This is a genomic window from Pseudomonas sp. EA_65y_Pfl1_P113 (assembly GCF_963970525.1).
In the GTDB taxonomy this organism is placed as follows: Bacteria; Pseudomonadota; Gammaproteobacteria; order Pseudomonadales; family Pseudomonadaceae; genus Aquipseudomonas; species Aquipseudomonas tritici.
Map to the genome: position 1 here is coordinate 1 of NZ_CAXAQM010000009.1, position 115343 is coordinate 115343.

A 115343-nucleotide genomic window follows, 5' to 3' on the forward strand; every position below is an offset into this window, starting at 1 on the left:
GCGGCGTGGCGGTGATCCACCAGGAGCTGCATCTGGTGCCGGAAATGACCGTGGCCGAGAACCTGTTCCTCGGGCATTTGCCGTCGCGTTTTGGGGTGGTCAATCGGGCGCTGCTGCGCAAGCAGGCCTTGGCTTGCCTCAAGGGCCTGGCGGATGAAATCGACCCGGATGAGAAGCTCGGCCGCCTGTCCCTGGGCCAACGCCAACTGGTGGAAATCGCCAAGGCGTTGTCCCGTGGTGCGCATGTGATCGCGTTTGATGAACCCACCAGCAGCCTGTCGGCGCGGGAGATCGACCGCTTGATGGCGATCATCACGCGCCTGCGCGATGAGGGCAAAGTGGTGCTCTACGTGTCGCACCGCATGGAGGAAGTGTTCCGCATCTGCAACGCGGTCACGGTGTTCAAGGATGGCCGCTACGTGCGCACCTTCGAGGACATGAGCGCGCTGACCCATGACCAGTTGGTGACCTGCATGGTCGGGCGCGATATCCAGGACATTTACGACTACCGCCCACGTGAGCACGGCGAGGTCGCGCTCAAGGTCGATGGCCTGCTCGGCCCCGGCCTGCGTGAGCCGATCAGTTTCAACGTGCGCAAGGGCGAGATTCTCGGCTTGTTCGGGTTGGTGGGGGCTGGGCGTACCGAGTTGTTCCGCCTGCTCAGCGGATTAACGCGTACGACCGCAGGGCAGCTGGAACTGTGCGGCGAAAAACTGCAACTGCGCTCACCGCGCGATGCCATCGCCGCGGGCGTGCTGCTGTGCCCGGAAGACCGCAAGAAGGAAGGCATCATTCCGCTGTCCAGCGTCGCCGAGAACATCAATATCAGCGCACGCGGCACTCACTCCCGGTTCGGCTGGCTGTTGCGCGAGGGGTGGGAGAAGGGCAACGCCGACCAGCAAATCAAGGCGATGAAGGTCAAAACGCCCAACGCGGCGCAGAAAATCATGTACCTGTCCGGCGGCAATCAGCAGAAGGCCATTCTTGGCCGCTGGCTGTCGATGCCGATGAAAGTCCTGCTGCTGGACGAGCCGACCCGTGGCATCGATATCGGCGCCAAGGCCGAGATCTACCAGATCATCCATAACCTCGCCGCCCAAGGCATTGCAGTCATTGTGGTCTCCAGCGACCTGATGGAAGTGATGGGCATCTCCGACCGCATCCTGGTGCTGTGCGAAGGCGCACTGCGGGGTGAGCAAACCCGCGAGCACGCGACTGAATCCAACCTGCTGCAACTGGCTTTGCCGCGCAGCCTGGCGAACTGAGAGACGACTATGACAACCCAAGACAACGCGTTGCCCTCGGCACGCAAACCCCTGGACATGCGCGCACTGCTCGACAACTGGGCGATGCTGCTGGCCGCGGTGGGCATCTTCCTGCTGTGCGCCTTGCTCATCGACAACTTCCTCTCGCCGCTGAACATGCGCGGTCTGGGCCTGGCGATTTCCACGGTGGGCATCGCCGCCTGCACCATGTTGTTTTGCCTGGCGTCGGGGCACTTCGACTTGTCGGTGGGCTCGGTAATTGCCTGCGCCGGGGTGGTGGCGGCGATTGTGATGCGCGACACCGACAGCGTCATGCTCGGTATCGGCGCCGCCTTGCTGATGGGCCTGGTTGTGGGGCTGATCAATGGCATCGTGATTGCCAAGCTGCGGGTCAATGCGCTGATTACCACGCTGGCGACCATGCAGATCGTGCGCGGGCTGGCGTATATCTTCGCCAACGGCAAGGCGGTGGGGGTGTCCGAGGAGCAGTTCTTTATCTTCGGTAACGGCCAACTGCTGGGCGTGCCGGTGCCGATCCTGATTACCATCCTGTGCTTCGTGTTTTTCGGCTGGCTGCTCAATTACACCACTTATGGGCGCAACACCTTGGCCATCGGCGGCAACCCGGAAGCGGCGTTGCTGGCGGGTGTAAACGTTGATCGCACCAAGATCCTGATATTTGCCGTGCACGGTGTGATCGGCGCCCTGGCCGGGGTGATCCTGGCCTCGCGCATGACCTCCGGCCAGCCGATGATCGGCCAGGGTTTTGAGCTGACGGTGATCTCGGCGTGTGTGTTGGGCGGGGTGTCGTTGAGTGGTGGTGTTGGCATGATTCGCCATGTGATTGCCGGCGTGTTGATTTTGGCGATCATTGAGAACGCGATGAACCTGAAGAACATCGACACGTTTTATCAGTACGTGATTCGCGGCTCGATCCTGCTGCTGGCGGTGGTCATCGACCGCATGAAACAACGCTGAACCCTTGCCATGTGAAGATCTAAATGTGGGAGCTGGCTTGCCTGCGATAGCGGTGGGTCAGTCCAGGATTTATCGGCTGGCTTACCGCTATCGCAGGCAAGCCAGCTCCCACAGTTTTAATCGGCGGAGAACTTGAAGATAGTGTTCTGGGTGTAAGTCTGCCCTGGGTTCAAACGGGTAGACGCAAACTTCGGCTGATTAGGCGCATCCGGAAAATGCTGGGTCTCCAACGTGAAACCGCTCCAGTGCAGATACGTCTTCCCCGCTTTGCCCTTCACCGAACCATCGAGGAAGTTGCTGGTATAGAACTGCACACCGGGCTCTGTGGTGTAGAGCTGCAACCGCCGCCCCGACTCAGGATCATGCACTTGGGCAGCCAACTGTTTCACGTCACCCTTGGTATCGAGTGCCCAGTTGAAGTCAAACCCGCCCTGTTTCGGCTCGGCGAACTTGAGCTGCGGGTGATCGTCCTTGATGTGCTGGCCGATCGGCGTCGGTTTCAGGAAGTCCATCGGCGTGCCTTTCACCGACGCGATTTCGCCGGTTGGAATCAAGGTGGCGTTCACCGGCGTGTAATGGCTGGCGTGCAGGGTCGCCACCTGCTTGAGAATGTCACCATTCCCCGCACCGGCGAGGTTGAAGTAGCTGTGGTTGGTAAGGTTGAGCACCGTGGGTTTATCGGTGGTGGCCTTGTAGTCGATGTGCAGTTCGTTTTTCTCGTTGAGGCTGTAGGTGACCTCGGTTTTCAGGTTGCCGGGAAAGCCCATTTCACCGTCCTTGGACAGGTAGGTGAGGGTCACGCCGACCGAGTCCTTGCCCTTGACCTGTGCGGCCTTCCACACCTGTTTGTCGAAGCCCTGGGCGCCGCCATGCAGTGAGTTGGGACCATCGTTGAGCGGCACCTGGAAGCGCTTGCCGTCGAGCTCAAAGGCACCGCCGGCCAAGCGGTTGCCGAAGCGCCCGATGGTCGCGCCGAAAAACGCCGTGCCGGCCTGGTAGCCTTGCACGTCGTCAAAGCCCAGCACCACGTCGTCGACCTTGCCGTTTTTGTCCGGCACTTTCAGCGACTGCAACACGCCGCCGTAGGTGATCACCGTGGCTTGCATGCCATGGCTGTTGCGCAAGATGTACTGCTCGACGGCGGTGCCGTCGTTGGTTTTACCGAAAGGCTTGTGTTCACTGGAGAGGCCTGCGGCGTGAGCCCCGCCACTGGCGATTAATACGGACATGGCGAGACCTGACAGCAGATAACGAGGGGGCTTCATGGTCGAACTTCCTTTTGTTGTTTTGAGTGGAATAGTTCTACTAATAGCGATATTTTGTCTTTATGACAGCGAATTTATAGCCTTAAAAGCCGTTTTTGCAAAATAAAATAAGACTAATTGAGCGAGGCAAGATGTTATGAGTACTCAACACGCCGTGTATCCCGACCTTGAAGGCAAAACCGTCCTGATCTCCGGAGGTGCCTCAGGGATCGGCGAATTCATGGTGCGGGCCTTCGCCGCCCAGGGCGCCAAGGTGGGCTTTGTCGACCGCGCGCAAAGCCAGGGCGAACGCCTCGCGGCGCTGCTCAGTTCCCGCGGGCACACTGTGGAGTTCGTGAACTGCGACATCACCGACGAGATTGCCTACAAAGCCGCCATCGCTCGTTTCGAACACTCTCTGGGGCCGATCACCGTGCTGGTAAACAACGCCGCCAATGACGTGCGTCACACCCTGGAAGAAATCGACTCGGAAATGTTCGACAGGCTGATCTCCGTCAACCTCAAACACGCTTTCTTCGCCGCCAAGGCCGTGGTGCCCATGATGAAAAGCGCCGGTAGCGGCTCGATCATCAACCTCGGCTCGGTCGGCTGGATGATGGCGTCCGCCGGCTACCCGGTGTACGCCGCCAGCAAAGCCGCCGCCCACGGCATGACCCGCGCGCTGGCTCGCGAACTGGGGCCGAGTCGCATCCGCGTGAACACGCTGGTGCCGGGTTGGGTGATGACAGAGAAGCAACTGGCGATGTGGGTCGACGATGCCGCCAGGGAACTGATCAGCCGCAGCCAGTGTTTGCCGGGCAGTGTGCTGCCGGAACACATCGCCAATATGGCGTTGTTTCTTGCTTCCGATGCGTCGGCGATGTGTTCGGCGCAGAATTTTATTGTGGATGGCGGCTGGGTTTAGGCAGGGCTAGCTAACTTCATAACGACGCAGGCCAAAGGTGGCAGCGGGCTTGCTCGCGAAAGCTGTGTGTCAGTCACCGGATTATTTGACTGATCCACCGCATTCGCGAGCAAGCCCGCACCCCCTTGAGACGATGGTGTTTATTCGATCGGGTACTGCTTGAAAGCCGGGTGCTGCTCCAGGCGCTCGGCGTGGCGCTTCACGTTGGGAAACGTATCCGCCTTGACCACCGACGCCACGGTTAACTGGCTGAACGACCAGGCCACCGCCGCTGTAATCGAAGCCTGAGTCAGCGCCTCGCTGTCGGCCAGTTGCTTGTCGAGCAGCGAATAAGCCGCCAGCAATTGGCCGGTGACACGCTCCAGCCACGGCGCATGCAGTTTCTCGGCCGGGCGCAGCTTGTGCTCATACACGATCTGCACGCTCTTCTCACAGGCCGCCAGCGCCAGCCCAAGCACATGCAAGTCATGGGCGCGCGCGGCGGGCTGCGGGGGCAGCAGCTTTTTGTCAGCCGGGGCGAGGGTTTCCAGGTAGTCCAGGATCAGGCTGGAATCCATTAGCGCCGTGCCATCGTCCAGCACCAGGGTCGGGGCCTTGACCACCGGGTTGATCTGCGCGAATTCGTTGAAGGTGCGAAACACCGACAGCGGTTCATGCACGAAATCCACGCCGTACAGCTCCAGGGAGATCGCCACGCGGCGTACGTAAGGCGAGTCCAGCATGCCGATCAGTTTCATGAAACCTCCATTGCTTGCTACGTGGTGAGCTCAAGAGAGTAAGGGCGCGGGATCAGCCTGCGCAATGGCTTGGCGCTGTTTCATGCCGGGCTCCTGGAGCCCTGGCGGCTGGCTCCAGGTGGCTGGCCGGTGATGCGCTTGAATGCGCGACTGAACGCCGCCTGGGAGGTATAGCCCAGGCGCAGCGCCACTTCTTCGATGGGCAAGCGCTCCAGCGTCAACCATTGGCTGGCCAGGCGCATGCGCAATTGCGTCACGTAGCGCAGCGGCGGAAGACCCAGGGTGGCTTGGAAGCGTTCGGCGAACACCGAACGGGAGGTATGACTGTGCGCGGCCAACTCGGCCACGCTCCAATCGCGGCCTGGTTGCTGATGCAGGGCAAGCAGGGCCCCGGCCAGCCGTGCGTCGCGCAACGCTGCCACCAGCCCCGATGCATTGCCGCAGGCGCATTCCACCCAACCCCGCACGATCATGGCGGCCACCACATCGGCCAGGCGCGCGAGGATGCCCGAGTAGCCGACGCGAGCACTGGCGACTTCGCGCTCCATCACCGCCAGGATCGGCATCAGGCCGGGGTAGCGCTGGCCCTTGGTATCGATCAGCATCAAGGCCGGCATCAGGCTGCCGAGCCCCTGGATACTGCCGATTTCGAACTCCATGCAGGCGCTGAACAGCAACGTATTGGGGGGCGTGTCGGGCGATGCATCCACGGCGCAGACGGTATCGCCCAGCGGGGTGGCGTCAAATCGGCTGATGTCCTGCACAGCGACATCCGCCGTGGACAACAGCGCATGTGCGCCGCCGTGGGAGATGAACACGGCATTGCCCGCCGACAATTCAAACAGGCTGCCGTCGTCGGTGCGCAGGGTGGCCACACCTGCGGCGAGGAAATGGAAGTAGGCGTGACCGGGTTTGGCGTCGAAGCCCATGCCGAAGCGGGGTCCGGCCTGAATGCGCTGGTACTGCACCCCGCGCAGGCGCATGCCGCGCAGCAGTTCATCGATAAGGTCGGACGACAGATTGAACGGGGCCGGTGCAGTCATGTTCGGGGTTTCGGTCAAAAACTCAAGGGTTTGCATCATAGATCATCCGGGTTGGCGAACCTAGACTGGCGGTCGCGCTAATTTCCTGAGGATGTCGTGTGATGAATGATTGTGTAGCTCAAGCCTCTATCCGTTCCAAGGCGGAGCCCGCTACCCCGGCCTGGATGGCGGTGTTTTCCCTGGCCATGGGGGTATTCGGGTTGTTGACGGCAGAATACCTGCCGGCCAGCCTGCTGACGCCGATGGCGATGGACCTTGGGGTGTCGGAGGCCCTGGCTGGTCAGGCTGTAACCGTGACGGCAGTGGTGGCGTTGTTCGCTGGCTTGCTGGTGCCCGGCCTGACGCGCGGGATCGACCGGCGCGTGGTGCTGCTGGGGTTTTCCATGCTGATGATCGCGTCCAACGTGTTGGTGGCGCTGTCTTCGAGCCTGGCGGTGCTGCTGTTGATGCGCATCCTGCTGGGCGTCGCCCTGGGTGGTTTCTGGAGTATGGCGGCAGCGGTGGCGATGCGCCTGGTGCCGGCGGCGTTGCTGCCCCGTGCGCTGTCGATCATCTTCAGTGGCATTGCGGTGGGCACGGTGGTTGCCGTGCCGCTGGGCAGCTACCTCGGCGATGTGTATGGCTGGCGCAGTGCGTTTGTGGCTGCGGCCGCCGTTGGCGTGGTGACGTTGGCGTTCCAGCTGCTCACGCTGCCACGCCTGGCTCCCACTGGCAGTGCACGGCTGCGCACGGTATTGGATGTGCTGCTGCGCCCTGGCATCGCCATCGGCATGTTTGCCTGCGTATTGGTACACACCGCGCACTTCGCGCTGTTCACCTACATTCGGCCATTCCTGGAAAGCACCACGGGCGTGCAGACTCAAGGGCTGGCCTTGATGCTGCTGGGGTTCGGCGCCGCAAACTTCATCGGCACGCTGCTGGCCGGTTGGCTGCTGGTGCGCTATCCACGGGGCACATTGGTGTTGATGCCGGTACTGGTCGGCGTTGCGGCGCTCGCCCTGGTGCTGTTGCCTGCCTCTCTGCCAGGCCAGGCGCTGCTGCTGGCGCTGTGGGGCATGGCCTTTGGCGGGGTGCCCGTGGCGTGGTCGAACTGGGTGGCTCGCGCCGTGCCGGATCAAGCTGAAAGTGCGGGTGGCATGGTCGTGGCTTCGGTGCAGTCAGCCATCGCGGCGGGGGCGGCCGGTGGGGGCGCGATGTTCAGTGTCAGTGGCATTGGCGGTGTGTTTCTCGGCGCCGGGGTACTGATGTTGTTGGCAGCCTTGTTGATTGCGCTACGGGTACACGTGCCGCGCAATGGCGCCGCTGGCGTACCGCTGCATCTTTGAACCGGCCTTGCGGATGGGCCGGCATTCACTGTGTGACGCTCCAGCAACGTTTGGTTTAGTCTGGAGCACTACGTCGATCGAAAACGCCTCTGGAGCAGTCAGCATGACCGAGTACGTACCCCCGAAAGTGTGGACCTGGGACACCGAAAGCGGCGGCACTTTCGCCAGCATCAACCGACCGATTGCCGGGGCAACCCACGACAAGGCGCTGCCGGTGGGAGGGCACCCGCTGCAGCTGTATTCCCTGGCCACGCCCAATGGGCAGAAGGTCACCCTCTTGCTGGAAGAGCTGCTGGCCCTGGGGCACAGCGGGGCGGAATACGATGCCTGGCTGATCAAGATCGGCGACGGCGACCAGTTCGGCAGCGGCTTTGTCGGGGTCAATCCCAACTCCAAGATCCCGGCATTACTGGACCGTAGCGGCGCCACGCCGATTCGTGTGTTTGAGTCGGGCGCGATTTTGCAGTACCTGGCGGAAAAGTTCGGCGCATTCTTCCCGACTGAGCCTGCGGCGCGTGCGGAATGCTTGTCGTGGTTGTTCTGGCAGATGGGCAGCGCACCTTACCTGGGCGGTGGTTTCGGGCATTTCTATGCGTATGCGCCGAGCAAGATGGAGTATGCGATCAATCGGTTTGCCATGGAGACCAAGCGTCAGCTGGATGTATTGGATCAGCGCCTGGCGGTGAGTGAATACATTGCCGGGGATGAGTACACCATCGCCGATATCGCGATCTGGCCTTGGTATGGCGGGTTGGTAAAAGGCCGTTTGTATGGCGCGGCGGAGTTTTTGGCGGTGCATGAGTACACGCATGTGTTGCGCTGGGCGGATGCGATTGAAGCGCGGCCGGCGGTGCAGCGGGGGCGTAGGGTGAATCGGGTATCCGGCGAGCCTGCGGAGCAGTTGGCCGAGCGCCATTCTGCAAGCGACCTGGATTAAACCTGTGGGAGCGGGCTTGCTCGCGAATGCGGTGTGTCAGTCAACAGATTCATTGGCTGATCCACCGCATTCGCGAGCAAGCCCGCTCCCACATTTGGATTTGTGTACCCAAGTTTATTTGTAGCGCTGCTCAAACACCGCCACCTGTTCCGGCTTGATCAGCTCAAACGGCACCCACACTTCCGATTCAATCGGCTCGCCCTTGATCATCCGGATCGCCGCCTGCACCGCTTGGGTTGCCTGGGCTTTCGGGTCCTGAAACACCGACGCCGTCAGCAAGCCACGCTTGATCGCCGCCAAGCCATCTGGCAAGCCGTCGATGCCGATAATCGCCACTTCACCCTTGGCTTTGCCGGCTTGCTGCAACGCCATGGCTGCGCCAATCGCCATTTCATCGTTGTTGGCGACGATCGCATCGAACTGCGTGCCCGCCAGCAACCAGTTGCTGGTCAAGTCCATGCCTTTGCTGCGTTGCCATTCGGCGCTTTGCTGCTCCACCACCTTGATGCCGGGAAAGTCCTTGAGCACCTGTTTGGCGCCCTCGGTGCGGTCATGGGTGGCGTTTTGCGCAAGGTCACCCATGATGATCGCCACGTTGCCCTTGCCGCCAAGTTTTTCCGCGAGGTAGCGCATCTGCAATTGCCCGGCCTCGATGTCGTTGGAGGCCACGGTGACGACGCCCTTGGGCAGCGTGCGTTCATCCGGGTGGCGGTTGACGTACACCAGTGGCGTCTTCGCGGCGGTGGCTGCGCGGGTGATGTTGGCGGTGGCGGCGGTATCCACCGGCAGCACGATCACCGCGTCGACTTTCTGGTTGAGGAAGCCTTCGACCTGGTTGAGTTGGCGCACCACGTCGCCCTGGGCGTCTTCGAACTGGATCTGCACATCCTGCTGTTTGGCGGCAGCTTCCAGGCCGGTGCGTACGTAGGTCATGAAGTTGTCGTCGACCCGCGCGATGCTCACGCCGATGCGGTAAGCGGCGAACGTCCATTGGCTGAACAGCAGTAACAGCGTGGCAACGAACAACGAATAGCGGTTCATAAGGGTGATCCTTTTATTGTTATAGGGTGAATGCTTGGCGGAAACGCGCCAGGGCCAGTTCGCTGTCTCCGCTGGCCCAGCCTTCCAGTCCGACCACGCCGCTGTAGCCCATGGCGTGCAACGCCCTGGCAATGGCCGGGTAGTGGATTTCTCCCGTGCCGGGTTCCTGGCGGCCCGGCACGTCGGCGACCTGGATTTCACCGATGGCGCTACCGGCGCGCTGGATCAATTCGATCAGGTTTCCTTCGCCGATCTGCGCGTGGTACAGGTCCAGGTTCATCTTCAGGTGTGGGCTGCCCACGGCTTCGATCAGTGCCAGGGTGTCGTCGGCGCGAGCGAAGGGGGTGCCGGGGTGATCGACGTCGGTGTTGAGGTTTTCCAGCAGGAACACGCGGCCGGCGTCTTCGCCCAGGCGGGCGATTTTTTCCAGGGTCTTGCAGGCGCTCAGCCACATGCGGCCGGTGGTCCGGGACACCGGTTGCACGGGCAGGCCGCCGTCACCCAGGCCGGTGCCGTGCAGGTTGAGGCTGGGGCAGTTCAATTGCTCGGCTACCCTCAAGGATTCGCGGGCGCTGTCGAGCAAGTGGCGGATGCCGTCGGGGTCGGTGAGGGTGCCGGTGATGTAGCCGGTCATCGAGGTGAAATCGGCACCGGTCGCGGCCAGGGCATTGATGTCCTTGTCGGTCCAGTTCCAGATCTCGGCGCTGAACCCCAGCGCGTGAATACGCTGTACGCGCTCGATAAAGGGCAGGTCGAGAAACACCATCTCGGCACTGACCGCCAGTGTGAACGGGATCATCGCTGGGCTCCCTGCACGGCGACGGCCTTGCCCGTTTCGAACGACTCGATGCAGGCGCGGGCAATTGCCAGTGCCGCGCGCGCATCTTCGCCGCTGGCCAGGGGCTTGGCGCCGCTGCGCAGGCAGTCGACGAAGTGGTTGAGTTCGGCGATGTAGGCGTCGCGCAGCAGGTCGGTGTCCAGGCGCAGAGTGTCGGCCTGGATGCCTTGGGCCAGGTAGCGCACCAGGTCGGACTCAGTGACGCTGCCCATGGTCAGCATGCCTGCGCTGCCGAACACTTCGCCGCGCACATCGTAGCCATACACGGCCTGGAAGTTGGCTTCTGCGGTGGCAATTGCCCCATTGTCGAAGCGCACTGTGACCACGGCGGTGTCGAGAAAACCTTTGCTTTTGTATTCCGGAGCGATCAGCGCGTCGGCCATTACGTACACCTGTACCGCTTCGGCGCCGGGGTTGAGGTAGCGCAGGGTGTCGAAGTCGTGGATCAGGGTTTCCAGGAAAATCACCCATTGCGGTGAAGCGGCCGGGTTGTTCAATGCCGGGTCGCGGGTCAGCGATCGCAACAGTTGCGGCGTGCCGATACGGCCGGCGACGACGTCGAGGTGGGCAGTACGGAAGCTCTTGGCGAAACGCCGGTTGAAGCCGACCTGCAACGGCACGCGCGCATCGGCTGCGGCGGCGATGGCGCGGTCGGCCTCGTCCAGGGTGATGGCCATCGGTTTTTCGCAGAAGATGCCTTTGCCGGCGCGCGCGGCGTTGATCACCAGTTCGGCGTGGCTGCGTGCGGGGGCGGCGATGAGTACGCCGTCGATATCCGGGTCGTCGAGCAGTTGTTGGGGGTCGGTGTAGACCTTGGCTACCCCGAGCTCAGCGGCGAGGCGGGCGGCTTGGCCGGGAGTGGGGTCGGCAATGGCTGTGAGGCTGGCCCCTGGGATGTGTCGCGCAGCCGTGAGGCCGTGGAAGCTGCCCATGCGACCAGCGCCGATCAAGCCCAGGCGGATGTTCTGTGTACTCATGAAATAACCCCTTTTTATTATTGGCCTCAGGACAGTCCTGATGGGCAAAGAGGTAGGAGCAAGGGCTGTGCCAATTCATAACATGCTGATATTTATGGATTTATAAATACATATAAACAAAAAGTGTTCATTTTGATGACATGTCTATACTGACATGTCAAAAACATGAACACGGATGCCCCCGATGACCATGATGTTCAGCGTGCAAGACCTCGACTACCTGACTGCCTTGGGGCCTGTCGCGCTGAATGACGGACCTGTCGCCGCGCTCGAGCAGGCGTGGCGGGAGTGCCTGGCCGGCCGGGTCGAGCGCCCAGGCGAGGTCCGGCAAGTCATCTGGGATTCCTGGCGGCGAAGCGTCGAGGCCGGTATCGATCCCGATGACAGCGGGTATCGCTTCGTGGAGCCCCGCGACCTTGATGCCACCCTGGCAACTCACCGCGTGTTGATCGCTGCCGCTGCGCAAGTCATGCACGGCTTGCTGGCCTACAACCCGCGCGGCCATATCAACCTCACTGATGCCGACGGCACCACCCTGTATTTCTGCGGGTTGGACATCACCCCGGTGGGCAGCCGCCTGCTGGAATCCGTGCAAGGCACTAACTGCACCGGGCTGGCCCTGGCCGAAGATCGCCTGGTGTATGTACTGGCCGAGGAAAATTTTGGTAGTGGCCTGCGCCAGCGTCGCATGCACTGCGCCGCCGCGCCGATCAAGAATGCCCAGGGTGAAACCCTGGCGATGCTGACACTCACCGCCGAGCCCGGCTGGTTTCACTTTCATACCCTCGGCACCGTGCAGGCGGCGGCCGAAGCCGTATCACGGCAGATGGCCCTGCAAGGCCTGCTGGAAGAACAGCAAACCGTCCTCGAAGTGCTCAACGAAGGCCTGGTGGTGCTGGACGAGCGCGGCTGCATCAAGGCGCTCAACCGCTATGCCCGGCAATTGTTCCGGGTGGGGCTGGAGCTGATCGGTCGCCCGTTCCAGCACCTGGGCCGCAGTGAGTTGGGTGATGCGACGGGGGAGCCTGTGCGCGACCTGGATTGCACCTTTCACCTGCACGACCGCAGCCAGCTCGCTTGCCTGGTTTCAGTGTGCCCGCTGGAGCAGGGCGGGGTGATCGTATCGGTGCGCGAGAACCGCCGTATCCGCGAAATTACCCGGCGCATTATCGGCACCCAGGCTCGCTATACCTTTGAAACCATCCAGGGCAACTCGCGCGCTATCCAGGACGCGCTGCACCTGGGCCGCATCGCCAGCCGCAGTGAGTCCACCACCTTGATCCTCGGCGAAAGCGGCACCGGCAAAGAGCTGTTTGCCCAGGCGATCCACAACGGCAGCGACCGCTGCAATGGCCCCTTTGTGGCGGTCAACTGCGGCGCCATCCCGCGAGACCTGGTGCAAAGCGAACTGTTCGGGCATGTCGAAGGCGCCTTCACCGGCTCGGCCCGTGGCGGCTCGGCGGGCAAGTTCGAGTTGGCCGATGGCGGCACCATCTTCCTGGATGAAATTGGCGACATGTCCTTCGATGCCCAGGTCAGCCTGTTGCGGGTGTTGCAGGAAGGTGAAATCACCCGCGTGGGGGCGAAGAATTCGCGGCAAGTGGATGTGCGCATCATCGCCGCGACCCACCGCAACCTCAGCCAGGCGGTGGCCGAGGGCGCGTTTCGCGAAGACCTCTACTACCGCCTTAACGTGTTGAGCCTGACCGTGCCGCCACTGCGCATGCGCCGCGACGATATACCGCTGCTGGCGCGGCACTTTCTTGCCCGCTGCGCGCGTTCACTGCGTAAATCGGTGCAGGGTTTTTCCCCGGACGCCATGGCGCAGCTCTCGGCCTACGGCTGGCCGGGTAATGTGCGGGAGTTGGAAAACAGCATTGAACGGGCAACCAACCTGGCGACGGGTGAACTGATCCAGCCTGTCGACTTGCCCCTGGAAAGCAAGCCGCGCGCAACGGTGCGCACTGACGACGTGCAACCGACCCAGGACCTGAGCAGCCATGAAATGCACGCCATCGTCGCCGCGCTCGAAAGCACCCGCGGCAACATCCGCCTGGCCGCCCGGCAGCTAAACGTGTCGCGGGGCGGGCTGTATAACAAGATGAGCCGGTTCGGCCTGAATGCCACGGATTTTCGTGGCAACTGACCGCCTCGCAGGGCTAGGGCTTCAACTGCTTCCAGTCAATCGCAAAGCGCGCCAGGTATTTACGCAGGCGATCCGCATCATTGGGCTGGGCCTTGGCCTGGCGTGATACACCGAACAAGCGGCGGCCGGCGTCGGACAGGCTGTCGGATTGCAGGCACACCTCGATGACGGCCTTGAGTTGCAACTGGTCGAACAGGTCCAGGTCGGCGGGCAGCAGGGTGTGCGGCTCGGACAGCCCCCAGGCGTAGCGCAGGCGTTGGATTTCTTCTTCGGCCTGGGCCTCATCGATACGTCCGCTGTCGGCCAGGGTCGCCATGCGCGTGATCGACGCAGACAGCTCGCGAAAGTTACCCAGCCACGCCGCTTCGCTGGAACAGGCGAACGCCAGGTAGCGGCGGCGCGCTTCGAGGTTGAAGCGCACGCGGCGGCCTTGCTCGCGGGCGTGGCGCTCCAGCTCGAAATCGATATTGGGCTCGATGTCTTCGCGCCTGCCCGCCAAGCCCGGCAGATCAAAGGTCCACAAGTTGATGCGCGCGTACAGGTCTTCGCGGAACAGCCCTTCGGCCACGCGCCCGCGCAGGTCGCGATGGGTGCCGGCGATGATCAGGAAGTCGCTGGCCACTTCGCGGTCGGCGCCCATGGGGTAGAAGCGCTTTTCTTCGATGGCTTTAAGCAGCATCGCTTGTTCATCAGGGCCCAGTTCGCCGATTTCATCAAGGAACAACATGCCGCCATCCGCCGCGCGCAGCAGGCCGTCGCGGGCGTTTTGTGCGCCGGTGAAGGCGCCCTTGGTATGGCCGAACAACGCCGACATAGCACCATCGCCGCGCAGGGTGGCGCAGTTGACTTCCACGAAGCGCCCTTGCACTTGATGGCGGCTGCGCTTGAGTTCGTAGATGCGGCGGGCGAGGAACGACTTGCCCGCGCCCGTGGGGCCGATCAGCAGCATCGGCGCCGTGGAGCGCACGGCCACGCGTTCGATCTGCTCGATGGAGGCATTGAACGCGCTGTTGCGCGTGGCGATCCCCGACTTGAGAAACGCCAGGCCCTCCAGGCGCTGGTGGGCGAAGCGGGAGGCGATGCGGTCGTAGCGCGACAGGTCGAGATCGATCAGGGTGTGGGTGCCGGTGGCGGGTGCGGTGTCGTCGAGGCGGCGGCTGGGCGCGGTCTGGATCAGCCGCGCGGGCAGGTTGCGCGCCTCTGTCAGCAGGAACCAGCAAATCTGCGCCACGTGCGTGCCGGTCGTGATGTGGACCAGGTAGTCCTCGTGTTCGGTGTCGAAGCGGTAGTCGGTGGTGAAGTCGTGCAGCGCGCCGTAGACCTCTTCGAAATCCCAGGGGTTGTTCAGCGGCATGGGGTGCAGGCGCACCTCGGTGTGGGGCGAGATCTGCTGGACATCGGCGCGCACCCGCTCGGCGAGGCTGACGTCCCGGGCGTCGATGTCGTGGATCAGCTCCAGGCAATCAATCTGCAGGTTGTCCTGCTGGCACAGGCCGACGCTGGGGCGCCAGTGGTTCCAGCGGTTGGCGCCTTTGCCGACGCGATCCAGCTTGGAGCCGATAAACCCGATGGCGACGGTGCGCTTGTGTTTCATGGCTAGACCAAAATATAAGTAACGATATGTGAGGATATGAAGTTGACGATCAGCTTGTCATGGTTTTTTTGGGTGTGAGTTATCAATTATTAAAAATAACTATATAAAACAATTGGATAAGTATTTTTAGAGCGGCTTTTAAAAAACTGGCACGCCCGCTGCTATGCCTCTATCAACGCCGCAGCGCCGGCTTTCAAAAAAAGAATCGAGATCATGCAAGAGAAAACCTACCAACTGCTGGAAATCGCCGACGGCAAGCCGATCAAACTCTGGACCCAGGGCGTGCCCGTCGAACCCGAGGCCCGCCAGCAACTGATGAATACCGCCAAGATGCCGTTTATCTTCAAGCACCTTGCGGTGATGCCGGATGTGCACTTGGGCAAGGGGTCGACCATCGGCAGCGTGATCCCCACCGTGGGCGCAATCATCCCGGCAGCGGTGGGCGTGGATATTGGCTGCGGCATGATCGCCGCGCGTACCACGCTGACCGCCAGCGACTTGCCCGACAACCTCCATGGCCTGCGGTGCGCCATCGAGGCCGCCGTACCCCATGGCCGCACTCGCAGCCGTAAAGGCCGCGACAAAGGTGCATGGGAAGACGTGCCGGCCCAGGCCGATCAGGCATGGACGGCGTTGCACCCGCGCTTCAAGGCGATCACTGACAAGTACCCGCAACTGGAACGCAGTAACAACCGCCAGCACCTCGGCACCCTGGGCGGCGGCAACCACTTTGTCGAGGTGTGCCTGGATGAAGCCAACCGTGTCTGGTTCATGTTGCACAGCGGTTCGCGTGGCGTGGGTAACGCCATCGGCAACCTGTTTATCCAGTTGGCCCAGGCGGACATGCAGCAACACCTGGCGAATTTGCCGGACCGCGACCTGGCGTATTTCGAAGAGGGCAGCCAGCACTTCGATGACTACGTGGAAGCGGTGGGCTGGGCTCAGGATTTCGCCCGGCAGAACCGCGAGTTGATGATGCGCGCGGTGGTCCAGGCCACACGCCAGGTGATCAGCAAGCCATTTGAAGTGGCGCTGGAAGCGGTGAACTGTCATCACAACTACGTGCAGAAAGAGCGGCACTTTGGCGAAGATATTTTGGTGACGCGCAAGGGCGCGGTGTCGGCGAAGAAGGGCGAGCTGGGGATTATTCCGGGCTCCATGGGCGCCAAAAGCTTCATCGTGCGTGGACTGGGCAACGAAGAGTCGTTCTGCTCGTGCAGCCACGGCGCCGGCCGCACCATGAGCCGTACCAAGGCGAAGAACACCTTCACCCTGGCCGACCAGATCCGCGCGACGGCCCATGTGGAGTGCCGCAAGGACGCCGATGTGATCGATGAAATTCCGATGGCCTACAAGGACATCGACCAAGTCATGCACGCCCAGCGCGAGCTGGTGGAAGTGCTGCACACCTTGCGTCAAGTGGTGTGCGTCAAAGGATAAGAGGGGGAATAGAGATGGAAAGGGAAGAACGCCACCCATTGAGCGACGCCATGCGCGCGCGAGTGCTTCAGGAGCTGGAGCGCATAGAGCGTGAGCGCAATGTGACGGTACTGTATGCCTGCGAATCCGGCAGCCGGGCCTGGGGTTTTGCCTCCACCGACAGCGACTACGATGTGCGTTTTGTCTACGTGGAAAAACCTGACTGGTTCATGCAGGTGGATACGCCGCGCGACGTGATCGAACGCCCGTTGGATGACGAGTTGGATGTGAGCGGCTGGGAGTTGCGCAAGACCTTGGGCCTGCTGCGCAAATCCAACCCCACGCTGCTGGAATGGCTTGATTCGCCGCTGGTGTATCGCCAGGAGGCCGAGGCCACGGCGCAATTGCGTGCCCTGGCCGAGGCGTTCTACAGCCCGCCGGCGGCGCGCAATCATTACCTTTCGATGGCCAAGAAGAATTTTCGCGGCTATCTGCAAGGCGACACGGTGCGGTTCAAGAAGTACTTCTACGTGCTGCGGCCGTTGCTGGCAGTGCGTTGGATCGACCTGGGGCTGGGGCGGCCGCCGATGACCTTCGCCGATTTGTTGAGCACAGTGGATGACGCACAACTGCTTGATGAGGTCGCAACCCTGCTGGTGTTGAAACGCAATGCCGGGGAAGCGGCCTACGGGCCACGGCGCCCGGCGTTGCACGCCTACATACAGCGTGAACTGGAACGCGAAGTGCCGGTATTGCCACGCACTCATGAAGACGCCCAACAACTGGACCACTACCTGCGGGACACGGTCAAACGCTTTGCTTAAGGATAGATATGAAACAGGACCTCATTGAACTCGACGGCGCCATCGGCGGTGGCCAGGTACTGCGCAGCGGGCTCAGCTTGTCGATGGTGACCGGGTTGACCCTGCGCATCAAAAACATCCGCGCCAAGCGCAGTCGGCCAGGCTTGATGCGTCAACACCTGACCGCCGTGCTGGCGGCGGCGCAGGTCTGTGGTGCCAAGGTGCAAGGTGCTGAACTGGGCTCGCAAACACTGGTGTTCGAACCCGGGCCGATTCAAGGGGGCGAATACCGGTTTTCCATTGGCACGGCCGGCAGTTGCACCCTGGTGCTGCAGACCTTGTTGCCGGCATTGCTGCGCGCCCCCACGGCCAGCCGCGTGACGATCTGCGGCGGCACCCATAACCCGCTGGCACCGCCGGTGGACTTTCTGCAGCGCGCCTGGCTTCCATTGTTGCAGCGTATGGGCGCGCGCATCGAATTGAGCCTGAACCGCTACGGGTTTGTACCGGCTGGCGGTGGTGAGTTAGAGGCGTTTATCCAACCCAGTGAGCTGATGCCGCTGCAGTTGATGCAGCGCGGAGAACTGCTCGCAGCCCGCGCGGTAACCCTTAACGCAGGGTTGCCCGCCCAAGTGAGCGAGCGCCAGTTCAAGCGCGTGCGCCAGCGTCTATCGTTTGCGGACACGCAACTGTTCCCGGTCGAGATTGACCCGCAACAGGGCCCAGGCAATGTGCTGATGCTGGAGTTCGTCCACGAGCATGTCACCGAAATATTCAGTGCCTTTGGCATGGCCAAGGTGCGCGCCGAAACGGTGGCCGACCAAGCTATCGACCAGGCCAGTGAGTGGCGAGGCACCGACACGGCAGTAGGCGAACACCTGGCCGATCAGTTGCTGTTGCCAATGGCACTGGCGGGTGGCGGCCGTTTCACCACGCCGCACATGAGCGAGCATTTGCACAGCAACATGCTGGTGATCCAGCGCTTCCTGCCGGTGGTGATCGAGAGTCACGTGCTGGAGACGGGTGGCTTGAAGGTCGAGTGCCGAGCGCGCTAGAGATTCTCCGACGTCACAATCTGCGGCGGTATAAGCACCCGATGCCGCACCGGATCGAACCCTTCGGCGCTCTGCAACGCCACCATCAACGCCACCAATGCCGCGGCCGTCCGCCCCGGCTGCGAGTCCATCACTACATCAATCAAACCCTGGCTCAGCGCCTGGCGCGACAGCTCGGTGGACTCCTGCAGGATGCAACACAGCGCCGGGCGCTTGGGCAGCTGTGCCAGGGCGCTGATGATGCCATCACCGCCGCCGCCCACCACACACAGCCCGCGCAGGTCGCTGTGACGGCTGATCAGGTCGAGGGTGGCTTCTTCGGTGATGTCGCAGTTATCCAGGTTGATCAGCGGCTCCAACGGCTTGAGCCCCGGCGCGTGCTCGGCGAGGTAGCTGTGCAGGCCTTCGACCCGTGCCTGGTGGCCGAGAAAGCGGTGGCCGCCGAGCAAGATCCCCACGCTGCCTTTGCGTGCGCCGCAGGTACGGGCGAGCAACCAGCCCATGGTGCGGCCGACCACGTGGTTGTCCTGGCCCACATAGGGCTCATCGGCGTGTTCGTGGATATCCGAAAGCAGGGCGACCACCGGCACGCCGGCTGCGCGGATCTGCGCCAGGCAGGCGTTGATCAGTGGGTGGGCAAAACTGACCACCGCGAGGCTATCGCACTGCACGGCCAACTGTTCGATTTGCGCGACGATGGCGCTGGGCGTGCGATCGATGATGTATTCGAACTGGCACGTAAGGTTGGCACCGGCATGCTGCTCGGCTGCATCGCTGATGGCACGGGCCAGGTTGGCGTAGAACGCCTGGGCGGTGCCCAGCAACAGGATGCCTAGGCGGTAGGTCGGGCGCCGTTCGCGAATGCGCTGGCCAATCAGCCGCGCGGCAAAGTAACCCACGGCTTCGGCGGCCTGGAACACCTGTTCGGCGGTGTCGGGATTGACCGGCGCACGCGCATTCAATACGCGGTCGACGGTGGCCACACTCAGCCCGGCCTGGGCGGCAACGGTGGCAATGGTTGGGCGTTTATTGTTGTTCATGACAAGCCCCTTGAGCGTCTTGATAGAAAACTATCAAGCCCCGCTGGGCCTGGATGATAGCTTGATAGGGAATGGATTCAAGGCCTTGAGGGTGATTTAGGCGTTCTCTATCGTGGGTTTCACACAGCACCTGAAACCACCCGCTTGCGGAGAACAATAACAATGCCTGAACACACCGCTCATCCCGCCCGGCGCGACTACAGCCTCACCGGCCCCGAAGCCGCCCGCGCCTTTGATAAAGGCCTGGTCTCGGCCAGTTGGTATCAGTCGCCGGTTTCCCGAAAACGCATGAAAGCACTGATGCAGCGTCGCGACGGCCCGGCCTTGCTCGACACTGCCATTTGGGTGACCGCGCTGTTCGCCACTGGTTTTGGCGGCTACTGGTTCTGGGGCACCTGGGCCTGCGTGCCGTTCTTCCTGGCCTATGGCGTGCTGTACGGCACCGCGTCCAACCCGCGCTGGCACGAAACCGGCCATGGCACGGCGTTCAAAACCCGTTGGATGAATGACGTGCTGTACCAGGTTGCAAGCTTTATGTGCATCTTCGAGCCCCATGTGTGGCGTTGGAGCCATGCCCGTCATCACACCGACACCATCGTCGTCGGTCGCGACCCTGAGATTGTCGAGCCGCGCCCACCGCGCTTCTCGATGATGTTCTTGAGCCTGTTCAATGTGCCCTTGGCCTGGAAGACGTTCAGCGGCGTGGCGCGCCATACCGTCGGCAAGATGAGTGCCCAGGAGGCAGACTTTATCCCCGAGTCCGAATGGCCCAAGGTGTTCCGCGCGGCGCGTATCTGGGTCGGCATCTACGCGGTGGTCATCGGCACCGCCTTGTACCTGCACAGCTGGCTGCCGCTGATGCTGATTGGCCTGCCGAGTATCTACGGTGCCTGGCTGGGCTATATTTTCGGCCTCACTCAACACGTGGGCCTGGCCGAGGATGTGCTCGACCACCGCAGCAACTGCCGCACCATTTATATGAACCGTGTGCTGCGCTTTATCTACATGGACATGAACTACCACCTCGAACACCACATGTACCCGATGGTGCCGTATCACGCCCTGGCGCAATTGCACGAAGAAATACGCGGCGACTGCCCGGCGCCCTACACCGATCTGTTCGAGGCGTACAAGGAAATCCTGCCGACCATCTGGAAGCAGCGCAGCGACCCCAACCATTTCGTTCAGCGCCCGATACGCCCGCGTGCCGAACCGGCCGCCAATGCCCCCGTGCATGCAGAAGCCACTGCCGGCTGAACGCCTTCCAAGAACAAGAGAAAACGCCATGAACGATCAATGGATCGACGTCTGCGCCGTGGGCGAAATAGACGAAGAAGACGTGCTGCGCTTCGACCACGGGCCGCACACCTACGCGGTGTATCGCTCGGCCGACAATGAATTTTTTGCCACCGCGGGGCTGTGCACCCATGAGAAAATTCACTTGGCCGACGGCCTCGTGATGGACCACATCATCGAGTGCCCCAAGCACAACGGGCGCTTCGATTACCGCACCGGCAAGGCCCTGGGTGCGCCAGTGTGCGTCAACCTCAAGACCTACCCGGTGCGGGTCGAAGCGGGGCGGGTATTGCTCGCCGTCACGGCGTGATGATGAACGACGCTCTGATGATCGTCGGTGCCGGCCATGCCGGTGGCCGTGCGGCGCTGACCTTGCGCGAAGAAGGTTATACCGGGCGGCTGATCCTGATCGGCGATGAGCCGCACGTGCCCTACGAGCGGCCGCCGCTGTCCAAAGGCCTGTTGCAGGGCACAGCGGATTTGGCCGGGTGCAGCCTGTGCGACAGCGCGCGGCTGGCCGAGCTGGATATTGAGCATATCGCCGGTAATCCGGTGGCTCGCTTGGCGCCGCAACACCATCGCCTGCAACTCGCCGACGGCCAGTGGCTGCCGTATGCCGGTCTGCTGTTGGCCACTGGCGGCAGGGCACGACGATTGCCTCAGGCGCAGGCCAATGTGCTTTACCTGCGCACCCACGATGAGGCGCTGGCCTTGCGCAATGCCCTGAACCCCGGCACGCGGCTGGTGGTGGTGGGTGGCGGCTTTATCGGGCTGGAAGTGGCGGCGACAGCACGCGGCCTGGGCTGTGAGGTGACGGTACTGGAAGCTGGACCGCGCCTGGCGGGCCGGGTGTTGCCGGCGGTTATCTCCCGAGCGCTGCTGGATTTGCATCGTCGCCAAGGGGTGGATGTGCGTTTGAACGTGGCGCTGGAATCCATCCAGGCCGACGCCGTGCTGTTGGTGGACGGGCAGCGGTTGCCCTGCGACTGGGTGGTGGTCGGCATCGGCATGCAGCCCAACATCGAACTGGCCACGGCGGCGGGGCTGGACGTGGGGCAGGGCATTCGCGTCGATACGTACCTGCGCGCCAGCGCACCGGACATCTATGCCGCTGGCGATGTGTGCGAATTCCGCCTGGACGGCCTGTACCAACGCCAGGAAACCTGGCGCAATGCCGAAGCCCAAGGGCGGCATGCGGCGCTGAATATGTTGGGGCGCAATGTGCCGTTCGAGGCGCTCCCCGGTTTCTGGTCCGATCAGTACGATTGGGGGGTGCAGACCGTGGGTGTGATCACGCCGCTTACGGTCAGTCGGCCATTGCCGGGCGGCGGCTTGCTGCTGTTCTACCTGGATGCCGATCACCATCTGCAAGGTGCGTGCGGATGGGCGCCAGGCAACAGTGCGGCCAAGGACATCAAGCTGTGCGAACGCCTGATCTGCGCATGCACCCCGCTCAACGCGACCAGCCTGGCCGACCCCGAGCTGTCCCTCAAACACATCCTGCGAGGCTGATATGCGCCAATTCCTGGTGTTCCAATCCCTGTGGGCCATGCAAACCGAGCCCGGCCCCCTCGAAGTCCAACTCGAGCGCATCAAAGCCGCCGGTTTCGACGGCATCACCGACCATTACTTCAAGCCCGCCGACGTCTCGCGCCTGCACGCCGCCGCCACGGCCAGGGGCTTGCAGATCGAAGGCCAGCTGTTCCCGCAGTCGGTGGATGATCTGGCGGCCGCACTGGACGTAATCAGCCGCTACGGCTGCCACCACCTCACCCTGCAAGCCGACGTGCGCCCGCGCACTCAAACCGAGGCCGCACGGTTGGTCGAAGGCTGGCAGCGCCTGGCCGAGCAAGTGGACTTTCCGGTGCTGCTGGAAACCCATCGTTATCGGCTCACCAACGATCTGTTGTTCACCCTCGACCTGCTGGCACAGATGCCCGATTTGAAGCTGCTGGCCGACCTGTCCCACTACGTGGTCGGGCGTGAGTTGCCCGAGCCTGGGGCCGCAGAGGACGATGAGCAGATCCGCACCATCCTGCGCCACAGCTGGGGTTTTCATGGCCGGGTGGCCAGCAGTGAACAGGTGCAGGTGTCGCTGGACTTTCCCCAGCATCAAGCCTGGGTACAGCGTTTTACCGAGTGGTGGCGCTACGGGATCGAGGACTGGCTGGCCCGGTCCGATACGCCGCAAAGCCTGAGCTTCACCTGCGAACTGGGCCCGCCGCCCTATGCGATCACCGGCGCGGATGGGCGTGAGATCAGTGATCGCTGGGCGGAGGCGCTGAAGCTGCAGGCGTTGATTCGGCAGGTGTGGCACAGCTGTCAGTGATGACCTTGTACCCCCTCAGCAAAGGAACGCGATCTTCAAAACAAAGCAATTCCAGTGTGGGAGCGGGCTTGCTCGCGAAAGCGGTGTGTCAGTCACTGAATGAGTTGGCTGACACACCGCATTCGCGAGCAAGCCCGCTCCCACATTAGTTTTGCGGTGGTTTGCAAATAGCGTCAGTTCAACTCAGCAACCCGGTACTCACCGCCACAATCAGGAACACCCCCAGCAGCGCGCGATAAATCACGAACGGCCAGGTGGAGAATCGCTCCAAAAACTTCATCAGGCCCCAGATCGCAAAAAACGCCGAGATGCTCGCCACCACCAAACCAAAGATCAAATGCGGCCAGGCATGGGCCGGCATATCGGCATGCAGCAGCACCCACAGTTCTTTCAAACCGGCGAGGGCGATGGCGGGCAGGCCCAGCAGGAAAGAAAAGCGCGCCGCTTCCTCACGTTTGAAGTTGAGATACAGTGCCGCCGTCAGGGTGGAGCCGGAGCGCGACACCCCTGGAATCAACGCGCCAATCTGCGCCACTCCCACGATCAACGCATCCCGCAGGCGCATTTCACTCACCTCCCGGGTGTGGCGTGCACGGACGTCCGCCACTGCCATCAGCACCGCCATGACCACGCAGGAAATCCCGATCACCATCAGCCCACGCAACGGCGAGTTGCAGGCATTCAAGGTCGAAGACAACGCCAGGCCGGCGATGCCGATAGGAATGGTCGCCAGCACAATCGCCACCGCCAGCTTGAACCACCGGTCGTAGTAGTCACCCCGGCGCACCGCGCTGATGCTGCCGGTGGTCACTTGGCGTACATCGCGCCAGAAATAACTGACCACCGCGGCCAGTGCCGCCAACTGCATGGCTGCCGAAAACGCCGAGCCGGGGTCTTGCCAGCCGAGCAGGGCGGGTACTACGCGCATATGGGCGGTGGACGACACCGGCAGCAGTTCGGTAATGCCCTGGATCACGCCCAGGATGAAGATCTGCAGGTAGTCCAGGGAGGCAAAACCTACATCCAGGCCGGCGGTACAGACGTTTGTCAAAATACATGTCCTTGAAAAAGAGCGGCAATTTCGCGGAGTTTATTCGAAATGTTTCAAGGTCTCGGAAGGGGCAATGCCTTTTTGCATTCGGTTCAGCAAGTAGAAAGGTTGGCCACGCTATTGGACTGTGCTCAGGTTTTGTGAACAATGGCGCCCTGCGTTTTTTCACTGAGGGTCCCATGCCTGAAACCACCGTCGAATTGATCCAGACCGGCCCTGAAGAAGCCGAGCTGATCCGCAATCTCTACCAGTATTACGCCTATGAATCCTCGGACTGGGAACAGGAAGATGTCGAGGCGGACGGCCGTTTCTACATTCACGACGAACACCTGGCCCGCTATTGGCAAGACCCGCAATGGAGCGCCAACCTGCTGCTGGTCGATGGCTACATCGCCGGTTTCCTGCTGATCGAAGGCAGCGAACTGCCGGGTATCCACGCTCTGGAACTGGCTGACCTGTTCATCCTCAAGCGCTATCGGCGCAAAGGCATCGGCCGTGCCATCGCCAGCCAGGTGCTGTGCAGCGGCGAGGCGGATTGGCTGGTGCGCTTTTACGACCAGGATGAAGTGTCCCAGGCGTTCTGGCGCAGGGTGCTGGACAACCTGCCGCGCCCGGTACAGGCGATTGAGTTGGCGGATGATCCGCAGTTGGTGAGTTACCTGGTGACACGCGCGGTGTTGCACTAAGCGCGAGGTTGAACTTAAAGCAGGGGGGGCGCCTCAGAGGCTTGTCGGTCAAAATGGTGTTCACCCCCCGTGGCAGCGGCATCTACGCCGTGCGTAATGCGTTCTGCCTGAACGACCCCAAGGGCACGGTGACCATCCGTGACCTGAACACTGGGGAAGCACTCAGCAGCGAAAGCCTTTACCACTGCCGCTAGACGCTCTAGCTTCTGAACAACGCCTGCTGCATCGCCTGCGGCGGCTGCCCGAACGCCCTGAGAAACGCCTGGCGCATGCGTTCGCGGTCACCAAACCCGGTCTCACGGGCCACCACTTCCACGGGATGACGACTGGTTTCCATCATCGCCCGCGCGGCCTCTACGCGCAGGGACTCGATGGCCTTGGCCGGCGTTTGCCCGGTTTCTTCGCGAAACACCCGGCTGAACTGGCGTGGACTGAGCCGGGCAACATCGGCCAGGGCTTCCACCGAGAGATCATGGGTCAGGTTCTCACGGGCATAGGCCAGGGCCAGTTGTACGCGGTCTGACTTGGGGTCCAGTTCCAACAGCGCCGACAACTGCGATTGTTCACTGCCCCGACGTTGGGCGATCACCAGCTTGCGTGCAATGCGTCGCGCGAGGTCGCTGCCCAGGTCGTTCTCCACCATCGCCAACGCCAAGTCCACCCCGGCGCTCATGCCGGCGCCGGTCCACACCTGGCCGTCGACGATGAACAGCTTGTCTTCTTCCAGGCGGATATCCGGATAGCGCTTGCGAAAGGCCGGCGCGTGAATCCAATGGGTGGTGGTGCGCTTGCCCTCCAGCAAGCCGGCTTCTGCCAGCACGAAGATGCCCATGCACAACGAGGCGACGCGTCGCGATTGGGCCGAGGCGGCCTTGACCAGTTCCAGCAGGTTCGCTTCCGGCAGGCGAAACTCCAGGTAGCCGCTGACGATCAGCGTGTCGTAGCCCTGCGGCCGGATCGGTAGGGTATTCACCGAGAACCCCTGGGAGGTCATCACCGCGCCGCCACTTTCCGACACCAGGTGAAACTCATAGGCCGGCTCGCCGCGCAGCAGGTTTGCGCACTCGAACACCGAGCCCAGGCTGAGGCTCAGGGATTGGAAGTTCGGGTAAACCATCAGCGCAACGCTGTGCATCGCATGTCTCCAGAAGCGTGGTAGGGGGGGATTGTCGGTGGCTGCCGGGAAAACGGCAACCGACTTTGCCGCATGTCCGGAATCCTTGCGGATCTGACATTGTGCGCGTTTTACCCGGCCCCTAACATTCACCCAACGAACGAGACGACTGGTCTAATCGGACGGGATGAAAAATGAGCCGCGAAACTAAAAGTGCAAGGCAGACGATTCTGGAAAGTGCGCAGCCGATTGTGGGCGCCAAAGGATTTTCTGCGGTGGGATTGAACGAAATACTTCAAGCCGCCGATGTGCCTAAAGGCTCGTTCTATCACTACTTCAACTCTAAAGATGCGTTCGGGGTGGTATTGCTCGATACCTATTTCGACAACTACTTGAACGCTATGGAACAGCTGTTCAATCAGCCGGACTTAACCCCGCACGCCAAGTTGATGCGCTATTGGCACAGCTGGATCGACAACCAGACCGGCGGCACCGACGCAGGCAAATGCCTTGCCGTCAAACTGGGTGCAGAGGTGTCAGACCTTTCAGAACCGATGCGCCTGGCCCTGCAGCGCGGCACCGCACGCACTATTGCGTTGCTCGCAATTGCCTTGCAACGCGGCATCGAAGACGGCTCGCTGAAGGTTGCGCAACACCCTGAAAGCCTGGCCCAGCGCCTGTATGCGTTGTGGCTGGGGACCAGCGTCATGAGCAAGATCACCCGTACTTGCGCGCCGTTCGACGAGGCGCTGTGGCTGACCCGACACCTGTTGGGCTGTCCTGAACACACTGACACTCACACCTATCGAGGCACTGGAAAATGAAAGTATTAATGGTACTGACCTCTCACGACCAGCTTGGCGATACCGGGCGCAAGACCGGCTTCTGGCTCGAAGAATTTGCTGCACCCTATTACGCGTTCAAGGACGCTGGCGCCGAAGTGGTACTGGCATCCCCGGCCGGCGGTCAACCGCCGCTGGACCCGGTGAGCGACCAGCCGGACGCCCAGACTGAACAGACCCACCGCTTCGCCGCCGATCCGGCTGCACAGCAGGCCCTGGCCAACACACTGAAACTGGAAACCGTCAACGCCGACGCCTTCGACACCGTGTTTTACCCAGGCGGCCACGGCCCGCTGTGGGACCTGGCGGAGTCACCGGTCTCGATTGCCCTGATCGAGTCCTTCGAACGCGCTGGCAAACCGATCGGTTTTGTCTGCCACGCACCGGGCGCGCTGCGTCACGTCAAGGCGGTCAATGGCGACCCGTTGATCAAGGGCCGTCGCGTCACCGGGTTCTCCAACTCGGAAGAAGCGGCGGTGGAGTTGACCGACGTGGTGCCGTTCCTGATTGAAGATGAGTTCAAGAAACTCGGCGGCCATTACGAGAAGGGCGCCGATTGGCATTCCTTTGTCATCACAGATGGCCTGTTGGTCACTGGGCAAAACCCTGGCAGTTCCAGCGATGTGGCCAAAGCCCTGCTCACACTCACCGCTTAACTAAATAAACCGCTGTATTCATTGGCGACTTTTATAAGTCGCCAATGCTTTAGCACGTCCGCAATTTGGAAAACCTTACATGACTGACACTGTACTAAGTACCCCGGTAAAACTGGGTCACCACACGTTAAACAACCGTATCGTCCTGCCGCCGTTGACGCGCCAGCGCAGCGCCCAGCCCGGCGATATCGCCACCGACTTGATGGCCGAGTATTACCGCCAGCGTGCCACGGCTGGTTTCATGGTCAGCGAAGGCACGCAGATCGAGCCGCGTGGCCAGGGTTATGCGTGGACGCCGGGCATTTACACCCCGGCGCAGATCGACGGCTGGCGCAAAGTCACCGACGCGGTGCACGCCGAAGGCGGGGTGATCTTTGCCCAGTTGTGGCACGTTGGCCGGGTCTCGCATAACGCGTTGCAGCCAGACGGCGCCGCACCTGTCGCGCCGTCGGCGATCCAGGCGCAGCAGGCCAAGGCCTTTATCGAAACCGGTCCTGGCGTGGGTGAGCTGAAGCAGCCGCCGGTACCGCGTGCTTTGAGCGCTCTTGAGGTCGAAGAGTTGGTCGGGCACTACGCCCAGGCCGCACGCAATGCACTGGATGCCGGGTTTGACGGGGTGGAAATCCATTCGGCGAATGGGTACCTGGTCAACCAGTTCATCTCGGCCCACGCCAATCAGCGTGACGATGAATACGGCGGCTCACTGCACAATCGCCTGCGCTTCCTGCGTGAAATCGTTGAGGCCGTGAGCGCCGTGGTTGGGCCGGAGCGCCTGGGTGTGCGCTTCTCGCCCTTGTTCAGTGGCACTGATCAGGATCGCGTGTACATCGGCCTGGTGGAAGAAGACCCGCATCACACCTATATCGAAGCGATCAAGGTGTTGGAGGAGTCAGGCATCGCCTATGTGTCCATCGCTGAAGCCGACTGGGACAACGCCCCAGTGTTGCCAGACACTTTCCGTGAAGCGGTGCGCAGCACCTTCAGTGGTCGCATCATCTACGCTGGCCGCTACACCGCTGAACGCGGCGCTGCTCTGGTAGAAGCGGGGTTGGCGGACTTGATCGCATTCGGGCGGCCATTCATTGCCAACCCGGACCTGCCGCAACGGATTTTCAATGGTTGGCCGCTGAACCCGCTGAAGGCTGAGGGGCTTTACGGTGGGACGCAAGCCGGATACATCGACTACCCGGTGTACGCCGAGTAGCCCTGCGAAGGTGATCCATGTGGGCGCTGGCTTGCCTGCGATAGCTATGTGTCAGACGACCAGGATCGAGTGTATATCCGTTATTTAGGTAACGGCCACTTAGGGTTCCGCTCTTACAGCGGGTCACTTTTGGCAAACGCCCCAAAAGTAACCAAAAGGTCTTCGCCCCACCACTCGGCACCTCGCTTAGGCTCGGTGTGCCAGAACGCAGGCTTGAATCCGTGGGCCGCCGCAATGGGCCATCCTTGGCCCAGTGCGGCTAACCCGGCGTCCTGCCGGGTTACCTACGGATTCAAGCCTGCGTTCGGCCAGCGTGGTTGACGGGGCGCCTCAGATCAAAATCAAAAGCCAGGCGGCCTGACAGCCGACCTAGATTCTGTGTCGAACTCAGTTCAACGTGGGAGCTGGCTTGCCTGCGATAGCATCGACTCGGTTCAACTGAATGACCAAGGTGTCTGCATCGCAGGCAAGTCGAATCGTCGCACCGCAGCTCCCACACTGGATCTTCACAGGGCCAGGATCAGCGTCACTCCACCCGCAACACAATCTTCCCGATATGGTCCCCACCCTCCATCCGCGCATGCGCCTGGGCGGCGTCGGTGTAGGCGTACACCTTGTCGATGATCGGCAGGCACCGCCCGGCGGCCAGTACCGGCCAGATGTATTCGCGCAGTTGTTCGGCGATGGCAGCTTTTTCTTCTTTACTGCGTGCCCGCAGGAGTGAGCCGGTAATCACCGCGCGTTTGCCGAGAATGCTCAGCAGGTCGACGTCATTGGCCTTGGCGCCGCCGAGGAAGCCCAGCATCACCAAGTGACCGTCCATGGCCAAGGCCTTGAGGTTGTTGTTGAGGTAGGAGGCTCCCATGATGTCGAGGATCACATCGACGCCCTGGTTGTCGGTCTGCTGCGCGATGACTTCGGCAAAATCCTGCTCGCGATAATTGATAGGTTCAGCGCCCAGCTTGGCAATCGCGGCACATTTGTCGGCGCTGCCAGCGGTGGCAAACGCCTGGATGCCAAACTCGCGGCACAGCATCAAAGCGGTGGTGCCGATGCCGCTGGTGCCGCCGTGGATCAGCACGCGCTGACCGGTGTGCGCATCGCCAAGGCCGAACAGGTTGGCCCACACGGTGAAGAACGTTTCCGGTACGGCGGCGGCTTGAATCCAGTCCATACCCTCAGGGATCGGCAAGGCCTGGCCGGCCGGCACGCTGCAAAATTGCGCGTAACCACCGCCGTTGGTCAGGGCACAAACCTTGTCGCCCATCTGGTATTCGCTCACGCCTTCACCCAGCGCCACCACTTCACCGGCCACTTCCAGCCCGGGGATCGGGCTGAAGCCGGGTTTCATCGGGTATTTGCCGGCGCGTTGCAGGGCGTCGGGGCGGTTGACCCCGGCGGCATGCACGCGGATTAGGATTTCGCCGGGGCCGGCGACAGGCACATCGGCCTGGCGCGGTTGCAGCACTTCAGGCCCGCCAGGGGTGGTGATTTCGATCAGGGTCATTTCTTGAGGAAGCGTCATTTCAGATTACCTGCAGCGATGAGCGTATGAGGTGGGACCGTACCGAGCGGTCGACGGTTCAGCAGGATCATGCCCAGTTCCAGTGCCAATGCGACCACAATGGCCCCGGCGGCGATCATGAACAACAGCGCATGCTGCCCGCCACTGCGGTTGAACAGTGCCGAATAGGCAAACCCGGACCGCGCCTGGAACGTCGCGAAGGACACCGTGGCGCGGCTCCATGCCACTTGTTGCTGGTGATGGTTGGGCAGCAACTCATGCACCCGCGCCAGTGCCAGCGGCGCGATGCCCGGCGGGAAGGAACCGAGGATCACCGCGAGCGCCGCCAGGGCGGTAAACGAGCCGGCAAACGGCAGCAAGCCGAGCGCAATCGCCTGCACCACCAGCGCCACGCGAATACTCAAGCGGGCCCCGAGTTTATCGGCGAGGAACCCTTAAGTCACCGGCCCCACAATCGCGCCCAGGCCGTACATTACCCAGATCATCGCGCCGATGTGCGCGCCGTCTCCCAGGCCACGGGCCACGTAATCCACCAGGAACACCATCGCCGGCACCAAGCCCGCCGCCATAAAAGCGTATTGGGCGAACAACAGGTACACGCCAGAAGGTGTCGCTGCGCAAGTGTCTGCTCGTGCCGGTGCCTCATGCAGCTTACCGCTGGGCCAGGCGAACCAGCTCGCAACCGCGGCCCTCAGTTCAAGCCTGCTGTGCGCCGCTCTATTGCTGCGGGCATCGGCATCGGCGAAATCCCGGTGTACACCGGCGAACGTGACGGGCTGGTACGCCTGTGGCCCGACCGCACGCGGCCCTTGCCGTATGACGTGTGGCTGGTGACCCACGCCGATCTGCGCCACACCGCGCGAGTGCGGGTGGTGATCGATGAAATCGTCGCGGCATTTGCCGGTACGGGGGAGTGAGGTCAGCACAGGCTTGCAAGCAGGCGGATGGCACCGTTGACACAATCGACGTTTGTCTCGACCAACAGAGAGCACGTATGAACGAATCAAAACAACAGGACCTGGGGTTGTTGTTTCTACGGGGCAGCGGGGCGCTGTTCCTGCTGTGGGTGCACGGTTTGCCGAAACTGTTGAACTACAGCGAGCAGTTGAAGCTGATCGAGGACCCGTTTCACTTGGGCGCTCACATCACGCTGCTGCTGGCGATATTTGCCGAGGTGCTGTGCCCGCTGCTGATCATTGCCGGGGTGCTGGTGCGCCTGGCGTGCCTGCCGATCCTGGCGGTGCTGTTGATTGCCATGCGGGTGGTGCACCCGGAGTGGACGTTGCTGGAAGGGCAATTCGGCTGGCTGCTGTTGATCATTTTCAGCAGCGTGTTGATCGCAGGGCCTGGGCGTCTGGTCGTGAGCCAACGTTTCTCCTGAGCAAAAAAAGGCCGGGCAAGCCCGGCCGAAATAAGGAGAGGGTGGTTCAGGTGTTTCAGCGTGTCAGGAACGCCAGCAGGTCTTCATTCAAGGCCTGGGCATGGGTCACGGCGAACCCGTGTGGTGCGTCCTTGTAGACCTTCAGCTCGGCGCCTTTGATCGAAGCCGCGGCGGCTTTGCCGGTGGTTTCGAACGGTACGATCTGGTCGCCGTCACCGTGGATGACCAGGGTCGGCACGTCAATCTTGGCCATGTCAGGGCGGAAGTCGGTTTCGGAGAAGGCGGTCACGCAATCCACGGTCGATTTCAGCGACGCCAGCATTGCCACCTGCAGGGTCTGGGTCAGCACCCCTTCGGAGACTGTCTGGCCCTTGTTGATACCAAAAAACGGCGTGTTGAAATCGCTGATAAATTGCGCGCGATCCTTCAACAGCCCGGCCTTGATGCCATCGAACACTTCAGTCGGCACGCCCTGCGGGAAATCCGGTTTCTGGCCGAACAGCGGTGTCACCGCCCCCAGCAGTACCAGGCCGCCGACGCGGGCGCTGCCGTGGCGAGCGATATAGCGCGCGACGTCGCCGCCGCCCATGGAAAAGCCCACCAGGGTCACGTCCTTGAGGTCCAGGTGTTCGATCAACTGCGCGATATCGTCGGCGAAGGTGTTGTAGTCGTTACCGGTCCATGGCTGGTCCGAGCGCCCGAAGCCACGACGGTCAAACGCGATGGTGCGAAAACCACGGCTGCTCAGGTATTCCATCTGGTATTCCCACATGTCGGCATCCAGCGGCCAGCCGTGGCTGAACAGCACGGGCTTACCGCTGCCCCAATCCTTGAAGTAGATCTGGGTACCGTCTTTGGCAACGAATGTGCTCATGGAAAACTCCTTGATGTATAGGCTGGAAAACTCAGGATCACTATTGCCCTTAAGCGTTTCGAGGGCTTGTACGGGTGTGCTTGCTTGGGATTACCAACTGAACTTGAGCTCGACCCCCAGGTAATTGCTGTCATCACCGCCTGCATCGCGCAGGGTCTGGCCGACGTCGTAGTGCACGGCTTCGACGGCGCCGGTGAGGTTGGGGCTGAACACATAGTCAGTGCGCAGTTGCGCGTAGGCGCCGGTCCAGCGATCACCGCTGCCAGCGGTGCCGGCCACCGGCAGGTTGGGCTGGGTGTACACCGCATCGCTGGTGGTTTGCCGCCAAAGCAGGCCGATGGCCGTTTGCACGCTGAGCTTGTCGAACGGTTTGACGGTGATCGACGGCTTGACGTGAATCAGGTTGCTGTAACCGGTGTAGCCCGCCAGGGAAAAGTAGTAGCCGTTGGGAAACAGCGGGTTGAATGTGCCAACAGTGCCATCCCCGGTTTTACGGTCGCCCGAGGCGATGTCCAGTTGCAGGCCGAGGCGCGGCGTCCAGGCCAGGCTGTCAAAGGTGTAGCCGGTGCGACTGCCAGCGGCCCAGGCGCGGATATCCTTGTTGCCCACCGAGCCACTTTGCAGCATCGCTTCGACGTCCCAGTCAAAGCCCATGGCCGCGCCGCCCAGGCGGGCGTCGAACAGGTGGCGGGTTTCGTCGCCGTCCGCGTCCAGGTAGTGCGCCGCGCCGCGTTCATACACGCCGTAGTAGGCTGACAGCTCGTTTTTACCGCCCACCAGCCGCTCGACCCGCACCATGTGGAAGCGTGCCTCACTATTGGATTTGTCGTCGAAGTGCCGCCCGTCCTGATACTGCACCGGCTGGCTGGCAATCCCGATAAAGCGCCAGTTGCTCGTCTCCCAGTCGGCCCACAGGGCATCGAAGGATTGCCGCACATTCGGGCCTTCCCGCGATGAGATGAAGCGCTGCAAGTCGAAAGCGAAATCCTGGCGCCCGACACGTGCTTTCAGCGTGCCGCTGCTGAAGGCATTGACGTATTCGGCAAAGGCCAGGCGCAGGTCGACGTGGTTCTGGTCGGCGCCGCCGATCGTCGTCTTGTCATACGCGTGCACGTCTTCAAGCTGGGTGAACACCCGCCAGTTTTCGTTCAGGTGCAGGTCGGCATGCACCTGGAAACGTTGGATCAAGTAGCGATCACGCTTCACATCGCGCACGCCAAAACCACTGGCATCGTTCATCTCGAAGCGCTCGCGTAACGTGGCGCCCAGGGACAAGTAGGTGAACGGGTTGGCACCTGACAATGGGATGTACTTCCAATTGTCCAACGGCTGCGTGCGCAGCGCCGGGTTTTGCAGGACCGACCAGTCTTCCTGCCAACGGTTGGCCTTGATGGTCGGGCGTGTCGCTTGTTCATCGGCGTGGACGCCGCCGGCGAGCAGCGGCCACAGCACGGCCAGGCCCCAGCCTGTGCGACGCTTCATTTTGCCGCGTTGAGCTGGTGAATCTCCGCGACATAGCCGCCCGGGAACTCGATCAATGCGCTGCGACGGCCTTTGCTGTCAAAGGCGGGCACCAGCACTGTGGCGCCGGAGCCGGTGGCCTTGCCCAGCGTCGCCTTCAGGTCAGCCACTTGATAGCCGGTGGTTTCATGGCCAAAGGGGTAGGGCAGTTGGCCGTTGGTGACCAGCACCGCCATGCGCCCGAACGGCGACTCGATGTCGACACGGCGGTAGCTGCCACTGGCTTGACCGATATCCACCCCAGGCGCGTGCTTGTCATCGGCCAGGACTTTGCCGTGGGAAAAACCCAGGAACGACTTGATAAAGCGGTCGGCACGGTCGGCACTGAGGTACACGCGGTTTTCCGGTACGGTCTGGAACGCGGCGTAATCCGGGGTCTTGGTGTGCCAATAGAGCTGCATATTCACGCCGCCTGGCCACTGCACCACGGCGTCACGTCCGATCGGGTCGGGGAAGTCGCTGACGATCACCGCCGCACCGTTTTCCCGGGCGGCCTTGAGCGCTACGTCCATGTCCTTGACCAGGTAACCGTTGCGCTCCTGGCCGAACGGGTGCGGGATCGGTGTGGTGAAGCCAAACAACGACACCGTGCCCGCCGGGGTCTGCAGCAATTGCGAGGTGGTGCTGCTCGGCACCGGCAACACATTCACCACCACCTGGGCCGTGCTTTTGCCGCCAAAAGTGGCCAGGAAGCTCTGGGCAAAACGGTCGACATCGGCCGGCGCCACATAGACGTGGCTGGTGTCATATTGCGGGGCCACCGCTACCGTGGGTGTTGCCGCCAAGGCACTGCCCATCATGGCCGCGGCCAGCAACGTGACAGCCAGCGATACCGTCCTCACTTTTTTACACATGCCCACTCTCCAGCGTCTTGAGAAAGTCAGGAGCTTAGGGGCCGCGCAGTGACGCGGATTGTATGGACGTGCTCGGTTGAACGATTCAGCGTCTATGCTGGTCATCTGACTTCCAGCATCCGATCACACAGGTGAACGAAATGGCCAAGACCTACAGCTACGCCGCCCAGAACGCCAAGGATTCCCTCAAGCCCTTTACCTTCGAGCGCCGCGCGCCGGGGGCGGATGATGTACAGATCGACATTCTCTATTGCGGGGTCTGCCACTCCGACCTGCACACCGCCCGCAACGAATGGAATAACACCCTGTACCCCTCCGTGCCTGGCCATGAAATCGTCGGCCGTGTTACGGCGGTAGGCGCCAATGTGCAGAAGTTCAACGTCGGTGATTTGGCCGGTGTCGGCTGCATGGTCGACAGCTGCCAGCATTGTGCGTCCTGCGCCGAAGGCGAGGAGCAGTACTGCGAGAGCGGCTTTACCGGTACCTACAACGGCCCGGTATTCGGCGGCGAAAACACCTTCGGCGGCTACTCCGACAGCATCGTGGTCAAGGAGAAGTTCGTGCTGCACATCTCCCACGACGCTTCCAACCTGGCCGCCGTGGCGCCGTTGCTGTGCGCGGGCATCACCACCTATTCGCCGCTGCACCACTGGAAGGTTGGCCCCGGCAAAAAGGTCGGTGTGGTTGGCCTGGGTGGGCTTGGGCATATGGCGGTGAAGATCGCCCACGCCATGGGCGCACACGTCACGCTGTTCACCACCTCACCCAACAAACGCGAAGACGGCCTGCGCCTGGGTGCCGATCATGTGGTGGTGTCGAAGAACCCGGATGAAATGGCCGCAGTCGCCAACAGCCTGGATTTCATCCTCAACACCGTCGCCGCACCGCACAACCTCGATGCCTTCCTCAGCCTGCTCAAGCGTGACGGCACCATGACCCTGGTCGGCGCCCCCGACAGCCCGCACCCGTCGCCAACCGTATTCAACCTGATCTTCAAGCGCCGCAGCCTGGCGGGTTCGTTGATTGGCGGCATCCAGGAGACCCAGGACATGCTGGACTTCTGCGCCAAGCACGGGATTGTGTCGGACGTGGAGATGATCGATATCCAGGGCATCAACGAGGCCTATGAGCGGATGCTCAAGGGTGATGTGAAGTATCGGTTTGTGATTGATATGGAGAGTTTGAAGAAAGAAAGCCACGCGGCCTGAGACACGCTGCAAGTCCAAACTGTGCGAGCGGCGGTTCGACGCTTCGACTTGCTCACGAATGCGGTGGATCAGTCAAATCATCAGTGACTGACACTCTGCATTCGCGAGCAAGCCCGCACACCGAGCCTAGGTGAGGTGCCGAGTGGTGGGGCAAGAGCCCTTTGGTTACTTTGGGGCTCTTTTCCAAAGTGACTCGCCGTAAGAGCGAAACCAATAGCAGCCATTACCGCAGGAATGGATATGTACTCATTCCAACCCAAGCACCTGGTCGGCCCAAAGGCCGCCTCGTAAACAAGCTCCCTCCCACATTTGTTACCTGTGTACTCAGACAATTTCTAACGGCTCAAGGCCGCTGCGGTTTCACCGACGTACCGAAGGTGTTGCCCATTCGCACACTGGTCGCCGCCGGGGTGGCTAAACCGACCTTATTGGGCAGGCGCTTTTCGATGGAAATATTCTGCGCCTCGCGGTTTTTTTGCGTCGCCTTTGTTGCATTCGTGTCATTACCCATCTGGTGGCTAAGGCAGCCATAGTCAGGCGCCTTATAGCCATCCACCGTGACCTCTGCGCAATTATCGGCATGGGCAACCAAGGGCAGGACGGCGCACAGCAACAGGCTGGCGAGGGTTGGTAGCACGTTCATCAGGGCCTCCTGGCGGGCCCGAAGGAGTGGGCCGGTAAGGCTGCAAAGTGTAGTGCAGCTGGCTTCTCGTCACCGTGATGTTTTTTTTGCTATCACCGTAACATCAGATTCATAAACTGGCCTCAGGATGACGGTTTTCTAGGGCGCGTCGGCCGTGCAGCGATGCAAAGCAGGGGGTGAACAGGGAGCCTGGAGGCGCGCGGCATGCGCCCTGGTCTTGCTGTTGCTGCTGGCCGCTGGTCGTACGGCACTGGCAGAGTCACCCCTGCTGTCGTTGGACCTGCCTGCGCAGGACCTGGAGCACGCACTGCAAGCCTACAGCCGCGCCACCGGGATGGCGGTGCTGGTGGACCGCGAGTTGACGCGGGGCCGGCGCTCCATTGGGGTGCGCGGGCGCTTTACGGCGCAAGAGGCGCTGGCGATGTTGCTGACAGGGAGTGGCCTGATGGCACGTTATGCACGCAGCGATGCGTTTACCTTGCAGACACCGCAGGTCAGCCAGCCGCCCACCCAGGGTGCGGCGGCACGCAGCGCCGCGCGGATCAACAACAGCTACGCGACGGCGTTGCAACAAGCCATCGAAACCAGCCTGTGCCGTTCGCCGCTGACCCGGCCCGGTAGTTTTCGCGCGCTGGTGCAGGTATGGGTCAACCCCGACGGGGTGATTGAACACAGTCGGCTGGTCAGTTCCACCGGCGATGAACAACGCGATGAAGCACTGGTGCGCCGCCTGAGTGCGGCCCGGGTCGAACGCCCGGCACCGAGCTCACTGCGCCAACCGGTGACTTTACTTTTGATGCCCGACACAACAGGAACGCGCATGGAATGCACAGTAGCGAAAGGAGCCTCGGGCGGATGAAAAATACCGGGCACAGTCCGATGGTCAGCTTGTTCCTGGCCTCCTACGAAGACTTCAAGGTGCGTTTGCGCAAGCGCCTGGGTTCGGAGGACCTGGCCAACGACGTGCTGCACGAAACCTACCTGCGGGTCGACCGCATGGACGTGCCGCCGAACCTGCAACAACCCAACGCCTACCTGTACCGCATGGCCTTGAACATCGCCGCCGACCGCCGCCAGGCCGACGCGCGTCTGCTCACCGGCAGCGAGGTGGAGGAACTGTTGCAAAGCGCCGACGAAGCCCAGGACCCGTCGCGGGTGGTGGGCGGCCAGAAAGAAATCCAATCCCTGGTCAAGGCCCTCTACGAACTGCCGGCACGCCGCCGCAAGATCCTCATCGCCGCGCGCTTGGAAGAAGCCCCGCACCTGGAAATTTCCCAGCGTTTCGGTATCTCCACGCGCATGGTCGAGAAGGAAATCAAGGCTGCTCTGGGCCACTGTGCCAAGCGCCTTGAAAGAAAAGTGATTCAGCGGTTCGGTCCCGGGGCCGGAAAACCGTCTTAGTGTCGAGTCCCTGATAAATCCGTGAGTACGTGCGCGCTTGAATATTTTTAGCCTCTCCACCGCCCGGCAACCCGCCGCCAGCCCCCTGCATGATGAAGCCCGCGACTGGCTGCTCCTGCTAACCTCGGGCCGCGCCACCGTGGCCGACGCCAAGGCTCTGCAGGCCTGGTGCGCGCAGAGCGCGGAACATGCCCAGGCGTTCGAACAGGCCAAGGTGTTATGGCGCGACTTGGTCCCCGTCCTTGAACAGGTGTCGCAACCGCGCAGCTTTGGCCGTCGTGCCTTCCTGGGCGGTGCGATGGCTGCCTCGGCGGCCGTGGTGATGGTCCGTGTCGGCGTACCGGGCGGCTTCGCCGGGCTCACGGCGGACTACCGCACCGAAGTCGGCGAGCAGCGCCAGGTGATGTTGAGCGAAGGGATAAGCCTGGAGCTCAATACCCAGACGCGCATCAGCCGAGTGGGGCAGGGCATTGAATTGCTTGAGGGTGAAGTCGAGGTGCTCGCCCACAGTGCGCAGCCGCTCAAGGTCCAGGCCGGCGAAGGCTGGGTCAGTGCGGCGCAGGCCCGCTTCAATGTGCGCAACACCGACCACAACGTGTGCGTGACCTGTATCGAGGGCTCGCTCTTGGTGGACACAGCCGGGCGCAGCGTGCGCCTGGACGGTGGCCGGCAGTTGACCTATGGCAGCGCCGGGGTCAATGAAGTGACCACGGTAGACACCCAGGCAGTGGTTGCTTGGCGCAAACAGGTACTGGTGTTCAACAATGCCACGCTGGCGACGGTGGTGGATGAGATCAACCGCTATCGACCGGGGATGCTGGTGTTGCTGAATAGAGAACTTGGCCAACGCCGGGTGCAGGCGCGGTTCAGCTTGCAGCAGTTGGCGGGGGTCGCGTTGTTGATTCGCGATGCATATGGGGCCAAATGCACGGAGTTGCCGGGTGGAGTGGTGTTGTTGAGTTAGTTCAACGACCTCAACGGCCCCACCACCTGGCGATATTTTTCCACGCCTTGTGGCGTCTGCCGCGCTAAACTGATTTCCAGCCCCTGCGGATCCTCGCGGCGATTACCACTCAACTGCCGCCATCCCTTATCCGTCTCCCACACCCGCACCTGCAAATCACTCACGCCGGTCAACACCAGCACGCCATCCTTGGCTGCCGGCAGCGGATAGCGGTCTCGTGCTGGCGCTGCTGCCCGGTATAGCGAATCCCCCTTGAGCCACCACCGTACCCGTTGCAGCCCGTCCCCTGCCACTGGGGCGCTGCGGATCACGTCCAGGCGAAAGCCCTTGCTGTCGGAACTGCGAACCGTCACCGCAGCCAACCCCTCGGTTTTAGCCGCTCCGTCTTCCGGCGCGCTGGGGGCCGTGAGTTCGACACTGGCCCGCAAGCTGATATCCCGCTGCATCTGATTCAACGCTCTCAGCAGCACCTCCGTTTGCTCGGTGCTCGCCTGCAAATGCTGATCAGCGCGGGTCACGCTGTCGAGGCCGCGCCAGGCGATCACGCTGACCAACGCCATCAGCATGATCGCCACCATCACTTCGATCAGGGTGAAGCCTTGCTGGGCGTTGTTCATGGCTGGTTCACCACGCGCATCAAGCCGGCGGCGTCGCGTTGCAGGTTAAGGCTGTGTTGCCCGTCGGACAGCACCACGCGCAGCGGTGGGTTGATCCATTCGCTATTCAGCACCAGGGTTTGCCGGGGTTCGATGTTGATTTGCATTGGCGTGCTTTCCCATAGCCGTGGGCGCAGTGGGTCGTCGTTTTTAAACGTCTCGATACCTGTCCCATCATCCCTTTGACGATTGAAGCGAAAGCCCTTGGCATCGGCGCGCAAGGTGATGGGGCGGCCGTCGACGTGGGCTTCGGCCTGGGCGACTTGCAGCAGTTGGCTCAGGCGCTCGGCGTCTTTGCGCAGCAGGCGCAGTGGGTCGGGTTTGATCGTGAGGCTGATGGCGGCGCTGGCGATGCCGATGATCACCAGCACCACCATCAGTTCGATCAGGGTGAAGCCTTGCTGTTTCATCGCGCGCTTCCTGGAAAACTGGGGAGTGTGTGAAATAAAAGCGTGCGAATTGACCTGTAGGCTGGTGCGACGGACAAACAGGAGGTCCAGCCCATGATATTTGCCCATCGTTTCACCCTGGCCCATGGCGTGCAGGCGCTAGGTGTGTTGGCCGCACTGGCTGGCCTGGCGGTCTGGACGCCGCTGCTGCTCAACAGCGCCGAATCCCATACGCCCCAAGCCACGCCCCAAGCATTGGCGGCGCGCAGCGATAACCCGGCGCTGCAATGGTTTTCCAATGCGCCGACGGCGCTGCAGGTGAAGGTTACCGGCGTGCTGGCGGGCGCCCGTGGTGCGGTGGCGATCCTCAGTCTGAATGACGGCCCGCCGCGCAGTTTTCTGTTGGGTGAGCGCCTCAGCCCCGGCGTGCGGCTGACGGCCATCGAAGGCGATGGTGTGGAGATAGAGCGCGCTGGCGAGAAGCTGCGCGTCCACCTCGACAAGCTGCCGCAGGGGCCTGCGTTGCCCATGCTCACTCGGCCATGACCTGGGTGTCCAGGCGGGCCAGGGGCGGCGCTTCGCGGCTGGCGTCGAGCACCTGCAGGTTGACCTGAAACAGGCGCCCATCGGCGTTGATGGTCTGCTCGCAACGCAGTTTCAAGCGGCCCTGGTCGCACTCGAAGGTTTTCTTGCCGCTGCGCAGGTGCCCCCCCAGGCGCAACTCCGCCAGGCGACTCTGCGCCGCCAGCAACGCGATCGACTTGTCGCGCAACAGGCCGTTGCTCTGGGTCATCAGCCCGGCCACGCGCACGGCGGCGGCCATGGCCACGGCGATGATCGCCAGCGCCACCAGCACCTCGATCAGGGTAAAACCTTGCTCCTTGCGTCGGCCGTACATGGCGCTCTCAAAGCCGGGAAACAGGCCCGCAGACTAGCGCCGGCAGTTGACCGATTGGCGACCGAAACTCCCGAGGATTTTCAATACGACTGACATGTGTTCTTGCAACACTGCGCCACGAATTGCACTCAAGCCAAGGAATGTCGAGATGGATATCGCGCGCCTAACGTCCCCATTGCCAGGCCCTCGCGGGCAGCGTGGCTTCACGTTGATCGAGATCATGGTGGTGGTGGTCATCCTCGGGATCCTGGCCGCGATGGTGGTGCCCAAGGTCCTTGATCGGCCGGACCAGGCACGGGCCACCGCAGCGAAGCAGGACATCGGCGGGTTGATGCAGGCGTTGAAACTCTATCGCCTGGATCACGGCACTTATCCGAGCATGAACCAGGGGTTGAAAGTACTGTTGGAACGCCCGGCGGATGCGAAGAACAACACCTGGCGCGCCTACCTGGAACGTCTGCCCAACGACCCTTGGGGCCACCCTTATCACTACCTCAACCCGGGCGCCAATGGCGAGGTAGATGTGTTCTCCCTCGGCGCCGACGGCCAGCCGGATGGCGACGGCGTGAATGCCGATATCGGCTCCTGGCAGTTGTAAGGCGCGCCATGAAACGGTATTCGCCCGCACCGGCGAAGCAGCGCGGCATGGCGATTATCAGTGCCTTGCTGATCGCCGCAGTGGTGGCGGTACTGGCCGGTGCCATGCTCACGCGCCAGACCGTGTTCACCCGTCGCCTGGAAGCCGAGCAGTTGCGCATCCAGGGCCAATGGCTGTTGCAGGGTGGCCTTGAGCGCAGCCGGCAGATGCTCTGGGACGCGCGCCAAAAAGACGTGCTCACCCGCCTCGATCAACCCTGGGCCCGTGCCCAAAGTGGCGTGTTTGAGGGACGGATCGTGGACGAGCAGGGCAAGTTCAACCTGCGCAACCTGGTCAATCGCGGGCAGGTGGACACCGAGCAGTTGCAGAGCTTCGAGCGGCTGTGTCGCCTGATCGGCGTCGACCCGGCGGTGAGCCGGCGCATTAGCCAGCGGGTGATCGCCTCTTATGTACCCCCCGCCCAATACCCGATGCTGCGCAGCCTGGATGACTTGAGCGCGATCGAAGGTCTCGACCCTAACGTGTTGCAGCGCATGCAGGCGTACATCAGCGTGTTGCCGGGCCCTACCTGGGTCAACGGCAATACCGCCAGCGCCGAAGTGCTCAGCGCGGTGGTGCCACGGCTCAGCCTGTCCCAGGCCCATGGGCTGGTGGCCGAGCGTGACAGTGGGCACTGGTTTATCAACCGCGGGGATTTCGTCAACCGCCTGCGCTTGCCCCAAATCGAGGTGGATTCGGTGCAGGTGGGTATTACCAGTGAGTGGTTCCGCTTGCAGGGCCAGGCGCGCCGTGAGCAGCGGCGGGTGACGATTGATGCGTTGCTGCATCGCCCTGAAGACCGCGAGCCCCGCGTGATCTGGTCGCGGGTGGGTGTATGAAACGCTTGCGCATTGGCTTGCCGCCGCTGGATCAACTGACCCTTGAGAGCCAGGTAAAATTTGCCTGGCTGGACCGTGGCGTGGTCATTGAAGAGGGTTACGCAAGCCTGGCGCAGCTGGGCAAGGCCCGCCCGGCTGTGGAGTGTTTCCTGCACCCGCGCGACAGCTTGCTCACCAGCCTGGAGCTGCCACCGCTGCCGGCCGCGAAAACGGCGGCCGCCGTAGCCTGCGCCGCGCAGGCATTGATCCTGGGCCCGGTGGAACAGATGCAGGTGGCCCACGGCCCGCGTGAAAGCGATGGGCGCGTGCCGGTGGCTTGGGTGTCCAAGGCCGCGCTGGAGCGGCTGGCGCAGGTGCAACTCAAGCTGCGCGGCGTGTACCCGGCGCCCTATGCCTTGCCGGTGGGCACTGCGGCGTTGGACGAAGGCTATCTGTTGACGCGTGACAGCCTGCAACAAGGCGCAGTGCACCCATTGGGTTTGCAGACGCTGGACGTGCGGCTGGTGGATGCGCAGCAACGTTGGAGTGGGCCAGTGCCCACATGGGGGTTGCACGGTCGCCTGCGTCAACCTTCGACGGCCGGATGGGGCAGGGCGCTGGCGTGTGTGGCGCTGGCGACGGCCATCTGGACCCTTGGGCTCAACCTGTACGCCGCGCGCCAAGTGGATGAAGGTCAGCGACTCAAGGCCTTGATGAGCCAGCAGGTGCGCCAGGCATTTCCCGAATTGCCGGTGGTGCTCAACCCTTTGCAGCAGGCCCGTCAGCAATTGGCGGCGCGCCAGACCGGCGCGGCCTCAGACCCAGGGCAACGCTTCACCAGCCTCCTGCAACTGGCGGGCAGCAGCTTGCCGTTCATGGTCGGCAGCGTCGACAACCTGACCTTTGAACAAGGCCGCTTGCACGTGGAATTACTCGCCGACAGTCGTAACCCGACGGCTGAGGGTGAATGGCAGGCGGCGTTGGCCCAGGCCGGCTTCACGGCCACCCGCGATGACCATGCCTGGACCATTGGCCCGGCGCCGGCAGCGGAAAAGCCAGGAGCCGGCGATGAATAAAGTGCAGCGACTGCGCAGCCAGGCCCAGGTGTTCTGGCGCGGCCTGGCCCTGCGCGAAAAACGCATGCTCGGCGGCGCCGGCCTGGTCCTGGTGAGCCTGCTGACCTGGCTCGTGCTGGTGCAGCCCGCGTTGAAGAAGATCGACTACTGGCAGGCCGAAACGCCTAAGTTACGTGCCCAGGCCGCGGCCTTGCAGGTGTTGTTGCAGGACGTCGCTGCGCCTCGCCAGGGCGATGAAACCGCGTTGCACCAAGCCCTCGATAGCGCCGGCCTGCAAGGCCATTACCAGTTGCAGGCGCTGGCCCTCGGCGGCTGGCGCCTTACCTTCGACAACGCCCCGGCCGATGCGGTGGTGGGCTGGCTGCTGGGCAATGCCCGTTCGTTTTCTCTGGAGGTGTCCGAGGCGCGTTTGCAGCGCGCCCTCGACCCCGTCGATAACTCGGCCGGCACTGTGTCCGGGACCGTTCGCATGGATCAGGCGCTTGGCGCTAAGGAAGCTTCATGAAGTGGTCAGTCCCCCCTTTTCGCATGGTCGCGCCGCTGCTGGTGCTGGCCCTGAGTGCGTGCAGCAGTCAGTCAACCACGCCATTGCTGGTGGACAGTGAACTTGGCCAACCCTTGGCCGACACCCGCCGCAGCGGTGAGACCGTGTTGGATCGCCAACGTGAACCCGCCCCCCAACCGCCCGTCCAGCACCGGGTTACCAACAGCGCCCGCAGCCACGCCCCGGCGGTGGTCAAGGCACGCAACCCACTGGGCGACCAGCCGGTGCAGCTCAACTTTGTCGATGCCGATATCCAGGCAGTAGTGCGCGCGCTGTCCCGCGCCACCGGCCAGCAGTTTCTGGTCGACCCACGTGTAAAGGGCAACCTCACCCTGGTCAGCGAAGGCCAGGTGCCGGCGCATCAGGCTTACGACATGCTATTGGCGGCCCTGCGCATGCAGGGCTTCAGCGTGGTCGATGTGGGCGGCGTCGCCCAGGTGGTGCCCGAGGCCGATGCCAAGTTGCTCGGCGGGCCGATCTACACGGCCGGCAGCAGCGGCATGCAAACCCGCACCTTTCGCCTGCAATATGAAAACGCGGTGAACCTGATCCCGGTGCTGCGCCCCATCGTGTCGCCGAACAACCCGATCAATGCCTACCCAGGCAACAACAGCATCGTCATCACCGACTACGCGGAAAACCTCGCGCGTGTCGCGCAGATCATCAACGGCATCGACACCCCCAGCGCCATCGACACCGACGTGGTGAGGGTGCAGAACGGCATCGCTGTGGACATCGCCGCAATGGTCGCCGAGCTGCTGGAAACCCAGGGCGCCGACCAGACCCAGAAGATCAACGTGATCGGCGACCCGCGTTCCAACTCGATCATCATCCGTTCCGGCAGCCCGGAGCGCACGGAGCTGGCGCGCAACCTGATCTACAAACTCGACAACGCCCAGAGCAACCCGAGCAACATGCACGTGGTGTATTTACGCAACGCCCAGGCGGGCAAGCTGGCGCAGTCGCTGCGCGGGTTGCTCACCGGTGAAAGCGATTCCGGCGTCAGCGACGATGCCCGTGGCAAGCTCAGCGCCATGGGCGGCAATGGCAAAAACAGCCAAGGCACGAGCAATGCGCAAAACAGCAGTGGCACGCCTACGGGCAGCGGTGTGCAGTCGGGTTATGGCCAGTCCACCGGTTCGACCAGCAGCACTGGCACCAGCGGCACCCCCAATGATCAGGACACCGCGTTCAGCGCTGGCGGCGTGACCATTCAGGCAGACGCCACCACCAACACCTTGTTGATTTCCGCGCCGGACCCGCTGTACCGCAACCTGCGCGAAGTGATCGACATGCTCGACCAGCGCCGCGCCCAGGTGGTGATCGAAAGCCTGATCGTGGAAGTCGGCGAGGACGATGCGACTGAGTTTGGCGTGCAGTGGCAGGCCGGCAACCTCGGTGGCAAGGGTGGGTTTGGCGGGGTCAACCTGGGCGGCAGTGGTGTGAACAGTACGCCTACCAGCAAGACCAGCATCGACGTATTGCCCAAGGGGCTGAACGTGGGGTTGGTCAACGGCTCCGTGGATATTCCCGGCATTGGCAAGGTGCTCGACCTCAAGGTGTTGGCCCGTGCATTGAAGAGCAAGGGCGGCACCAACGTGCTGTCCACGCCGAACCTGCTGACCCTGGACAACGAGGCGGCGAGCATTTTTGTGGGGCAGACGATTCCGTTTGTCACCGGCAGTTATGTGACCGGGGGCGGGGGCACCAGCAACAACCCGTTCCAGACCGTGCAGCGTGAAGAGGTGGGGCTCAAGTTGAATGTACGGCCGCAGATTTCCGAGGGCGGCACGGTGAAGCTGGACATTTACCAGGAAGTCAGCACCGTGGATGAGCGGGCTTCCGTGACGGCGGGGACGGTGACCAATAAACGCGCGATCGATACCAGTATTTTGTTGGATGACGGGCAGATCATGGTGCTCGGTGGGTTGCTGCAGGATGGGTATAGCCAGAGTAATGATGCGGTGCCGTGGTTGTCGGATATTCCGGGGTTGGGGGCGTTGTTTCGCAATGAGAAACGCAGTGTGAACAAGACCAACCTGATGGTGTTTTTACGACCTTACATTATTCGGGACAGTGGGGCGGGGCGCAGTATTACGTTGAACCGGTATGAGTTTATGCGCCGGGCGCAGGGGGGGTTACAGCCGGAGCGTAGTTGGGCGATGCCGGATGTGCAGGCGCCGCAGTTGCCTTCGGTGGAGAAGGCGATTCCTGGGGTGCAGCAGCAGGGGCCTAGGGCGGTGATCAGGGCGGTGCCTAAGTGAGTGTACATATCCGTTGCTGCGGTCACGGCCGCTTAGGGTTCCGCTCTTACAGCGGGTCACTTTTGGCAAACGCCCCAAAAGTAACCAAAAGGTCTTCGCCCCACCACTCGGTGCCTCGCCTAGGCTCGGCATGCCCTCACTCCGGCTTTGGAGCGTGGGCCGCCGCGATGGGCCATCCTTGGCCCAGCGCGGCTAACCCGGCGTCCTGCCGGGTTACCCACGCTCCAAAGCCTGCGTTCGGCCAGCGTGGTTTTACGGGGCGCCTAAGATCAAAAGCAAAGCGCGGCGGCCTTAGAGCCGACCGGTTCTTGGAGGCCGATCTCGGTCCACTGTGGGAGCTGGCTTGCCTGCGAAGGCATCAACTGGATATGCCTGATTCACCTAGGCGTCCGCATCGCAGCGGTGCGGCGATCCGACAAGCCAGCTCCCACAGAAAAGTAATTTGCGGTGCACAAAAAATGCTTTTGATCTCCACCACTCAAGCCGGCTGTCAGGCCGCTGTGCTTTCGCTTTTGCTCTTGATTTTGATCTTAGGCGGCCCCCCAAATCCCTGTCGGATTACGGGCACACCGAGCCTAGGCGAGGTGCCGAGTGTTGGGGTAAGAGCCCTTTGCTTACTTTTGGGCTTTTCCAAAGTGAGCCGCCGTAAGGGCGGAACCCTAATCAGCCGTTACCCAAATAATGGATATGTACACGCAAAAAAGGGGCTACCCCAATGAGCCTGCTCCCTTACGCCTGGGCCAAATCCCAGCGCATTCTCCTGCGCCCCGGCGAGCAAGGCATGCTACTGACGGTATGCCCCTCAACCCCCGGCTGGTCCATCAGCGAAGTCCACCGCCAGTTCGGCCAGGCCCACCTCGAACAGGTGCGCGACGACGAACTCGACGGCCTGCTCACCAGTGCCTACGCCGACACCGGCAGCGCCGCCGCCGTGGTGGGTGCCGCCGAAAACGAGGTCGACCTCGACCGCCTGATGCAAGACATGCCCGAAATCACCGACCTGCTCGACACACAGGACGGCGCGCCTGTGATTCGCATGATCAACGCCTTGCTCACCCAGGCCGCGCGCGACGAGGCCAGTGATATTCATATCGAACCTTACGAGACCCATTCCGTGGTGCGCTACCGCGTCGACGGCACCCTGCGTGATGTGGTGTCGCCTCGCAAGGCGTTGCATGGCGCGCTGGTGTCGCGGATCAAGATCATGGCTCAGCTCGATATCGCCGAGAAACGCCTGCCCCAGGATGGCCGCATCGCGCTGCGTGTGGCGGGGCGGCCGATTGATATTCGGGTGTCGACGGTGCCCACCGGCCATGGCGAGCGGGTGGTGATGCGGCTGTTGGACAAACAGGCCGGGCGTTTGCAGTTGGAAACCCTGGGCATGGAGCCACAATTGCTCGCCCGCCTGGACACATTGATCCGTCAGCCCCACGGCATCGTGCTGGTCACCGGGCCTACCGGCAGTGGCAAGACCACCAGCCTGTACGCTGCGCTGGCGCGGCTGGATGCGAGCACCAGCAATATCCTGACCGTGGAGGATCCGGTGGAATATGACTTGCCGGGCATCAGCCAGATCCAGGTTAACGCCAAGATCGACATGACCTTTGGCCTGGCCTTGCGCGCGATTCTGCGTCAGGACCCGGACATCATCATGATCGGCGAAATCCGTGACTTGGAAACCGCACAAATCGCCGTGCAGGCTTCGCTTACCGGCCACTTGGTGCTCGCCACCTTGCACACCAACGACGCGGTGTCGGCGGTCAATCGCTTAATCGACATGGGCGTGGAGCCGTTCTTGTTGGCGTCGTCCTTGTTGGGCGTTTTGGCCCAGCGACTGGTGCGCCGTCTGTGCCCGCATTGCAAGCAGGAAGGCCCGGCTGCGCCCGGCACGTGGCGTCCGGTGGGCTGCGCACAGTGCAACCAGATCGGCTACAGCGGCCGTACCGGTATCCATGAATTGTTTTGCGTCGATGACGATGTACGCAGCCTGATCCACCAGGGCGCCAACGAACAGGACCTGCGCCTGGCTGCGCGCCGTGCCGGGATGTTCAGCATGCGGGAAGACGGCGAACGTTGGGTGCGCAGCGGCGCCACCGCGCCCGAAGAAATCCTGCGCGTGACACGGGACGCCTGATGAATCGCTATCGCTACGAAGCTGCCGATGCCAGCGGCAAAGTCGAGGCCGGGCATGTGGAGGCCGACAGCCAGAGCGCGGCCTTTGCCAATTTGCGAGGCCGCGGTTTGACCGCGTTGCGGGTGCAGATCGAAGGCGGCCAGCCAGCGGCGACAGGCAGCAGCCTGTTCACTGCCAAACTCTCAGACAATGATTTGGCCTGGGCCACGCGGCAACTGGCGAGCCTGCTGGGCGCCAGTCTGCCGTTGGAGGCGGCGTTGAGCGCCACGGTGGAGCAGGCCGAGAAAAAACACATCGCCCAGACCCTCGCCGGTGTGCGCGCCGATGTGCGTGGCGGCATGCGCCTGGCGGAGGCGTTGGCGGCGCGGCCACGGGATTTTCCGTCGATCTACCGCGCGTTGATCGCGGCGGGGGAGGAGTCCGGCGACCTGGCCCAGGTGATGGAGCGCCTCGCCGACTACATCGAGGAGCGCAACAATCTGCGCGGCAAGATCCTCACTGCGTTCATCTACCCTGGCGTGGTGGGGTTGGTGTCCATAGGCATCGTGATTTTTTTGCTGAGCTACGTGGTGCCGCAGGTGGTCAGTGCGTTTTCCCAGGCGCGCCAGGACTTGCCGGGGCTGACCCTGGCGATGCTCAACGCCAGTGACTTTATCCGTGCCTGGGGTTGGCTGTGTTTCGCCGGGATCGTCGGCGGTTTTTGGAGTTGGCGCCTGTATTTACGCAACCCGGTGGCGCGTTTGAATTGGCATAGCCGCGTCTTGCGCCTGCCGCTGATCGGGCGTTTTGTGCTGGGCCTGAACACCGCGCGGTTTGCCTCGACCCTGGCGATTCTCGGCGGTGCCGGCGTGCCGTTGCTACGGGCCTTGGAGGCGGCGCGGCAGACCCTGTCCAATGACCGCCTGAGCCAGTGCGTCAACGACGCCACCGCCAAAGTGCGCGAAGGCGTCAACTTGGCCCCGGCGCTGGCGGTGGAAAAGGTGTTCCCGCCGGTGCTGATCCACCTGATCGCCAGCGGCGAAAAAACCGGCTCGCTGCCGCCGATGCTCGAGCGCGCGGCGCAGACCCTGTCGCGGGATATCGAGCGCCGCGCCATGGGCATGACCGCGTTGCTGGAACCGCTGATGATCGTGGTGATGGGCGCCGTGGTGCTGGTGATCGTCATGGCGGTGCTGTTGCCGATCATCGAGATCAACCAGCTGGTCACCTGACTCACTGACGCAACCCGCTCCCACATTTGAACTGCACCCATTCAGTTGATTTGCCGATACCTATGCCGCCGCCAACAACCTCGGGTTCCTCATTCCGTCACATCTTACCCCCCCTCGACACACGCCACACCGCCTCCAGCAACCCCGTACTGAAACCTCGCTGTCACCTACCCCGAAACCGCTCAAAACCATGACCAAAACACCCGAGAATCTTTTTAAAATCAAGGCGTTCCTCCCGAGGTTTTTTCCCATAACCGTCATCGGAAACTGCGACTTTCTCTCCATGGTTTTCACCCCTGGCCACCCCCGCAACATGGCTTGGGACCGAAGCCATGGCGTCATGCAAGAGCCATCTACCCAACGTACAAACACGACGAAAGGAGCTTCTTCATGTTTAAGCGCAACGTTCTCGCGGTATCCATGACCCTCGCTGCACTGTGCTCTGCACAGGCTGCATTCGCTGACATCAACGGCGGCGGCGCGACTCTGCCACAGCCGCTGTATCAAACCGCTGGCGTACTCACCACTGGCTTCGCTCCGTACATCGGCGTGGGCAGCGGCAACGGCAAGTCGGCTTTCCTGAACAATGACTACACCAAGTTCGTGGCTGGCGTGACTAACAAGAACGTGCACTGGGCGGGTAGCGATTCGAAGCTGAGCGCGACTGAACTGTCGACCTATGCTTCCACCAAGCAACCTACCTGGGGCAAGCTGATCCAGGTGCCTTCGGTGGCCACTTCGGTTGCCATTCCGTTCAACAAGGCCGGCACCAACGCCGTCAACCTGAGCGTTAACCAACTGTGTGGCGTGTTCTCCGGTCGTTTGACCACCTGGAACGAGATCACCAACTCTGGCCGCACTGGCCCGATTGCCCTGGTGTATCGCAGCGAGTCCAGCGGCACCACTGAGCTGTTCACGCGCTTCCTGAATGCCAAATGCACCGAAGCCTTGCCTTTCGCAGTGACTACCACTTTCTCCTCCAGCTACGGCGGTGGTCTGCCATCGACGGCTGTGGCCGCCACTGGCAGCCAGGGCGTGATGGATGCACTGAACGCCGTAGAAGGCCGTATCACCTACATGAGCCCGGATTACGCGGCGACCACCCTGGCCGGTCTGGATGACGCTACCAAAGTGGCCAAGGTTGGCGGTGTTTCCCCTGCGCCTGCCAACGTGTCGACTGCGATTGGCCTGATTCCAGCGCCAACCGAAGCCCGCGCGGATGGCTCGTTCATCGACGCTACCAACCCGGACAACTGGGTGCCGGTGTTTGCTGCCACTGCAAGCGGCCCAGCCACCTTCGCTTACCCATCCAGCGGCTACCCGATCCTGGGCTTCACTAACCTGATCTTCAGCCAGTGCTACGCCGACGCCACCCAGACCACCCAAGTGCGCGGCTTCTTCGCCCGTCACTACGGTGCTTTCGGTAACAACGACACCGCGATCAGCAACAACCGCTTCGTACCGCTGCCAGCCAACTGGAAAAAAGCCGTGCGTGACACCTTCGCCACCGCTTCCAACGCTCAAGGCATCGGCAACACCAGCGTCTGCAACGCCATCGGTCGTCCGCTGTAACCCACGCTTCAACGACCCGCAACACCGATCAGCAACGGCCTGTGCCGTTGCTGATTTTTTTTCGTTAACAGCCCTGCGTGAACTTTCCATGACAGAAGTTCAGTCCCGCGCCTCGCCAACCGCCTAACCCTCATACGTGAGCCTGTCTTGGCCCCAGTGCGATAACAAAGAAGGAAGATTCCAGATGGTTCGCTGCAAATCACCGGTTAACCTCAAAGCCCCCGTGACAGTCCTGCGCCTCAAGCCTTTGGCCCAGGCCATTGCCTTGTTGATGGTGGCCGGTAATGCCCAGGCGGCCACGGCGTTCAGTTCCGGCTGGTTTGCCGACAAGGGCGCGTCTCAGGCAAGCACGGCAGCGCGCACCGGTGCCGGCCAAGTCCCGGGGATTCCTTCGCTAAACCAGCAGGCGCAGGTCAAGCAGCAGTTGGCGCGTTCCATCAGCACATTGAACACCAGTGTCGCGGCGATTGCGGCCCAGCAGGCGGCGCAAGCGGCGGGGCGCCAGGCGGCGTTCGGCCAGGTCTCGAATATCCTCGATGGCTTGGGCAAGGGCGGCCTGCAGGTCGATAACAGCCTGACCCAGGGCTGGACCAACGCCAAGGGGCCCACCCAGAGCCAATCCGGCGGCAAGACCACGGTGACCATCGAGCAGACCGCTGACAAGGCGATCCTCAACTGGGAAACCTTCAACGTCGGGCGCAATACCACTGTCGATTTTCAGCAGCAGTCCAACTGGGCCGTGCTCAACCGCGTCAATGACCCCAATGCGCGCCCCAGCGAAATTCAGGGCCAGATCAACGGCGCCGGCACCGTGATGATCATGAACCGTAACGGTGTGGTCTTCAGCGGCACCAGCCAGGTCAATGTGCGTAACCTGGTGGCGGCCGCCGCGACCATCACGGATGACCAGTTCACCCAGCGCGGCCTGTATGTCGACACCAATGGCACCCAACCCACGTTCACCGATGCGGCGGGCAAGGTGGAAGTACAGCGCGGCGCGCTGATCCAGACGCACACTGCCGCGACCTCCACGGACTCAGGCGGCTATGCCTTGTTGCTGGGCAGCGAGGTGGAAAACGCCGGGACCATCGTCACTGCCAAGGGCCAGACCACCCTGGCGGCTGGCGACAGCTTTTACATTCGCAAAGGCGTCGGCACGGCGGGCAACGACCGTTCCACCACCCGTGGCAATGAAGTGGCGACCAGCCTCAAGGCTGGCAGCACCTCTGGCAAAGTCACCAACAGCGGCCTGATCATGGCCTCCACTGGCGACATCACCCTGACCGGCCACCAGGTGCAGCAAAATGGCGTGGCCCTGGCCAGCACCTCAGTGGACACGCGCGGCACGATTCACCTGCTCAACGCCGCCAGCGACACCACCGGCAGCGTGACCCTGGGTGAGGGCAGCACCACCGCGATCCTGCTCGACGCCAGTGGCAGCACGGCCCTCAACAGCCAGAAAGACAATGGCCTGATCAAGCTCGACGGTACGCCCGCCAACCTGATCACCGGGCAGTTCAACAACCTCAGTGCGGTGGTTGACCGCACCGACCAGTCGCGTATCGAGATTGTCAGCGGCGGCACTGTGGACTTCCAAAAGGGCTCGATCACGTTGGCCACCGGCGGCCAGGTCGCGGTCAGCGCCGGGCAGCGCAGCCTGGTGCGCGATGGCGCGATGATCGATGTGTCGGGTGCCATCGGCGTCAAGGTGGCGATGGAAGCCAACAACATCAAGATCAACGTACAGGGCAACGAGCAGCGCGATGCGCCGGTCAACCGCGACGGCGGGCAACTGATCAACAATGACGTGTGGGTCGACCTGCGCGAGTTGGTGTTTGTACCGGCCGGCACCAACGGCTACGCCACCGACCGTTGGTACACCGCCGGCGGCTTGCTGGAAGTAGGCGGCTACCTGGGCACCCAGGGCCACTCGGTGGGCGAGTGGATGGCCCAAGGCGGCACTGTGACCTTTACCGGCAAGGAGGTGGTGACCCAACAGGGCGCGCAGATCAACCTGTCGGGCGGTACCGTGGATGTGCAGGCCGGTTACATTCAGCAGACCTGGCTCAAGGGCCCGAATGGCCGCTTGTATGAATTGTCGAAAGCGCCGGGGGACATTCTCTATTCCGGGTTCTACAAGGGCTATGAAGACAACAGCGCGCGCTGGGGCCAGACCGAGTATTACTACAACCCGCTGATCGCTCCCCAGCGTCGCTACGAAGCCGGTTACACCGTGGGCCGCGATGCCGGCAAGCTGGTCATCGGCACCGCCAGCGCAGTGCTGGAAGGCCAGGTGATCAGTGACGTGTTCCAGGGGGATCGCCAGACCCAGGCACCGAACATCAACCTCGACGGTTACCAGCAATCCCAGAAAGCCAGGGCCCAGCGTGCGCAACTGATCATTGGCCAATACATTCCGATCTACAACAAAACCACCGGCACGCTGCGTTATGCCCTCAGTGGTACCTCCGACCAAGTGCTGATCGACAGCAACACCCAGGCAATCGCCGACGGCCTGGACCTCGGCAGCGTGCTGCCGCTTGATCGCCAGGGCAAGATCCTGCTAGACAGCGATCAGCTCAATGGCTACCAGTTGGGCGCGGTCAAGGTCGCTGCCAAGCAACAGGTGACCGTCAATGGCGCGCTCAGTGTGGCGGACGGTGGCGATATCACCGTGTTCGGGTCGGGTGTGCAGATTAATGCCAACCTCACGGCCCACGGCGGCAGTATCAACGCCGGCAACATTCTCAGCCAGGTCGATCGGCTCAAGGCCGGTGAGGTGGCGGATACGATCCTGGCCGGTGGTTCGAGTGTGAACGTCGCCGCCGGCGTCAAGCTGGACACCAGCGGCCGCTGGAACAACCTGGCGCTGGACCCGACCGCCAGCGCGGGTGTGGCGTACGTGAACGGTGGCAAGGTGTCGGTGCGCAGTTCCAGCAACGTGAACCTGGCCGCCGGCAGTGTCGTGGATACGTCTTCCGGGGCCACCCTTGGCGTGGATGGCAAGCTCACTGGCGGCAAGGGCGGGAACGTAACCCTGGGCGCGCTCGGTGCCCTGGCCCTGGAGGGTGATATTCGCGGCTATGGCGTCAACGGCGGCGGCACCCTGGCGTTGCAGGCGCATAAGGTGCAGATCGGTGAAAGTGCCAATGCGCTTGGCAGCGACACCCTGAAACTGGCGGGTGATTTCTTCAAAAAGGGCTTCTCGGCCTACGACATCACCGGCAATGAAGGGCTGATCGTCACGGACGGTACGCAGGTGGACGTCAGCCTGCCGGTTTACCGGTTAGGTGCCCAAGCCTCGGGTACGCCCACCGGTAGCGATCCTGCCAGCGTACTGGAGCGCTGGACGCCGCCGTTGTATCAGGAAGACGCTGCCAAAGGCGTGCTGACCCAACGCCGGGGCGCGGGCTTGAGCCTTACCGCCGGCCATGTCAATGCCACCGCCGCGCAACTGGCGACCACGGCGCTCACCGTGGGTCAGGGCGCAGTGATCAACGTGGATCCCGGCCAAGCGATCAACCTGCGCAGCGTCGGGCAATTGACGATGGACGGCACGCTCAATGCCTGGGGCGGCAGTGTGGGCCTGGGCGGCTTGACGACGGGTGCCTCGGAAGCGGTGAACGCCATCGGCCATGGCCGCTCAATCTGGGTTGGCGAGCAGGCGGTGATCGACGTCGCGGCACGCGCGGCGACGGCGGTGGACAACCGTGGGCGCACCTATGGCTTGGTGCGTGACGGCGGCAGCATCAATATTGGCGGCACCTTCGACTTGAACACTGGCCTGGCCAAGGCCAGTGACTTGTTCGTGGTGGTGCGTAACGGCGCGCGCCTGGAGGCCTCCGGCACCCAAGCCCTCATAAACGTGCCGGGGCAGGGCGCCGTGCAAGCGGCCAGCAATGGCGGCAGTATTACGCTGGCGTCGAATAATGGCCTGTACCTGGACGGTAGTTTTGTCGCCAGGGCCGGTGGTGCCGGTGCGGCAGGCGGCAGTCTCAACCTGGCGTTGGACACCCCGTATTACCAGAAAGCGTCCGTCACCGACCGCGTCCTCAAAGTACGTGAACTGGTGCTGGGGCAGACAAGTCAGCCGACGACGCTGGCCGGCACTGCTGAAGACGCTGCCGCCAGCCTGGAGTACGGGCATGCTCGGTTGGGCGTTGACCAAGTCAGTGCGGGCGGTTTCGATAACCTGGCGCTGTTGAGCAACGGCCTGTTGAGCTTTGATGGCGACGTAACCTTGAACATGGGCCAGAGCCTGCGCCTGTACAGCCGTGGCTACGGCCTCAGCGATAACGCAGCGGGCAACTCGCGCATCAACCTTGCGGCGCCGCACCTGCTGTTGGCGGGTTTCCTCGCGCCTGAAGAGACGGGCAAGGATTTGTATGTGCGACCGATACCGGTGCTGCCGGCCCCGTCCCAGCGGGCCACCGAGGCACAATTCAATGCATCCGGCAGCCTGATTGAGGTACGCGGCAATGTCATCTTTGGTAACCGTAGCCACCTGTTCAGGGCGGACAACAGCCAGGCCAGCCTTGAGCGTCGCGGGTTCGATCAGGTCAACCTGACCAGCCAGGGCGACCTGCGTTTTCTCGCCGGTGCGGCCGAGAACGACATCATTACCGGTGTCAGCACGCAGTTGCTGACCCAGGGCGATATGACCTTGCGCGCCGCGCAGCTGTACCCGGCCACTGAAGTCAGTGCTCGCGTCATCGCCGGTTACCGTGGGCAGTCGACCACCACTTCCCTTGACCTGGATTTCGATCCGTTGCGTACGCTGACCATCGGCCGCGTGGGCAACGCCGATGCGCCTGTCCCGTATTCGGCGTTTGGCCGGCTGCAACTGGGCGCGGCGACGGTGCGCCAGGGTGGCGTGGTGCGCGCACCCCTGGGGTTGATCGATATCGGCAGCATGGGCAGCAGCGTGGTGCAACTGCTGCCTGGCAGCCTGACCTCGGTGAGTGGCAAGGGCCTGGTGCTGCCCTATGGCGGAACGCTGGACGGCCAGGTCTATAAGTACAACGGCAAGACTGTGAAATTTATCGGTCAGGGAGGTGTGGCCCCACGTGAAACTGACCTGAGTGTCGGGGTCATTCTGGGGGGCAAGTCGATCAGCGTGTTGCCGGACGCCACCCTGGACTTGTCCGGCGGAGGCGATTTGTTGGGTGCCGGCTTTGTGTCCGGGCGCGGTGGTTCCACGGATGCGCGCTACAGCCCGTTGGTGCAATTTGGCGCCACTGGCGGGTTCGTGCTGCCGGGACTGTCCACCAACCCGATCTATGCCATTGTGCCGGGGATACAGCCGGGCGCCGCGCCGGTCGCAGCAGAGGGCGGGGCCGTAACGCCGTTGGTCGGCCAGCAAGTCACCATCGGCGCCGGTGTGCCGGGGTTGCCGGCGGGTACCTACACGCTGATGCCGTCGACCTACGCGTTGATGCCAGGCGCGTTCCGCGTCGAGATCAATGGCCTGGCCGGATTGGGCAGCGGCACCGCAACCACCTTGATGCGCAACGGCTCGTGGGCCACTGCCGGGCAGCTGTCGATCGCCCATACCGGGATCAGCAACAGCGTAGCCAGCCAATTGATCCTGACCTCGGCCGACACCTTGCGGCGCTACTCCCAATACAACGAAACCAGTTACGCCCAGTTCGCCAGGGTCGATGCGGCGAGGTTGGGTGTGCCACGGCCGATGCTGGAGGCCGACGCGAAAACCTTGAAGCTGGCCCTGCGTCCGGGAGGCGGCGCCGAGGCCTTCTCGTTCCAAGGTATTGGGCGCTTTGGCGCCGCATCGGGAGGGTATGGCGGCACGGTGGCCGTGATCGACCGGAGTATGCAAGGGATCGAAGTGGTCGGCGCCGGGCAGGCAGCAACCGCCGGGTTCGCTGGCATCACCTTTAACGCCGATAGCCTGAATGCGTTGGGTGCTTCGCGGCTGATGGTGGGTGGGATGACGGCTGTGGCGTACGGCCAGTCCGGGAACTTCATTTCCCTGGCGGGCGGGGTCAATCGCGCCAATAGCAACGTGATCTTGCGCAATGGCGCAACCCTGGCTGCACCGGAAGTGTTCCTGGTGAGTGACACCGGCTCGATCGTCGTGGAGCAGGGTGCTTCCATCAATACCCTGGGGCGCGGTAATGCCAGCTACGATGCCCGCGACGGCTATATCTACCAGGTGGCCAACATGCTGGCGGTGTCCAATGGCCTGCTCAATGTGATCAGTGCGCCCAAGGTGGGCAGCGTGATCAGCCAGGGCATCAACATCGGTGCCTGCAGCAGTGGTGTGTGCAGTGGCCAGACCGGGCTGTACTCCAACGGTAGCATCGTGGCCCTGACCGACAGCACCTTTCAGCTCGGCGACCAGGTGCGTTACGGCACCCGTCATTTGAACCTGGGCGTGAACACCATCAACCTGGGCAGCGCGGACGCCCTGGCCGCAGCGGCGGCGGCCAATCGCTTGCCGGCTGGGCTGACGCTCAGCCAGGCGCTGCTTGATCAATTGCTGCGCGGCGATACGCAGTTCGGCGCACCGGCCTTGGAAACCCTGCAGCTCTCGGCCCGCGACGGGTTCAACTTCTACGGCAATGCGGTACTTGACACCTATGACCCGCTCACCGGCAAATCGCTGCTGAGCAACCTGATGCTGTCCACCCCGGCCCTGTACGGCGCCGGTGGCGCCAACGACGTGGCGACGATCCACACCGCCAACCTGATCTGGCTGGGCGCGATCACGGCGCCGGGCGCGGTGGTGGCGGGGGGAGCGGGCACCGGCAGCGGGCGCCTGGAGGTCAACGCCGAGCGGATCGAGTTCGGTTATGGCGCCTTTGGCCAGCCGAGCAACGTGAAAAGCTTCGACCGCCTGGCGCTGGGCTTTGCCAACGTCAGTCTGAACGCCAGCGAGCGCATCACGGCCAACCATAAGGGCAGCCTGTCGGTGTACCAGAGCCAGGGCGCCTATGACCCGATCAGCGGCTTTCAGTACAGCGGCGGCAACCTGACTATCCGCACGCCACTGATGACCGGTGAAGCCGGCTCGGTGAACGTGATCAAGGCGGGCGGTGCGATCGACATCGGCGCGTCCGCCGGCCCGCGTGGCACGGCCAGCGGCCAGGGTGCCGAACTGTCCCTGCAGGGCGACAGCATTCGGCTGGCCAGTGCGGTGGTGTTGCCCAGCGGCAAAGTCAGCCTCAGCGCCCGTGGTGATGTGGTGTTGACCGATGACGCGTTGATCGACGTGGCCGGTCGCGCCATTCCCTTCAACGACGTGACCCAATACGGTTGGGGCGGCGATGTGCTGTTGGACAGCCGCAGCGGCAATATCCTGCAGGCGGCGGGTTCGACCATCGACCTGTCCGCGAAGAACAACCAGGCCGGCAAACTGCGCGCCGTGGCAACAGACGCGGCCGGGGGCATCGTCGACCTGCAAGGCAAAATCCTCGGCAGCAGCAGCGGCCGCTACCTGGCCGGCGGCACTTCAATGCCGTACCAGGCCGGCACCGTGGAAATCCAGGCGCAACGCCTGGGCAGCAGCGGCGCCCTCGACCAACAGTTCGCCGACCTCAACCAGCGCCTCAACCAGGGCGAAGTGTTCGGCGCGCGCAGCTTCCAGCTCAAGCAGGGTGACCTGACCATCGGCAACGGGCTCAAGGCCGGCACCATCAGCGTGTCGGTGGACAATGGCAGCCTGCGCGTCAATGGCCTGGTGGACGCCAGCGGTGAGCGGGTCGGCAGCATCAACCTGGCCGGCAAAAATGGCCTGACCCTGGACAGCACGGCAGTGCTCGACGCCCATGGCAGCAAGCTGCGCGTGGACAGTTACGGCAAGATCATCGACGCGCCGAACCGCGCCATGGTGGTATTGGGTTCCGGCACCGGCCAACTGACCCTGGCCGATGGCGTGCGCATCGACCTGCGCCACGGCACCGACGGCACGGCCGGCAACGATGGGCGCAATCGCGGCACCCTGGAGCTGAACGCGCCACGGTTGTTCAACCCGGACGGCAGCAGCAATGACATCAATATCGATGCCAGCGGGCGCCTGACTATCCAGGGCGCGCGCTCGATTACCCTCAACGGCATGGCCACCTACGACGATGCCCCGGAGAAAACCGACCCGACCGCCAGCGGCAGACCGTATCAGGAGATCACCCAGGGCTACCTGGATGGCAAGCACGCCTTGAGCGAGGCTTTTATCAATGCCGCGCTGCTCAATAACGATCTGTTGCAAAACAAACTCGCCGGGTTGAACAACGCCACGTATGCCGATGCCTTCCACCTGCGCCCAGGCGTGGAAATCGTCAGCAACACCCCGGACGGCGACCTGGTGGTGCAAGGCGATCTGGACCTGTCCGGCTACCGCTATGCCAGCCTCAACCCCAACAGCCAGAAGAACAACGCGGTGTATGGCAGCGGCGAGTCCGGCAGCCTGACCCTGCGTGCCGGCGGCGACCTGAATATCTACGGCAGCATCAACGACGGTTTCGCCAAGCCGCCAGTGTCCGAGGATGACAAAGGCTGGGTGCTGTTGCCGGGTGTCGATTTCAGTGGTGGGACTATCGTGGTGCCGGGCAATGGCGTGACCTTGGCCGACGGCACTGCCTTCCCGGCGGGCGCCACGCTTAACTACGACTTGCCGATCAAAGGCTTGACGGTGGCTGCCGACACGCGCTTGCCGGTGGCCGCGACCTTGGACCAGGACCTGGTGCTGCCCGCCGGCAGCGTGTTGTCGGCGGATGTGCGCGATGCCGGCGGTAACCTGCTGTTTGCCGCCGGCACCTTGCTCAGCCAGGCGCAAACCCTGGTGGCGGGCACACAACTGGGGGCCGGCACGTTGTTGACGGAGGGCACGCGCCTGCAAGCCATGATCTGGCCCAAAGGCGTGCCGCTGCCCACCGTGCACGGCGCAACGCTGAGCAATAACATCGTCTTGCTCAGCGGCACCAAAGCCTTGCCGAAGGGCGGACTGATCCCCGCAGGCACCGATGTGAAACTGCCCAACGGGGCGACGTCGGTGCAACTGCGCGTCGGGGTTTCCGGCGCCGCCGGCCAGGTGTGGGCGATCTCGCCGATGCTGGCCGAAGGCACTCAATCGTGGTCGTTGCGCCTGGTGGCGGGCGCCGACACCGAGGCGGCTGACAGCCGTATCCTGCAAGCCCACCCGCGCAGTGGTGACATCCACTTGGCGGATAACCACTACGGCATGTTTGCCAAGGAAATTCCGGCAAAAGGCGTGCAAACCTGGACCGCCCAGGCAGTCATTGATATGGGCTTTGCCGGTGTGGTCGTCAAGGAGGGCGAACCGATTGATCAGGCGGTACTCGATGGCTTCGGGCTGGGTTCAATCGAGGACTTCTGTGCCGCATCGCCGGAGTACTGTAAGCCCAAGGTCACCTATGTATTCACCCAGTACGCTGTTGATCAGTTGGCAAGTCAAGGCATCACTGTGGTCGTCAATACCGAGATGACCGATGCGTTTTTCCAGAGCATTGAATACCCGACTGTGGCTGAGGTGTGTGGCAGTGCGCCTGAGTTCTGCCTGTTGAAGGCGGACAAGGAATACGCCGCCACCCCTTCCAGCACGCGATTCAGCGTCATCCGCACTGGCACCGGCGACCTGGAATTGTTGAGTGCGGGCAGCCTGAGCATGGATTCGTTGTACGGCGTCTACACGGCCGGCACCTCGTCGACCGGCACCTTTGCCGGCGACCCTTACAACCTGCCCAAGGCGACGCCGACAGGCGCTGACCCGTCCAGTAAAACGGTGCTGAGCGACCCCGGCAGCTTCTTTGAACAGTTCGTCAATGGCTCGCCGACCAGCCGGTATCGGGCCTGGTACCCGGAGGCAGGGGGCAACCTGACGCTGAATGTCGGAGGGGACCTGACCGGTCATATCACCAGCCTCACCGCGTTGAGCCCCACGCGCCCCAACCCCAAGGATGCCGGGGTGGACTCCGCTGCCGTCGGCAATTGGTTATGGCGCCAGGGCAGTAGCGATGTGGCGACGGGCGGGCAAGCTCAGCCGACGGCCTGGTGGATCAATTTCGGCAGCTACACCGCAACGACGGCGGCGGACAAGATGCTCGGCTTTACCGGCTTCGGTGCCCTTGGCGGCGGGAACGTGGATGTCAACGTCAGCGGTGATGCCGGCGTGTTGAACACACTGGGCTACAGCACCAGTCATGTCGAGGCTAACCCGCATAGCCAGGGCTTGGTGCTGGCTGTGGGCAGCACGGGCCGGGTCGCCAGCGATGGCAGCCTGCAACTGACCGGTGGCGGCGACCTGCGCGTGCGCATCGGTGGGGCACTGAACCCGGCCAGCGTTGCCGACACCGCTGACCATCGTGATGGTGTACTGGTCAACCTGCGAGGTGACGTGCAATTACGCAGTGCTACCGTGGGCAGTGTCGACGTGATGTATGGCAGTAGCGCCAACTTCCAGAGCCCCGGCGAAACCCGTGCCTACGACCCACTGGTCGCGACCCGTGGGGCGGCTCGCGGCGGAATGACCCTGGTGCCGGGCGATGCTACGTTCAATCTGCAAACCCTGGGTGACCTGGTGGTGCAGAACGTCGAAGACCCGGGGCGAGTCGTACTCTCCCACCTGTCCCCCTTCGCTCAAGGGGCTGAACAGGGCACCGGTACCAGTTGGTTCACACTGTGGACCAAGGGTACGTCGATCGACCTGTTTTCCCTGGGCGGCAACCTCACGCCCTTCAGCCGATCCGACGCGACGACCGATTTGGCGGTGGTCTATCCATCGATCGTCAGGGCTACGGCAGCCGGCGGCAGTCTGTATTACGGTAAAGCGGCGCAGACGCAGGTGAATGGCGACGACAACTACAGTTACCCACTGCTGTTGGCGCCCGGCGAAAACGGCCAGTTGCAGTTCCTGGCCCAGGATTCGATCTACGCCGGCGGCATGACCGTCAGCCAATCCGGGACGGCGCAAAGTACTCTGGCAACGCCTTGGCATCCGGCGTATCAGGGTCGCATCGGTAACACGGTGAAGGCCAGCAACCTGTCGGTTAACGGTAACTCGGGCAGCCAGCCGTTGTTTGTGTACGGGCCGGGGACGGCCACGCTGTCTCCCGGTGGCAGTGCTGAACCCGCACGTTTTTACGCGATAGACGGGGATCTGGTCGGCGTCAGCAGTGGCCGCGTGATTGCCTTCAGTGCAGCGGCGGGCAGCTTGCATGAAGGCCAGACCTGGTATGAGGGCAATGGACCGGTCTGGATGATGGCTGGACGCGATATCGTCAGCAGCGGTCGCCGCTTCGGTCAGGAGTCGACTGCTGTTGTGGACATACGCACCCAGGACAACCTGATCCTTCACAACAACCTCAACGACATCTCCGTGGTGTCCGCCGGCCGCGACATTCTGTACAGCAACTTCCAGGTCGCCGGGCCCGGCCTGCTGGAACTGTCGGCGGGGCGCAATATCCTCCTGACCGGTTTCGGGGCGTTGGGCGAGTCCAGCGTGACCAGCCTCGGGCCCCTGTTGGCCGGGGACAACCGTCCTGGGGCGAGCATCGTCATGCAGGCGGGCGTCGGTCCCCATGGGCCGGATTACCTGCGCTTCGTCGAGGCGTACCTGAACCCCGCCAACCTGGCGCAGCCTGGCGAGTCGATTCAAGGCAATAAGGTCGCCAAGACGTACGAAAACGAGCTGGTCACCTGGCTCGCCGAGCGCTTCGGTTTTGTCGGCGATACCGAGCAGGCACGCGCCTACTACTCGGCGCTGCCCGCCGAGCAGCAACGCGTGTTTGCCCGCGACCTGTACTTTGCCGAACTCAAGGCCGCAGGGCGCGAGTACAACACCGACGGCAGCGTGCGCCAAGGCAGCTACCTGCGTGGCCGCGCCGCTATTGCGGCGCTGTTCCCGGACAAGGACGTGGCCGGCAACCCGATTACCTACAAAGGCGACATCACACTGTTCGGCGGCTCGGGCGTGCACACCAACTTCGGTGGCTCGATCCAGATGCTCACGCCAGGCGGCAGCCAGACCTTCGGCATCGAGGGCGAGGCGCCACCGTCGACGGCGGGTGTGATTACCCAAGGTGCCGGCGATATCCAGCTCTATTCAATGGGCAGCATCCTGCTTGGCCAGAGCCGCATCATGACCACCTTCGGCGGTTCGATCATGGGCTGGACCAGCGAGGGCGACATCAACGCCGGTCGCGGCTCCAAGACCACCGTGGTGTACACGCCGCCCAAGCGTGTCTATGACAACTGGGGCAACGTCGGCCTGTCGCCGTCGGTGCCGAGCACGGGCGCGGGGATCGCGACCTTGAACCCGATTCCGGAAGTGCCGGCGGGGGACATCGACCTGATCGCACCGTTGGGCACCATCGACGCAGGGGAGGCGGGGATTCGCGTATCCGGCAACGTCAACATCGCCGCGTTGCGCGTGGTGAACGCCGCGAATATCCAGAGCCAGGGCAAGTCGTCCGGGGTGCCGGTGTCGGCCACGGTCAACACGGGAGCCATGAGCTCGGCCAGCGCGGCAGGGGCAGCGGCATCGCAGGCGGCGGAAGACGCGGCGCGCAGCCAGCAGGCGGCGGCCAAGCAGGGCCGGCCTTCGATCATGACGGTGGAAGTATTGAGCCTGGGCAGCGAGCCGTTGCCGCGTGAACCGGAACCGCAGCAGAAAAACTCTGCCTACAACCCCAACAGCCCGGTTCAGGTGCTGGGCGCGGGGCCGCTGAGCGAACAGGCGCGGGCGCGGTTGACGGATGAGGAGCGCAAGCAGATCAGTTTGTAAGGCTTAGGAAAGGACCTCTCGATGTACCGTTCGGGGCGATCAATGATCGCCCCTTTTTTTCGGGCGTTTCTCGGTCGGCTGTGGGGCCGGCCTCCCACTGAGGGGCAGGCCCGAAACCCCCGCCTAATGATCATCCTTGAGGGTCTTGAACGCCTCGATGCGTTTGATCAGGCGAGTGTTCTTCGCGGAGTCGGCGCTGCTGAACAGGAAGGAGAAGTCCGACGCCAATTTGGAACCACCGGCAATGGCCGCGTACTGGTGGCAGTCGTTGCAGTTCTCTGTCTGCACATAGGTTTCCAGGGTGGTATTGGCGACGGCAACACTTTGATCGCTGACAAACGGCCCATAGGACAGCGGCGTCTTCACGTTCGGCCCAGGGCCTGGATCGTTAGGTGCGTTGGGCGTTTTAGACCACAGCACGTTCACCAGTTTGTAGTACTGGAACACTGATTGTCCCTGGGTCTGCTGGGCGAAGGTCTGCTGCACCGCCGTGTTTAACGCTTGCATGTCCTCAGGCGTGGCATTGGCCCGTGTGGCCTGTACCGGTTGGTTAAATGGCGTGCAGTTGGGCGGCGTGTGGGTGGCGTCACATTGCACGCGGGCGACGTTGGGTGTGCAGGCATCACCGGTGCAGGCCGGGTTGTTGAAGCTGTAGCCCTGCGGCGGTGTGGCGCCGCCGTCAGGCACATTGTCGACCTGCTCGAACGTGGTCCAGATGAAGTTCGGCTGGGTCTGGGTCTTGTTGATGATATGCAGGCCCACCAGACCTACGACTTCCTGGGTGCATTGCAGCGTGTCAGGGCGTTGCAGCCAGGCGACGGTGGTCAGGTAGCGTGCGTACAGCTCGGGTTTGTCGGTGAGAATGCGCCAGGCCGCCTTGAGCTCCAGCGCGCCCAATTCTTCCTGGGGCAGCGCCTTGGCCGGCAGCTCACGCACCAGCTTGCCCGCAGGCAACGACAGGCCGGCGGGGTGTCGGTTGTCGCTGTTCTGCGCCACGATCAATTGATTGGCGGCGTCGTACAAGCCGTTATTGACGATGTAGTCGAACTCGGCCTTGCCGACCTTGCGCTCGAAAAACACCAGGTTGCCCGACTGGTCCGTCAGCCAGCCGCCGGCGGCTTCCATGATCGAATCGGGCAGGGTCACCTGGGTGCCGCTGGACAGGTGGAAGCGGTGCTTGCGGTTGATCGCGCTTTCCGACGTGGCGGTAATGAATTTGCGCGCGCCGGTGGAGAACGCTTTCAGGTTGCCGGTGGCGGTGCAATTGGACGGCACCAGGGTTTCCACGCCCCAGCCGGTCGGTTTGGGTGCACCGGGCAGGAAAATGTCGTTGGCGTCCTTGTAGCTGGCCCACACCGGCGCGTTGCTCATCGGCTTGCCGGGCGTTTGCGGCACGCCGAACTGTGCAGCGCTGCTTTGCGTGTCTGGCTCGCCCGCCAGGGTCGGGTCGGCCGGCCAGCCGGGATTGACCGGCCAGTTCATGGCGATGAACAGTTGCCAGCCGAAACAATTGAGAAAGTCCTGCTCGGTGCCGAAATTGTTCACCGGCAGGAAGCCCCCACTTGCGGGGTCGAACACCAGTTGCTGGACGCAGGTCTGCGCGTCCGAAGCGCTGGCCGGTGGCGGCGCCACCAGTGACAGCAGGGCGCCGGCCAGTAACGAGAAAACATTCAAGCGAGCCCGACACAGCGGGCGAGGCCATCCGTACATGATCGCATTCCTTGCTCAAGGCTTTTAGGGGCGCCGCCCACGCCAGGCATGGGCGGCAGGGACCAGTCAGGCGCCTGGCACCAGCGCAAGGCCGCTTTCCCATGGGTGTTGGGCCGCGCTGGGGTTGGCGGCTTCGCTGGGGTTCAGCGCCCGCACGCTGACCAGCCCCGGCGCAGCGTTGCCGCTGACGTTGACGGTCATGACGTAGCCTTGCGTGCCGCCACTGTCGGTCTGCCCGGGAATCGCCGAGGCATCCGGCAAGAACTGCGTGACCTGGGCGCTGATCCCCGGGTTGGAAAACTGCACCCGCGCATCCGCCACAGTGGTGTTCGGGTCTGCCCCTTGCACCACCAGCACGAACTGAGCTGAGCTGCCGGGTGCAAAACTGGCCGGCAAGTCGCTGGGTGACTGGCCGTAGAACAGGTCCAATGGCAGCAGCTGCACGGGCCAGGGTTGGGCATCGGTGTTATTGGCGGCCACGCAGTCGCATTCCTTGGGCGTGGCGGTCAACGGTGCTGGCGTCACGCTCAAGGCGACATTCAATTCGTTGGCAATCACCCACACGTAGTCGATCGGCGTGCCGTTGATGGTGATGTCATTGATCGAGAACCCCGCGCTGTGCGGCACCTCGAACACCGCCTGCAAGATCTGGTCGGAGTTGTTCGGGCCGGTGCCGGCAGTGCCACGGGTGACGCGCCAGTAGCTGCTCACATCCTGGCCTTGAGGGCCTTTCCAGGTGCTGAAGGATTTCGGCTGTTGCAGGTACAGGCCGATGGGATTGGTCAACGAGATCAGGTTTTTAACCGCGGCCTGGTTGGCGGAAAAGCCGATATGCGGGTCGGAGTTGCGATAGTTCTGCCCGTATTGAGCGCAACAGATCAGGTTCTGTTGGTTGCCGCTGCTTTGGATCGGCCGAAGGATGGTGGCCGCGGCCGCCAGGTAGATCTCGGCACTCAGGGTGTTGGGCCCGGAGGTCAGGTGCATCGCGCCGCCTGAGACGCCCGGTATACGCACGGTGCCGGCGTTCCATTTGTTGACGGTGTCATAGGCGGGCCGCCCGGTGGTTTCATCGATCACCGGGTCACCGGCATTGCCGGTCGGGCCGTTGGCGGTGTAGCGCAGGTACAGGTCTTCGAGTTTCACCTGCGGGTCGACGTACGCCTGGTACAGCCCCAGCACGGCATTTGGGTCGATGTTCCACATGGTCAGGAAGTAGGCCGGGTTCTCGCTGGTGAACATGATGCTGCGCATGTTGCCGTCGGGGTCGCGGGTGATGGACCACTCGCAATACTCATCCAGCCAGCCCCGTGGACCCGAGGGCGAAAAATCGGCATAGGGGCCGTGCCAGTTGATGGACTTGCACAACACTTTGGGGATCTGCAGTTGGGTTGCCGCCGGGTCCGGGTACAGCGAATAAAGCGTGTTGTTAAGGGTGATCTGGCCGTGATCGGTCAACTGCATCACCTGGTCCAGGGTCATGGCCGTGCCGCCCAGTTGCGGAACCACGGCGGCGCCATTGTTGTAGAAAAACGTCCACAGTCGATTGGGGAAGGGCTGCCAGGTAATGGTCAGCGGTGTCTGCGTGCCGTAGCCGCTTTCCAGCGGGTTGTAGTAGCCCGAACGCGGTGCGTCATTGAGGTTCGACCAGGGGTTGCCGATGACCGACATTTGGGTCCAGCCGGTGACGTTGTTGTTCCAATTGGTTTCGAAGGTCGACAGCTGGTCCTCCAGGCCCAGCTTGTTGTAGTCCTTGGGCGCTTGTTCGGCAGGGGAGGTGAATTGGGTGAAGGGCGTGCTCATGTGCGTTCTCCAGCAGGGGTAGTGGTGGAAGTGGAGCAGCAACCGGTTCCCGGAGCGGGGCCGGCGGAGGATTGGCGTGGGTCGTCCCACACCAGTTGGGCGATAAAGCCAGGCAGTGGCGTGTACGCTTCGGGCGTCAACACCTGGCCGCTATCGGGGTGGGTCACGATCAGCGATAACTGCGCCGCGTCAGTCGGGGCAAGGTTCAGCGCCTTGACGGCGCGCGCGGCATTCAGTGCGCGGGAGACGCCCTGGGTGATGCAGCGGCCCTTGTCGTCCACCAGGCCCATGCCGATGCGGCTGAAACGCCCGACGTAATGCGGGTTGTCGGCACTCGCGTGCTGCGCCGTGGCGTCGGGTTGATTGAGAAAGACGTCGATCAGGTACGTGTCGTGGGTGCAACGCACGTGGTCGAACACCACCCAGGGCCCGCTGCCGGCCGCTTGCGCCTGGCAACAGGCCGGAGCCGTCGCTTTGGCTGCGCCGAACTGCGGGGCCACCGGGGTGCCGTAGTCGTAGCCGATGTGCCGGCTGTCCTGCGCCATGTCTCCCAGCGTGGTGTAGCGCCAGGCATCGGCGCTGGTGAAGGTCACATCGTCGGCCTGGGCCCCGGCGAAGGGCTGCAGCAGACACTGAGTGGTGTACTGCGCCGCCGGATTGGCGCGAATCCAGACTTCGAGCATGCGGTCGATATTGGCGTGATACGAGCAGAACACCGGGTCAAAGGCGGTGTAGGCATTATCGGCCATGTCGCCACCGATCCAGCCGTGATAGTTGTCGTGGGGTTGCTCGTAGAGCCCGTCGAAGTTCAGCGCACGGTTGGGGTACAGGTTGTCGGGTTGCGGCGGATTGAAGGCGGTGATGTTGGCCCAGGGATAACCCGGCACACCTTGGGGCTGGCTGAAGGTGGTGAACGCGAGCGCATCGACCACTTGCTGCTGGAAGATCCGGCTCATGCCATACAGCTGGGTCCGCTCGGCGCGAAAAGCCTCGCCCTGGGTGTAGAACAACGGGTTGCGTTGCACGTACAGGCATTCCAAGCCCGCGACGGGTGCCGTGGCGCAGACCTTTGAACAACCATCCTTGGCCGCGGCATAGCGCAGCGGGTTACGTCGCACCTCGCTGGTGTGCGGGTGCACATAGGTTTCATCAAGGAATGCCTGGGGTAAGCCGGCTTGTGGGCTGCCGTCTACACTGGCGTCTGCGGCCATCCAGTCCCAATACGGGATCGCGCAGTCGATCAACGCTTCCAGGTACAGCAAGTAAGCGCGATGCCACAGGGCGAAGGCCTCTTGGTAATGCAGGCACCAGTTTGTGTGAATGTAGGCGTAACGCTGCCAGGGCGAGCCGCTGTCCGGGTCGCCGATGTGCATCAGGTCATCCAGCTTGGCGCGGTACAGGTTCAATTGCTCTGGGCTCAGGGCGCGGATGTCCTGGCGTACGCGTTTAACCGGGTGCGGCAACGCCGGAGGCGGGATGCGCTCGGCCAGGTCAAACGGCGAAATGCTGTTCAGCCGCCACCCCTGGTTGACCCATAGCCGGAAGGTTTCCAAGGCGTCGATCGGCCAGAATTGCTGCTGGTCGGTGGTCAGTGGCATGTTGCGTGAGGCGAGGTGCTGGTAGATGGTTTCCGACCAGGCCTTGACCGACGCCGGGTCTTCCAGGAATACGTCGTAGGCATTCATGCAGCCCACCCAGGTGGCCGCCACGGCGGCGCGTTGGGCGGCGGGCACCCAGTAGGGTGCGCTGAAAAGTCCTTGGATATCAGCGGTCCATGTCGGTTTCGCGACTATCATAAGATCCCTCTCATGCCGCCCTGAGGCCAGGTGTTGGCGGGGCTGCTAAGCTGAATCGATGTTAACTAGCCACTGCGCAGGATTTGTGCAAATTAGCCCGTCATTGCGACGGATTCATTGCATTTTTCAAGGATGATTTGGAACCGATGACAGACGCCATGGATTTGAAGATCCTGGGCAAGTTGCAACAGGATTGCGACCAGAGCCTGGAGTTGTTGAGTGACAGCGTGGGGCTGTCGTCCACCAGTTGTTACCGGCGGATTCGCCGCATGGAAAGCGTGGGGGTTATCAAGGCTAAAGTCGCCGTACTGGATGAGCGCAAGCTGGGGATCCATGTCACGGCGTTTTTCCTGATCAAGCTGGACAGGGACAGCAAGGATATTGACCGCAGGATGCAGCACATTCTCGCCAGTCGCCCGGAGATTCAGGATTGTTACTTGATGACCGGGGAGTTTGATTTTGTGATGGTGGCCAAGTTTCGGGATGCTACGGAGTACACGGAGTATATCTATCGGTTTCTGGAGACTTATCGGGATATTCCGATTCGCACTTATTCGTCGACGTTGGTGGTGCGCACGGTCAAGAAGTCTTATGAACTGCCTTTGCAGGGAGGGCTTGGTGGGTGAGTCCATAGCCGTTTCTGCGGTAATGGCGGCTTATGGCTCCGCTTTTACAGCGGGTCACTTTTGGAAACAAAGACCCAACAGTAGCCAAAAGGTCTTAGCCCCAGATCAAAAGCAAAAGCGTAAGGGCGCAACCCATATCAGCCGTTACTCAAATAACAGATATGTCCCCCACCAAGAATTGCCCCCCACCCAATCCAAAATGAAGCTTTCATGACAAAAGTTCGGTAGCTCCCGTCCCCCCCTGTCTCTCCTATGTAACGCGCTGGAGGCCGCCACAAGCTGCCTCCCCAGCCGTCAGCAAGACGCCAGGAGTGGGGCAAGTGGGAACTATGGAACGTTACTCGAAAGTAGGCATGCAGGAGCTCGATCAGCGCCTGTCGAAGATCGTTGAAGCCGCGCGCAAGAAGCCGGTTTCGGTGTACCGCTACGGTGCGCCGTGGGTGTGGATTGTCTCTCAGGACGACTGGCAGGGCGCGTTGAAGGAAGTGTCCAGCTACATCCCGGCGGGCCATTCCCTGGTGTTGCTGCGCCCGCAGATCGACGAAGTGCTCGACCAGCACCGTGAGTGGCTGGTGGCCGAATCCGCGATGTCGATCGCCCCGCACACCGTGCTGCAAGTCCTCTTGCTGCAACTGCTGTATTCGGTACCCAGCGAGCAGCAACTGCATGAACAGCTGAACTACAACCTGCTGTTTCGCTGGTTCGTCGGCCTGGACCTGAACCAAAAGGTCTGGAGCATTCATGTGCTCACCCGCGACATCGCCACGCTGCTGAATAACCCGCGTGCGGTGCAACTCATCCAGAAAATCATCGGTGACGTGTTTTGTGGCGCCTTGCTGCACATGCCGGAGTTCTCGCTGAACTTCGCGCTGTTGCACACCTGGCTGGCACGCCACGGTAACACCTCGATCACCAGCAATTGAGCAGGCCGCATGCCGGGCAATCGGTGGCGGCGCAAAAAATCAGAATGTCAGGGGGCGGTGTGGAGCATCTGTTCAAATTAACGCTGGCGCTGTGTTGCGTGACGCTGGGGAGCGTGACGCAAATCGCGTTGGCCGAGGAAGAGCAAGCGGCGCGCAAGGTCGACGTCAACGAGTACTTCGTGCGCGGCAACACGGTGCTCGATGCGGCGACGATCGAGGAGGCGGTGTACCCGTTCCTCGGTCCGCAAAAGACTTTGGGCGATATCGAAGGCGCCCGCGATGCGCTGCAGAAGATCTACCAGTCACGCGGCTATCAGTCGGTGTTTGTCGAGCTGCCGGAGCAGAAGGTCGATGACGGCATCGTTTACCTGCAAGTCAGCGAAACCAAGGTGGGACGCGTGCGTGTGGTCGGCGCCAAGCACTATTCGCCGGTGGAAATCCGCGAGCAGGTCCCAGCGCTGGAAGAGGGCGCGGTGCCAGACTTTGCCACGGTGCAAACCCAGTTGGCCGGCCTCAACCGCAGTGCCGGGCGCCAGGTCACGCCGCTGGTGCGCGAAGGCCAGCGCCCCGGCACCATGGATGTGGATTTGCAGGTGGAAGACCAGAACCCTTGGCACGCCAGCATTGGCCTTAACAACGACTACAGCGCCGACACCGAAAAGCTGCGCTCGGTGGCGACCCTCGGCTACGACAATCTGTGGCAACTGGGCCACAGCATCTCGCTGACCTATTTCACCGCGCCCCAGGACAGCGCCAATGCCAAGGTCTGGTCGGGCGCCTACAGCGCGCCGCTGGATGAGCGCTGGACCTTGCAGTTCTCGGGTTACCAGTCAGACAGCAACATCGCCACCCTCGGCGGTAGCAACGTATTGGGCAAGGGCCACTCCTACGGCGTGTCGGCCATTTACAACCTGCCGGCGGCGGGAAACTGGGCCAACTCGTTTTCGTTCGGCGTGGACTTCAAGGACTTCGACGAACAGCTCAAATTCGGCGCCAGCAGCGACCAGGTGCCGCTCAAGTACGCACCGTTCACCTTTGGCTACAACGGCTTTCGCTACACCGAGCAATCACAGTTGGGCTTGGGCCTGAACCTGGTGGTGGGCACCCGCGCGTTCTTCGGCTACGGCAGCGACGCCGAAGAATTCGAGTACAAACGCTACAAGGCCAGCGCCAGTTTTGCCGTGCTCAAGGGCGACCTGAATTACACCTACACCTTCGCCAACGATTGGCAGTCAGCCACCAAAAGTGGCTTCCAACTCGCCTCGGGGCCGCTGGTCTCCAACGAGCAGTATTCCGCCGGCGGCGCCACTTCGGTGCGCGGCTACCTGGCGGCGGAACGCACCGGGGATGAGGGTTACTTGCTCTCCCAAGAGTTGCGCACGCCGTCCCTGGCCAAGTTTCTCGGCAGTTATGTGCAGGAGTGGCGCTTTTACGCATTCGCCGAAGGCGCGCGCATGCGCCTGCACGACCCGCTGCCTGAGCAAGAAGACGAATACAGCCTGGCCAGTGTCGGCCTGGGCACCCGCGCCAGTTTGAGCAAATGGTTGTCCGGCAGCCTGGATTGGGGCTACCCGCTGCTCGATGGACCGAACACCCAGAAACAGGACTCGCGACTGCACTTCAGTGTGCAGGCGACTTTCTGACTTTTTCTTCCGGAGATTTCACCCATGCAACGCCTATTCCTGAGCCTGTTGATCTGCCTGGGCTTCGCGCTCCCGGCCACCGCCCATGCCTGGTGGCAGGACGATTGGCACTACCGCAAACAGATCTCGGTAGACACCACCGCCCAAGGCGCCGCGATTAGCCAGGCCTTGGGCCGAACCGCGCTGCTGGTGCGCCTGCACACGGGCAATTTCACCTTTGACGGGGTCAAGGAAGACGGTGCCGACCTGCGCTTTGTGAGTGCCGATGACAAGACCGTGTTCAACCACCAGATCGAAAGCTTCGACCCGTTGATGGGCATGGCGCTGATCTGGGTCGATGTGCCCAAGGTCGAAGGCGGCCAGCGCCAGGACCTGTGGATGTACTACGGCAATCAGAAAGCCGCGGCCTCCGCCAACGGCCAACTGACGTTTGACCCGAACTACACCGCGCTCTACCATTTTGATGGGGCCACTGCCACACCGCCCCGGGACACCACGGCCTACGCCAACACCGCACTGAACGCCACGGGCGTGAGCATCGACGGCGTGATCGGCCGCGCCTTACAGTTTGGCGGCCAGCCCTTGATGTTGCCGGCCAGCCCATCCTTGCAACATGCAGCCGGTGGCGCATTCACCTTCAGTGCCTGGCTGCGCCTGGACCAGGCGAGCGGTGAGCAAGTGGTGCTGGCCCGGCGCGACGGCTCCCACAACCTGCTGCTGGGCGTGAACCAAGGCATGCCGTTTGTGGAAATCGACGGCCAGCGCACCGTGTCGACCCAACCGCTGAACCCTGGCCAATGGCAGCACCTGGCGTTCACCGCCGAAGGTGAAAAGGTCTCGCTGTATGTGAATGGCCGCGAAACCGCGACCTTCGCTGTCGCCTTGCCAGCGTTCAATTCCCAACTGGCCATCGGTGCCGACCTGCCGGAAGCGGGCAGCACGCACCAGCCCTTCGCCGGCGCCATCGATGAGCTGCGCCTGTCCAAAGTGGCGCGCCCGGCCGCGCTGTTGCTGGCCGACGCCAGCGCCCAGGGCGCCGAGTCGAAGCTGGTGGCCTATGGCGTGGATGAAGAACAGTCCGGCTTTGGTTTCGGCAGCCTGGGCTTCCTGCTCAACGCGGTTCCCGTCGACGCCTGGGTAATCATCCTGGTGCTGGTAGGGATGATGTTCCAGTCGTGGGTCATCATGCTGCGCAAGAACCGTCAGGTCAGCCGGCTCAGCAGTGGCAACGAGATCTTCCGCGAGCATTTCGCGCAGATCGGCACCCGCCTGGAGATGTATGCCGACGACGCGCAATTGGCTGAGCGCCTGACCCATTCTTCGCTGTGGCGTCTGTACCTGGTGGCGGTCAAGGAAATCCGCACCCGCCGCGCCCAGGGTGCTGACACTTCTTCGGTCTCGGCCGCGACTATTGAAGCGATCCGCTGCTCCATGGACGGCGTGCGCACCCGCGAAAACCAGGCCCTCAGTTCCAAGCTTTCGACCCTGTCCAACGCCATCGCCGGCGGCCCGTACATCGGCCTGCTCGGGACGGTGCTGGGGATCATGGTGGTGTTCCTCGGCACCGCCATGGCCGGTGACGTGAACATCAATGCCATCGCGCCGGGTATGGCGGCGGCCTTGCTGGCCACGGCCATGGGCCTGTTTGTCGCGATCCCGGCGCTGTTTGGCTACAACCGCCTGATCACGCGTAACAAGGAAGTGAGTGCGGATATGCGCGTGTTTGTCGACGAGTTCATCACCCGCCTGGCGGAGATGCACGGCGAGAGCCAGCACAGTGAAGCCGCGCACCGCGCACCGCATCACGCACCGGTTCCGGCCTGAGGAGAGTTGCCATGGCTTCTGTAAATGCCTCCCACGACGATGACGATGATGCCGCCGTCGACAGCATCAATATCACGCCCCTGGTGGACGTGCTGATGGTGGTGCTGGTGATGTTTATCCTCACCGCCACCGCCCAGGTCTCGGGTATCCAGATTCACCTGCCCAAGGCCAGCGCCTCGGTGTCGTTGTCGGAGGCCAAGACCAAGGCGATCTCCGTGAACGACGGCGGCCAGGTGTTCCTTGACGCTTACCCGGTAACCCTCGGCGAGCTCGAAGAACGCCTGCGTATCGAGAAAGCGCTGAACCCCGATTTCCCAGTAATCGTGCGCGGCGATGCGATGGTGCAGTACCAGAAGGTGATCGAAGTGCTCGACTTGCTGCGCCGGCTGGAGCTGTCCCAGGTCGGGTTGGTCACCGGCAAACCGAGCCAGGGCTGAGCCATGACCGCACAGATCCCAATGGCGCCACTGCCCGTGAAAAAGAAGCCACCATTGCACCCGTTGAAGTGGGGCGCGGGCCTGTTGCTGGGCGCCGTGGCGGCCTGGTTTTTGTGGCAGTGGGCCAATGACATGAGTGGCGTGCGCCGCGAAGCGCCCAAGGTGCCGATGATTATCCCGTTGCCGCCGCAACCGCCACCGCCTCCAGAGAAACCCAAGGAGCCCGAGCCCCAGGTCGAAGAAAAAGTCCCGGAGCCGGTGCCCAGCCCCGAACCCGAAGACGTCAAGCCGGCAGAGGAAGCGCCGCCTTCGCCTAACGAAGACCTGGCCAACCCGATGCAGATCGATGGCGATGCACAGTCCGGCAATGACGGTTTCAACATTGGCGCCGGCAAAGGCGGCGGCATGGCCGGCAGCGGTGGTGGGTTGGGTACCGGCACGTACAAGCAGTACCTGGCCGGCACCTATCAACGGCTGATGCGCGAAGACCCGGAATTACGCAAGAAGGCTTTCTCGATACAGATAGACCTGTGGTTGGGCGTCGATGGCCAGGTCACTAAGGCGCAGGTGGCCAAGTCCAGCGGGGACGCCGAGACCGATGCCCAGATGCTTGCGCTGATACGTGCACCGCGTGCCACGCAGAAGCCGCCGGCGTCGCTGACGCTGCCCATGCGCCTGTCCCTCAAAGGCCGGCGCCCGGATTAATTGAATGCTTTTTTCAACGGTTTTTTACAGGAGTTGCGTACACATGATTTCCCCCGTGAATCGACTGACCCTGGCGGTCGGCATGGTCATCGCGACCCTGGTCGGCCAGGCGACTGCCGCCCCGGTCGCGCCCTCGGAAAACGTCACGATCAACCTGATCCGCCTGTTGGTGCAGCAAGGCGTGCTCAAGCAGGAAACCGCCAACGGCCTGATCGCCCAGGCGGAAAAAGAAGCCCAGCAGGCACGACAGGCCAATGCGGCACCGGTGGTTGCCGCAGGCCCGGTCGCAGCGCCCGGCGATGTGCGTGTGCAATATGTGCCGCAGGCGGTCAAGGATCAGATTCGTGACCAGGTCAAGGCCGAGGTCATGGCCACCGCCAAGCAGGAAAACTGGGCCCAGCCCAATACCTTCCCGGCCTGGATCTCGCGTATCACCTTTGACGGCGATATCCGCCTGCGGGATGAGTCGCGCTACTTCTCAGGCAACAACAGCAACGAAATCGTCGACTACGCCAAGCTCAATGACAGCGGCCCGTACGACACCAACAAAGACACCAACACCAAGCTGCCACCGCTGCTCAACACCACCAAGGACCGCGAAAACCTTTTCCGCCTGCGCGCGCGCCTGGGCATGAAAGCGGTGCTGTCGCCGGAATGGACCGCCGGCATCCGCATCGGCACCGGCTCCGACAACAACCCGGTGTCCACCACCCAGACCTTGGGCGGCGGCTTTGGCAAGAAGGACATCTGGCTCGACCAGGGCTATCTCAGCTGGAAAGCCACCCAGGACGTGACCCTCACCGCAGGCCGGTTCGCTAACCCGTTCTATTCCACTGACATGATGTATTCGGGTGACCTGAACTTCGACGGTATTGCCGCCAATTTCAACCATGCCCTGAACAACGAGTGGGGCCTGTTCGGCACCCTTGGCGCGTTCCCGGTGGAGTACACCTCCGACTCGGCCAGCAGCAACGGCTTCGACAAAGAAGACAGCGAGACCAAGTGGCTGTTTGGCGGACAGATCGGCGCCAACTGGAAGATCAACCGCGAAAACAGCATCAAAGGCGCGATGGCGTACTACCACTTTGACGATATCGAAGGCCAACGCTCCGGCGCGTGTGAGCCGTGGGCCGGGCAGCCCGCCTGCGACAGCGACGGCTCGCGCCTGGCCTTTATGCAAAAGGGCAACAGCGTGTTCCTGCTGCGTGATATCACCCCGAACCCGGCCACGCCTGGCTTGACCCCGCAACCGCAGTTTGTCGGCCTGGCGTCCAAGTTCGACGTGCTTGACCTGAACCTGGCGTGGGATGCCGAACTGCCGAGCGACTTCAAACTGCGTACCCAGGGCAACTTCATCCACAACCTGGCCTACGACAAGGGCGAGATGCTCAAGCGCAGCGAAGGCGAGATCGTCAACAACATCAACAGCAAGGGCCAGTTTGAGAGTGGCGGCAACGCCTTGATGGTGCAGATGACCCTCGGCAGCGCGCTGGAGATGCGCAAACGCGGCGACTGGAACGTGCTGGCTGGCTACAAATACATCCAGCCCGACGCCTTGCCCGACGGCTTCAACGATTCCTCGTTCCACCTGGGCGGCACCAACGCCAAGGGGTACTTCATCGGCGCCAACTACGGCATCGAAAAGAACCTCTACGCCAGTGCGCGTTGGTTGAGCGCATCAGAAGTGTATGGCGCGCCGTTTGAAGTCGATGTGATGCAACTGGAACTCAACACGCGCTTTTGATGCGCAGGGAGATGCCACATGAACACGCGAATCTGCGGGCTGCTCTTGGTGTTTGTTGCCACGGCGGCCTCGGCTGAAGGCATGGAGGAGCGCTTGCGTACGCAATTGCGCAGCACCACCCAGCAATTGCAGGCGCTGCAAAGCGAACAGGCCCAGGCCAGTGCGGCGCGCATCGCCGCTGAAACCCAGGCCAAGCAGGCCCAGGTGCAAATCAAACAACTGACCGCTGAGCTGGAGAAGACCCGTAGCGTGGCCGAGCAAATGGCCGGCCAGCAACAGAGCCTGCACAGTCAGGCGCAAGCCCAGGTCGCGGCGAGCAATGAGCAGATCGGCAAGTTCAAGAAGGCTTATGACGAACTGCTGGTGCTCGCCAAGGGTAAAGAAGCCGAGCGCGCTCGCTTGCAGGCACAGCTGAGCGAACGTGACACACACGTGCAGCAATGTTCAGTCAAGAATCAACAGATGTACGGCGTGGCCCAGCAACTGCTCGCGGCCTACGAAAAAATCGACGTGGCCGAGGTGATGAGTATTCGCCAGCCGTTCGCCAGCAGTGCGCGGGTCAAGTTCGAGGAACTGGCCCAGGGCTTTGGCGACGATTTGTACAAGAGCCGTTTCGACGCGCCCCAGGCAACTGCCAATCATTGATAGACAGATCAGAGATCACCATGAGCGAATTGATCACCAGCGTCACCACCCAGAGCCTCACCGAGCTGCTGCAGGAAGCGGGCTACCGGGTCAATCAGACCGAACAGAACGGTATCGTGCAATTGCTCAGCGCCAGCCAGGGCATCGGCTTTGCCGTGCGCTTTGGCAACCCGGCGGCAGAGCAGGGCAACTATGTGGATTTCACCTACAGCTGCGCGCTGCGTATCCAGGGCGAGTTGCCTGAAGGCCTGGCCCAGGTATGGAACGCATCGCGGCGCTTTGCGCGGTTGTCGGTGCAGGGCGAATTCCTGCTGATGGAAATGGACGTGGTGGTGGCCGGCGTGGGCGCCACGCACCTGCGCAGCCAGCTGGAACTGTGGGATCGCCTGTTGCAGGAGTTTATCGTCTACCTGCGTGAATACAGCCAGCAGGCGGCGCAGTTGCAGGCCCAGGCCGACGTCGAGGCGCCCGTATTGTGAAAAAGCCAACCTTGATGGTCGGCGCGGGTGCGCTGGCCTTGCTGGTGGTGGCGGTGGGTTTGAGCGTGCGACCGGGCAGCGACCCGGTGGCGGCTCAGCAACCGGCACCGGTGCTCAACCTTGCGCCGAGTGGGCCAGCGGTGGCACGCCTGGGTAATCAGCAGATCGACCTCACGGAACTGAAAAGCGTGCTTGCCAGCCTGCCGGCCGAGTCACGCGAGCAATTGCGCGGTAACCGAGGTGCATTGGAGACCTGGATCCGTTCACGTCTGGCACAAAAGGCGGTGCTCGAACAGGCCGACGCGCAAGGCTGGCGCCAGCGCCCGGAAGTGGAACAGCAAACGCGAGCCGCCACTGAGCAAATCGTGTTTCGCGACTACATGCTCTCGGTCAGCCAGGTGCCAGCCGACTACCCCAGCGCGGCTGAATTGCAACAGGCCTACGACAGCGGCAAGTCGCAATGGATGACGCCGCCGTTGTATCGGGTGAGCCAGATTTTTCTCGCGGCGAATGACCCGCAAAGCCTCGACACAGTACGCCGCCAGGCCCAGGAACTGAGCCGCCGCGTCCAGGCGTCACCGGGTGATTTCGCCGCCCTGGCCACGCAGTTTTCCCAGGACACCGACTCCGCCACGCGAGGTGGAGACTCGGGGATGCAGCCTTTGCAGCAACTGGTGCCCGAAGTGCGCAGTGCGGTGTCGCGCCTCAAGGTCGGCGCCGTGTCGGATGTGGTGCAGAGTACGGCAGGGTTCCATGTGCTCAAGCTCACCGGCCAGCAACCGGCGCGCACGGCGACCCTGGACGAACTGCGCGAACGCCTGACCCAGGCCCTGCGCGCCCAGCGCCAGGAGCAGATCGCCAAGGCTTACCTCGAGGGCATGCTCAACACCGCCACCCTGAGTATCGACGGTGCAGAGCTGAACAAGGTGCTGGAGTAACGCGTTTCAACCCGCATTGGATGCACAGACAGACAAGACAGGGAGTCTCCCATGGCATTTCTAGAACCGTCTGGCCTTCAGGGGCCGTCCGCTTATCGCGCACCGGGCGAGGGGCGCAGCACCAGGCTGGCCCTGGCCGGAGAGATTGACCCGGAGGTGGCGCGCTACTTTCTGGTGAGTGCGCGCTGCGGCTGTTTCATGCAGGCGGCGCGCAGTTTGAATATCAAGGCGACGCTGTTGCGCAAGCGCTTGGCGCAGTTGGAAGAACATCTGCGCCATTCGCTGTTCACCTATCAGGGCAATGGCTTGGTACTTAGCCGCGATGGTCAGCAGTTGCAGGCTCAGTTAATCGCCCTGGCCCATGAGCGGCGCCTGCCGGTCACGGAGCAACCGCTGATTCGGCTGGCGGTGGCTGAGCCGATCCTGCACGATATCCTTGGGCGCGACCTGATTGCCTTGCTGCGACGCAATGCCAGCGTGCGCCTGGAGATCATCTCCATCGACAGCCCGTTGTCGCTGCAAGCGGTGGAGGTGGACGTGGTGCTGTGGTTGTCGGACGCCGATGCCCCGGTGCCCGGCCCGAGCTTTGTCACCGAGCCGCCGCGAGCCCTGGCGCGGCTGCAATATTTGCCGCATATCGCCAAGCGTTATTCACGGCTCACGACACGGCCGGACAGTGTGGAAGACCTGGATGACTACATGCTGGTGCAGTGGCAGCCTGATGCGCAGGTTGGCGCGTTGCAGCCGTGGAACCGGGTGGTGGAGCAGCGTTTGGCGGCGGTGGTGCAAGTGCATGCTTATTCGCTGATGCTGGAGATGATTCGTTGTGGCGCCTGTATTGGGTTGCTGCCGCACTACATGAGCAGTGTTGACCGTGGGCTTGTGGCGTTGCCGGGGTTGTTGGCCGAGAGCATGCAGCGCCAGGTGTGGCTGGCAGTGAATGCGCAGGAGGGGGATGCGCAGGCGGTGCGGATGATTGTGGAGTTGATCGTCAGCACCTTCGAAGGCCGCCGTGAGTGGTTTGATTGACCAGGAATATACAACGTAGGTCCATTGTTCGTTATTGATAGTTAGATCTTATTTCGAATGGGTATAGGTGACCTGTTAGTTGTGACAGTCTGCGGCGGGTGGAGAACGGTTAGGGTTATGTTGAGACGGGTATGAATCGCCAGTCGGTATCAGTTGCGCATGCGCTATCAGTGTTTGGGAGGTTGTGATGAGTGATATAGAGAGCCGTGTAAAGATGGTTTTAAGTCAGCAGTTGGGTTTGGATATGAAAGGTATTCGAAATGAACAAGAGTTCCTTAGAGATCTTGGCGCTGACTCTTTGGACTTTCCACAGTGGGTTATCGCGCTGGAGGCGGAGTTCAGTATTGAAATTTCAGATGAGGAGGCTTATGAAATAATCAGTGTCCAGCACGCAATCGATGTGGTTAAACGTCAAATCGGTTAATTGGCTTTCTGAATCGGGGATTTGCCTCCATGGCAGGCAGCTCCCACAGTTGGGCGGTGTGAACCTGGTCCAGCGTGTGAATCCATTCCCCTGTGGGAACAGGCACAAGACGTTGCACGCCGTGGATAACTGCGCCAGTCTTATTGGCCTTCATTCGTCAGAGCGAATTGCGTGCAAGCCACCCGTTTGACCCTCATCTGCCATGCCGCCACGCCTCTGCAAAAGCGCGGGCGTTTTCCGGACGACGAGGCGGTGGCGATGGATTGGCAGGGGGCGGCACTTTCCCTCGCCGGGCGTTATAAGGAACCCCGGCGTTTGTTGTGCGGGCCGGAAATACGCGCACGGCAGACAGCCGGCTTGTTCGGCGGTGACGCAGGAGTCGAAGACGCCCTGCGTGACGCTGATTTCGGCCAGTGGAAAGGCCAGGCCATCAGCCAACTGAATGGCGATCAGTTAAACACCTGGCTCACTGACAGCGCGTGCGCACCCCATGGCGGCGAGTCAGTGGAGGACGTTTGCACGCGTGTCGCGCAGTGGATGAAATCCCTCGAAACCCAACCCGGCCATATCGTCGCCATCACCCACCCCTTCGTGATCCGCGCCGCAATGCTGTACGTCATGCAGTTTCCGCTCTCGATGTTCTACCGTATCGACGTCGAGCCGCTGTCCACCACGGAGCTGCGCTTCAATACGGTCTGGCGCCTGCGCCTGGAAACTCACGCCTAGACGCCTGAACATGGCAAAATCCACGCCCCGCACTGAGAGCTACCCATGAAACGCATCCTGATCATCGGCATTGGCGCCGGCAACCCTGACTACATCACGATGCAGGCCGTGAAGGCGCTCAACCGCACCGACGTGTTTTTCCTGATGGACAAGGGCCAGAGCAAAGACAAGTTGATCGACCTGCGTCGCGAGATCTGCGAGACCTACATCACCGAGCCTGGCTACCGCTTCGTCGAGGCCGATTGCCCCGAGCGTGTGCGCGGCGATATCGACTACACCACCGCCGTGCAGGACCTCAACCGCGACAAGCAGCAGACTTTCGAGCGCATGATCAATGAGGAAATGGCCGACGGTGAAGTGGGCGCTTTCCTGGCGTGGGGCGATCCTGCGCTGTACGACAGCACCCTCCGCATTCTGCAGGCGATTTTGGCCAGTGGTCGCTGCACCTTCGCGTTCGAAGTCATCCCCGGTATCACCAGCGTGCAGGCCCTGGCCGCCCAGCACAAGGTGCCGTTGAACCGCATCGGCAAGTCCGTTGAGATCACCACCGGGCGCCGTCTGGCGGCGGGGCAGGCGAGTGATGCCGACACCCTGGTGGTCATGCTTGACGCCGAAGATTCCTACCGCAGCGTTGCCGATCAGGATCTGGACATCTATTGGGGCGCCTACCTCGGCACGCCGGACGAGATCCTGATCAGCGGCAAGGTGAGTGAGGTGGCCGAAGAAATCCAACGGGTGCGCAAGGCCGCGCGCCTTGAAAATGGCTGGATCATGGACACTTATTTGCTACGCAAACCCTGAGGTAACGTCCCATGCTTAAACTGTTTGCCCTGGCGCTGACCCTGCTAGCCGGTGCCGCTCATGCCGACGATACGCTGCACACCGACTTGCCGTTGTCGTACCTGGAACAGACCCAGGGTGATGCGCGCAACCAGCCGCTGGTGATTTTCCTGCACGGCTTTGGCAGTAACGAGGAAGACCTGTTTGGCATCAAGGACGCGCTGCCATCCACGTGGACCTACTTGTCGGTTCGGGCGCCCATGCCGGTCGGCCCGAATGGATTTCGCTGGTTTACCAAGACGCCCGGTGACGGCGATTACGATGGTGTAACGGCCGATCTTCAGCGCAGTGCGGGGCTGATCAAGGACTTCGTCGGCAAAGCCACTGCCAAGTACCACACCCAGAGTGATCGCGTGTTCCTGATTGGTTTCAGCCAGGGCGCGATCATGTCGTATGAGGTGGCGTTGCGTGACCCGCAGCTGGTGCGAGGGATTGCGGCGTTGAGTGGCAGCGTGTTGCCGGTGCTCAAAGCTGAGCTGAAACCGGATGAGTCATTGGGCAAGCTGGCGATCTTTATCGGCCACGGCACCTTGGACCAGGCGCTGCCGTATGCCTCGGCGACCCGGGCGAATGAGGTGTTGACGGGGCTCGGGTTGAAGCCGGAGTTTCATGGGTATCCGGGGATGAACCACACTGTCAGCGAGTCGGAAGTGCAGGACTTGAAGGTTTGGCTGGAAAAAAGCCTGAGGTAAACGCGGTTAAAAAATGTGGGAGGCTTGCCTGCTCCCACATTGGTGTTGTGTTGATTGGGAGATCGGGTTACTTACCGCCTGTAATCTGCTTCACCAGCGCCGCATGCCCCTTGGCATCATCCGCCCGCGAAATCGCCTGGATCACCAGCAAATGATTTCCCGAGCCACCGAGGAATGTGGATTGCAGCGTCTTGCCACCACCCTGGGTCGCGGTGCTGTCCACTTGGCGCAGGCCCAGGCCCTTGACGTTCAGCTTCTTCTCGCTCTGCTTCTTGAAGTCAGGCAGTGCTGCGCTCTGGTCCTTGACGAATCCGGCCACGGCGCCATCGAGGAACTGCGCGTCGTTATCCCCAATGGTTACCCCGTCTGCACGCACCGTTTCGGCGACGATCACCACACTTTTCGTGGTCTGGTTGGCGTACATCGTGCCTTGGGTGTCGTCGGTTCCATCATCCGCCTTGCCAGCCGGCAAGGTGTCGGCGGTATAGGCCCTGGGCAGCTTGAAGGTGAACTTCCCGCCCAGGGTGGAGATGGTCTGTGTGGTCGGCTTGGCGGCGGCGAAGACACTGCCGGCAGAAAGCGCGAGGACCAGCAGGGCGACGGTCTTGGTGAAAGTGGCCATGAAGCGCTCCAGGGATGAACGAAATTGCGGCATATTCTGTCAGAATTTTCGCAAGATCGTTCACCGATAGCCTCACGCCTTGTCGGACTCTTCCTCAAGTCGATCCATCTCAAACAGGCGCGCCAATTCCGCCCGCGCTTCCTGGGCCGTTTGCATCACCTTGGCAGCGTCGTCGTACACCGCGTGTTGCGCGGCCAGCACTTGCAGGTCGTGGTTCTTGAAGCGTGTGATGCGCGCATCGGCCTGAGCCTGGCTCAAGCCCAGGCCGACCAGGGTGCGACGGCTCATTTCCAGGCTGGAGTAGAACGTCTCACGAATCGGTGAGGCGTCCAGGTCCACCAGGCGGTGTACGTGCTGGCGGTTACGCGCACGGGCGATGATCTTCATGTGCGGGTAGAGGTTGCGCACCTGTTCGGCAGTCTTGATGTTGATCTCCGGGTCATCCATGGCGATCACAAAGAATTCCGCCTGGTCGACCTTGGCCGCATGCAGGATCTCCGGGCGTTGCGGGTCACCGTAGAACACCGGCATGCCACCGAAGCTGCGGGTCAGTTCGATGGTCTCTACCGAGGTGTCCAGGGCGATAAACGAGATATTCTGCGCGCGCAGGATCCGCGCGACGATCTGGCCCATGCGGCCCATGCCGGCAATGACCACGCGCGGTGCGTCGCTTTCAATGGCGCTGTATTCCTCGGGCACTTCCACCGGCTTGACCTTGGGCTTGAACAGCTTCGGGCACACCAGCAACAGCAGCGGCGTTACGGCCATGGAGAGGGTGATGGTCAGCACCAGCACATCATAGAGATGAGGTTCGAACAGGCCTTGGTCGCGACCGATCTTGAACACGACAAAAGCAAATTCACCCCCGGCCGCCAGCACCACGCCCAGGCGCAGGGCGCTTTCGCGGTTGAGGTCGCCCACCAGCCGGCCGACGGCGTACAGCAGCGGCAGTTTCAAGCCGATCAGCAGCAACGTCAGCCCGATCACCACCCATGGCGAGCTGAGTAGCAGGCTGAGGTTTGCGCCCATGCCCACGCTGATGAAGAACAGGCCCAGCAGCAGGCCCTTGAACGGTTCGATCTGGGATTCCAGTTCGTGGCGGTACTCCGAATCCGCCAGCAGCAAACCAGCGAGAAAGGCGCCCAGGGCCATGGACACGCCCACCAGTTCCATCAACCAGGCTGTACCGATCACCACCAGCAACGCCGTCGCGGTGGACACTTCGCGCAGGCCGGTCTTGGCGACGATGCGAAACACCGGCCGCAGCAGGTAGCGACCGCCGATGATTACCACGGCGATGCTGCCGAGGATCTGCAAGACATGCTGCAGGCCCTGGGCTTCCGTGGTGGGGTGATCGCTGCCGGCCAGCAGCGGCACCATGGCGATCAGCGGGATCGCAGCGATGTCCTGGAACAACAGAATGGCAAACGCCAGGCGACCGTGTGGTTGGTTCAGCTCCTTGCGCTCGGCAAGGCTTTGCAGACCGAACGCGGTGGACGAGAGCGCCAGGCCCAGGCCGAGTACGATGGCGCTGTTCCACGACTGGCCAAACAGCCACAAGGCCACCACGCCCATCACCAGACCGGTGAGTATCACCTGGGCCAGGCCAACGCCAAACACCGCCTTGCGCATCACCCATAAACGCTTGGGTGACAGTTCCAGCCCGATAATGAACAGCAGCAACACCACGCCCAGTTCAGAGAATTGCGCGACGCTTTGCGGGTTGCCGATCAGGCCGAGCACCGACGGGCCAATGATCACGCCGGCAAACAGATAGCCCAGCACCGCGCCCAGTTGCAGGCGTTTGGCCAGGGGCACGGTCAGCACGGCGGCGAGCAGGAACACCACGGCTGCTTGTAACAGGTTGCCTTCATGGGGCATTGCGAACTCCAGGATCTTTAAAGCCAATCAATAGACGGTTATTAGAGCGCTTTTTACATGTCGAAAATTGTGTTTTTGCAGCGCATGCAACGGCATTGAGCCTCACCCTTTGTTACTATCGCCATCCCTTTTCACCAGGAGTCACCGCCCCATGCAGCACCAGTGGGATGAAATGCACCGCACCCGCAAACCCACGTTCGTACTGTGTGGCGAGCCTCAGGGCGATGTGCTCAATCTCTACGTTCACGGTTATTCGGCGTTCTTCAATCGGCAACAATTGGGCAGCTTCCAGGCGCAGTTGGCGGGTATCGAAGGCTCGACCAACCTGATGCTGTTCTGGCCGGCAGGGCATTTCCTGGAAAACCTGTTTGCTCCCTTCAAGGATGTACTGGGCGCGATGCTCAGCGGCGTCAACCTGGGCGCGGCGACTGTGGGGGTGGGCAAGGCGATTGCTTATTTCCTCGATCACTACAAAAGCGTCGAGGCCCGGGTGGACGAAGTCGCCAGGAGCCTGTTGCCTGAACTCGCCAGCTACTTGCACGGTGAATCCCTTGAAATACGGCGTATCAACCTGATCGGCCATTCCCTGGGCGCGCGCATTCTGGTCAAGAGCCTGTTGGCCAGCCCTGAAACTGCCCGCGAACTGCCATTGGACAACCTGTTGTTGATGGGCGGCGCGATCTGCACGTCGAGCCCGTGGGGTGAAGTCTCGGCACCCCTCAAGGGGCGCGTAATCAACTGCCACTCCAGCAAAGACTGGGCCCTGGCGATGAAACCGGATACCGAACGTTGCATCGGCCGCCATGCGATCCCAGTGACGCCAGCGCTCAAGGCCAAGGTTACCAATGTGCACCTGGCGACTTTCGACCACGCCGCCTATTGGCCGCAGTTGCGGACGGTAGTGCAGTACACCGACCTGTTGCACGAGCGACGCGGCATGATCCGTTCCGATCAACGCAGCACTGAGGTACGTTTTGCCGAAGAGGACGCAGAACTGTTCCCTGCGTTGGTGCAGGCGCGGCCGGAAGAATTGAAGTTCCTTGCTGAATTGATGGCGCAAAAGCGCAGCGCTTCAATCGACGCCACCGTGCGCGAGCCACTCAAATTGGCCGTCGAGTTGCAACGCATGGGCGGCGATACCTTTATGAACCTGGCCCGCGGCCATGGCGTGAGTTACCGCCAGGTCGCCGAAGATGTGGTGCAGCGGTTGGGGATCAAGTTTGACGGACCTCTCGATACCGTCGAATTGGCAGACTTGGAAGCCCAGGTTGCGGAAAAACTCATCGAACAATACAAAGACAAACTCAGTAACGCTGACCGGCAGGTGTTCGACGCGGAGCTCAAGGCGGCCGCGCAAAAGGAGCAGGGGCTGTTCAGCCGTTTCGATGTTGGCCGATCAGCCACCACGGCGTTGAGTGGTACGGCGTTGGCCGGGCTGACCGGGTTTATCCTGCGCCGTGGTGCAGCCACGGCGATTCCGGTGGTGGGCCAGGCTGTGGCAGCGGCGATGCTGCTGGTGAGCGGGGTCCGCGCGCTTTCCGGCCCTGCGTATTCGATCACCACCCTGGCGGTGCTGGTGATTGGTTTGATCCGCCAGCGCATGGAGCGTGAAGCAATGAGCCAGGAGGTGGACCTGGTGGTGCACGTTGTCGAAGCGTTCGATTTGCCGCGGGAAACGGTGATGCGCACGGTTGCGTCTGACTGATAAGCTGCGCCTCTATCGAGTGTGTTTGCCTGGGATACCGCGTGAAATTCAGCCTGCCAAAAATCGCTACCGCCCCGTTTTGCCCGCCGGAAGTGGCCGGCTCCGTCGCCGTTGATCCCAAGGCTTCGTTCTTCAAGCGCGTGATGATGTTCGCCGGCCCAGGCCTGCTGATCTCTATCGGCTACATGGACCCAGGCAACTGGGCCACAGCCATCGAGGCCGGCTCGCGTTACGGTTACAACCTGCTCTTCGTCGTGCTGCTGGCCAGCCTGGCAGGGATGGCGGTGCAATGCCTGTGCTCGCGCTTGGGCATCGCCACCGGCAAGGACCTCGCGCAACTGTGCCGTGAACGCTATAGCAAGCGATCCGCCCGCACCCAGTGGGTGTTGGCAGAAATCTCCATCATCGCCACCGACCTGGCCGAAGTGCTGGGCTGCGCCTTGGCGTTTCACCTGCTGCTTGGCGTGTCGCTGACCACCGGCATTGTGATCACCGCTTTTGACACATTGTTGATCCTGGCCCTGCAAAACCGGGGTTTCCGCCGCTTGGAAGCGATCATGCTGGCGTTGGTGGCGACCATTGGCGTGTGTTTCTTTATTGAACTGGTACTGATCAAGCCTTACTGGCCGGACGTGTTCAGTGGTTTTACGCCTTCACTGTCGGCCATCAGCGATGCCGCGCCGTTGTACCTGGCTATTGGTATTCTCGGTGCCACGGTGATGCCGCATAACCTTTACCTGCATAGCTCCATCGTGCAAACCCGCATGATCGGCAAGGACCTCGCCAGCAAACAGGATGCGGTCAAGCTGGCACGCATCGACACCATCGGTTCGCTGGCCCTGGCCCTGCTGGTCAACGCTGCGATCCTGGTACTCGCCGCTGCCGCCTTCCACAAGACCGGCCACACCGACGTAGTCGAGATCCAGGACGCCTACCACCTGCTTGACCCGCTGGTCGGTGGCGCGTTTGCCAGCATCCTGTTTGGTGTGGCCCTGCTGGCTTCCGGTCAAAGCTCTACGTTTACCGGCACCATTGCCGGGCAGGTGATCATGGAGGGCTACCTCAATCTGCGCATTCCTTGCTGGCAGCGGCGCCTCATCACTCGTGGGCTGGCGCTGATCCCGGCGTTTCTCGGGGTAGGGCTGATGGGCGACGATGCCATCGGCAAGCTATTGATCCTCAGCCAAGTGGTACTCAGCCTGCAACTGCCGTTTGCGCTGTATCCGCTGATTCGCATGACCGGCGATAAGCAACTGATGGGGCCGTTCGTGAATCGGCTGCCGACACGGTTGCTGGCGTGGTTCCTGTTTGCGGTGATCAGTGGGGCGAATGCGTGGTTGATTGCGCAGTGGGTGTTTTGATTGGCGCTGTGCAGCCATTGCGAGTTTCTACACCAGGATCGCCAAGGACGTGTATTGGGCGACCTGCGGGTCGGCCGTCAATAACGTCATCGGTTCGCTCACGGCCGTCGCAACGATGAGCCGATCAAAGGGGGCCTTGTGATCGTGCTCGAGGTCCTTCACCGCACTGGCATGTTCTGAAGTGATGGGCAGTTCGACGAACCCGCTTTCCTGGCAGTACCAACGGATTTCCTCCAGATCGACAGTGAGTTTCCCTAACCCGACCTTGACTGCCATCTCCCAGAATGTTGCAGCGCTGATGTAAATATCTGCAGCATCCTCAATCAGCTTTTTGGCTTTGCCGCTCAGAGCGCGATTTTTTGTTGTATATGACGTCCATGGCAGTTCTCCAAAAAGATGTCAGCGAAGTCTGCCGCAGCGCGTCGAGCAGAGAAATGCTGGCCCGAAAAATCAGAACGGACCTACTTTTTCCAGTAAGAAAACTTTCTGCGTAGGTACGCTCCTCACGCGCTGTATCGCTCACCGATCCCAATATGGCACTGCCCCAAAACACTCCACGAAGTAATCAATCACTGTGCGCACCTTCAGTGAAATGCGCCGGCTCCCTGGCCATACTGCCGCGATCTGCTGCGGTTCCAAGGTGGTAGCCACTTCGTATTCCGTGAGCACCGCCTGCAAGGTGCCGGCACGCAGGCCTTCGCCGATCAACCAGGAAGGAAACACCACCAGCCCGAGGCCTTGTTCGGCAGCGTGGGTCAGGGTATCGGCGTGGTTGCCGGTGATCGGGCCCTTGACGCTATAAGGCGTCCAGTCGCCCTGGCCCCGGCGGAAGAACCAGCGTTGTTGTCCGGTGATGCCTTTGTAGGCCAGGCACTGGTGGTTGATCAGTTCGTCGGGATGTTGGGGCGTTCCGTGCCTGGCCAGGTAGGCCGGGCTTGCGGCGATGCGAAAGCGTTGGGGCGCGAAGATGCGCGCCTGCATGCTGGAGTCGTTGAGCACACCAATGCGGAACAGCAGGTCAGTGCCGTCTTGCAGCGGGTCGACGAACGTATCGGTTTGCTGGATATCCAGTTGCAGTTTCGGATAGCGCCGGCATAACTCGCCCAGCCACGGTGACAGGTGACGCTGGCCGAATACCATGGGCGCATTGATGCGCACCAGGCCGCTGGGTTCGCTTTCCTGCTCTTGCAGGGCTTGGCTTGCAGCTTCCAGCTGCTCCAGCACCAGGCGTGCATGCCGTCCGAGCAGTCGTCCGGCTTCGGTAGGGCTGACCGCCCGGGTGTGGCGGTACAGCAACTGCTGCCCCAACGCCTGTTCCATCAGCTGTATTTGCCGGGAAATAGACGAAGGCGCCAGGCCCTCACGCCGCGCCACTTCGGAAAAGCTGCCGAGGTCCAGTACCGCGACGAAGAGGCGCAGCGCCTTGAAACTCAGTTCATTCAAACCGTGCATCCTGCCTCCAGGTTGTGCGTTTTGCGCAAAGGTGTTGTTGGCATGCTCCCATTTATCGCACAGGACGGCCACTGGATAATGCGCGCCATGTTTCCCTTCTGAAGCGCAGGTGATGTATGCAGGCACGTTCTATCGAGGGTGTGGCGCAGGCCACGCCGAAAAAAAACCTTCTACGGTTGCTGTTGTTGCCCCTGGTGATCCTGGCGGGCATGGGCCTGTCGGTAGAGGCAGGTTTGCTCGGTCCACTGGGTGTGCAGGTGGGGCATTTGTGGGCAACGTTGAGCATCTTTGGTGTGGGTTCGGCGATTCTGTTTTTGCTGCTGCTGTTCAGTGGCCCGCAAAAGGGGCCGGCGCTGACCGACTTGCCACGCTGGCAGTTGATCGGAGGCTTCCTGGGGCCTATGTACGTCGTCGTACTCACCCTGGCTACGCCGCACATTGGTATCGCCATGACCATGATCGCGATTCTGTCCGGGCAAGTGGCCAAGAGTGTGCTAATCGACCATTTCGGCTGGTTCGGCACAGCGCGCAAACGCGTCAATGGCGAGCGCTGGATAGCGCTGGCGTTGATTGTGGCGGCACTTGTTCTGATTGCGCGAGGGTAAGACGATGAACCTGATTTTGTTATTGGTGCTAGTGATTGCCGCTGGAGCGGTGTTGAGTGTGCAGGCTGCCATCAACGGGCGCCTTGGCCAGGCGGTGGGCGTGTTGCGCAGTAGCTTGCTGACCTTTGCAGTGGGGGCCCTGACGACCGCGCTGTTGATTTTCTTCTTCGAACCGGCCCAGGCCTTGAGCTTGCTGGACGTGCCGAAATGGCAATTGACCGGCGCGTTGTTCGGCGTGGTGTACATGATGGTGATGGTCGGCGCAGTGCCCATCGTCGGAACGGCCGTCGCGACGGTGGCGGTGATCCTTGGGCAATTGGGCATGGGTATGCTCATCGATAACTTCGGCTGGCTGGGCAACCCGGCCATCGAGTTATCGGGCAACCGGATTGTGGCGATGGCGTGCCTGGCGCTGGCCCTGGTGTTCATGTACCGCAGCAATACCCGCACCGACTGATGGTTTGAACCATCGCCGGCGACTGGCAGTCACTGCTTAAGGTGCTGGCAGTCGCCACACCGCGACGACCATGAAAAAGGAGTCTGACCATGCCAGATAAGACCTGTGCCTGCCCGCACTGCAAGTGCGTATTGGGCGTTGACGCGGTAATGAAAGACGGTAAGGGCTATTGCTGCCAGGGATGTGCCGAGCACCATGCGCACGGTGAACCGTGTGCGTCTGCTACGGGCTGTGAGTGCGCCAAATCGACGCATGGCTGAGCACCGTTGCACTGTGGGAGCAGGCAAGCCCGCTCCCACAGTGATCTGCTTTGTTGCTGCTAGTGGGTTTCCAGTTCAAGCCTGAGGCTATGGTCGGACAGGCGCTGCCTACCTTTGACCACGCCGCTTGTACGTCGCCCCTCCAACGCAAAAACCACCGTCTGCGCGGAGTGCAAGTCAGCCGGCAGCGGCTGGAATACTTTCAGCACCGCCCAGCCAGGCTGCTGCTGCAGGCTCACTTGGCACTCGACATGCTTGGCCATCGGCCCGAATAAGGTGTCCTGGGTGTAGTCAATGCGCGCTTTGCCACGAACCTGTACAGGTAAAACCATGGTTAGCCCTCCTTGATCAAGCCTGGGCGCGCGCGTCCGAGCGCCGCCATTGCACATGAGTGATGCCGTACTTCTCGGCCTGCTCCTGGCTGGTCTTCTTGACGTGCTCGCGCGCGAAACGGCCGATACGGCCGATGCCTGCGTCACAACTCGCCCAGTGCCAGGCCTCCAGGATATCGAGCTTTTCCAGGCGGATGATGAAGGACTTGGGTTCACCGTGCAGGATGTAGTCGATCACAAACAATTTTGCATTATTCATTGGCTTATTAACCCTCCATGTATAACCCAGTGATCTCTGCTGGCCGAAAAAATTCATTCGGATTGTCGAGCGGTGGTCATTACCATGGTGGCTCACCCTTGATAGATGTGCACCCCCATGGCCCTGGCCGCGCCTCCCGACCTCAGTGATCACGCCGTCCCCGTGCAGCCCCTCGCGCGTACCTATCCGCGTGGGTTGTATGTTGAACCCCATCGCCACGATTGGGGCCAATTGCTCTACGCCATGGGCCGGCAGATGATGGGCGCTTGGTTGTCTTGATCTGTTTTTTCACTTCGATGAATATCGGCTATGAAAGCACTGCAATTTTCCGCCACCGGCGACCTCGCCGCCCTCCGCTTCGTCGACGTTGCCACCCCGGTGCCGGCTGCCAGTGAGGTGTTGGTACAGATCAAGGCCGCGGGCCTCAACCCCAGTGACGTCAAAAATGTGCTTGGTCGCTTCCCCTACACCACGCTGCCGCGCATTCCCGGCCGCGACTTCGCCGGTGTTGTGGTGCAAGGCCCGCAGGAACTGCTCGGCCAGGAAGTCTGGGGCACCGGCCGCGACCTCGGTTTTTTTGCTGACGGTTCACACGCTCAATACCTCACCGTGTCGGCCAAGGGCGTGGCGCAAAAGCCTGGTCATTTGAGCTTCGCCCAGGCTGCCAGCCTTGGCGTGCCGTACACCACCGCCTGGGACGCTCTGGAGCGCAGCGGTGTGACCAAGGGCACGCGCTTGCTGGTCATCGGCGCCAATGGCGCCGTGGGCAGCGCGACCCTGGCCCTGGCGAACGTTCGTGGCGCCCAGGTACTGGCCGCTGTGCGTCGGCCGGAGCAGGCCGACGTGTTGCAGACGCAGGGCTTTGAGGCGATTGCCCTGGGTAAACCGGAGGAATTGGGTGCACAGGTCAATGCGGTGTTCAAGGGGGGGGCGCCGATGTGATCTTCGACACCACCGGTGGACGGCCATGTACAACTGCCGGCCCTGGCCCTGTATCGCAAGGGCGGCTCAGTGGTGGGGATCAATTCGTTGCTCTACAACTGCGAGCAGTGCGCGGTGATGCTGAGGCAGTTCGGGCGCTTTTTTGATGAAGGCTTGCTGCCACTGCCCACCGGCCTGCGTGAAGTGGCGCTGGCTGATGGGTTGCAGTGCTATGAGACCGTGAATCAAGGCAGTGCGGACAAAATCATCTTCCTGCCCTGACACGGTTTGATCTTCACTAGGCTTCGGGAACACCTTTTTCCCAGGCTGACCAGTTCTTGAGGATCGCCTGTACCAGCGGGCTGCCTGTGCGATACAGGTTCTCCAGCGCCGGCACGAACCCGCCCTGATCCGCGTATTTGAGCAGGTTGTCGACTTCGCTGTAGCCAGGATAGGGGCGGTCGAAGTCCGAACCTGCACGCACAACCGCCAAGCGCTGGATATCCACCAAGCCCTCACGGCTTGCACGCAGCAGCGCTTCATAGGTGGAGTTGTCTTCCTGCTGGGTGGTGCAGTACTCGCCTTTGTTGTCCGTCAGCAACTGGGTCCAGACTTCCGCGCGTTCGCTCAGGCGCGTGCCGGAAAACCACGTGTTGCCCGCCAAGGTGTCGCAGCGGGTGACCTGTGGTGGCTGGTTGGCCGGGGCGGCAGGGTAGTGTTTGCGCCAGGCGCTGGACGCCTTGCTTTCGGTCAGTTCAACTTTTTGCGACAAGGCATATGCCTTGGCCTGCAACTTGGGGTTCAGCTCGAACACTTCGGTCTTATAGTCCAGCGGTGGTTTCTCGTTGGGGCCCTTGGTGTTGATGCCAATGTAGCCGGTCGGCCAATCCTTGGGCGCATCCCGCGAATCCAGCTCCCACTGGGTGCCGAACTCCACCAGGTAGTGTGCCCAGGCGGTGGTGCCGATGGTGCCATGCTTGGGGCTGATGCCGGCGATCCCGGCGATCAGGAAGTAGCTCTGGCGCAGGTCGAACTTGGGTGACAAGGCCAGGGCCAGCGTGGACGCGGCGGCATTGGTCTGACCCATGCCGGTGACCAGCAGGCACACGTCCTGGGTGTTGCAGCGGATCACCGGGTATTCGGCGGAGAGCCCCGGTACGCGCACTTCCTGCTTGAGTTCCAGGCGATCGATCCAGGTTTGTGCCTCGGGGGCGAACATGGTGATCAGCATCACTTTGGGTTTGATCGGCGTCGGCGTGTCAGCCATTGCCACGTGAGGCAGTACGGCCAGGCCCGCGGCGATTGAAAAGCGAGTCAGCGTATTCATCTAATGCTCCTTTATCAGAATTGGTAGCCGACGCCGGCGTAATAGCCCCAGCCGTCGGAGCGGGCGCGGAAGTTGCCTTCGCCGAAATTCAACTCACTGCCGTCTTCCCAGTTGCCGCCGTTGTGAAAGTAGCGGCCGACCAAGGTGAAACGCAGGTGGGTGAACGAATACAGCAGCACGTTGGTGGCCACCAGGGAATTGGCGGTGCGCGCCGGGTTGTCCTTGTGCAGGTCTGAGCCGAAATCGTAGTTGGTGAAGCCGATATAGGTCAGTGAAGCACCGTTGTCGAACTTGCTGATGGGCACGATGTACTTCATTTGCGCGCGGTAACCGTCCCATGAGTATTCATTGCTGGCACCGTAGTTTTCCCACTGGTAACGCCCGTAGAAGTTGGCCGACAGGTTCACTCGCGAGTGGGTGTCGATGTCAGTGCCCAGGCCGCTGTACAGTGTGTTGGCGCGGTTTTCCTTGCGGCTGCCGTGATCGTAGATCCAGTCAAACGCCACGTACCATTCCTTGAACGGCCCGATGGCCAGGCTGCGGCCTGCCAGGTAGTCGATGGAAATACGCGGTTCGTGCTCCATGAATACCGGCGAGCCGTGGTCCCACACGCCCTTGTCATTGCTGTTACCGATGGTGAGGATCTTCGGCACATCGATGTATCCGTACAGCTCGAATGGCCCTTTGCGGCCGAAATACTCGTATTCCAGGTAGACATCATCCTGTGGCTTGGGGCCGAAGCTGATGTCTTTGCTGCCGATCAATGTCAGGTCCTGGTTGAACCAGTCCGACAGGTACGGGCTATTTTTTGCCGGGCTGGCTTCAGGGATCTTGGTTTTTGGGCTAAGGGTTTCGCCCTGTGCTGAGTCATCCATGGGTTTTTCCTGCGCCAAAATGGGCACGCTGAGTACTCCCGTAACGGCGGCCAGTAGCAAGGAAACACCAAAGGGAGCAGGACGCCTTGAGGTGGGTTGCATTGAAAATCCCTATTCATACGCGGTTTGAACCCGATTCCTCGGGTGAGGAAGAACTTGGCTGGCAAGTTCGTTCCGCAAACGTTTGCACAGGCTGTACCAACTTTGCTCAATCAATTGATCAGCCTGAAAAAAAACGGGATTAGTCAACCTTTTGGTCAGAATTGACGGGGTGTCATTTTTTCGATTCGGTTAAACAAATGCATCGCGGTTTCCCTTCGATATTCACTCGGCGTCTGGTCCATCTCGATACGAAAGTGCCGGTTGAAGTTGGACAGGTTGGCGTAGCCCACTTCAAAACAGATGTCCGCCACCGACATATCGCTTTGCAGCAACAAGCGGCAGGCGCGCTGCACGCGAAATTTGCGCATCAGGTCGATAAAACCATGGCCGGTGTTGCGCTTGAAGAAGCGCGAAAAGCCCGGTTCGCTCATTTCCAGCTGCTGCGCGATCACCGAAAGACGCACATCGCCGGTCAGCTCGCGCATCAGATAGTCGAATGCCTTGTTGATGCGTTCGGCGCTGCGGGCGTCCAGGGTAGGCGCGTAGCAGGGGCTGGCCAGCGCCTTGACCTGCGGCGTCGGGGCGTTCTTCAGGCTGTCGAGCAGTTGCAGGAATAGGACCAACCGTTGCAGACCATGGGCGCGCCCGATGTCTTCCATTAGACGCGCGGCCTGTAGCGCCGTCTCGCCAGTGAATTCGAGCCCGCGTCGGGCGTGCTCGAACAACGGCTGCAAGTCGCCGAGTTCAGGCAGGGTCTTGCGCTGGGCGAGGAGGGCGGCGCCGTCGAATTGCAGCACCACATCGCGGCCGGTCAGGTACTCACCAGGGGCCAGTTCGCCGATCCAGTCGTGGGGCAGGTCGGGGCCGATCAAGGCGACGTGCCCAGCACCGAACGCACCGATGTAGTCGCCGGCGACCAGTTTGCCGCTGCCTTGGCGAATCAGGTGGATTTCAAACTCGGGGTGGTGGTTCCAGCGCGCCAAATCATAGGGGTAGTCGTGTTCGAACCAACGGAAGCAGTGGTCCGGTTCGGGCAGGATCACTTCCAGCTCGGCGGGGCGGTGCTCGAACAGCTTGGCGCGGCTGACAGGCATGGGAGGCTTCTTATGATTCTTGGAATCGATACAAAATACGCGCCTCGGCCGTGGGAGCGCTACCCCCGGTTTCGCTTGGCACTGATACTTTTTTAACTTCGAGCCAAAGGTTAAAAAAGTACCAGTCGAGCATTCGTCACGCGTTTGTGGAGGCCTGGAGGAGCTGCTGTAATCGGCCCTCAACAACAAAAACAACAGGTAGAAACCGCTATGTTCAAGCTCCCGCAAGCGTTGTTCCTGCTTTCAGGCCTGGCGCTGGCCATGCCCAGCTATGCCGCCGACACCGTCACCATCGCTACGGTCAACAACAGCGACATGATCCGCATGCAGCGCCTGTCCAAGGTATTCGAAGCACAGCATCCGGATATCAAGCTCAACTGGGTCGTGCTGGAGGAGAATGTGCTGCGCCAGCGCCTCACCACCGATATCGCCACCCAGGGCGGGCAGTTCGACGTGCTCACCATCGGTACCTACGAAACTCCATTGTGGGGCGCCAAGCACTGGCTGGAACCGCTGACCCAACTGCCGGCCGACTACGACGCCGATGATATCTTCCCCTCGGTGCGCCAGGGCCTGTCGGTCAACAACACCCTCTACGCCTTGCCGTTCTACGGCGAAAGCACGGTGACCTACTACCGCACCGATTTGTTCCAGCAAGCCGGCCTGAGTATGCCCACGCACCCGACCTGGAGTCAGCTCGGCGAGTTCGCCGCCAAGCTCACCGCCAAGGACAAAGGCCAATACGGCATGTGCCTGCGTGGCAAGGCCGGCTGGGGCGAGAACATCGCCTTGCTGAGCACCATGGCCAATGCCTTTGGCGCACGCTGGTTCGACGAGCAATGGAAGCCCGAGCTGACCAGCCCCGAGTGGACAGCGGCCGCCAACTTCTACGTCAACACCCTCAAGCAATACGGCCCGCCGGGCGTCTCCAGCAACGGTTTCAACGAGACCCTGGCGCTGTTCAACAGCGGCAAATGTGCGATCTGGGTCGATGCCAGCGTGGCCGGTTCCTTCACCACGGATAACACTCAAAGTAAGGTCGCCGACAGCGTAGGTTTCGCCGCCGCGCCTACCGAAGTCACGGATAAAGGCTCCTCGTGGCTCTACGCCTGGTCCCTGGCCATTCCGGCCACCTCAACGCACAAGGACGCCGCAAAGGCCTTTATCACGTGGGCCACCTCCAAGGACTACATCCAACTCGTCGCTGACAAAGAAGGCATCACCAACGTACCGCCAGGCACCCGCCAGTCCACCTACAGCGAGGCGTATTTGAAAGCCGCACCGTTTGCCCAAGTGACGTTGGAGATGATGAAACACGCTGACCCCGCGCATCCGTCGGCGAAACCGGTGCCCTATGTGGGCATCCAGTACGTGACCATTCCCGAGTTCCAGGCCATCGGCACCTCGGTCGGCAAGTTGTTCTCGGCGGCGCTGACCGGCGGTATGTCGGTTGACCAGGCCTTGCTTCAAGCGCAGTCCACTGCCGAGCGCGAGATGAAACGCGCCGGCTATCCGAAGTGATTTCTACAGGACATTTTCATGAAACGTCTCGAAGGTAAAAGCGCGCTGATCACCGGATCGGCGCGCGGAATCGGCCGCGCGTTTGCCCAGGCCTACATCGCTGAAGGTGCGACGGTCGCCATCGCCGACATCAACCTGCAACAGGCCCAGGTCACGGCCGCCGAGTTGGGCCCACAGGCGTACGCGGTAGAGATGGATGTCACCGACCAAGCCTCCATCGACGATGCAATTGCTGCCGTGGTGGCCGAGGCCGGCAAGCTGGATATTCTGGTCAATAACGCCGCGCTGTTCGATTTGGCGCCCATCGTCGACATCACCCGCGAGAGCTTCGAACGGCTGTTCTCGATCAACGTCGCCGGCACACTCTTCACCCTACAGGCCGCCGCGCGGCAGATGATCAGCCAGGGCCACGGCGGCAAGATCATCAACATGGCCAGCCAGGCCGGGCGCCGGGGCGAGTCGCTGGTGGCGATCTACTGCGCGACCAAGGCAGCGGTGATCAGCCTGACGCAATCGGCAGGGTTGAACCTGATCAAGCAAGGGATCAACGTCAACGCCATTGCACCGGGTGTGGTGGAGGGTGAGCATTGGGACGGGGTGGATGCGCTCTTCGCCAAGCATGAAGGGCTGGCGCCAGGCGAGAAAAAGAAGCGGGTAGGGGATGAGGTGCCGTTTGGGCGGATGGGCACGCCGGAGGATTTGACGGGAATGGCGGTTTTCCTCGCCTCCAAAGATGCTGACTATGTTGTGGCGCAAACCTACAACGTGGATGGCGGCAACTGGATGAGCTAAAGCCTGTTCAGACAAAAGGAGATCCAATGTGGGAGCTGGCTTGCCTGCGATAGCGATGGGTCAGGCAATAAGTTTATAGCTGACAGACCGTCATCGCAGGCAAGCCAGCTCCTACCGTTGAATCTCATTGTTCTGAAAACAGGTGCTACTCGGCAAAGCTGCGATCAAAGAAGTAGATCTCCCCAGGCTTCAAAACCTCCACCGTCGCCTGGGGCCTGCCGCCTTCGCCATTCTTCTTGCGCCCCGTCTCGCGTAAATACCGTGCCTCAGTCAGCTTCAACAAACGCTGGCGAATACTGGTCTTCAACACCGGCCGCGCGAGCACCAGGGAAAAGATCGTGGTCGCTTCGGGCGCGCTGAATTCATCGCCCAGGAACATCAACGGCAAGCTGCTGTACAGCGACTTGGAGAACAAGCGTTCCTGCACGGCGGCCACGATGCTGTTGTGATCGAACGGCAGCTTGATGCTCCCGTCCGCAACCGCCGCCAGCGAAAACCAGCCCTGATGCTCACCCAGCGTCACTTCATCCGTGGCAATCGCCAGGTAGTACGTGGACGACGACCAGCACCGCGGATCACGAAACGCATCCCCCACCGTGCCCACTTGCTCGCTCCAGGCCAGGTCCAGGCCGACCTTGTCGCTTGCACGCAAACGCTCCACCGCATCCTGGAGGCTCAGATCTTGCACGCCGCCATTCACCACTACGCCGGGTAACGCCCAATGCCCTGCGAACGGTTCGGCTTCGCGCTTGTTCAGCAGCAGCTGCAATTGCCCGCAGGTGCGGCAGTAAAACAGCACACACAGGTCGACGGTATGGAGGTAGGCGCTAAGTGTCATGTGACGTCCTTCTAAACAGCGGTGGGCACAGTCTAACGAATCGAACAGATATGTCATGTACTGGCTCCAGGATAGATAAATAAATGTTTCTTGCAATGAAAGTACATGACGTGTACTTTTGTTTTCAGGCCACAGGAGAGCTGCCATGACACTCGCGAAAACTGCCATTGCTTCATTCGACGTCGACGCCCAGAAGAGCTTTACGCCGCTGTGCCCCGCTGAGTTACCAGTGGCCGGGGGCGACCAGATCGGTGCCGAGCTGAACTTCATGGCAAGCCTCGCCGGCCACCGTGTCGGCAGCAAGGACGCCCACACCCCGCACGCGCCCTGGGTGGTCACCCAGCACAGCGAGATGCTGCGGCCCACCGGCCTGGCCCATGCCGATGTGACCTGGGTGAGCCACTGCGTTCCCGGCACCGAAGGTTTCACCTTGGTCGACGAACTGCCCACCCCGTATGACTACGATTACTTCATCTGGAAAGGCGTCGAACCCGACCTGCACCCCTACGGCGCCTGCTACCACGACCTGCACGACAAGCTGTCCACCGGCGTGATCGAGTACCTGAACGCCAGAGGCGTCAGGCGTGTGATCGTCGGCGGCCTGGCCCTGGACTACTGCGTCAAGACCACCGCGTTGCAACTGCTCAAGGCCGGCCTGGAAGTGGTCCTGCACCTGCCGGCGTGCCGGGGTATTACCGAGGAGGGCGGCGTGCAGGCCGTCAGTGAGTTGCTCAAGGCCGGTGCCGTCATCAGCAGCACCCGCGAAGAACTGGCAGCACAGGCCGCGCGTTAAGGAGACACACCATGGAAAGTGCATACGACTACGAATCCCCGGTGATCCAGGGTTTGCTCGACACTGACTACTACACCTTCACGATGATGCAGGCGGTGTTGCACCAGCACCCCAACGTTGATGTGGAATACAACTTCATCGTGCGAGCCAAGGAAAAGCTCGGCCACTTGATCCCGCAACTGCGCGACGAGCTGGAGAAGCTCGCGGGCCTGCAGATGCGTGAGGGCGAATTGCGCTTCTTGTTCAACCCGCGTTTTCGTGAGTACCTCACGCCGGATTACGAGCGCTTTCTCGGCCTGTTCCGCTTCAACCTGCGTTATATCCACGTCAGTGAGGTCGACGGCCAACTCAACATCCGCGTGGTCGGCCCGATGCTGCATTGCATCATGTTCGAGCAACCGGTACTGGCGCTGGTCAGCGAGCTGCGCAACCGCGATAAATACCCCGACGTGACCCTGGAAGACATCACCCGCAAGCTCTACCAGAAGTTCGACTGGCTGGAGAAAAACCTCAGCCGCGACGAGCTGGCCGACTTGCGCGTCTCCGATTTTTCCACCCGCCGGCGCCTGTCGTTCAAAGCCCAGCGCGAAGTGGTCGACATCATGCGCCGCGACTTCCCCGGCCAGTTCGTCGGCACCAGCAATGCGCACCTGGCCTACGAATTCGACCTGCCGCTGCTCGGCACCATGGCCCACCAGTGGATGATGGTGCACCAACAGCTGGGCCGGCTGCGCGAAAGCCAGAACGCCGGCCTGGAAAACTGGGTGCGTGAATACCGCGGCCGCTTGGGTATTGCCTTGACCGACACCATCAGCACCGACTTTTTCCTCAAGGATTTTGACCTGTACTTCGCCAAACTGTATGACGGGCTGCGCCAGGACTCCGGTGACCCCATTGTCTGGGCCGACAAAGTCCTGGCCCGCTACAAGCAACTGGGCATCGACCCGATGACCAAGGACCTGATGTTTTCCGATGGCCTGAACTTCGAAAAATGCCTGCCGATATTGCGCCACGTGCGCGGCAAGGCCAAGTTCGGTTTCGGCATGGGCACCCGCCTGGCCTGCGATGTGGAAGGCGTCGAACCGCTGAGCATCGTGATGAAACTGGTGCGGGTGCACGGTGAACCGGTGGTGAAGTTCTCGGATGACCCGATCAAGAACGTCTGCGAAGACGCCTCGTTTTTGCAGTACGCGGCAAAGGTGTTCAATGTCGGTAGCGTGGAGGTGTGACATGCAAAATCGTATCGCGCAGGAACTGAACATCAATCGGCAACTGGTCAAGGGCGGTGAAACCAAGGAAATTCAACGGCGCATCGGCTTCATCAAGACCACCTTGCGCAGCGCCGGCTGCACGGCCCTGGTGCTGGGCATCAGCGGCGGCGTTGATTCGCTGACGGCTGGCCGTCTGTGCCAATTGGCCGTCGAACAACTGCGCGCCGAGGGTTACGCCGCGCGCTTTATCGCCATGCGCCTGCCCTATAAAACCCAGGCCGATGAAAGCGACGCCAAGGCTTCCCTGGATTTCATCACCCCGGACCATATCGACACGCTGAACATCGCCGCCAGTGTTGACGGCCTGATGGCCAGCCTGACCGCTACCGACGCCAGCGCCAGCCATGTTGACTTCATCAAGGGCAACGTCAAGGCGCGCACGCGGATGATCGCGCAATACGCCGTGGCCAATTTGCACAATGGGCTGGTGGTCGGTACGGACCATGGCGCGGAAGCACTGATGGGTTTTTTCACCAAATTCGGCGACGGCGCCTGCGACCTGGCACCGCTGTCGGGCCTGACCAAAACCCAGGTGCGTCTGCTGGCCAGCGCACTGGGCGCGCCTGATAACCTGGTGCACAAGCATCCGACGGCCGACCTGGAGGAACTGGCGCCGGGTAAGCCGGATGAGCACGCGTACGGTTGCTCTTACGCAGAGATCGATGCGTACCTCATGGGCGAACCCGTGAGTGAGCGGGTGAGGGCAATCGTAGAAGGGGCGTACAGCAAGACGGCGCACAAACGCTCGCTGCCTATCACTCCTGCGTGATCCTTCCCCAGCCGTCCACGGGAACCGTTTTTCCGCTCATGGCCACAGATGGAATGTTGATCCAGCGCGCAGTCGATTTGGGTTGGCTGTTATCGATTCCAGTATCTGAGGTCTTGCTATGTCCTATGTAAATCTTCGTCAGGAAACCCCTTATTGCGGTGATTTCAACGCTCGTTGCGAGCAACCCAAGGCAGCTTCTGATAGGGCTGGTTGGCGTGTACCCAACTCAGTGGTTGCTCGGGATTTCGCTGATAACTTTGAATACTTCCAGAGTTCTGACAGCGGGTTTGTGACACAGCAATCCCTTCTGCACGCGGCTAATCGCCCACTGAACGGAGATCCGTTTCATGACCGGATGACGTTTTTGGCAAGGGAGATTCTCCAGCGGACTGAATTGAACGGCATGCTTGACGGAATCAACCACGGCGGTTCATCAGATGGATTGATCAGCCAGAGCGACGCGGACCAGATCGTTGCTTACGTCGATCAGATGGAAGCACCTCCCGTGCGGGAATTCCCAGGGCGGTACAGCGGCGTTATCCAGCGCCAGCGCCTGGAAAACCAATATGCACCTCAGGCCGATTGGCAACAGCCCTCCATGTCTGCGCCGAAAAACCAATGGGACGGCTCGATGTCACTGTCGGGGGAGCGTCCTTATGCGAACGACAGCAAGCAAGAGCTTCTCAACAAGATACTGGCTCGTTTCAGTTCATTTGAAGATCCGAACTCCCCCGGTTTGATCACTGACAAATCACTCAATGCGGTTTCCAGCGGTTATCACTTGGATGGTCGGCCCGCCACGGGGGCCGAGATGGCGTTGGCCAATGAGCTGCTTGAGCGTGGTGAGGTGTTTAAGGAACTCGATCAAAGCGGCATGGGCGTCTTCGATGGGGCGTTCTCCAGGGATGACCTGGCTTACTCGTCGGACAAGTACCGGAATATGGATAACCACGACCTGATTCAGGGCATAAAGGATAACTTCAGGCAGTTTACTGCCGGCGCAGACGATCAATACGTCAGCGTCAATGAACTGAAGGAGGCGGCCGGTCTAACGCCATCGAGTCGTCCGTTCAGCCCCGAAGCACGGCAACTTGCAACTGAGCTGCTCAACCGTCCCGGGCTTTTGCGCGAGCTGGATATTGGCATTAACAGCCAGGGAGGAGCGGGCTACGAGGACAAACGTTTCGATATGGCTAACATCGACGAGATACTCAAAAATGGGCACGCGCCAGTTGGATGAGTGTTTCAACGCGCCTGCAAGAATAATTGTGTCCGGCCCGCAACGTGATACCTGCGTTCGGGCCGGGGCCGTTTCACGCCCGCCCCTGCAGATGAAATGCGAGTAGCACTGCCTGCCAGGTGATTGAACCCGAAAGCACAGGAAGATGGGATCCACTTGCGGTATAACCTTCGCACGCTTTAGTCATCCGAGGCCCCGTTTTTCATGCAAAGCCCTTTGCAACGTCCGCTTTGGCAGATCTACCTGATCTTTCTGGCACCGATGGTGCTGTCCAACTTCCTGCAAAGTTTTTCCGGCACCCTCAATGGCATCTACGTCGGTCAAATGCTCGGCACGCAGGCGCTGGCAGCGGTGTCGGGGATGTTTCCCATCGTGTTCTTCTTTATCGCCCTGGTGATTGGCCTGGGGGCGGGTGCCTCGGTGTTGATCGGCCAGGCCTGGGGCGCCCAGGAAACAGGGATGGTCAAGGCGATTACCGGCGCCACCCTGACCCTGGGGGCGCTGGTGGGAATGATCGCCGCGGTGCTGGGCAGCCTGTTTGCACGCCCGGCCTTGCAGGCGTTGGGCACGCCGATTGATGTGCTCGACGATGCGGTCGGATATGCCCAGAAAATGATGCTGATCATGCCGTTGCTGCTGGTGTTCATTCTCTACACCCAATTGCTGCGTGGCGTCAGCGATACGATTTCGCCGCTGCTGGCACTGATGGTCTCGACCTTGGTCGGCCTGCTGCTGACCCCGGCGCTGATTCGCGGCTGGATCGGCTTGCCGCCGATGGGTATCCAGAGCGCGGTGTATGCCGGACTGGTAGGCAACGCCCTGGCAATGCTGTTTTTGATCTTGCGCCTGCGCCATAAAAACCATGTGATGGCGCCGGATCGCGAACTGCTCGCGGCCTTGCGCCTGGACCGCGTGATTTTAGGAAAGGTCCTGCGCATAGGCCTGCCTACCGGCTTACAGATGGTGGTGCTGTCGCTGTCAGAATTGGTCATTCTCGCCCTGGTTAACGGCCATGGCTCCCAGGCCACGGCGGCGTATGGCGCGGTGACACAAATCGTCAACTATGTGCAGTTTCCGGCACTGTCGATTGCCATTACCGCGTCGATCCTCGGTGCGCAGGCCATTGGCGCCGGGCGCCTGGAACGCATCGGGCCGATCCTGCGCACGGGCTTGTTGATCAACACCTGCCTCACCGGCGGCCTGATTGTGCTGGGTTATGTGCTGTCCCACTGGTTACTCGGCCTGTTCATCACCGACGACGCGGCACGGATCAACGCCGAACACCTGCTGCACATCATGTTGTGGAGCATCCTGGTGTTCGGCTTCCAGGCTGTGATCGGCGGGATCATGCGCGCCAGTGGCGTGGTGCTGATGCCGGTCGCGATCTCGATCTTCTGCGTGCTCTGCGTCGAGTTGCCGATCGCTTACCTGTTCAATGCCCACTTCGGCCTGGAAGGGGTGTGGATGGCGTTTCCGGTGACTTACCTGGCAATGCTGGCATTGCAGGCCGCGTATTACCGGTTGGTCTGGCGGCATAAGCAGATCAAGCGGCTGGTGTGAGGTACAGGCCGCGCAGCAATAGCTCCAGGCCCTGCAAGCCCTGCTCCAGTCGCTCGCCGGGGTGTTCATCGCGGGCGATCCATAGGGCGGTGTTGACCAGGCTGCCATTGATCAATTGCGCCAGCGCGGCGCTCGGGGCCTGGTGGATGAGACCGGCCTGCATCAGGGTCTCCAGCCGTTGGCGCAATGATTCAACACACTGTTGCTGAGAGCCGGTATCACCCAATACGGCTGGCGCATCCTGCAACACAATGCGCTGTATTTCATCCTCCTGAGCCATGCGCAAGTAGGCGCGGCAGCGTTCGCAAAAACCACTCCATGGATCTGCGGCCTCATCCGAAATGCGCTGCAAGCTGGCGTCCATCTCGCTGTCGAGTTGGGCAACCACAGCAGCCAATAGCCCTTTTTTGTCACCAAAGTGGTGGTACAACGCACCGCGGGTCAGGCCAGCACGGGCGGTGAAATCATCCATCGATGTGTTGGCATAACCTTGTAAGGCGAAGGCCTGGCGCGCGCTGGCGATCAGCCGGGCGCGGGTGTCTTCGATCATTTCAGCACGGGCTCGGCTCATGGTAGGACTCACAATGGGCAAGTGAAAGATTGACATACGCTGCGTATGTTACGCATGATTTGACACATACGCACCGTATGTATTTTGCCTTGAGCCTTGCAGATAGCAAGTTCCAGGGCAATCAGGAAGAGGTCAAGCAGGATGGCAAACCCTTACGCCGAGTTGTTCCAGGTCCCTGGCGCCCGAGCTTTTGTGCTGGCGGGTATGCTGGCGCGCATGCCGATATCGATGACAGGCATTGGCTTGATCACCATGCTCTCTCAGGTACACGGCGGATATGGTCTGGCGGGCTCGGTGGCGGCGGTATTTGCCTTGGCCACGGCATTTTGCGCGCCGCAGGTGTCGAGGCTGGTGGACCGCCATAGCCAAGGGCGAGTACTGCCGATTGCCGCGCTGATCGGCGGCGGGGCGCTGCTGTTGTTGCTGCTGTGCACCCGCTTGCAGGCGCCGAACTGGATGCTGTTCCTGTTTGCCGCCTTGGCCGGGTGCATGCCAAACATGTCGGCCATGGTGCGGGCGCGGTGGACCGAGTTGTACCGCGGCCAGCCCAAGCTGCAAACCGCGTTCGCCCTGGAGTCGGTGCTGGATGAGGTGTGCTTCATCGTCGGCCCGCCGATTTCGGTGGGCCTGAGCGTGGTGCTGTTCCCGGAAGCAGGTCCGTTGGTGGCGGCGCTGTTACTGGCGGTGGGCGTCACGACCTTTGTGTTGCAACGCGAGACAGAACCCCCTGTGCATGAGCATCAGGACCATCACGGCCGTTGGCTGATCGCTTCTCCCTCCGTGTTGATCCTGATGATCCTGCTGCTGGCCATGGGCGTGATCGTTGGCGTGGTGGATGTGGTCAGCGTCGCCTTTGCCCAGCATCAGGGCCAGCCGGCGGCGGCGAGCATTGTGCTGTCGGTGTACGCCATTGGCTCGTGCCTGGCAGGGCTGGCGTTTGGCACCCTTAAACTCAAGGCGCCGTTGCCCCGGCAGTTCCTGTTCTGTGGCGTGGCTACGGCGTTGACCACCTTGCCATTGTTGCTGGTGACCAACATTCCTGGGCTTGCGGTGGCGATCTTTATTTCCGGGCTGTTCTTCGCGCCGACCCTGATCGTGGCCATGGCTCTGGTAGAGCAGATCGTGCCCGTCAGTCGCCTGACCGAAGGCATGACCTGGCTGATCACCGGCCTCAGCATTGGCGTGGCCATCGGCGCCGCCAGTTCCGGTTGGATGATCGACCACTTTGGCGCCACCAGCGGGTTCTGGGTCGCATGGGTGGCGGGGGCGGTGGTACTGGGTTGCGCGGTGTTGGGGTGTCGGCGATTGGGGTAATTAGCCAATCGCCGGGCAATCATCTGCACTGTGGTGCTGCAAAAATTCATTCAGTGCCTGGCGTGTCAGGTCATTGAGCGTCACTTTCTTGCGAGTCGCCGCTAGGGCCGCCGCCAAGTGCAGGTCATGGCCGACCCGGACATTAAAGGAGCCTTTGCAAGGCTTCTCCGGTGTATGCCCAAGGGTCTGGCAGGTGGTGAGATAGTCGTCCACCGCCTCACGAAATGCGGCGTCCAACTCGGCGACGGTCTTGCCTTCGTAGCTCACCAACGCCTTGATGAACAGAATCTTGCCGAACAGGCAGTTATCTTCGAGGCTGGCTTCAATAGAGCCGATGTAGCCTTTGTGTTTCAGTTGGTTGTTCACTGAATCAGTTCTCCTGATTTCAATTGTTCGATGATCTGGCGCCGAATGTAGTGTTTCAGTTCGTTGCCAGGCTGAGGCTTGTGCAAGGTGATCATTGCACTGGGGTCACCGATGTCGAATTTGACGCGGCTTCCAGCCCCTTCAATCTGTGTGTAGCCGAGCCGACGCAGCAGCGTGACGCGTTCGGGCCAAGTAAATGTCATTTGCTCGTTGAGCAATTTGGTGAGCAGCTTTTCATTTTTGGACACGGCGTTCCCTGCGTGTAACTAAATGTAGTTGCAAAAAGTGGTGTCCGTCAATGCTAGCTCGGGTTTGTGTGGTCTTCCTGAGATTGATGTAACCCCTGATGACACCTCGCGCCACGCCTTCCATCCCCCGCTAATTTTTCCCTCTCCGGTTCGTTTTATAGGGACGACGTGCCTTTGTGCTTCCTGCCTATTGCTCCGGACTCCAAGAAATGAATGCTGAAGACTCCTTGAAACTTGCTCGCCGGTTTATCGGGTTGCCCCTGGAAAAGCGCCAATTGTTCCTGCAGGCCTTGCAGAAAGAAGGCGTGGATTTTTCCCGGTTTCCGATTCCGGCAGGGGTGGAAGTGGAGGATCGCGAGGCGCTGTCCTACGCGCAGCAGCGCATGTGGTTTCTGTGGCAATTGGATCCTGCCGGTGGCGCCTACAACCTGCCTGGTGCGGTGCGTCTGACGGGTGCGTTGAGCCTGGGCGCACTGGAGCAGGCATTCGCCAGCCTGGTCGCGCGCCACGAAACATTGCGCACGGTGTTCCAGCGCCAGGCCGATGAGCGCCTGTTGCAGGTGGCGGCGCAAACGTCGTTAAGCGTCGAGCAGCTCGATCTGAGCAACCTGGCCCCCGCCGAGCGCGAACAGGCCGTCAACGAAGCGGCGACCCGTCAATCGCTGCTGCCGTTCGACCTGGAAAACGGCCCGTTGCTGCGCGTGCAATTGCTCAAGCTCGATGCGCAGGAACACGTATTGCTGTTGACCCTGCACCACATCGTTTCTGACGGCTGGTCGATGAACGTGCTGATCGATGAATTCATCCGCTGCTACGACGCCCATGAGCGTAATGAAACCCCGCAATTGCCGGCCTTGCCGATCCAGTACAGCGACTACGCCCTGTGGCAACGCCGCTGGCTGGAGGCCGGCGAACAGGCTCGCCAACTGGACTACTGGCAGGCGCGCCTGGGCGATGAGCATCCTGTGCTGGAACTGCCCGCGGACCGCCCACGCCCGGCCATGCCGAGCTACCAAGGCACGCGCTATAACTTCGCAATCGACCCGCAGTTGGCCACACAACTGCGCACTTGCGCGCAAAAACACAATGTCACCCTGTTCATGCTGTTGCTCGGCGCTTTTAACGTACTGCTGCATCGCTACACCGGGCAGGGCGATATCCGCGTTGGCGTGCCCATTGCCAACCGCAACCGCACTGAAGTCGAAGGGTTGATCGGCTTCTTCGTCAACACCCAGGTGCTGCGCACCGAACTGACCGGGCAAACCCGTATTGCCGAGCTGCTGCAAAGCATCAAGGAGCATGCCCTGGACGCCCAGGCCCATCAGGAGTTGCCGTTCGAGCGCCTGGTGGAAGCCCTCAAGGTCGAGCGCAGCCTGAGCCATACGCCGCTGTTCCAGGTGATGTACAACCACCAGCCGGTGGTGGCCGATATTGCCAGCGTCAGCACCGCTTCGGGTCTGGAGCTGGCAGTGGTGGAGTGGCAAGGCCGCACCACCCAGTTCGACCTGACCCTCGACACCTATGAGAAATCCGGCACCCTGCACGCCGCAATGACCTACGCCATCGACCTGTTCGACGCGCCGACCATCGAACGCATGGCCGGGCACTGGATCAGTCTGTTGCAAGCCATGGTGGCCGACGGTGAGCAGCGCATCGGTGAGTTGCCGATGCTGGCTTCGGATGAACGGCACGTGCGGGTCAACGTGTGGAACCAGACCGCCGAGGCATACCCGACCGAGCGCGGCATTCATCAACTGATCGAAGACCAGGCGCACGCCACACCCGATGCACCCGCGCTGGTGTTCGGTGCGACCACGCTGACCTACGCCCAGCTCGATACCCGCGCCAACCAATGGGCTCACGCCTTGCACGAGAAGGGGGTAGGCCCTGATGCGCTGGTGGGGATCTGCGTCGAGCGCTCGATCGAAATGGTGGTCGGCCTGCTCGCCATTCTCAAGGCCGGCGGCGCCTACGTCCCGCTGGACCCGGAATACCCCCGGGAACGCCTGGCCTACATGATCGAGGACAGCGGCATCCAGTTGCTGCTCAGTCAGCGCGACCTGTTGCCGTTGCTGCCAATCGAGGGCATCCAGGTGATTGCGCTGGACCAGCCTGCCGACTGGCTCGACGGTTACAGTCGCCAGTCGCCAAGCGTCGCTCTGCATGCGCTGAACCTGGCCTACGTGATCTACACCTCCGGCTCCACCGGCAAGCCCAAGGGCGCCGGCAACAGCCATCGAGCACTGGTCAACAGGCTGTGCTGGATGCAGCAGGCCTATGGCTTGGACGCCAGCGATGCGGTGCTGCAGAAAACCCCGTTCAGTTTCGACGTGTCGGTGTGGGAGTTCTTCTGGCCGTTGATGACCGGCGCGCGGCTGGTCGTCGCCGCGCCCGGTGAACACCGTGAGCCAGCGCGCCTGATCGAGACCATCGCGCAGCACCGCATCACCACCTTGCACTTCGTGCCATCGATGCTCCAGGCGTTTATCCATGAGCCGGGGGTGCAAGCCTGCAACAGCCTGCGACGCATCGTGTGCAGCGGTGAAGCCTTGCCGCTGGATGCGCAGTTGCAAGTGTTCGCCAAATTGCCCCAGGCCGGGTTGTTCAATCTCTACGGCCCGACCGAAGCGGCCATCGACGTTACCCACTGGACCTGCATCGACGAAGGCGCCGACAGCGTGCCTATCGGCCGGCCCATCGCCAACCTCGGCACCTATGTGCTCGACGCCCAGCTCAACCCTGTTCCCACTGGCGTCAGCGGCGAGCTGTACTTGGGCGGCACTGGCCTGGCGCGCAGTTACCATCGACGGCCGGCGCTCACCGCCGAGCGTTTTGTGCCGAGCCCCTTCGGTGAAGGCGCACGCCTTTACCGCACCGGCGACCGCGTGCGCCAGCGGGCCGACGGGGTAATCGAATACCTTGGCCGCCTCGATCACCAGGTCAAGTTGCGCGGCCTGCGGATCGAGCTGGGTGAAATCGAGGCGCGCCTTATGCAGCACCCATCGGTGCGTGAAGCCGTGGTGCTGGTGCAGGGCGCCAAGCAGTTGGTGGCCTATCTGGTGTTGGAAGGCGCAGCGCCGCGCGACCTCAAGGCCTGGTTGCTCAGCAGCCTGCCGGAATACATGGTGCCCACCCACATGGTGCCCCTGGACAAGTTGCCGGTGACTGCCAACGGCAAGCTTGACCGCAAAGCTTTGCCATTGCCGGACGCCACCCCACAGCAGGCCTATGTCGCGCCGGAAAATGAGCTGCAAAAAGCCTTGGCGGCGATCTGGAGTGATGTGCTCGGCACGCCGCAGATCGGCCTGGAAGACAACTTCTTCGAGCTGGGCGGCGATTCGATCATCTCCATCCAGGTAGTCAGCCGTGCGCGCCAGGCGGGTATTCGCCTCAGCCCGCGAGACCTGTTCCAGTACCAGAGCGTGCGCAGCCTGGCGCGGGTGGCCACCTTTGAGCAGGCGCCGGTCATCGACCAGGGGCCGGTCACCGGCGAGGTACTCCTCACACCCGTGCAACACAGCTTTTTCGAGCAGGCGATCCCGGCACGCCAGCACTGGAACCAGTCGTTGCTGCTGACCTCGCGAGAAGTGCTGGACCCCGTGCGCCTTGACGCCGCCTTGACCCGCCTGATCAATCACCACGACGCCCTGCGCCTGCGGTTTGTGCAGCAGGCAGACGGTTGGCGGCAAGCTCATGCCGAGCCGGTTACGAGCGCGTCACTGTGGCAGTCACAGGTCTCTGACGAGGCGCAGTTGGCCGCACTGTGCGATGAAGCTCAACGCAGTCTCGATCTTGGACAGGGCCCGCTGTTGCGCGCCGTCCTGGCAACGATGACCGACGGCACCCAGCGTCTGCTGCTGGTGGTGCATCACCTGGCAGTGGACGGCGTGTCGTGGCGCATCCTGCTCGAAGACCTGCAGCAGGCCTATCGCAACGCCGCGCTGCCGGCCAAGACCAGCGCCTACCAGCAGTGGGCGCAGCAGTTGCAGGCCCATGCGCAGACACTGGACGAGCAACTGCCGTACTGGCAGGCACAGACCGCGAGCGCCGATCTGCTCTGCGACAACCCTCAGGGCGGCCTGCAAAACCGCCTGGGCACCACACTCGAAATCCGCCTCAGCGCCGAACACACCCGCCAACTCCTGCAAGACGCCCCGGCGGCCTATCGCACCCAGGTCAACGACCTGCTGCTGACCGCCCTGGCACGCGTCATCAGCCGCTGGAGCGAGCAGCCTGCCGCGCTGATCCAGTTGGAAGGCCATGGTCGTGAAGACCTGTTCGACACGCTCGACCTGAGCCGCACCGTGGGTTGGTTCACCAGCCTGTTCCCGGTGCGCCTGCAGGCCGAGGGTGAGTTGTCGGCGGCGATCAAGTCGGTGAAGGAGCAACTGCGGGCCGTGCCGCACAAAGGTATCGGCTATGGCCTGCTGCGCTACCTCGGCGCACCTGACGCCCGCGAGGCCTTGTCAGGCCTGGCCGTACCGCGCATCACCTTCAACTATTTGGGCCAGTTCGACCGCCAGTTCAACGAGGCGGCGCTGTTCGTTCCGGCTGACCAGGGCAGCGGTCAGGCCCAGGACCCTGAGGCACCGCTGGCCAACTGGTTGACGGTGGAAGGGCAGGTGTACGGCGGTGAATTGGCCCTGCGGTGGGGGTTTAGTCGTGAGATGTTCGAGGTGGCGACTGTTCAGCGCCTGGCGGATGATTACGCGGCTGAACTCCAGGCCCTGATCGAACACTGCTGCACCACGCCCACGGGGCAGGTCACACCCTCGGACTTCCCGCTGGCGCGCCTGACCCAATTGCAACTCGACGGCTTGCCTATCGCGGGGCCAGCCATTGCCGATGTCTACCCGTTGTCGCCCATGCAGCAGGGCATGTTGTTCCACACCTTGTACGAGCCCGAGGCAGAGGCTTATATCAACCAGTTGCGCCTGGATATCGAAGGCCTCGACCTGCTGGCGTTCGGCCGTGCCTGGCAAGCCGCGCTGGACCGTCATGACATCCTGCGCAGCAGCTTCCACTGGCTTGGCCTGGACAGTGCCCATCAAGTGATCCAGCGCCAGGTGGATGTGCAGTTGCACGTGATCGAAGACGTCGCCGCCGACGTTGACGCGCTTGCTGTCGCAGAGCGCGAGAAGGGTTTTGCGCTGAATGCGGCGCCGTTGTTTCGCTTGATGCTGGTGCGCGGTGCCGGCCGTGCCTGGCACCTGATCTTCACCAGCCACCACATCCTCATGGACGGTTGGAGTAACGCCCAGTTGCTCGGCGAAGTGATCGCCCATTACGCCGGGCATAACGTGCCGGCACCGCAAGGGCAGTTCCGCGATTACCTGGGCTGGTTGCAACAGCAAGCGTCGGGCGAGGCATTCTGGAAAGCCAGTCTGGCGCCGTTGCAGGCACCGACTTTGCTGGCGCAAGCCCTGCGTGTGCCGGCCGACGGCAAGGGCATGTCAGACCATCATGTGGTGCTGGACAGCGACTTTACCCGCGCCCTCGGCGAGTTTGCCCGCCATCAGAAAGTCACCCTCAACACGCTGCTGCAAGGGGCCTGGAGCCTGTTGCTGCAACGCTACACCGGCCAGGCGTGCGTGGCGTTCGGTGCTACCGTCGCCGGCCGCTCGGCGCCGTTGCCGGGGCTCGAACAGCAACTGGGCCTGTTCATCAATACGCTGCCCATTGTCAGCGCCGCCGCGCCGACCCAGGCGGTGGCCGACTGGCTGAGCGAGCTGCAAGCCCTCAACCTGAGCCTGCGCGACCACGAACATGTGCCGCTCTATGACATCCAGGGTTGGGCGGGCCAGCAGGGGGCGGCGCTGTTCGACAGCTTGTTGGTGTTCGAGAACTTCCCGGTGGCGGACGTCTTGAAGCAGGGCGCGCCTGCCGGTCTGACGTTCGGTCGTCTGCATAACCATGAGCAGACCCATTATCCGCTGACTTTGGGCATTGAGCTGGGCAGTTGCCTGCGCCTGGAGTTCGGCTATGACCAGGCGCGCTTCAGCGCTCGGCAGGTCGCTCAATTAAGCCGCAACCTGCGTCACCTGCTGGTGCAGATGCTGGCTGATGCTCAGGCGCCCGTCGGCAGCCTGCGTCTGCTCGACCCAGCTGCACGGCGCGACATCCTTGCCCTGAGCCAGTCGCCTAGCGCGGCCCAGCGTCATCTGCGCGTGCACGAACGCATTGCTGCCCAGGCCGACGTCACACCCGACGCGCTGGCAGTGCAGGCGAGCGATACACGCCTGAGCTACGCCCAACTCAATGATCGCGCCAACCGTCTTGCCCATCGCCTGCTGGAACTGGGCGTTGGCCCAGGCCGGCGCGTCGGCCTGGCCGCACGACGTGGTCCACAGTTGATCGTCAGCCTGCTGGCGGTGCTCAAGAGCGGCGCCGCCTACGTGCCGCTGGACCCGAACTATCCTGGCGAACGCCTTGCCTACATGCTGACTGACAGCCGGCTCGACCTGCTGCTCAGCGAGACCGGGCTGCTGGCCGACCTACCGTTGCCCCAAGGGCTGGTGCGCGAGGAGTTCACCGCGTCCGGCGAAGAACTGGCACGCTACCCGTCCACCAATCCCGCCAACCACGCCGCAGCCGCCGACCTGGCGTATGTGATCTACACCTCGGGCTCCACCGGGCTGCCCAAGGGCGTGGCCATCGACCATGCCGCCCTTGGCCAGTTCTGCGACAGCGCCGAGGTCTACAGCAGCTTGAGCGCGGCAGACCGCGTGCTGCAATTCGCCACGTTCAGCTTCGACGGCTTTGTCGAGCAATGTTACCCGCCGCTGTGCGTGGGCGCGGCGTTGATCATGCGTGGTGATGAGCTGTGGGACGCTGGGCAGTTGGCTCGAGAGATCGTGCAGCAGGGCGTAACCCTCGCGGACCTGCCGGCCGCCTACTGGTATTTGCTCGCCAAGGAGTGCTCCCTCGACCCGCGCCCCCTGGGCAACCTGCGCCAAGTGCACGTGGGCGGCGAGGCGATGTCAGTGGAAGGGCTGCGCGCCTGGTACGCGGCCGGTCTGGGCGACGTGCGCCTGGTCAACACCTACGGGCCCACCGAAGCGACCGTGGTGTCCAGTGTGCATGACTGCCAGTTGGCGGACGCCAGCGATGCGTTTGGTGTGCCGATTGGCCGGGCGATCGAAGGTCGCTCCTTGTATGTGCTGGACAGTGGTTTTGAATTGCTGGCCACCGAGGGTGTGGGCGAGTTGTGCATCGGCGCCCAATACGGTTTGGCCCAATGCTACTTCGACCGCCCGGCGCTGACTGCCGAGCGCTTCCTGCCAGACCCGTTCTCCGCCGTGCCTGGTGCGCGTCTCTACCGCAGCGGCGACCTGGCCCGTTACACCGAGGCGGGTGCGCTTGAGTACGTCGGACGCATCGATCATCAAGTGAAGGTCCGCGGTTTCCGGGTTGAAATGGGCGAGATCGAAGCCAGCCTGCAAGCCTTGCCGCAGTTGCGTGAAGCCGCCGTCATCGCGCAGTCGAGCGCGACAGGCACGCAATTGGTGGCCTACGTGGTACCCGTTAAAGGGCAAGCGTTGGAAGCGTCCGCATTGGCGAACAATTTGCGCCAGTCGTTGCCGGACTACATGGTGCCGGGGCATTGGGTCATCCTCGATGCGTTGCCGTTGAACAACAACGGTAAGCTGGACCGTCGTGCGCTGCCGACACCGGACCTGAATCAGGCACGCCAGGCCTACGTGGTGCCGCAAAATCCCCTGCAAATCCAATTGGCCGCCATCTGGCAGGCCGTGTTGCAGGTGGAGCAGGTAGGGCTCAACGACCACTTCTTCGAGCATGGCGGCCACTCGTTGCTGGCGACCCAGGTCATTTCCCGGGTGCGCCATGACCTGCAACTGGAAGTACCGCTGCGGGCCTTGTTCGAACAACCGACATTGGAGGCCTTCGCAGGCGTTTGCGCAGAGTTGCAGGCGACAACTGCGCTGCCGCTGGT

At 62.0% G+C, this 115343-nt stretch carries 96 protein-coding genes and 4 pseudogenes (1 of these 100 running past the window's edge); 65 read left to right on the forward strand and 35 right to left on the reverse strand.

Features of this window, described 5'->3' with window-relative positions; all coding sequences use genetic code 11:
• Both araG and araH read left to right on the forward strand, forming a co-directional pair.
• The coding region (gene araG, locus AACY52_RS10735) for an L-arabinose ABC transporter ATP-binding protein AraG (RefSeq protein WP_339560477.1) at positions 1–1265 on the forward strand (1265 nt) is incomplete at its 5' end.
• Positions 1266–1274: 9 nt separating this feature from the next.
• Complete coding sequence (gene araH / locus AACY52_RS10740) at positions 1275–2243, forward strand: L-arabinose ABC transporter permease AraH (RefSeq protein WP_339419704.1); 969 nt, start codon at positions 1275–1277, stop codon at positions 2241–2243.
• A 116-nt stretch (positions 2244–2359) separates the two neighbouring features.
• On the opposite strand, the gene AACY52_RS10745 is transcribed toward araH, so the two are convergent.
• Positions 2360–3508, reverse strand: a complete 1149-nt coding sequence (locus tag AACY52_RS10745) for an aldose epimerase family protein (RefSeq protein WP_339436503.1) — start codon at positions 3506–3508, stop codon at positions 2360–2362.
• 136 nt (positions 3509–3644) lie between these two features.
• Between AACY52_RS10745 and AACY52_RS10750 the strand changes: the two genes are divergently transcribed.
• Complete coding sequence (locus AACY52_RS10750; RefSeq protein ID WP_339419706.1) at positions 3645–4412, forward strand: SDR family oxidoreductase; 768 nt, start codon at positions 3645–3647, stop codon at positions 4410–4412.
• 140 nt (positions 4413–4552) lie between these two features.
• Here the strand turns inward: AACY52_RS10750 and AACY52_RS10755 are convergent, their stop codons facing one another.
• Together AACY52_RS10755 and AACY52_RS10760 are read right to left on the reverse strand one after the other, a co-directional pair.
• Positions 4553–5149, reverse strand: a complete 597-nt coding sequence (locus AACY52_RS10755; protein WP_339419707.1) for a glutathione S-transferase family protein — start codon at positions 5147–5149, stop codon at positions 4553–4555.
• Positions 5150–5229: 80 nt separating this feature from the next.
• Positions 5230–6228 carry an AraC family transcriptional regulator gene (locus tag AACY52_RS10760; RefSeq protein WP_339428131.1) on the reverse strand — a complete coding sequence of 333 codons (999 nt, stop codon included), beginning with the start codon at positions 6226–6228 and terminating at the stop codon, positions 5230–5232.
• A gap of 65 nt (positions 6229–6293) precedes the next feature.
• Here AACY52_RS10760 and AACY52_RS10765 point away from each other — a divergent pair, with 65 nt between their 5' ends.
• Positions 6294–7517 (forward strand): MFS transporter, encoded by a 1224-nt coding sequence (locus tag AACY52_RS10765; RefSeq protein WP_339495018.1) that lies wholly within the window; start codon positions 6294–6296, stop codon positions 7515–7517.
• Positions 7518–7620: 103 nt separating this feature from the next.
• Positions 7621–8454 (forward strand): glutathione-dependent disulfide-bond oxidoreductase, encoded by an 834-nt coding sequence (yghU, locus tag AACY52_RS10770; RefSeq protein WP_339428127.1) that lies wholly within the window; start codon positions 7621–7623, stop codon positions 8452–8454.
• A gap of 114 nt (positions 8455–8568) precedes the next feature.
• Here the strand turns inward: yghU and AACY52_RS10775 are convergent, their stop codons facing one another.
• Genes AACY52_RS10775 through AACY52_RS10785 form a run of 3 tightly spaced genes read right to left on the reverse strand, consistent with a single transcriptional unit; the run spans position 8569 to position 11310 of the window.
• Positions 8569–9495 carry a sugar ABC transporter substrate-binding protein gene (locus tag AACY52_RS10775; RefSeq protein WP_339419710.1) on the reverse strand — a complete coding sequence of 309 codons (927 nt, stop codon included), beginning with the start codon at positions 9493–9495 and terminating at the stop codon, positions 8569–8571.
• Positions 9496–9514: 19 nt separating this feature from the next.
• Positions 9515–10294 carry a TIM barrel protein gene (locus AACY52_RS10780; protein ID WP_339419711.1) on the reverse strand — a complete coding sequence of 260 codons (780 nt, stop codon included), beginning with the start codon at positions 10292–10294 and terminating at the stop codon, positions 9515–9517.
• On the reverse strand, positions 10291–11310 hold the full coding sequence (locus tag AACY52_RS10785) for a Gfo/Idh/MocA family oxidoreductase (protein ID WP_339419712.1): 1020 nt from the start codon (positions 11308–11310) through the stop codon (positions 10291–10293). Before AACY52_RS10785 ends, AACY52_RS10780 begins: the two co-directional genes overlap by 4 nt.
• Positions 11311–11494: 184 nt before the next feature.
• Here AACY52_RS10785 and AACY52_RS10790 point away from each other — a divergent pair, with 184 nt between their 5' ends.
• A complete protein-coding gene (locus AACY52_RS10790) occupies positions 11495–13456 on the forward strand; it encodes a sigma-54 interaction domain-containing protein (protein WP_370468018.1) in 1962 nt (653 codons plus the stop codon).
• A 13-nt stretch (positions 13457–13469) separates the two neighbouring features.
• On the opposite strand, the gene rtcR is transcribed toward AACY52_RS10790, so the two are convergent.
• Positions 13470–15050 carry an RNA repair transcriptional activator RtcR gene (rtcR, locus tag AACY52_RS10795; RefSeq protein ID WP_339419715.1) on the reverse strand — a complete coding sequence of 527 codons (1581 nt, stop codon included), beginning with the start codon at positions 15048–15050 and terminating at the stop codon, positions 13470–13472.
• Positions 15051–15263: 213 nt separating this feature from the next.
• Here rtcR and AACY52_RS10800 point away from each other — a divergent pair, with 213 nt between their 5' ends.
• The 3 genes from AACY52_RS10800 to rtcA are packed head-to-tail and all read left to right on the forward strand — an operon-like array spanning position 15264 to position 18327.
• Positions 15264–16490: an RtcB family protein gene (locus tag AACY52_RS10800; protein WP_339428122.1), complete on the forward strand. Its 1227-nt coding sequence runs from the start codon at positions 15264–15266 to the stop codon at positions 16488–16490.
• Positions 16491–16504: 14 nt separating this feature from the next.
• On the forward strand, positions 16505–17293 hold the full coding sequence (locus AACY52_RS10805) for a nucleotidyltransferase domain-containing protein (RefSeq protein ID WP_339419717.1): 789 nt from the start codon (positions 16505–16507) through the stop codon (positions 17291–17293).
• A gap of 8 nt (positions 17294–17301) precedes the next feature.
• Positions 17302–18327 (forward strand): RNA 3'-terminal phosphate cyclase, encoded by a 1026-nt coding sequence (gene rtcA / locus AACY52_RS10810; RefSeq protein WP_339419718.1) that lies wholly within the window; start codon positions 17302–17304, stop codon positions 18325–18327.
• Here the strand turns inward: rtcA and AACY52_RS10815 are convergent.
• On the reverse strand, positions 18324–19367 hold the full coding sequence (locus AACY52_RS10815; RefSeq protein ID WP_339507039.1) for a substrate-binding domain-containing protein: 1044 nt from the start codon (positions 19365–19367) through the stop codon (positions 18324–18326). The two genes, rtcA and AACY52_RS10815, sit on opposite strands and share 4 nt — an antisense overlap.
• A 162-nt stretch (positions 19368–19529) precedes the next feature.
• Here AACY52_RS10815 and AACY52_RS10820 point away from each other — a divergent pair, with 162 nt between their 5' ends.
• From AACY52_RS10820 to AACY52_RS10835, 4 genes are read left to right on the forward strand one after another with little or no spacing between them, the layout of a single operon-like run.
• Entirely contained in the window at positions 19530–20624 is a 1095-nt protein-coding gene (locus AACY52_RS10820) for a fatty acid desaturase family protein (protein WP_339419720.1), read from the forward strand.
• Positions 20625–20652: 28 nt separating this feature from the next.
• Positions 20653–20973, forward strand: a complete 321-nt coding sequence (locus tag AACY52_RS10825; protein WP_339419721.1) for a MocE family 2Fe-2S type ferredoxin — start codon at positions 20653–20655, stop codon at positions 20971–20973.
• 2 nt (positions 20974–20975) lie between these two features.
• Complete coding sequence (locus AACY52_RS10830) at positions 20976–22175, forward strand: FAD-dependent oxidoreductase (protein ID WP_339560479.1); 1200 nt, start codon at positions 20976–20978, stop codon at positions 22173–22175.
• A 1-nt stretch (position 22176) separates the two neighbouring features.
• A complete protein-coding gene (locus AACY52_RS10835; protein ID WP_339560480.1) occupies positions 22177–22992 on the forward strand; it encodes a sugar phosphate isomerase/epimerase in 816 nt (271 codons plus the stop codon).
• Positions 22993–23170: 178 nt separating this feature from the next.
• Here AACY52_RS10835 and AACY52_RS10840 read toward each other — a convergent pair whose 3' ends face one another.
• Complete coding sequence (locus AACY52_RS10840; protein ID WP_339419724.1) at positions 23171–24043, reverse strand: undecaprenyl-diphosphate phosphatase; 873 nt, start codon at positions 24041–24043, stop codon at positions 23171–23173.
• Positions 24044–24222: 179 nt separating this feature from the next.
• Between AACY52_RS10840 and AACY52_RS10845 the strand changes: the two genes are divergently transcribed.
• Together AACY52_RS10845 and AACY52_RS10850 are read left to right on the forward strand one after the other, a co-directional pair.
• Complete coding sequence (locus AACY52_RS10845; protein ID WP_339419726.1) at positions 24223–24729, forward strand: GNAT family N-acetyltransferase; 507 nt, start codon at positions 24223–24225, stop codon at positions 24727–24729.
• Between the two features lie 41 nt (positions 24730–24770).
• Positions 24771–24923: a hypothetical protein gene (locus AACY52_RS10850; RefSeq protein ID WP_339428118.1), complete on the forward strand. Its 153-nt coding sequence runs from the start codon at positions 24771–24773 to the stop codon at positions 24921–24923.
• 5 nt (positions 24924–24928) lie between these two features.
• On the opposite strand, the gene AACY52_RS10855 is transcribed toward AACY52_RS10850, so the two are convergent.
• Positions 24929–25864: a GlxA family transcriptional regulator gene (locus AACY52_RS10855; protein WP_339419730.1), complete on the reverse strand. Its 936-nt coding sequence runs from the start codon at positions 25862–25864 to the stop codon at positions 24929–24931.
• Between the two features lie 173 nt (positions 25865–26037).
• Between AACY52_RS10855 and AACY52_RS10860 the strand changes: the two genes are divergently transcribed.
• From AACY52_RS10860 to AACY52_RS10870, 3 genes are all read left to right on the forward strand, one after another.
• Positions 26038–26667, forward strand: coding sequence for a TetR/AcrR family transcriptional regulator (locus AACY52_RS10860; protein ID WP_339419732.1), 630 nt, complete (start codon positions 26038–26040; stop codon positions 26665–26667).
• Complete coding sequence (locus AACY52_RS10865) at positions 26664–27341, forward strand: type 1 glutamine amidotransferase domain-containing protein (protein ID WP_339419734.1); 678 nt, start codon at positions 26664–26666, stop codon at positions 27339–27341. Before AACY52_RS10860 ends, AACY52_RS10865 begins: the two co-directional genes overlap by 4 nt.
• Before the next feature lie 79 nt (positions 27342–27420).
• On the forward strand, positions 27421–28545 hold the full coding sequence (locus AACY52_RS10870; protein ID WP_339419736.1) for an alkene reductase: 1125 nt from the start codon (positions 27421–27423) through the stop codon (positions 28543–28545).
• Positions 28546–29071: 526 nt separating this feature from the next.
• On the opposite strand, the gene AACY52_RS10875 is transcribed toward AACY52_RS10870, so the two are convergent.
• Both AACY52_RS10875 and AACY52_RS10880 read right to left on the reverse strand, forming a co-directional pair.
• Entirely contained in the window at positions 29072–30070 is a 999-nt protein-coding gene (locus AACY52_RS10875) for an NAD(P)H-quinone oxidoreductase (protein WP_339560481.1), read from the reverse strand.
• A pseudogene (locus tag AACY52_RS10880) lies at positions 30067–30756 on the reverse strand (YbfB/YjiJ family MFS transporter); the annotation flags it as partial. The gene AACY52_RS10875 and the pseudogene AACY52_RS10880, both read right to left, overlap by 4 nt.
• On the opposite strand from AACY52_RS10880, the pseudogene AACY52_RS10885 reads away from it, so the two are divergent.
• Positions 30755–30987, forward strand: a pseudogene (locus AACY52_RS10885) (LysR substrate-binding domain-containing protein); the annotation flags it as partial. The pseudogenes AACY52_RS10880 and AACY52_RS10885 sit on opposite strands and share 2 nt — an antisense overlap.
• A 77-nt stretch (positions 30988–31064) precedes the next feature.
• A complete protein-coding gene (locus tag AACY52_RS10890; protein ID WP_339419739.1) occupies positions 31065–31451 on the forward strand; it encodes a DoxX family protein in 387 nt (128 codons plus the stop codon).
• A 55-nt stretch (positions 31452–31506) separates the two neighbouring features.
• Here AACY52_RS10890 and AACY52_RS10895 read toward each other — a convergent pair whose 3' ends face one another.
• The 3 genes from AACY52_RS10895 to AACY52_RS10905 all read right to left on the reverse strand — a co-directional run bounded on the left by AACY52_RS10895 (position 31507) and on the right by AACY52_RS10905 (position 34700).
• The gene (locus AACY52_RS10895; RefSeq protein WP_339419741.1) at positions 31507–32325 is read right to left on the reverse strand and encodes an alpha/beta hydrolase; all 819 of its coding nucleotides are present in this window, start codon (positions 32323–32325) and stop codon (positions 31507–31509) included.
• Between the two features lie 90 nt (positions 32326–32415).
• A complete protein-coding gene (locus tag AACY52_RS10900) occupies positions 32416–33807 on the reverse strand; it encodes an alginate export family protein (RefSeq protein ID WP_339419742.1) in 1392 nt (463 codons plus the stop codon).
• Positions 33804–34700, reverse strand: coding sequence for a glyoxalase (locus AACY52_RS10905; RefSeq protein WP_339419744.1), 897 nt, complete (start codon positions 34698–34700; stop codon positions 33804–33806). Before AACY52_RS10905 ends, AACY52_RS10900 begins: the two co-directional genes overlap by 4 nt.
• 140 nt (positions 34701–34840) lie before the next feature.
• Between AACY52_RS10905 and AACY52_RS10910 the strand changes: the two genes are divergently transcribed.
• Positions 34841–35908 (forward strand): NAD(P)-dependent alcohol dehydrogenase, encoded by a 1068-nt coding sequence (locus tag AACY52_RS10910; RefSeq protein ID WP_339438984.1) that lies wholly within the window; start codon positions 34841–34843, stop codon positions 35906–35908.
• Between the two features lie 343 nt (positions 35909–36251).
• Here the strand turns inward: AACY52_RS10910 and AACY52_RS10915 are convergent, their stop codons facing one another.
• On the reverse strand, positions 36252–36551 hold the full coding sequence (locus AACY52_RS10915) for a hypothetical protein (protein ID WP_339419748.1): 300 nt from the start codon (positions 36549–36551) through the stop codon (positions 36252–36254).
• Positions 36552–36768: 217 nt separating this feature from the next.
• On the opposite strand from AACY52_RS10915, the gene AACY52_RS10920 reads away from it, so the two are divergent.
• Genes AACY52_RS10920 through AACY52_RS10930 form a run of 3 tightly spaced genes read left to right on the forward strand, consistent with a single transcriptional unit; the run spans position 36769 to position 38916 of the window.
• Positions 36769–37410 (forward strand): TonB family protein, encoded by a 642-nt coding sequence (locus AACY52_RS10920; RefSeq protein ID WP_339419750.1) that lies wholly within the window; start codon positions 36769–36771, stop codon positions 37408–37410.
• Entirely contained in the window at positions 37407–37952 is a 546-nt protein-coding gene (locus AACY52_RS10925) for an RNA polymerase sigma factor (protein WP_065876202.1), read from the forward strand. The genes AACY52_RS10920 and AACY52_RS10925 overlap by 4 nt, the downstream gene beginning before the upstream one ends.
• Before the next feature lie 37 nt (positions 37953–37989).
• Positions 37990–38916: a FecR domain-containing protein gene (locus tag AACY52_RS10930; RefSeq protein ID WP_339419753.1), complete on the forward strand. Its 927-nt coding sequence runs from the start codon at positions 37990–37992 to the stop codon at positions 38914–38916.
• Here AACY52_RS10930 and AACY52_RS10935 read toward each other — a convergent pair.
• Positions 38913–39533, reverse strand: coding sequence for a type II secretion system protein GspJ (locus AACY52_RS10935; RefSeq protein WP_339436515.1), 621 nt, complete (start codon positions 39531–39533; stop codon positions 38913–38915). The two genes, AACY52_RS10930 and AACY52_RS10935, sit on opposite strands and share 4 nt — an antisense overlap.
• On the reverse strand, positions 39530–39982 hold the full coding sequence (gspH, locus tag AACY52_RS10940; RefSeq protein ID WP_339560482.1) for a type II secretion system minor pseudopilin GspH: 453 nt from the start codon (positions 39980–39982) through the stop codon (positions 39530–39532). Before gspH ends, AACY52_RS10935 begins: the two co-directional genes overlap by 4 nt.
• Before the next feature lie 93 nt (positions 39983–40075).
• On the opposite strand from gspH, the gene AACY52_RS10945 reads away from it, so the two are divergent.
• Positions 40076–40507 carry a type II secretion system protein N gene (locus AACY52_RS10945; protein WP_339428113.1) on the forward strand — a complete coding sequence of 144 codons (432 nt, stop codon included), beginning with the start codon at positions 40076–40078 and terminating at the stop codon, positions 40505–40507.
• Here AACY52_RS10945 and gspI read toward each other — a convergent pair.
• Positions 40494–40859: a type II secretion system minor pseudopilin GspI gene (gene gspI, locus AACY52_RS10950; protein ID WP_339428112.1), complete on the reverse strand. Its 366-nt coding sequence runs from the start codon at positions 40857–40859 to the stop codon at positions 40494–40496. The genes AACY52_RS10945 and gspI overlap by 14 nt on opposite strands.
• 148 nt (positions 40860–41007) lie before the next feature.
• Between gspI and gspG the strand changes: the two genes are divergently transcribed.
• The 9 genes from gspG to AACY52_RS10995 all read left to right on the forward strand — a co-directional run bounded on the left by gspG (position 41008) and on the right by AACY52_RS10995 (position 63872).
• Positions 41008–41457: a type II secretion system major pseudopilin GspG gene (gene gspG / locus AACY52_RS10955; RefSeq protein ID WP_339560483.1), complete on the forward strand. Its 450-nt coding sequence runs from the start codon at positions 41008–41010 to the stop codon at positions 41455–41457.
• An 8-nt stretch (positions 41458–41465) separates the two neighbouring features.
• Positions 41466–42335 (forward strand): type II secretion system minor pseudopilin GspK, encoded by an 870-nt coding sequence (gene gspK, locus AACY52_RS10960; protein WP_339436516.1) that lies wholly within the window; start codon positions 41466–41468, stop codon positions 42333–42335.
• Entirely contained in the window at positions 42332–43390 is a 1059-nt protein-coding gene (gene gspL, locus AACY52_RS10965) for a type II secretion system protein GspL (protein ID WP_339497745.1), read from the forward strand. The genes gspK and gspL overlap by 4 nt, the downstream gene beginning before the upstream one ends.
• Positions 43383–43895, forward strand: a complete 513-nt coding sequence (gspM, locus tag AACY52_RS10970; RefSeq protein WP_339560484.1) for a type II secretion system protein GspM — start codon at positions 43383–43385, stop codon at positions 43893–43895. The genes gspL and gspM overlap by 8 nt, the downstream gene beginning before the upstream one ends.
• Positions 43892–46198: a type II secretion system secretin GspD gene (gene gspD / locus AACY52_RS10975; protein WP_339419766.1), complete on the forward strand. Its 2307-nt coding sequence runs from the start codon at positions 43892–43894 to the stop codon at positions 46196–46198. Before gspM ends, gspD begins: the two co-directional genes overlap by 4 nt.
• A 715-nt stretch (positions 46199–46913) precedes the next feature.
• Entirely contained in the window at positions 46914–48332 is a 1419-nt protein-coding gene (gspE, locus tag AACY52_RS10980) for a type II secretion system ATPase GspE (protein ID WP_339497669.1), read from the forward strand.
• A complete protein-coding gene (gspF, locus tag AACY52_RS10985; protein ID WP_339436518.1) occupies positions 48332–49543 on the forward strand; it encodes a type II secretion system inner membrane protein GspF in 1212 nt (403 codons plus the stop codon). Before gspE ends, gspF begins: the two co-directional genes overlap by 1 nt.
• Before the next feature lie 390 nt (positions 49544–49933).
• Positions 49934–51115: a substrate-binding domain-containing protein gene (locus AACY52_RS10990; RefSeq protein ID WP_339419770.1), complete on the forward strand. Its 1182-nt coding sequence runs from the start codon at positions 49934–49936 to the stop codon at positions 51113–51115.
• Between the two features lie 184 nt (positions 51116–51299).
• Positions 51300–63872, forward strand: coding sequence for a filamentous hemagglutinin family protein (locus AACY52_RS10995; protein WP_339560485.1), 12573 nt, complete (start codon positions 51300–51302; stop codon positions 63870–63872).
• 123 nt (positions 63873–63995) lie between these two features.
• Here the strand turns inward: AACY52_RS10995 and AACY52_RS11000 are convergent, their stop codons facing one another.
• The 3 genes from AACY52_RS11000 to AACY52_RS11010 form a co-directional block, all read right to left on the reverse strand.
• Positions 63996–65582 carry a hypothetical protein gene (locus tag AACY52_RS11000; protein WP_339419772.1) on the reverse strand — a complete coding sequence of 529 codons (1587 nt, stop codon included), beginning with the start codon at positions 65580–65582 and terminating at the stop codon, positions 63996–63998.
• 66 nt (positions 65583–65648) lie between these two features.
• Positions 65649–67382: a hypothetical protein gene (locus AACY52_RS11005; protein WP_339419773.1), complete on the reverse strand. Its 1734-nt coding sequence runs from the start codon at positions 67380–67382 to the stop codon at positions 65649–65651.
• The gene (locus tag AACY52_RS11010; protein ID WP_339419774.1) at positions 67379–69178 is read right to left on the reverse strand and encodes a tyrosinase family protein; all 1800 of its coding nucleotides are present in this window, start codon (positions 69176–69178) and stop codon (positions 67379–67381) included. The genes AACY52_RS11005 and AACY52_RS11010 overlap by 4 nt, the downstream gene beginning before the upstream one ends.
• Positions 69179–69336: 158 nt before the next feature.
• Here AACY52_RS11010 and AACY52_RS11015 point away from each other — a divergent pair, with 158 nt between their 5' ends.
• The 15 genes from AACY52_RS11015 (at position 69337) to AACY52_RS11085 (ending at position 82853) form a co-directional block, all read left to right on the forward strand.
• Complete coding sequence (locus AACY52_RS11015; protein WP_339419775.1) at positions 69337–69804, forward strand: Lrp/AsnC family transcriptional regulator; 468 nt, start codon at positions 69337–69339, stop codon at positions 69802–69804.
• Positions 69805–70133: 329 nt separating this feature from the next.
• Positions 70134–70727, forward strand: coding sequence for a transposase (locus AACY52_RS11020; protein WP_339419777.1), 594 nt, complete (start codon positions 70134–70136; stop codon positions 70725–70727).
• 59 nt (positions 70728–70786) lie between these two features.
• Positions 70787–72370: a ShlB/FhaC/HecB family hemolysin secretion/activation protein gene (locus tag AACY52_RS11025; protein WP_339419779.1), complete on the forward strand. Its 1584-nt coding sequence runs from the start codon at positions 70787–70789 to the stop codon at positions 72368–72370.
• 24 nt (positions 72371–72394) lie between these two features.
• Entirely contained in the window at positions 72395–74194 is a 1800-nt protein-coding gene (locus AACY52_RS11030) for a DUF2341 domain-containing protein (RefSeq protein WP_339560486.1), read from the forward strand.
• An 11-nt stretch (positions 74195–74205) separates the two neighbouring features.
• The gene (locus AACY52_RS11035; RefSeq protein WP_010211136.1) at positions 74206–74631 is read left to right on the forward strand and encodes a biopolymer transporter ExbD; all 426 of its coding nucleotides are present in this window, start codon (positions 74206–74208) and stop codon (positions 74629–74631) included.
• A 3-nt stretch (positions 74632–74634) separates the two neighbouring features.
• Positions 74635–75336 (forward strand): energy transducer TonB, encoded by a 702-nt coding sequence (locus tag AACY52_RS11040; RefSeq protein WP_339419783.1) that lies wholly within the window; start codon positions 74635–74637, stop codon positions 75334–75336.
• A 43-nt stretch (positions 75337–75379) separates the two neighbouring features.
• Positions 75380–77080, forward strand: a complete 1701-nt coding sequence (locus tag AACY52_RS11045; RefSeq protein ID WP_339560487.1) for a putative porin — start codon at positions 75380–75382, stop codon at positions 77078–77080.
• Positions 77081–77098: 18 nt separating this feature from the next.
• Positions 77099–77725 (forward strand): DNA repair protein, encoded by a 627-nt coding sequence (locus tag AACY52_RS11050; RefSeq protein ID WP_339419786.1) that lies wholly within the window; start codon positions 77099–77101, stop codon positions 77723–77725.
• 20 nt (positions 77726–77745) lie between these two features.
• Positions 77746–78204: a YbjN domain-containing protein gene (locus AACY52_RS11055; protein WP_049708791.1), complete on the forward strand. Its 459-nt coding sequence runs from the start codon at positions 77746–77748 to the stop codon at positions 78202–78204.
• On the forward strand, positions 78201–79142 hold the full coding sequence (locus tag AACY52_RS11060) for a peptidylprolyl isomerase (RefSeq protein WP_339560488.1): 942 nt from the start codon (positions 78201–78203) through the stop codon (positions 79140–79142). Before AACY52_RS11055 ends, AACY52_RS11060 begins: the two co-directional genes overlap by 4 nt.
• A 51-nt stretch (positions 79143–79193) precedes the next feature.
• Entirely contained in the window at positions 79194–80171 is a 978-nt protein-coding gene (locus AACY52_RS11065; RefSeq protein WP_339436523.1) for a LysR family transcriptional regulator, read from the forward strand.
• A gap of 187 nt (positions 80172–80358) precedes the next feature.
• Entirely contained in the window at positions 80359–80595 is a 237-nt protein-coding gene (gene acpP, locus AACY52_RS11070; protein ID WP_339419794.1) for an acyl carrier protein, read from the forward strand.
• A 171-nt stretch (positions 80596–80766) separates the two neighbouring features.
• Positions 80767–81321: a histidine phosphatase family protein gene (locus tag AACY52_RS11075; protein ID WP_339419795.1), complete on the forward strand. Its 555-nt coding sequence runs from the start codon at positions 80767–80769 to the stop codon at positions 81319–81321.
• Between the two features lie 45 nt (positions 81322–81366).
• Complete coding sequence (cobF, locus tag AACY52_RS11080; protein ID WP_339419796.1) at positions 81367–82122, forward strand: precorrin-6A synthase (deacetylating); 756 nt, start codon at positions 81367–81369, stop codon at positions 82120–82122.
• An 11-nt stretch (positions 82123–82133) separates the two neighbouring features.
• Entirely contained in the window at positions 82134–82853 is a 720-nt protein-coding gene (locus tag AACY52_RS11085) for a dienelactone hydrolase family protein (protein WP_339419797.1), read from the forward strand.
• A gap of 67 nt (positions 82854–82920) precedes the next feature.
• Here AACY52_RS11085 and AACY52_RS11090 read toward each other — a convergent pair whose 3' ends face one another.
• Together AACY52_RS11090 and AACY52_RS11095 are read right to left on the reverse strand one after the other, a co-directional pair.
• Positions 82921–83475: a hypothetical protein gene (locus AACY52_RS11090; RefSeq protein WP_339560489.1), complete on the reverse strand. Its 555-nt coding sequence runs from the start codon at positions 83473–83475 to the stop codon at positions 82921–82923.
• 72 nt (positions 83476–83547) lie between these two features.
• Complete coding sequence (locus tag AACY52_RS11095) at positions 83548–85356, reverse strand: monovalent cation:proton antiporter-2 (CPA2) family protein (protein WP_339419800.1); 1809 nt, start codon at positions 85354–85356, stop codon at positions 83548–83550.
• 151 nt (positions 85357–85507) lie between these two features.
• Here AACY52_RS11095 and AACY52_RS11100 point away from each other — a divergent pair, with 151 nt between their 5' ends.
• Together AACY52_RS11100 and AACY52_RS11105 are read left to right on the forward strand one after the other, a co-directional pair.
• The gene (locus AACY52_RS11100; RefSeq protein ID WP_339436526.1) at positions 85508–87061 is read left to right on the forward strand and encodes a DUF726 domain-containing protein; all 1554 of its coding nucleotides are present in this window, start codon (positions 85508–85510) and stop codon (positions 87059–87061) included.
• A gap of 41 nt (positions 87062–87102) precedes the next feature.
• Positions 87103–88422 (forward strand): Nramp family divalent metal transporter, encoded by a 1320-nt coding sequence (locus AACY52_RS11105; RefSeq protein WP_339419803.1) that lies wholly within the window; start codon positions 87103–87105, stop codon positions 88420–88422.
• 27 nt (positions 88423–88449) lie between these two features.
• On the opposite strand, the gene AACY52_RS11110 is transcribed toward AACY52_RS11105, so the two are convergent.
• Complete coding sequence (locus tag AACY52_RS11110; protein ID WP_339419831.1) at positions 88450–88806, reverse strand: type II toxin-antitoxin system VapC family toxin; 357 nt, start codon at positions 88804–88806, stop codon at positions 88450–88452.
• 135 nt (positions 88807–88941) lie between these two features.
• On the reverse strand, positions 88942–89874 hold the full coding sequence (locus tag AACY52_RS11115; RefSeq protein ID WP_339419804.1) for a LysR family transcriptional regulator: 933 nt from the start codon (positions 89872–89874) through the stop codon (positions 88942–88944).
• A gap of 116 nt (positions 89875–89990) precedes the next feature.
• Between AACY52_RS11115 and AACY52_RS11120 the strand changes: the two genes are divergently transcribed.
• The 3 genes from AACY52_RS11120 to AACY52_RS11130 all read left to right on the forward strand — a co-directional run bounded on the left by AACY52_RS11120 (position 89991) and on the right by AACY52_RS11130 (position 91196).
• The gene (locus tag AACY52_RS11120; RefSeq protein WP_339419805.1) at positions 89991–90479 is read left to right on the forward strand and encodes a DMT family transporter; all 489 of its coding nucleotides are present in this window, start codon (positions 89991–89993) and stop codon (positions 90477–90479) included.
• A gap of 4 nt (positions 90480–90483) precedes the next feature.
• Positions 90484–90936 (forward strand): DMT family transporter, encoded by a 453-nt coding sequence (locus tag AACY52_RS11125; RefSeq protein ID WP_339419806.1) that lies wholly within the window; start codon positions 90484–90486, stop codon positions 90934–90936.
• 89 nt (positions 90937–91025) lie between these two features.
• Positions 91026–91196, forward strand: coding sequence for a metallothionein (locus tag AACY52_RS11130; protein ID WP_339419807.1), 171 nt, complete (start codon positions 91026–91028; stop codon positions 91194–91196).
• Between the two features lie 59 nt (positions 91197–91255).
• On the opposite strand, the gene AACY52_RS11135 is transcribed toward AACY52_RS11130, so the two are convergent.
• Positions 91256–91528 (reverse strand): hypothetical protein, encoded by a 273-nt coding sequence (locus AACY52_RS11135; protein ID WP_339419808.1) that lies wholly within the window; start codon positions 91526–91528, stop codon positions 91256–91258.
• A 16-nt stretch (positions 91529–91544) separates the two neighbouring features.
• The gene (locus AACY52_RS11140; protein WP_339419809.1) at positions 91545–91787 is read right to left on the reverse strand and encodes a DUF6555 family protein; all 243 of its coding nucleotides are present in this window, start codon (positions 91785–91787) and stop codon (positions 91545–91547) included.
• A 117-nt stretch (positions 91788–91904) separates the two neighbouring features.
• Between AACY52_RS11140 and AACY52_RS11145 the strand changes: the two are divergent.
• Together AACY52_RS11145 and AACY52_RS11150 are read left to right on the forward strand one after the other, a co-directional pair.
• Positions 91905–92045 (forward strand): annotated as a pseudogene (locus AACY52_RS11145) (AraC family transcriptional regulator); the annotation flags it as partial.
• A gap of 51 nt (positions 92046–92096) precedes the next feature.
• Positions 92097–92990, forward strand: a pseudogene (locus AACY52_RS11150) (zinc-binding alcohol dehydrogenase family protein).
• Between the two features lie 16 nt (positions 92991–93006).
• Here AACY52_RS11150 and AACY52_RS11155 read toward each other — a convergent pair.
• From AACY52_RS11155 to AACY52_RS11165, 3 genes are all read right to left on the reverse strand, one after another.
• A complete protein-coding gene (locus AACY52_RS11155) occupies positions 93007–94035 on the reverse strand; it encodes a purine nucleoside permease (protein ID WP_339419811.1) in 1029 nt (342 codons plus the stop codon).
• 14 nt (positions 94036–94049) lie between these two features.
• Positions 94050–95012: a nucleoside-specific channel-forming protein Tsx gene (locus tag AACY52_RS11160; RefSeq protein ID WP_339419812.1), complete on the reverse strand. Its 963-nt coding sequence runs from the start codon at positions 95010–95012 to the stop codon at positions 94050–94052.
• Between the two features lie 155 nt (positions 95013–95167).
• A complete protein-coding gene (locus tag AACY52_RS11165; protein WP_339419813.1) occupies positions 95168–96106 on the reverse strand; it encodes an AraC family transcriptional regulator in 939 nt (312 codons plus the stop codon).
• A 261-nt stretch (positions 96107–96367) separates the two neighbouring features.
• Here AACY52_RS11165 and AACY52_RS11170 point away from each other — a divergent pair, with 261 nt between their 5' ends.
• Together AACY52_RS11170 and AACY52_RS11175 are read left to right on the forward strand one after the other, a co-directional pair.
• The gene (locus AACY52_RS11170; protein WP_370468020.1) at positions 96368–97627 is read left to right on the forward strand and encodes a sugar ABC transporter substrate-binding protein; all 1260 of its coding nucleotides are present in this window, start codon (positions 96368–96370) and stop codon (positions 97625–97627) included.
• A gap of 18 nt (positions 97628–97645) precedes the next feature.
• Positions 97646–98419, forward strand: coding sequence for an L-iditol 2-dehydrogenase (locus AACY52_RS11175; RefSeq protein WP_339419815.1), 774 nt, complete (start codon positions 97646–97648; stop codon positions 98417–98419).
• Between the two features lie 145 nt (positions 98420–98564).
• Here the strand turns inward: AACY52_RS11175 and AACY52_RS11180 are convergent, their stop codons facing one another.
• Positions 98565–99257 (reverse strand): NUDIX hydrolase, encoded by a 693-nt coding sequence (locus tag AACY52_RS11180; RefSeq protein ID WP_339419816.1) that lies wholly within the window; start codon positions 99255–99257, stop codon positions 98565–98567.
• A 145-nt stretch (positions 99258–99402) separates the two neighbouring features.
• Here AACY52_RS11180 and AACY52_RS11185 point away from each other — a divergent pair, with 145 nt between their 5' ends.
• From AACY52_RS11185 to AACY52_RS11205, 5 genes are all read left to right on the forward strand, one after another.
• Positions 99403–100050 (forward strand): nicotinamidase, encoded by a 648-nt coding sequence (locus AACY52_RS11185; protein WP_339419817.1) that lies wholly within the window; start codon positions 99403–99405, stop codon positions 100048–100050.
• Between the two features lie 11 nt (positions 100051–100061).
• On the forward strand, positions 100062–101279 hold the full coding sequence (pncB, locus tag AACY52_RS11190) for a nicotinate phosphoribosyltransferase (protein WP_339428100.1): 1218 nt from the start codon (positions 100062–100064) through the stop codon (positions 101277–101279).
• Between the two features lies 1 nt (position 101280).
• Positions 101281–102090: an ammonia-dependent NAD(+) synthetase gene (gene nadE / locus AACY52_RS11195; protein WP_339419820.1), complete on the forward strand. Its 810-nt coding sequence runs from the start codon at positions 101281–101283 to the stop codon at positions 102088–102090.
• Between the two features lie 118 nt (positions 102091–102208).
• Complete coding sequence (locus AACY52_RS11200; RefSeq protein ID WP_339419822.1) at positions 102209–103330, forward strand: hypothetical protein; 1122 nt, start codon at positions 102209–102211, stop codon at positions 103328–103330.
• Positions 103331–103534: 204 nt separating this feature from the next.
• Entirely contained in the window at positions 103535–104890 is a 1356-nt protein-coding gene (locus AACY52_RS11205; protein ID WP_339419823.1) for an MATE family efflux transporter, read from the forward strand.
• On the opposite strand, the gene AACY52_RS11210 is transcribed toward AACY52_RS11205, so the two are convergent.
• Positions 104874–105461 carry a TetR/AcrR family transcriptional regulator gene (locus AACY52_RS11210; RefSeq protein ID WP_339419824.1) on the reverse strand — a complete coding sequence of 196 codons (588 nt, stop codon included), beginning with the start codon at positions 105459–105461 and terminating at the stop codon, positions 104874–104876. The two genes, AACY52_RS11205 and AACY52_RS11210, sit on opposite strands and share 17 nt — an antisense overlap.
• Positions 105462–105602: 141 nt before the next feature.
• On the opposite strand from AACY52_RS11210, the gene AACY52_RS11215 reads away from it, so the two are divergent.
• Entirely contained in the window at positions 105603–106775 is a 1173-nt protein-coding gene (locus AACY52_RS11215) for an MFS transporter (protein WP_339419825.1), read from the forward strand.
• Here AACY52_RS11215 and AACY52_RS11220 read toward each other — a convergent pair whose 3' ends face one another.
• Positions 106776–107141, reverse strand: coding sequence for a type II toxin-antitoxin system HicB family antitoxin (locus AACY52_RS11220; RefSeq protein ID WP_339419827.1), 366 nt, complete (start codon positions 107139–107141; stop codon positions 106776–106778).
• Entirely contained in the window at positions 107138–107389 is a 252-nt protein-coding gene (locus AACY52_RS11225) for a type II toxin-antitoxin system HicA family toxin (RefSeq protein ID WP_339560490.1), read from the reverse strand. Before AACY52_RS11225 ends, AACY52_RS11220 begins: the two co-directional genes overlap by 4 nt.
• 209 nt (positions 107390–107598) lie before the next feature.
• Between AACY52_RS11225 and AACY52_RS11230 the strand changes: the two genes are divergently transcribed.
• Positions 107599–115343, forward strand: the 5' portion of a protein-coding gene (locus AACY52_RS11230) for a non-ribosomal peptide synthase/polyketide synthase (RefSeq protein ID WP_339560491.1). 6292 nt of this gene lie beyond the right edge of the window; only the first 7745 of its 14037 coding nucleotides appear in the window; the start codon lies at positions 107599–107601; its stop codon lies off the right edge, out of view.

Bases quoted from the DNA above. Each gene is read 5' to 3' on its own strand.
- gspI (WP_339428112.1), bottom strand. From the start codon at position 40,859: ATGTACGGCCGACGCAAGGAGCAAGGTTTTACCCTGATCGAGGTGCTG.
- acpP (WP_339419794.1), top strand. From the start codon at position 80,359: ATGAGTGATATAGAGAGCCGTGTAAAGATGGTTTTAAGTCAGCAGTTG.
- AACY52_RS11010 (WP_339419774.1), bottom strand. From the start codon at position 69,178: ATGATAGTCGCGAAACCGACATGGACCGCTGATATCCAAGGACTTTTC.
- AACY52_RS10820 (WP_339419720.1), top strand. From the start codon at position 19,530: ATGCCTGAACACACCGCTCATCCCGCCCGGCGCGACTACAGCCTCACC.
- AACY52_RS10835 (WP_339560480.1), top strand. From the start codon at position 22,177: ATGCGCCAATTCCTGGTGTTCCAATCCCTGTGGGCCATGCAAACCGAG.
- AACY52_RS10995 (WP_339560485.1), top strand. From the start codon at position 51,300: ATGGTTCGCTGCAAATCACCGGTTAACCTCAAAGCCCCCGTGACAGTC.
- AACY52_RS10785 (WP_339419712.1), bottom strand. From the start codon at position 11,310: ATGAGTACACAGAACATCCGCCTGGGCTTGATCGGCGCTGGTCGCATG.
- AACY52_RS11085 (WP_339419797.1), top strand. From the start codon at position 82,134: ATGCTTAAACTGTTTGCCCTGGCGCTGACCCTGCTAGCCGGTGCCGCT.
- AACY52_RS10790 (WP_370468018.1), top strand. From the start codon at position 11,495: ATGACCATGATGTTCAGCGTGCAAGACCTCGACTACCTGACTGCCTTG.
- AACY52_RS11135 (WP_339419808.1), bottom strand. From the start codon at position 91,528: ATGGTTTTACCTGTACAGGTTCGTGGCAAAGCGCGCATTGACTACACC.
- gspK (WP_339436516.1), top strand. From the start codon at position 41,466: ATGAAACGGTATTCGCCCGCACCGGCGAAGCAGCGCGGCATGGCGATT.
- AACY52_RS11095 (WP_339419800.1), bottom strand. From the start codon at position 85,356: ATGCCCCATGAAGGCAACCTGTTACAAGCAGCCGTGGTGTTCCTGCTC.
- gspM (WP_339560484.1), top strand. From the start codon at position 43,383: ATGAATAAAGTGCAGCGACTGCGCAGCCAGGCCCAGGTGTTCTGGCGC.
- AACY52_RS11130 (WP_339419807.1), top strand. From the start codon at position 91,026: ATGCCAGATAAGACCTGTGCCTGCCCGCACTGCAAGTGCGTATTGGGC.
- AACY52_RS11045 (WP_339560487.1), top strand. From the start codon at position 75,380: ATGATTTCCCCCGTGAATCGACTGACCCTGGCGGTCGGCATGGTCATC.
- gspG (WP_339560483.1), top strand. From the start codon at position 41,008: ATGGATATCGCGCGCCTAACGTCCCCATTGCCAGGCCCTCGCGGGCAG.
- AACY52_RS10830 (WP_339560479.1), top strand. From the start codon at position 20,976: ATGAACGACGCTCTGATGATCGTCGGTGCCGGCCATGCCGGTGGCCGT.
- AACY52_RS10815 (WP_339507039.1), bottom strand. From the start codon at position 19,367: ATGAACAACAATAAACGCCCAACCATTGCCACCGTTGCCGCCCAGGCC.
- gspL (WP_339497745.1), top strand. From the start codon at position 42,332: ATGAAACGCTTGCGCATTGGCTTGCCGCCGCTGGATCAACTGACCCTT.
- AACY52_RS10765 (WP_339495018.1), top strand. From the start codon at position 6,294: ATGAATGATTGTGTAGCTCAAGCCTCTATCCGTTCCAAGGCGGAGCCC.
- gspF (WP_339436518.1), top strand. From the start codon at position 48,332: ATGAATCGCTATCGCTACGAAGCTGCCGATGCCAGCGGCAAAGTCGAG.
- AACY52_RS11155 (WP_339419811.1), bottom strand. From the start codon at position 94,035: ATGAATACGCTGACTCGCTTTTCAATCGCCGCGGGCCTGGCCGTACTG.
- AACY52_RS11100 (WP_339436526.1), top strand. From the start codon at position 85,508: ATGCAGCACCAGTGGGATGAAATGCACCGCACCCGCAAACCCACGTTC.
- AACY52_RS11050 (WP_339419786.1), top strand. From the start codon at position 77,099: ATGAACACGCGAATCTGCGGGCTGCTCTTGGTGTTTGTTGCCACGGCG.
- AACY52_RS10755 (WP_339419707.1), bottom strand. From the start codon at position 5,149: ATGAAACTGATCGGCATGCTGGACTCGCCTTACGTACGCCGCGTGGCG.
- AACY52_RS11120 (WP_339419805.1), top strand. From the start codon at position 89,991: ATGCAGGCACGTTCTATCGAGGGTGTGGCGCAGGCCACGCCGAAAAAA.
- AACY52_RS11160 (WP_339419812.1), bottom strand. From the start codon at position 95,012: ATGCAACCCACCTCAAGGCGTCCTGCTCCCTTTGGTGTTTCCTTGCTA.
- AACY52_RS10875 (WP_339560481.1), bottom strand. From the start codon at position 30,070: ATGACGCTTCCTCAAGAAATGACCCTGATCGAAATCACCACCCCTGGC.
- AACY52_RS10745 (WP_339436503.1), bottom strand. From the start codon at position 3,508: ATGAAGCCCCCTCGTTATCTGCTGTCAGGTCTCGCCATGTCCGTATTA.
- AACY52_RS11090 (WP_339560489.1), bottom strand. From the start codon at position 83,475: ATGGCCACTTTCACCAAGACCGTCGCCCTGCTGGTCCTCGCGCTTTCT.
- gspD (WP_339419766.1), top strand. From the start codon at position 43,892: ATGAAGTGGTCAGTCCCCCCTTTTCGCATGGTCGCGCCGCTGCTGGTG.
- AACY52_RS10900 (WP_339419742.1), bottom strand. From the start codon at position 33,807: ATGAAGCGTCGCACAGGCTGGGGCCTGGCCGTGCTGTGGCCGCTGCTC.
- AACY52_RS10860 (WP_339419732.1), top strand. From the start codon at position 26,038: ATGAGCCGCGAAACTAAAAGTGCAAGGCAGACGATTCTGGAAAGTGCG.
- AACY52_RS10925 (WP_065876202.1), top strand. From the start codon at position 37,407: ATGAAAAATACCGGGCACAGTCCGATGGTCAGCTTGTTCCTGGCCTCC.
- AACY52_RS11180 (WP_339419816.1), bottom strand. From the start codon at position 99,257: ATGACACTTAGCGCCTACCTCCATACCGTCGACCTGTGTGTGCTGTTT.
- AACY52_RS11015 (WP_339419775.1), top strand. From the start codon at position 69,337: ATGGATTTGAAGATCCTGGGCAAGTTGCAACAGGATTGCGACCAGAGC.
- AACY52_RS10805 (WP_339419717.1), top strand. From the start codon at position 16,505: ATGGAAAGGGAAGAACGCCACCCATTGAGCGACGCCATGCGCGCGCGA.
- AACY52_RS11205 (WP_339419823.1), top strand. From the start codon at position 103,535: ATGCAAAGCCCTTTGCAACGTCCGCTTTGGCAGATCTACCTGATCTTT.
- AACY52_RS11165 (WP_339419813.1), bottom strand. From the start codon at position 96,106: ATGCCTGTCAGCCGCGCCAAGCTGTTCGAGCACCGCCCCGCCGAGCTG.
- araH (WP_339419704.1), top strand. From the start codon at position 1,275: ATGACAACCCAAGACAACGCGTTGCCCTCGGCACGCAAACCCCTGGAC.
- AACY52_RS11170 (WP_370468020.1), top strand. From the start codon at position 96,368: ATGCCCAGCTATGCCGCCGACACCGTCACCATCGCTACGGTCAACAAC.
- AACY52_RS10750 (WP_339419706.1), top strand. From the start codon at position 3,645: ATGAGTACTCAACACGCCGTGTATCCCGACCTTGAAGGCAAAACCGTC.
- rtcA (WP_339419718.1), top strand. From the start codon at position 17,302: ATGAAACAGGACCTCATTGAACTCGACGGCGCCATCGGCGGTGGCCAG.
- AACY52_RS10800 (WP_339428122.1), top strand. From the start codon at position 15,264: ATGCAAGAGAAAACCTACCAACTGCTGGAAATCGCCGACGGCAAGCCG.
- AACY52_RS11020 (WP_339419777.1), top strand. From the start codon at position 70,134: ATGGAACGTTACTCGAAAGTAGGCATGCAGGAGCTCGATCAGCGCCTG.
- AACY52_RS11065 (WP_339436523.1), top strand. From the start codon at position 79,194: ATGGCATTTCTAGAACCGTCTGGCCTTCAGGGGCCGTCCGCTTATCGC.
- AACY52_RS11125 (WP_339419806.1), top strand. From the start codon at position 90,484: ATGAACCTGATTTTGTTATTGGTGCTAGTGATTGCCGCTGGAGCGGTG.
- AACY52_RS11040 (WP_339419783.1), top strand. From the start codon at position 74,635: ATGACCGCACAGATCCCAATGGCGCCACTGCCCGTGAAAAAGAAGCCA.
- AACY52_RS10890 (WP_339419739.1), top strand. From the start codon at position 31,065: ATGAACGAATCAAAACAACAGGACCTGGGGTTGTTGTTTCTACGGGGC.
- AACY52_RS10780 (WP_339419711.1), bottom strand. From the start codon at position 10,294: ATGATCCCGTTCACACTGGCGGTCAGTGCCGAGATGGTGTTTCTCGAC.
- AACY52_RS11215 (WP_339419825.1), top strand. From the start codon at position 105,603: ATGGCAAACCCTTACGCCGAGTTGTTCCAGGTCCCTGGCGCCCGAGCT.
- gspH (WP_339560482.1), bottom strand. From the start codon at position 39,982: ATGAAACAGCAAGGCTTCACCCTGATCGAACTGATGGTGGTGCTGGTG.
- yghU (WP_339428127.1), top strand. From the start codon at position 7,621: ATGACCGAGTACGTACCCCCGAAAGTGTGGACCTGGGACACCGAAAGC.
- nadE (WP_339419820.1), top strand. From the start codon at position 101,281: ATGCAAAATCGTATCGCGCAGGAACTGAACATCAATCGGCAACTGGTC.
- AACY52_RS10845 (WP_339419726.1), top strand. From the start codon at position 24,223: ATGCCTGAAACCACCGTCGAATTGATCCAGACCGGCCCTGAAGAAGCC.
- AACY52_RS10825 (WP_339419721.1), top strand. From the start codon at position 20,653: ATGAACGATCAATGGATCGACGTCTGCGCCGTGGGCGAAATAGACGAA.
- AACY52_RS10775 (WP_339419710.1), bottom strand. From the start codon at position 9,495: ATGAACCGCTATTCGTTGTTCGTTGCCACGCTGTTACTGCTGTTCAGC.
- AACY52_RS11140 (WP_339419809.1), bottom strand. From the start codon at position 91,787: ATGAATAATGCAAAATTGTTTGTGATCGACTACATCCTGCACGGTGAA.
- AACY52_RS10990 (WP_339419770.1), top strand. From the start codon at position 49,934: ATGTTTAAGCGCAACGTTCTCGCGGTATCCATGACCCTCGCTGCACTG.
- AACY52_RS11210 (WP_339419824.1), bottom strand. From the start codon at position 105,461: ATGAGCCGAGCCCGTGCTGAAATGATCGAAGACACCCGCGCCCGGCTG.
- gspE (WP_339497669.1), top strand. From the start codon at position 46,914: ATGAGCCTGCTCCCTTACGCCTGGGCCAAATCCCAGCGCATTCTCCTG.
- AACY52_RS10870 (WP_339419736.1), top strand. From the start codon at position 27,421: ATGACTGACACTGTACTAAGTACCCCGGTAAAACTGGGTCACCACACG.
- AACY52_RS10760 (WP_339428131.1), bottom strand. From the start codon at position 6,228: ATGCAAACCCTTGAGTTTTTGACCGAAACCCCGAACATGACTGCACCG.
- pncB (WP_339428100.1), top strand. From the start codon at position 100,062: ATGGAAAGTGCATACGACTACGAATCCCCGGTGATCCAGGGTTTGCTC.
- AACY52_RS10910 (WP_339438984.1), top strand. From the start codon at position 34,841: ATGGCCAAGACCTACAGCTACGCCGCCCAGAACGCCAAGGATTCCCTC.
- AACY52_RS10905 (WP_339419744.1), bottom strand. From the start codon at position 34,700: ATGTGTAAAAAAGTGAGGACGGTATCGCTGGCTGTCACGTTGCTGGCC.
- AACY52_RS11005 (WP_339419773.1), bottom strand. From the start codon at position 67,382: ATGAGCACGCCCTTCACCCAATTCACCTCCCCTGCCGAACAAGCGCCC.
- AACY52_RS11200 (WP_339419822.1), top strand. From the start codon at position 102,209: ATGTCCTATGTAAATCTTCGTCAGGAAACCCCTTATTGCGGTGATTTC.
- rtcR (WP_339419715.1), bottom strand. From the start codon at position 15,050: ATGAAACACAAGCGCACCGTCGCCATCGGGTTTATCGGCTCCAAGCTG.
- AACY52_RS10855 (WP_339419730.1), bottom strand. From the start codon at position 25,864: ATGCACAGCGTTGCGCTGATGGTTTACCCGAACTTCCAATCCCTGAGC.
- AACY52_RS10895 (WP_339419741.1), bottom strand. From the start codon at position 32,325: ATGAGCACATTCGTTGCCAAAGACGGTACCCAGATCTACTTCAAGGAT.
- AACY52_RS11035 (WP_010211136.1), top strand. From the start codon at position 74,206: ATGGCTTCTGTAAATGCCTCCCACGACGATGACGATGATGCCGCCGTC.
- AACY52_RS10915 (WP_339419748.1), bottom strand. From the start codon at position 36,551: ATGAACGTGCTACCAACCCTCGCCAGCCTGTTGCTGTGCGCCGTCCTG.
- AACY52_RS11185 (WP_339419817.1), top strand. From the start codon at position 99,403: ATGACACTCGCGAAAACTGCCATTGCTTCATTCGACGTCGACGCCCAG.
- AACY52_RS11115 (WP_339419804.1), bottom strand. From the start codon at position 89,874: ATGCACGGTTTGAATGAACTGAGTTTCAAGGCGCTGCGCCTCTTCGTC.
- cobF (WP_339419796.1), top strand. From the start codon at position 81,367: ATGAAACGCATCCTGATCATCGGCATTGGCGCCGGCAACCCTGACTAC.
- AACY52_RS10865 (WP_339419734.1), top strand. From the start codon at position 26,664: ATGAAAGTATTAATGGTACTGACCTCTCACGACCAGCTTGGCGATACC.
- AACY52_RS10945 (WP_339428113.1), top strand. From the start codon at position 40,076: ATGATATTTGCCCATCGTTTCACCCTGGCCCATGGCGTGCAGGCGCTA.
- AACY52_RS11000 (WP_339419772.1), bottom strand. From the start codon at position 65,582: ATGTACGGATGGCCTCGCCCGCTGTGTCGGGCTCGCTTGAATGTTTTC.
- AACY52_RS11175 (WP_339419815.1), top strand. From the start codon at position 97,646: ATGAAACGTCTCGAAGGTAAAAGCGCGCTGATCACCGGATCGGCGCGC.
- AACY52_RS11030 (WP_339560486.1), top strand. From the start codon at position 72,395: ATGCAACGCCTATTCCTGAGCCTGTTGATCTGCCTGGGCTTCGCGCTC.
- AACY52_RS11055 (WP_049708791.1), top strand. From the start codon at position 77,746: ATGAGCGAATTGATCACCAGCGTCACCACCCAGAGCCTCACCGAGCTG.
- AACY52_RS10935 (WP_339436515.1), bottom strand. From the start codon at position 39,533: ATGAACAACGCCCAGCAAGGCTTCACCCTGATCGAAGTGATGGTGGCG.